This window comes from Paenibacillus sp. MMO-177 (assembly GCF_037147795.1).
Lineage (GTDB): Bacteria > Bacillota > Bacilli > Paenibacillales > Paenibacillaceae > Pristimantibacillus.
The window spans coordinates 230,686-346,028 of the sequence record NZ_JBBCUR010000004.1 but is presented as its reverse complement, the minus strand read 5'-3'; the positions used below and the strand labels follow the sequence as shown (position 1 = coordinate 346,028).

Sequence of the window (115,343 nt, the reverse complement as noted above, 5' to 3'; positions counted from 1 at the left end):
TCATTACGTTTCTTGGCGTATCTATCGTGCCTATGCTGTATGGCGGGTTCCTGATCAAGGGGAACTGGGACCCTTACGGGAAGCTTCAGAATTTGCCGGTGGCCGTTGTCAATCTGGATAAAGGCGCGGAATATCAAGGAAAAGCGATGAATGTCGGCGAGGATTTCGTGAAGGAGCTGAAGGAAAACGAGACCTTCGACTGGCGGTTCGTCAGCGAGCAGGATGCCCGCGAGGGGATGGTCAGCAACCGGTATTACGCGACGATTACGATCCCGGACAATTTCTCCGAGAATGCGTCCTCCTTAACAAGCAATACGCCGCGGAAGGCGGATATTATCTTTGAATCGAACAGCTTTTATAACTTTATATCCGGGCAGATCAGCGAAAATGCGACAAAGGAGCTGCGAAACAAGCTGTCGCAAAATCTGACCGAGGCGTATTCGAGAAGCATGCTTTCTCAATTCTCGGAGCTCTCAAGCGGCCTTTCTAGGCTTGCGGCAGGGGGGTTTGATCTGCGTGACGGCGCGGTGCAGTTAAAAGACGGAGCGGGAACGCTCAGCAGCAAGCTGCAGGAGCTGTCCGGCGGCGCAGCCAAGCTTCACGATAGCATCGGCCAGCTCGCGAATGGGGCTTCGGAGCTGAATGCGGGGCTGGCGAAGCTGAGCAGCAGCGCGGGGACCCTATCTTCCGGAGCCTCGCAGCTGGGCGCGGCTTCAACGCAGCTGGAGCAGGGAGCCGGTAAGCTGGCGGATGGGTCGGGGCAGCTGAAGGACGGAATCCAGTCCGCCAAGAACGGAGCGGATGATCTGTATACAGGCCTGCAGCAGTCCGCAGCCGGCAGCAAGCAGCTGGAGACGGGGCTGACCGCATCGGCTGCCGCCAGCGATAAGTTGGCCGATGGCAGCGCCCAGTTAGCTGCGGGTCTCAAGCAGCTGGCGGACAGCAATGCCGACCTGGCTGCCGATCCGGCGGTGCAGAAGCTGCTGGCGGCAAGCCAGGCGGTAGCTGGCGGCGCGAAGGAGCTGAGCAAGGGCCAGCAGCAGCTGCTTGCGGGCAGCCGCACCTTAAACGCCGGGCAGCAGAAGCTGCTTGCCGGCAGCAAACAGCTTAGCGCCGGTCAGAGCAAGCTGCTGCAAAGCGCCACGCAGCTGGCGACGGCGCAAAATCAGCTGCGTGACGGCTTATCGCAAATGGCGGCCAAATTCCCGGCCTTTGTGTCGGGCAGCAAGCAGCTTGGACAAGGCGCGGCGCAGCTGGCGCAAGGGTCGGAGAAGCTGAAGTCCGGCATCGCGCAGTTCGCGGCCGGCGGCGCTTCGCTTGCAAGCGGAGCCTCGCAGCTGGCAGCCGGCGCGGGCCAGCTCACAACCGGAGCCGATAAGCTGGCAGCCGGCTCGCAGCAGCTGGCTGACAATCTGGCCAGCGCAGCCGAGAAAACAGCCAGCCTCAAGGCGGACGAGAAGACGATTCAGATGCTTGCCGAGCCGGTTACGATTGTGGCGAATGACGACCGCAAGGTGAGGCTGTACGCGAACGGGATCGCCCCGTATTTTCTGTCCATGGCCTTGTTTGCGGGTTCGCTAGTTTTTACGACGATGTTCTCGGCTAGGCGATCGGCGGATGAAGAAGCGGACGGGTTTCCTTTGTTCCTCAGCAAGCTGCTTACCTTCGGCGTGATGAGTCTTGCGCAATCCCTTATATTAAGCACGGTTATTCTATACGTGCTGGGATTAAAGGTACAGAATGTGCCGCTATTTTATCTGTTCACCGTATTAACCGGATTTACTTTTATGTTTGTTGTTCAAACCTTTGTGACCTGGCTCGACAATCCCGGCCGGTTCATTGTGCTGCTGCTCATGATCTTCCAGCTTGTCTCAAGCGCGGGCACCTTCCCGTATGAGCTGCTGCCTGGCTGGGCGCAGGCGATGAATCCTTGGCTGCCGATGACCTACAGCATCCGCGGTTACAGGGACGTGATCTCGAGCGGCGATTTCGCTCATATGTGGGCGCAGGCCGGGCGGCTTGCCTTTTACGTTGTGATCTTTGTCCTTCTGACGAGCCTATATTTCGCCTTGACGAAGAAGCAGCGGGACGAGCAGCAGATGCCGGTGAAGATATGAAAAAACAAGCTGCCGGACGCCGGGGCCCGGCAGTTTGATATGCCATGCTTCATTTTCGTTTATGCTTGCCGCTGATGGCCTATGACGCCATAAACGAATTGTCGTTGACACGTTGCGGGAAGAAGAGAGAAAATTTAATCCGGAAGCCGAGATCGGATCGGAGGCGGTGAACGAGTTCGACTGCGCGCCGGCAGGAACCTAAAGGTTTTTTTGGGGGAGGAGGGCTATTAAATACGCATAAAATCCATCTTATGGCAGGGCGGACTGCTTGGCTTTGTTATCTTAATTATTGTGGCCGGCATAAACCGAAAGCTGGTCCATTCTCTGTTTGAATCGCCCGGTAAAACGGATGATTTCGGGTACCGCGACTCGGCTTTTGTCGTCTATCGCGGACCTTTTCAGGATGCTCCTTGGCTTGCGGCCGTCTTCTGGAGCGCGGTTATAATAATCGCTTCTATTATAGCGCTTACAATTTTTAAATTGCTCTGGTTTGCCTTGCGGCAAAGGAGCATCGTTTCCAATAGGTAGTCTTATGCCGAATTTTGTGATAACATATTGACTTAAAGAGAACGTGAACGAGTACATACGCCCATTCCGTTCGGGCCGATAGATCTGCCGGTTGGAACCGCATAACAGCAGTTGAATTGGGTAAGATTGAAAGGTCTAGTCATTTATTTGAGGAGGATTTAAACAATGGCATTGGAATCAATGAAGGACATGCTGAACAAAGCTTTGCAAGGCGGTTATGCTGTTGGTCAATTCAACATCAATAACCTGGAATGGACGCAAGCGATCCTTGACGCTGCTCAAACAGAGCAATCCCCGGTAATCCTGGGCGTATCTGAAGGCGCAGCTCGTTATATGGGCGGCTTCAAAGTGGTAACAAACATCGTTAAAGCCCTGATCGAAGAAATGAAAATCACGGTTCCTGTTGCTATCCACCTGGACCATGGCTCCAGCGTTGAGAAATGTAAAGCTGCGATCGACGCTGGCTTCACTTCCGTTATGATCGACGCTTCGCACGATCCGTTCGAAGAGAACGTTCGCATCACTAGCGAAGTTGTTGCTTACGCTCACGAGCGCGGCATTTCCGTTGAAGCCGAGCTGGGTACAGTTGGCGGCCAAGAAGACGACGTAGTCGCTGAAGGCGTTATCTACGCTGACCCTAAAGAGTGCAAAGAGCTTGTTGAACGTACTGGCATCGACTGCCTGGCTCCAGCTCTTGGTTCCGTTCACGGCCCTTACAAAGGCGAGCCTAAACTGGGCTTTGCTGAAATGGAAGAAATCTGCCAAACAATCAAGCTTCCGCTTGTTTTGCATGGCGGTACGGGTATCCCTACAGAGCATATCCAAAAAGCGATTGCTCGTGGTACAGCAAAAATCAACGTGAACACAGAGAACCAAATCGCGTTCACTAAAGTTGCTCGCGAGATCTTGACTAAAGACTCCGACGTATACGATCCGCGTAAATTCTTGGCTCCAGGCCGCGAAGCGATCAAACAAACCGTTATCGGTAAAATCCGCGAGTTCGGTTCCTCGAACAAAGCGTAAGAATTGTATAAAAAGGCTGAACGGCTGCCTCTTGCGGCCGTTCAGCCTTTTTTTGTGGTTGAAAGTCGCTCTCGCTCCGCTATAATAGAGTCAAATCATAGGGCAGGGTGATCGAAGTGAACAGGACGGAAGCGGAAGGCAACAAGTCAATGAAAACGCATACGGTGAATACAGCCGTTATTCCCGCGACAAAGCTGGAAGAAGACAGCTACGACTGGTGGGAGCGGCATGAGCAGGTGCTGCGGATCAAGCATGAGATTAATCCTGAAATTGTTCTGATCGGGGATTCGATTACGCATTTCTGGGGAGGGCTTCCGGTCACCGCAAGCCAGCATGGAACGGGACAAGCCTGGGAGTCCGTGTTTGGAGGCCGCCGGGTTCTTAATCTTGGCTTTGGCTGGGACCGGACGCAAAACGTATTGTGGCGTTTGGACAACGGGCAGTTTGAGGGGCTCTCTCCGGAGTGGGTCGTTATCAATATCGGAACGAATAATACAAGCGATACCGAAAATGCCCGTTCCAGCACGGCGGAGGAGGTGCGCGACGGCGTACGCGAGGTTGTTGAGCGTGTTCGTCAGCATGCCCCTGCCGCAAAGATTATTCTGATGGCGGTATTCCCGCGCGAGGAGTCTCCGGAGGATCCGCGCCGCAAGCTGATCGGCAGGATGAATGAGCTGTATGCGGAGCTGGCAGCTGAGCTGGGATTGCTCTTCCTCGATATCGGGCCATCGATGCTAGCCGAAGACGGAACGCTGCCGCGCGAGATTGCTTTCGATACCTGCCACTTGACGGAGCAAGGCTATCAGCTGTGGGCGGATGCGCTGCGAAAGGTTATCGCGCCTGAGTCGAATTAAAGTGTAGAGCGGGCGCCGACCGACCGCCATCGTGACAAAAACGTCACCTGGAACGATCTTACTTCTATGGATGCCTCTCTCCGAACTGTCTATATTAAAGATAGAAAGAGGAGAGGGGCTTTGACATGGAGACGGTAATCCAGACGAAAAACTTATCAAAGAGCTACGGGGCTACTCCCGTATTGAAAAACATTGATCTGACGGTCCAGCCCGGCGAGCTTACGGCAATTATGGGGCCTTCGGGATCGGGCAAATCCACGCTGATGAACGTGCTTTCCACGATTGATCAGCTCACCGGCGGCGAGGTGTGGATTGAGGGGAAATCGCTGCTTGATATGAAGAAGAAGTCGCTTCGCCAATTCCGGCAGGAGCGGATGGGATTTATCTTTCAGGATTATAATTTGCTCGACATGCTGACGGTGAAGGAGAATATCCTGCTGCCCCTGTCGCTGCGGCAGTACAAGTCGGCGGACATGGAGGCGCGGCTTAAGCCGATCGTTGAAGCGCTCCACATTGAAGGTCTGCTCGAGAAATATCCGAACGAGATATCCGGCGGGCAAAAGCAGCGCGTAGCCTCGGCGCGGGCGATTATTACGGAGCCGGCGATCGTATTCGCCGATGAGCCGACGGGTGCGCTTGATTCGCGTTCGGCGACCCAGCTGCTCGAGCAGCTTGTATCGCTTAACGCGGCTTTTAACACGACCATCCTGATGGTTACGCATGACAGCTATGCGGCGAGCTACTGCAAGCGGGTTATTTTCCTAAGAGACGGGGCAGTCGTAAGCGAGATTTACGCGGGTGAGCAGAGCCAGAAGACTTTCTATGAACGTATTCTGGAGACGCAAAGCCTCCTAGGGGGCAAGCTGCGATGAGCCTGTTCGATCTAACGATCCGCAATGTCAAACGCAACTTCCGCCTGTATTCCATCTATCTGATGTCCATGATTATCGGCGTTATTATTCAATATACGTTCTCGTCGCTCATGTACAACGAAGACATTATCGACGCGCTGCAGAACCGGGAACTGTTCCAGACCGGGGTAGCGATTGCGTCCGTCGTCATCTTCCTGTTCATTATTTTCTTTATCCTGTACGCCAATTCGTTCTTCATGCGGCAGCGGAAAAAAGAGTTCGGCATGTATCTCCTGTACGGCTTGAACGAGCGGCAGCTTGTACGGATGGTTTTCTACGAGACGCTTGTAATGGGCGCTATCTCGCTAGTTATCGGTATTCTTCTCGGCGGGCTGCTGTCGAAGCTGTTCGGCATGCTGCTTATGAATCTGATGCAATACGATCAGGTCATCTCGCTGTCATTCCCGATTGGAGCCATGGCTATGGCGGCTGGGGCTATCCTTCTAATTGCGCTGATCGTCAGCGTGCAAAGCTACATTTTGGTTAACCGCGTGCAGCTGACGGAGCTGTTCCATGCCAAGCAAAAGGCCGAGAAGCCGGTTCGCGTATCGCCCGTGATGGCGGTTCTGGCCGTTCTGTTGATCGGCATCGCCTTGTTTCTGATCTGCAGCGGTCAATATTCGGCCGTCTGGCAGGATTACGGGGTCTTCAGCTTAATTGCTACGGCCATAGGCATCGTTGGAGGAACGTATCTTTTCTTCCGTCAGTTTGCCGGCTGGCTGCTGCAATTAATCAGCCGTGGGCGCAAGTACCATGAAGGCAATACCGTCCTGTGGACGTCCTCGCTCCGTTTTCAAATCCGAGGCAACACGCTGAATCTGACGTTTATCTCCTTGTTCAGCGCGGTTATTGTAATGCTGCTCTGTTTTGTAACGATCAACTACAAGGTGCAGTTCGAAGCGGTTGGCATGAACGTGCCGAATTCGATCGCGTACGAATCTCTTGATTCGGCAACCAATCAGAAGATTGATGAGATGATTAAGGGCTCCGACCATGACATCCACTATCATCTGAAGCCGGAAGCTTTGGTTGTGGAACCGGTGACGGAGCGCGGCATCGCATTCGATAACCCGGAGTATTATGTTCCAGGCCTATGGCTGATCTCCCAGAAGGACTATAATGAGCTAATCGGTCTGCGGGGCGATAAGCAAAAGGTAGAGCTGAAGGGAATGGAGGCCGTTGCCCTCTCCCAAGGCTCGGATTTCCCGAAGCGTTACTCCGCTGGAGAGATGCCTGACTTCAAGGTGAATGCCGATGGGGAGAAGACCTTTACGATCGTGGAGAAAAAGGACTATGCTTACCTCGGCTGGGCGACCGACCCGGTGCTGTCCATGGACAAGAAGCCTCCGGTGTTTGTCGTTTCGGATGAGGCTTACGGGCAGCTAAGCGGCATGACGGAGAAAAAAGGCTTCGAAATTTACGGGCTGTCGGACGCCAAAAACGCGGAGGAGTTATCCAAGCAAGTTAATGGCATGGTTATCGCCCAAAACAAAGAAGCTTACTACTCCTCGTTTGCGGATATCTATTCAAAGCAGATCGAGAGGTCATCCCTGCTGCTGTTTGCCGCCGGCTTCCTGGCTCTGATCGCTACCTTCGCGCTGGCGAGCGTCATCTACTTCAAGCAGCTGCGCGAAGCCACCGACGAGAGGCTGCAATATGCCATTCTGCGCAAAATGGGCATCCACAACCGCCAGTTCCGGAGCGTAATCCGCAAGCAGCTGCTGTTTGTTTTCCTGCCGCCAATCGTGCTTGGAATGTTGTACAGCTGGACGATTATCAAGTATTACATTTTGGATTCGGTAACGGATTTCCCGGAGCTGCCGGGCATCGTGTGGAGCATTATCGGCGTATTCTTCTTCATTTATCTGGTGTTCTACATCTCGTCTGCCAACCTGTATTACCGGATAATCAATCAGAATTCTTGATGGCATTATTCAAATGAGCTGATTCTACTGTATTCAATCCAATGTAGACTGGACTGCCGCACAAAAGCACCCCTTTATGCTGTGCGAAATCCAACGTAGCTCAGCGTCGCCCGCGTCGGGTAAAGGACTCCAAACACGAAAGGGCTGTCCCATCGTCAACTCATGACGTTTGGGACAGCCCTTTGTTATTTATAAAAATGGCTTAGAATTCTCCGGAATGAAACTCGCTCCCCCTCCTAAGGACGGCGAAGCCGTTTCACCTTATTCCCTCTAATCTTTCCGCTGAAGCGTATTCAAATAGGGATCATGATGCTTTGGAAAATGGATCGTGAACACCGAGCCGCTGCCCGGTGAAGACTCGCAGGTAATGTAATGCCCCAGCTTCCTCGACAGCTCCTGGGCCAGGTACAGCCCCATGCCCGTCGACTTGGCAAACACGCGGCCATTTAATCCCGTAAATCCCCGGTTAAAGATGCGAGGCATATCCATGGCATCAATGCCGATGCCGTTATCCCGTAGGATTAGCAGCTTCTCCTCCGGGGTGGAGGCGGTCTTCACGCTAATTTCTCCATGATCCCTTGTATATTGCAGGCTGTTGGTAATGATCTGGTTAATAATGAACAGCAGCCATTTGGAATCGCTTTGAACGACGGTGGGCGGGAGGTCAAGCTGAACGCGGATTCTTTTCGAAATAAACGACTTCGAATGGGCTTTGATGACATCCTTGACGAGCGGCTCCAGATCGCAGTTCACCATCTCATAGTCCTGATTGAAGCTGTCGAGCTTCGCATAATACAAGGCCTGATCGACATAATGCTCGATCCGCGAAAGCTCTTCGTTCAGGCTTTGCGGATCAACCTCGGTCTGCTGCATCAAGCGGAGTACGGATATGGGCGTCTTGATCTCGTGAAACCAGGAGATGATAAAGTCGTAATATTCCTTCTGTCTCGCCTGCACCTCATTCAAGGAACGGATATGGGCGATACCCGATTCCTCCAGCGTATCCCGGTAAGCCTCCGCCTCGAGCGACAAAGGCTCGGCATCCTCGCTTTGCATCCGGCGGATCGCCTGCAGGTTCCGCGTATAACGGTAGGCGGTAAAAGCGGCAAGCCAGAGCACAACCAGCGTCAGCGCGTAGAAGAAGGTCGGCCAATGCCAGGACGACTGCGGATCCGTGGCGAATACCGCAACCGTCAGCAGAAAAGCGATGCCGTATAATAGAAAATAAGGCCGTTCGTATTTCAGGAATCGCCAGAAGCTCATTCGATGATATACCCCATTCCTTTGCGGGTAACGATAAAGTCCTCCAGCCCCAGCACCGCGATTTTGCGGCGCAGCCGGTTGACGTTTACGGTCAAGGTATTATCATCGATAAATTGCTCGTCATTCCACAGCACCTGCATCAGATCATCGCGCGAGACGATCTTGCCGATGCTGCGCATCATCGTCTGCAGAATAATAAACTCATTGCGCGACAGCTCGGCTGTCTGTTCCCCGTACTGCACGGAGGAATTCGACAGATGGAAAACAAGCTGCCGGTGAGACATCTGCAGGTTGTCGTCCTGATACGTATAATTGCGGCGGAGCAGCGCGCTCACCTTTGCCACCAGCACCCCAAGGTCAAACGGCTTCTGCACGAAGTCGTCTCCGCCCATATTAATCGCCATAATGACATCCATATTCTGATTGCGGGACGAAATAAAAATAATCGGCACCTTCGAAACCATGCGGATTTGCTGGCACCAGTAAAACCCGTCAAACACGGGCAAATTGACGTCAAGCAGCACCAAATGCGGCTGCGCGGCCTCGAATTCGCCAAGCACGTTTTCGAAGGACGTCAGCTCGATTACTTCATACTGCCATTTGCGTAACGCGTCGGCGACAATCCGCCGAATCTTCTCGTCGTCTTCAATGATCATAATCCGAAACAACGGCTTTACCTCCTGCTCCAGGCGGGCTTGTATAAGGTAAATTATATCATTTTCAGATGGCGAAAGCCCCTCTATGCCGATATAGAGGGGTTTTCCGATATTATTTGGAAACGGTCGAAGCTTCCTTTCTGCCGCTGATGCGGGAGCGGGAGCTCAGAACAAGAATAAACGGAATCGCAACAACCGTAACTACGCAAGCGACGATAAACGTATCGTTCATGGCGAGGACGGAAGCGGTCTCCTGCAGGGAGGCTTTCACCGCGCCGCTTGAGCTAAGCTCGGTGAAATGCGTCTGCGTCCGGACCGAATAAACCGAGCTGAATATGCCGATCGCAAAGGAAGCAATGACCTGGCGAAGCCAGTTCGTAATCGCGGAAGCATGACCGGTAGATTCCTTCGGAATGGCGCTCATCGAGAGCGTCATGATATTCGGGGACGAGAAGCCTAGCCCGACATAACGACAGATCATCCAGCCGATGATAAACGCGTAGGACGTTGTCAGGGATAGACGGCTGAACGCCCATGTCGCGATGATGAGCAGAAAGGCGCCGCCTAGCAGCGGATATTCCGGACGAATTTTCCCGTGCAGCCGCCCCGACAGCAGAGAAGCTCCTATCATGAGTAAAGCGCCCGGCAGCATCATAAGCCCTACCGTCAAGGAAGAGGAGCCAAGGGCATTTTCCATATAGATCGGGAGCAAGAAGGCGCCCGCGTACAACCCGATGGTCAAAATGCAGTTCACGATAGTGCCAAAGGTGAAGGTTGTGTGCTTGAAAACCCGGAGATTAAGGAGAGGCGCTTTCGCCGTCAGCTCCCGCCAGACGAACAAGGCAATGCTGACTACGCCAAGCGTAATCCATAGGATTCCCCAGCCGGAAATCCAGCCTATTTTATTCCCTTGCGTGAAATACATCATTAGGGCCGTACTGCCCGTTACGGCAGTGAGCAATCCGGCTAGATCCAGGGAGCTGCCTTTGTTGGCCTGCTGCATGGGCAGGTAACGGGATGCCAGCACGATGGCTAATAGCGCAAGCGGGATATTCATGAAAAAGATCGCCTTCCAGCCGTAATACTCCGTCAGCAGGCCGCCAAGAGTTGGGCCAATGGCCGGCGCAAACATGCTGGCTACGCTCCATAGACTGACGCCAAGCGCTTGCTTTTCCGCCGGAACCGCCTGATAAACGATCGTTAACGTTGCCGGCAGAATCGCTCCGCAGAACAAACCCTGCAGGATCCGGAAGAAGACAAGGGAACCGATATTCCAGGAGCAGCCGCACAAGATCGAGCAAATCAGAAAGCCGACCAACGAGAACATGTAAAGCCGCTTATAGCTGATTTTATCCCCCAAGTAACCAACAATAGGGGCAATTGACCCCATAGCGAGCATAAAGCCGGTTGTTACCCACTGTGTATCGTTCAGGTCCGAATGAAGATCCTTCATCATGAAGGGCAGGGCAACCGTTACCGTTCCCGAATTCAAGATCGAAGAGAAGTTGCCGAAAAAGATCGCGAGTATAACGAACCAGAACCGGCTGCCATCTTGCTTCGCATTCATAAATGCCTCACACTCCACTTTTCTCCACATAAGAAAGTATAAGTTTTCGACCCGAAAACTTATTTATTGGCGATACAAACCACCTTTTAACGCCGTCGCTCATCTTCGAAGGACTTCGATAGAAGTTTTTCTCACATGAGGTCGATTATAATATAATGAATTCAGATCGGATACCATCTATTATTGATGGTCATATAAGCAACGCTAATGTAAAGGGCGGAGGTAAGTCCATGAATATCGAACAATTGGAATATGTGAAGGAAGTATTCGAGACGAATTCCATGTCGCTGGCCGCGCAAAATCTTCATGTGTCCCAATCCGCCATCAGCCAGTCCATTTCGCTCTTGGAGAAGGAAATCGGCATTCCGCTTTTCAAGCGTTCCCGAAGCGGTACCGTGCCAACCGAGGACGGAAGAACGATCATCAAGAAGGTGCTCGAAATTCTGGTGAAGGTCGACGAAATCAAGGATGAGGTGCAGGCGATTACTTCTGTTTATAAGGGCGAGCTAATCATCGCGACGATCCCGAGCCTAAGCATGACCTTTTTGCCTAAGGCGCTGGCGAGTTTCAAGAAGGATTATCCCCAAATCAAGGTGATGGTTGTCGAGTTGGAGAGCCGGATTGTGATCGACCGGATCATTCATGACAAGGCCCACTTGGGATTAATTTCTCTTAGCCAATACACAAGTGACGGACTGCCGGGACCGATTGCCTTTCACTCCTTTCAATATAAAGGAGAGCTTCAGGTCATCGTACCCAAGGATTCGTTACTGGCTTTGAACAAGGAGCTTATGCTGAAGGATTTGGCCAATTATGCGTTTATTATGTCGGCAAGCAGCTTTTGGGACGGGGTGACGGAGGATATTAAGCAGGTATGCGGCGGGATCAACGTTATTTTCACGACAACCAACCCCGAAGTCATAAAGCGCAGCGTTGCGGAGGGCCTTGGCATCAGTCTGATGTCCAGCCTTATGCTGAGGGACGATCCGTATGTGGAGAGCGGAAGGATCGTGGCGGTTCCGCTGGCCGGCTATCGCCTGGATGCGAGCGGCACGTTTGGCGGCATTTATTCGAAGAGAGGCAGCCAGCAGCGGCTGGCGCGGAAGTTTCTCGATTATATTGAAGTCTAAAAGAAAAGCGCCAGCCCGCTGCGGCTGACGCTTGTTTGATAGCAATAAATTTTTAGTAAGCCGTCCAGCCTGCATCGGCCGTTACTACGGTACCGTTCACAAAGCTTGCGTCATCGGAAGCCAGGAACAAGGCAACCTTGGCGATCTCTTCCGGCTCGCCCGCGCGAGGATTCACCTGAATGCCAACCATAGCGCGTTCCATGCCAAACGGATTAGGAGCATTGATCGAAGTGCCGATATTCGTATTTACGCCACCTGGAGCGATGGCATTGCAGCGGATGCCTTGCGTGGCGTATTGGAAGCCGACGTTTTTCGTCAGGCCAACTACGGCATGCTTCGAGGCTGTGTAGGCTGCGCCGGCGCGGGAACCAAACAAGCCTCCTGCGGATGCGATATTTACGATAACGCCTGCTTTTTTCTCGAGGAAAAGCGGAAGGACTTTGCGGATGGTCCGCATTGGGCCCGTCGTGTTGATAGCGAAGATCCGCTCCCATAGCTCGTCCGTCAAATCGGCGGCAGGAACAAAGTTGTCCATAATGCCGGCGTTGTTAACGAGAATATCGACCGTGCCGAATTTCTCTACCGCCGTATCGATCAGCTGTTGTACATCCTCTTCTTTCGCAACGTTGGCTGCCACGGCAACCGCCGTACCGCCTTTTGCTTCGATACCGTCAACGACGGTTTGAGCGGTGTCCGCGCGAAGGTCGGATACGACCACCTTTGCTCCTTCCGCTGCATACAGCTCGGCAATCGCCTTGCCCATACCCGAAGCGGCGCCCGTAATAACTGCAACTTTACCCGATAGTCTCATTGTTAATTCCTCCCGGTTTCAATTGGCTTGTATGCTTGTCCTTCCTGCGAAGGCTTAGAAAATGTTTTTCAACAGCTGTTGGTTATAAGTACAACTGTTTGTTTTTAGTATAATAAAGCTGTGGAGCAAGCCTCAATCAGTAAAACCTCGCGAAATGTGCGTTAACGAACAAACGGCCGCCGTTTGTTGAAAAAAACTTTTTGGAAAAAGGAAGGGATGGCATGCCGGATTATCATAAAACGGTCGACAGGAGAGTGATCCGCAGCAGGGAGGCGTTAAAGCAGGCATTGCTGACGCTTATGAAGCAAAAGGATTTCGATGACATCTCCATTACGGAGATTGTGGAGCTTGCCAATTATAACCGCGGGACCTTCTACTCCCATTACGACAGCAAGGAAGCCTTGCTGGACGATATCATTCATGGTCTGATCGGGGAGCTGCTGCAATCGTTCCGCGCACCTTACGAGAACGAGGAGTACTTCCGCATTCATGAGCTGCCGGCCCATTCGGTTAAAATTTTCGAGCATATTCAGCAGCATGCCGAGCTCTATACCCTGCTGCTGAAGAGCAACGCGCATTCCCATCTGAGAGAGAAAATGTTCACCGCCATTCAGCAGATTTCAAGGGATGAGCTGGAGCATCCGACACTGGAAGGGATTAATGCCGAGCTGCTGTCCGTTTATTCGAATCATGCGCTGCTCGGACTGATTTTCTACTGGATAGAAAATGGCCTGCCCTACTCTCCGGCTTACATGCAGGAGCAGCTCGTGAAGCTTATACAATGGCGGCCGTCCGTTGCAAGGACAAAGAAAAAACCAATTTGATAGGAAGAACCGGGAAAGCCGGTGCGGAAGAGAAAAGGTTATACTCATTTTATATAGAATTATGTCGAAGAGGCCTGGAGAGGCTGACGGATAAAAGGGAGAGTGGAAAGCGATGAAGCAAAACAAATACGATGATCCGGATTTTTTCGATAAATACGGCCAGATGGCCCGTTCGATCGGCGGTCTGGAGTCTGCGGGGGAATGGCATGTTCTGCGCGCAATGATTCCGGACCTGAAGGATAAGAGGGTATTGGATCTTGGCTGCGGATATGGCTGGCACTGCCGCTATGCGCGGGAGCAAGGCGCCCGTTCCGTTCTGGGAATCGATATTTCGGAGAAAATGATCGCGCGCGCCAAATCATTTAACGAGGATGCCGCGATCACCTACCGCCAGGCGGCTATCGAAGATATTTCTTTCGAGCCCGGAGAGTTTGATGTCGTCATCAGCTCGCTGGCGCTCCATTACGTCGAGGATTTCGCGGGAGCTTGCCGCAAGATTTACGACAGTCTGGCTCCGGGAGGAAGCTTTGTCCTGTCCATGGAGCATCCGGTCTTTACGGCCGTTGCCGCGCAGGACTGGCATTATGGTCCATCGGGAGAGCGGCTGCACTGGCCGGTCGACAACTACCAGGACGAAGGCTCGCGTACCGCCCGTTTTCTGGACACCGATGTTATCAAGTATCACCGCACCTTATCGACCATTATGAATGCGCTCATCCAGGCTGGATTCCGCATTGCAAAGGTTGCCGAACCTGGCCCCTCGCAAGAGGCTTTGGAGCAATATGCGGAGATGAAGGATGAGACGCGCCGTCCGATGTTCCTGCTGGTGACCGCACGCAAATAGAAATTTCGGGAACCGCCCACATTTGCCGTTATTTGTGTTACGATCAGTTGCAAGAGCTAATCTTTCATAACGGAGCGCATCTAGCATGGGAACACCTTATTCTGCTGTTTTGACTCTAATGGTTACAGCCGGTGTTATTAATATCATAATGGGAATTTACGTGTTTATGAACCGTTCCAAGCAGGCGATGGCCAGAACCTTTATTGCGATGTGCTTTCTTTCGGCCATCTATATATTTGGCTCCGCTTTAGAGCTGTCCGCCGGTACGCTTAAGGAAGTGAAGTTCTGGATTGCGGTAGAGTACTTGGGGATGCCGTTTATCCCGCCGGTCAGTCTGATGCTGATCATGTATTTCCTTGGAATGGAAAGGTTATTGAAATGGCAGCTGCGGTATTTGATGTACCTGATGCCTTTTATCACGCTGGTGCTTGTTATGACTAACGACCTTCATCATTTCTATTACCGCTCCGTTGAATTGCAAATTGCCGAAGGTATTCATAAAGTCGATTTAAACGCGGGGCCTTGGTATATCATTCAAGGCGGCTATACGTTTGGCTGCATGATTGGCGGGGTCGCCCTGCTGCTGATCTATTGGAACCGGATGCGGTCATCTTACCGCCTTCAGCATATGACGATGCTGGCGGGACTACTCCTGCCGATCGCCGGCGATTTCCTCTACCTCGGCAACCTGACGCCGGACGGCATTGATCCGATCCCCGTCATTATGGCCATTACGGCGGCTTTGTATATGTGGGGGCTCGTATCGAAGGGAATGCTTAATGTAGCGCCGGTCGCCAGGGATACGCTGTTCGAGAGCATGAACGACGCGGTACTGGTTCTGGACCGCAATAATCGGCTGGTCGACTTTAACCCCGCCGCCGCAGCTATTCTTCCGGAGCTTACAACTTCCGCGCTTGGGCAGGCGATTGAGCCGCTGCTTGCCTTGCACACGGATTTTTCGATGCTCGGCTTGGATACGGAAGCAGGCGAAGATATTCCCCGTACCTACGATGAGGTGAAGTGGACCGTCGGCGAGCAGTCCTACTATTATCAGATCCGCTCCTCCTTTATCCGGAAGAGAAGGGGCCCGGAGACGAGCAAGCTGATCGTTATGATTGACGTGACGGAGAGGGTGCGGCTTCAGGAGCAGCTTCGGGTGCTCGCTTATCATGACGGTCTGACGGGGATCTTTAACCGGCTTCACTTTATTCATCTAAGCGAGGCGCTCCTGCATCAATCCGCTGAGAAGGACGAGCCTCTTGCCCTGCTGTTGTTCGATATCGATCATTTCAAGCAGATTAACGATGCTTACGGCCATGACGTTGGAGATCGCGCCTTGCTGCATGTCGTCAACATCTGCCGGCAGCTGCTTCGTCCGGAGGATGTGTTTGGCCGGTACGGCGGCGAGGAGTTTGTGGTCGCAATGCCCGGTTTGTCCCGCGAGGAGGCGGAAGCCGCAGCGCAGCGGATCCGCGGCGAGATTGCCGCGCAGAGGATGGCGGCGGCTTCTTCCGAGCATCCCTTATCCGTGACGGCGAGCTTTGGGGTCGCCATGGCGGGAGCAGGCTGCAAGGAAGCGGGGGGAGGCATCAATCAGCTGCTGAAGGCAGCCGATAATGCCCTGTATGAAGCAAAAAACAGCGGACGCAATACGGTCCGGCTGGCAGATATAGAGACTGGCAAAAAAGCGCTTCTCCGATGAGGGAGAGGTGCTTTTTTCGTTAATCGGTGTCGGGAAGCCGGGTATATTACAGAAGTATTGTTTGAAATGCGGGCGAAAGGAGGATTTTGGTAGATGAAATCGTATTATAGCATGTAAAGGAATTAGAAAATGTTGTAAGCAGGCGAAGGGAGGTCCATGATTGTTTCGCGGCAGGAGCTTTGCGGTTTATTTCGGAATCATTCTATTGCTGTTATGCGCGGGCTGGCTTCTATTTCTGCGGAGAGATTCCTTTGCCGGGGAGGCGGTTAGCCATATTCTTCAAACCTTATCCGCCCTTTATGCGGCGGTCCTCCTGCTGAGAGCCTCAGGCAAAGAGGCGAAATATTGGCTTTATTACGGGCTGGGGCTCCTGTTTTATTTTGTTGCCCAGCTCATCTGGACCATTGTAACGCTCATGAGGGGCGCCGGGCCCGATTATCTGGGCATTCCGGAGCTGTTATGGAGACTTCAATATTTGTTCTTTCTTATTGCTCTCTACATGCAGTACCAGCATCGTCGTTCCAACCTGGCGTTCCGATTTGTACTCGATATTTTATTATACGGCACGATGGCTTCCACGCTTTATTGGAAGTTTCTGATTGAACCGGTCCTGTCCCATCATCATGTTAACCGGAATGTTGTCGGTTATTACATGTTTAACTCTTCCTTTAATGCCGTCATTGTATTCTTGTTGCTGTTCTTCAGCTGGTACGGCAAGAAGATCATTTCCAACCGGGCCAACATGTTTCTGCTGAGCGGCTTTTTGATCAAATTACTAGGCAACACGGCATTTGTCTATCTGTTATCCTACGCTGCCGCAGGCGAGCAATGGTCCTGGATTGCCGACTTCTGCTGGATTATCGGCATGATGTTTATCGGTTTTGCCGCTCTGCCGGATAAGGAGGCGCGGAGTTCTCCTCTCCGGCCGGGCAATGAGTCCAAGCAGACCTTTATGAGGCGATATGCGCTTATCATCTTTGTCTGCGCGGCGCTTATCGCCGTCATTTGCCGGCTTGGCGACTTTTCGATTATTAGCATAGGCGCGATTGTAACCGTTGTGCTGCTTGCCATCCGGCTGTCGGTCGGCATTTACGAGCTGGAATCGGCAGGGGCGGCTCTCATGCAGTCGCGGGTCAATTACGATAATTTCGTGGAGAGCTCGCTGCTTGGCGTATTTATTGAGCAAAACGGCCGGTTGGTCTACATGAATCCGCAAGGGGAGAGCATGTTTGGCTGCGAGCCGGGCCAGATGCTTGGCCAGCCGCTTGCAAGCTTCCTGCTGGAAGCAGACCGCGACCGCTTAAAGCAGGAATTTAACGAGATCTGCCGAATGAACCAGTCCTCCAGGCTTGCTGTTGCTGCAAGGAAGTCGAATCAAATGGATCTGTTCCTCGAAATGCAGGCGGCTCCCGCCTTCTTCAAAGGAAAACCGGCCATATCCGGACTGCTGCTGGATGTGACGGAGAGCAAGCTGTCGGAGCAGCATTTGATCCGGTCGGAGAAGCTGTCCGTTATCGGCCAACTGGCGGCAGGGGTTGCCCATGAGATCCGCAATCCGCTGACCGCGCTGAAAGGGTTCACCCAGCTGCTTCATCGGAGAACAACGGACCAGAACCGCCATTATTTCGATATGATGCTGACCGAGCTGGAGAGGATTAACTACATCGTAGGCGAATTTATGCTGCTCTCCAAGCCGCATCAGTGGCAGCAGATGAATAGCTGCGACATGGGTTCTCTGCTGGACGATATCATTCCGATTATGCAGTCTCAAGCGATCATTACGAATGTCAGCATATCCGCCGAGAAAAGCCCGGATCTGCCGCTTGTCCAATGCGATGCCAATCAGATCAAGCAGGTACTCGTGAACCTGATGAAAAACGCGATTGAAGCCATGCCTGACGGCGGGGAGCTTCATGTACATATGAGGAAGGATTATAAAGGTTATATGGTCATCGACATTATTGACCAGGGAGTTGGCATTCCCCAGCATGTCATTGACCGTTTAGGCGAGCCGTTCTATACAACCAAAGATACGGGAACCGGACTTGGGCTTACCGTATGCTTCAAAATCATTCAATCCCATGGCGGCACTCTATCGATTACGAGCGAGCCGAATATCGGAACGACGGCTACCGTCAGGCTGCCGGCCTAGCCTAACATGCAACAACCCTCTGGACTGCCGCAGTCCAGAGGGTTGTTGTTCTTGCTTAAATCCGAATGTCGAGATTATTGCCGGTCGTACCGTTAAGCGCCGGGTTGTTCCGGCTGGTGTTAACGCCAAGCTGGCTGCCGGCAGCCGCTTGCCGGTTTGCGTTTTGCTGTTGGCCGTCCGCTTGATTATCCGCCTGCGATTTCTTCTGGGCGATTTGCAGCTGAATTTGCTGAATCTGCTGCTGCAGCTGCTGGGTCTTGGTTTGCTTGGTCTTCTCGTCGTCCTTGCTCTGCGCAACTTCCTTTAACTGCTTCTCGAGACTTTCCAGCTGTTTCTCCAGCGAGCCGGTGTCCGAAGCGCTGCTCTGGGACGTATACGATGCGCTTGATTGCGAGATGGATGATGATGAAATATTCATCTCCGCTCACTCCTTCCGTGTAAGTCTTCGTCTACATGAAGGTTATCGGTTTCGAACATGAACGGAGGATGAACGCAGCCTGAAAGTTAGCTGAATACGTTAGGGATTCTTGGAATCCGTGCGGTAGCTGAGCAGCCCAAGCACCAAGGCAAGGCCAACCAGGATGGCGCCTACCCATGGCAGCGCTCCAAGGGAAAGATGGGTAATGACCCAGCCGCCGATAAAGGCGCCGGAGGCATTGCCGAGGTTGCCGGCCGAATGGCTGGACGTCGATGCCAGTGCCGGAGCGGACTGCGCCAGGCTCATAATCCGTACTTGAAGCCCCGGGAATACGGCAAAGGATGCCGCTCCCCACAGGAAGATCGTAATCACCGCAGCGATCTCGTTATGAACGGTGAAGGTGAAGACCGTCAGCACAACGGCAATAGTCAGATAGAGGCCAAGAATGGAGGGCATCAGCTTCCAGTCGGCCAGCTTGCCGCCCACAATATTGCCGACCGTTACGCCGATTCCGAACAGAATCAGAATCCAGGTCACGTTATGCTCCGCAAATCCGGTAATGTCCGTGAGGAGCGGCGTAATATACGTAAATACCGCAAACAGTCCGGCGTTGCCTAGTGCGGCGATCAGCAAATAAACGAGCAGCTTTGGTCTCGCAATCGCTGATAGCTGCTTAAGGACGCTGACCTGCTTGCTTAGCTTGAGCTTCGGAATAAAGATCATAATGCCGATTAGAGCAAGGACGCCCATGGCGGCGATTGCGCCAAAGGAAGCGCGCCAGCCCCAATTCTGGCCGATATAGGTGCCGATCGGGACGCCGATAATGTTGGCGATCGTGAGACCGGCCATCATAATCGAAACGGCGCCTGCCTGCTTATCCGCTCTTACGAGCTTAGAGGCAATAACCGCGCCAACTCCAAAGAAAGTACCGTGGGTCAGAGCCGTAATCATCCGCGCGATCATCAGAACGGCGTAATTGGGCGCTACAACCGACAGGCCGTTGCCGAGAATAAAGAGCAGCATAAGAATGCAAAGCAGCTTTTTCTGCGGAATCCGGCTCGTCAGAATCGTCATGATCGGAGCGCCGACAGCTACGCCAAGCGCGTACATCGTAATCAACTGGCCGGCCGCAGAGATGCTGACGTTCAGGTCGCTCGCGACATTCGGAAGAATGCCCATGATGACAAACTCGGTCATGCCGATTGCAAAGGCGCCAACGGTCAGTGACAGGACGGAGATCGGGAACGGCTCCTTCCCGGCTTGCCCTTTCAAGACTTGCTTGCTGTTTAATTGTTGCGAGACTTCCATAAGGTAAAGCCAACCTTTCTGATGAGCATGCATCTTGTTGAATAATAAACCCTATTATTTCGCTTCGCAGTCATATAAGCAAGAACATTTTTTGTAAAATTACTGGTAAGATAAGAAGTAAGGGCTTACATCTAAACGGGGCGGAGGATGGGGTTAAAAATGGGCAAAAAGGGGCTTTACCGCGACTATTTTTTGCATGCGGATATTATGATGATGACAGCGGTGCTGATGGGTTTGACGGCGTGGGCGGTGATCGCAACCCTGACCTGGTACAGCCCGGTATTCTTCGGTGTTGGCCTTATCGGATTTATGTTCAGCGAATATTTGACCCACCGGTTCTTCTTTCATCTGAAGGCGCCCAAAAACCCGCTATTCCTCCGGTTTCTGAAGCGTCTGCATTATGACCATCATACGGATCCGCATGATTTGAAGCTGCTGTTCCTGCCGGTCTGGTACAGCCTGCCCAACCTTGGCGCATTTGCGCTCCTCTTCTATCTGATCGCGGGCTCGCTTGAATTCACTCTTGCCTTCGCCGCCGGGCTTGTGGCGATGCTGCTCGTCTATGAGTGGAAGCATTATGTCGCGCACCGGCCGATCCAGCCCAAGACGAGATTCTGGAAATGGAATAAACGGATGCATCTGCTCCATCACTTCAAGAACGAGAACTATTGGTACGGCGTATCGACGCCGCTTGTGGATGCCATCTTCGGAACGTTAAAAGAAGAGAAGGACGTACCAACAAGCGCTACCGCCAAGAATCTGGAAAACCGCGGCCGGACGATATCGTCCTGACCGCATGAAGGAGGACAAGGATGACTGTAGGACAATTAATCGGAAAAGGCATGACGGCCGAGGTCTATGAATGGGGCGAGGGGCAGGTCGTGAAGCTTTATTACGGGAACATTCCAAAGGATTGGCTTCATTACGAGGCGGAGATTGGTACGGCCGTTCATCAGGCAGGCGTACCTGCGCCTGAGGTTTTTGGACAGGTTGAGGTGGATGGGAGAACCGGGCTGGTCTACGAGAGGATCGCGGGACCATCCCTCTTGGCCATTATGCTGCACGATATGGACCAGGCGGAACATTACAGTACCGTTCTTGCCCGTCTGCATGCAGACATTCACCGCTGCAGGGCATCCCGTCTGCCAAGGCAGAAGGACCGGATGGGCATGTTTGTGCGGCAGTCCGCTTCTTTTCTGGGAGACCGGGTGGAGCCGGTACTAGCGGAGCTGGAGCATCTGCCGGAGGGCGAATCGGTCTGTCACGGCGACATGCATCCGGACAACGTGCTCCAATCGGGCGGCCGGCTGACGGTTATCGACTGGATGGATGCCAATTCGGGCGACCCGTTATGCGACGTGGCGAGAACCTCCATGATGTTCTTGTCGCCGTTTGTTTCGATGCCTCCTCTGTCGATCCCTCCGGATACCGGCCAGCGGCTGAACGAAGCTTATTTGTCCGAATATTGCAGGCTGACGGGAGCGGAAAGAGAAGCAATCGACCGCTGGCGGCTGCCTGTCGCCGCCGCAAGACTTCGCGAGCAAATTCCCGGGGAGCGGGAATGGCTGCTGTCCTTTATTGACCGGCAGCTCAAAACCTGCAAATGAAAAAAGCCGCCTTTTCCGCATTATGCGGGAAAAGGCGGCTTTTTCAAATTACACGGCGTTTAGCGCGATTTCTTCATCGTCGTCTTTATTGAAGGCATCGCGGTCGAATTCGCCTTCGGAATTGGCTACGAGAAGTGCAGTTACCGATGTGCCTGTTGCGTTAACGGCTGTACGGGCCATGTCGATCAGAGCTTCAACGCCGGCAACAATCGCAAGCGCCTCAAGCGGAAGGCCAAGCGCGGTAAGAACAACCGTTGTCGAAATAACAGCCGGTCCGGGAACGCCCGCAACGCCAATGGAAGAGATGATGCTTACGAATACAAGCACGACGTAGTCGGTCAGGCCAAGCTGAATGCCAAACGCCTGCGAGGTAAAGACGGCGACAATCGCCGGCCATACGCCGCCGCAGCCGTTGAAGTTAACGGATGCGCCAAGCGGCGCAACAAAGCTCGCGATTTTCGGCGAGACATGAAGACGCTTCGTAATGACTTCCAGGTTAATGGGCAACGTTGCATAGCTGCTTCGGGTCGTGAAGGCAACGGCCACCGTCGGGTACACCTTTTTGAAGAACTTGAGCGGATTAACCTTTGCTACGAAGAGCACCAAACCGCCAAACACAAGCACAAAATGAATAATAAGGGCAACATACGAGGTTACGATAACGCTGCCGAGCTCCTGCAAGGTATCCCAGCCGTATTTGGCCGCGACGCCGGCAATCAGGGCGAATACGCCGTAAGGCGTAAGGCGGATAACGAATTTAACGACTTGATGCAGCACTTGGGTAGCCGATTTGATAAGGTCGCGAACCGGCTTGACGGCCTCTTCGTTTTTCGAACCAACCTTAATGATGGCTACCGCAAGGAAAATCGCAAAGATCAGAATCGGAACAACCTTGCCGTCCGCCGCTTCGCTAACCGGGTTGGAAGGGACAAGGCTAAGAATAACGTCCGAGAACGTCGGAATCTCGCGCGTTGCCGCATCGCTTGCGGCCGGCTGCTGGATGCCTTTGCCCGGGCTGAATACCAGAGCGGTCAGTAAGCCAATAACGGATGCGATACCGGTTGTGCCAAGAAACCAGGCGAACGTCTTGAAGCCGATTTTGCGCAGGTAGTCCAAGCTTGTGAGCGAAGCGATACTATTCAATACAAGAACGAATACAAGCGGAATAACGAGCATCCGGATCAAGCTGATATAGATGCTGCCGAAGGTGGTGATCCCTTTGATCTCCAGGGAATCGAGGTTCTGGAACAGGATCCCGACGACCAGCCCCAGCCCTAATCCGACAAGCACCCGCGTGCCGAAGCCGACACGTTTGCGTGCCAAGAAATACAGAAAAGCAAAGACAAAAATGGCGGTAACAAAGCTGTACCAGTTCGTCTCGATAGCTAGCAGCAGGTTGTTATCTATTTTATCCATCTTACTATTACCCCCTAATCCAAGTTGTTTGATGGGAATTACAATTCAATAATTTACAAACGTCTGAAGCAATTGTCAATTGTTTTATTGGAAAAAAAATATATCCGACTATTTCTATGGGAAATTATTAAGAAATGGTTGACATCCAATCTCTGACATCCTAAGATAGGGTTAGAAATCGGAACATCATACGTAATTCGGATAAGAGATTAGTCGACTGGACCTCCAGAGATTCAATGTTCAAGCATCACTAGATGCGGGCATTGGATCTTTTTTTATGCCTAATTACTGAATGAGCCTCCTAAAACCAAAAGGGAAAGGATGAGTATCATCATGAAAAAATGGTTTAGCTCCAAATTGACCGTTACTTTCGTAGCCGCCGCCGTAGTCTTCTCATCGCTGACTTATGCTGCCGTTTATGCGAACAAGGACGCTTCCGACACGAAGCCTGCTGCAGCGGATGGCCAAGCGCCTGCTGCAACGGCTGTTGAGCCGCCGCCGCAAGCAGATACAACCAATACAGCCGCAGCGGCTGAACCGCAGGCTACAGCAGAAGTAACTATCGCAGCTGCCGAGACGCAAGCTCAGGAGCCAGCCGTTCAAGCTGCTGAGGTTCAATCGGCGCAGCCAACCGCTGCACCAGCGGAAGAGACGAAAGCAGAAGCGAAAACAGCGAAAGCAAGCTCCGCGGAAGCCGTCCAAAACGCTTCCACTCCGGCTCCGGCATCTCCAGCCGCATCGAAGCCGGCTTCAATCAACGCTTCCGAGCCGGCGGCATCCTCCAAGCCGTCCGCAACAACTTCAGCTGCTCCCGCAGCAACGCCGGCTCCAGCCGCCAAACCGGCACAATCCACGCCGGCTGCAAGCAAGCCGGAGGCTTCGGCGCCTGCCGCAAGCCAATCGGATGATTCGGGCAAAAAAGTTACGTTTGTCAAGCAGGAAGAGTCGCAGCCTAAGACCCCAGCCGTAAAAGCTCCGGCAAGCAGCTCGTCCTCTTCCGGCTCGACAAGCTCCTCCGGCGGATCCTCCACGTCTCCTTCTACGGCGCCTTCGTCTTCGAATGAGGATTGCGCGGTAGACGGCGAAAGCTGCTAATCGGCTTTTTTACCAGACAAATGGGTCAAATAGGGAGAGGAGTATATACACATGAAAACATTTAATCGCACACTATCCGTTTTGCTCGCCTCCGCGTTAGTGCTGCCGGTCTTCCAGGCCGGCACGGTACGCGCCGCGGAAGTAAGCAGCTTTAATAGCGCAGTCAGCCATTATGATTATTTCAGTGATGTTTACCCGCATTTGAACGACGCGAACCATATTCTCAAGACGGTTACTTACGAGGATCTGGTTACGCTGCTGGACAGCAAAGGTACATATGCCGTCTTGTTCGGCGGAGCCTGGAGCGACGAGACGCAGGCGGATATCGGCTTCATTAACCAGGTTGCGAAGCAATATGGCGTAGACACCATCTACAACTTCGATACGAAGCTGGATGGCGATTCGGTTGATATTGCCGAGCAGCAGGCTGCTCCGTATACCAAGGTGGTTACATCCACCTCGCAAGGCGTAACGACAAACACAACCAACTTCTATGATTTCAACGAGCTGTACGTGGAGCTGGTAGACAAGTATTTGACGAACCTCAATGCCAATACCGACGCTACTATTACTTACAGCAAGAAGTCACCGCAAAAGGAAAGCGGCGGTACGGTAACGACGCCTTCTACGGTCATTGCGAGCGGCGAGGCGAAAAAAATCGAGTCTCCGTTCCTGTTCATCTATGACAAGGATCACAAGGATGGCGATGGCAACGCCGCGCCAATTATCGCTTCGCTTGAGAAGCACGGTTCTTCCGCGAATTATACTTGGAACGATTTCCTGACGGCCGATCCAAACGACGGCGATGCGCTGGATACGGCGAAGGTCGACAGCTATAAGGCACAGGTTCTGAATGTATTTAATAAAGTACCGGCTGCCGATTACGACAGCCTCACCAATTGGGACTTTATCGCTCCGGCATTTAACAAGCATGAGGATAAAACGGTCGGACGCGACATTTTCCCGACGCATGAGGAAAACGGTCAAGTCGTTGGCGATGACGGCGAGCTTGTCTACGAGCATGTCACTTACAATGAGCTGACTCATTTGCTGCAAAGCAAAGGCAACTATGTCATTCTGTTCGGCGGCTCGTGGTGCCCGAATACGCAGGCGGCAATCCGCTTCATTAACGAGTACGCAAAGAAGTACAACGTCGATAAAGTCTACTTCTGGGATACCAAGCTGGATGCGGGCATCTCGGTGCTTGATCCAAGCGCGGATCCGCATAACAGCACCTTCCTGCAGGTACGCGATACAAACCATCCATTAGCGAAGCTGTATGTGGATCTGGTCAATACGTATCTGACCAACATCAAGACGCAATACCTGCCGGCATCCAATAACGTCAACTATACGGAAAACGGCAATAACGTTGTTGCCAACAAGCTGCAGGTTCCTTACCTGTTTGCCTACAACAAGGACAACGTGAACGCCGACGGCAGCAAAGCGCCAATTCTTGGCCACGTGGAATTGATGTACACCTGGAAAAACATTCAGCCCGATTATGCCGTAGCTGACGGCACGATACGCAATTATACGAATTACACAAACGCGCTGAATAAATTGCTCACGCGTCTGGAAGTAACGCCAACCGGCTTGACTGGCGTAGCGCCAACTTCGAGCGCGAACAATAACGGCCAAATTACGGGCACAACAAACAAAGCATTGGAATACAAGCTGAAAAGCGCTGCCGATTCGGCATATACCGCGGTATCCGGCGACGCGATCACAGGTCTTGCGGCTGGTACTTATTCGGTTAGATATGCAGCGAAAAACGGGTTTAACGGCCCAACTAACGCTCAGACGGGGCCAACGGCTGTCCCTTACGCAGCAGGTCAAGCGGTAGACGTCGTTGTTCCGGCTTATGTTGGTACTGATCCAACACCAACGCCAACACCAACGCCAACGCCATCGACACCATCAACACCGGTGCCAACACCAACACCAGTGCCTGTCGATGCGGTGAACACGGTTAAGGTTACGGGTACTACCGATCCGGCAACGGGTGAGACGGTTGCGGCGGTTTCGGCAAGCGACGTAGCAAGCCTTATTACGAAAGCGTCCAAAGCGGAAGCGGCGGGCAAAGCGGCCGTGATCGGATTCCAGGTGCCTGGAACTGCGGATACTACTTCTACACAGCTGACGATCCCAAGAGACTCCTTCAATTCGATTGCATCGAGCACCAAAGCATCGGTGCAGGCGGATCTGTCGATTGGCAGCGTAACGTTTGATTCGAAAGCGGTACAAAGCATTAGCGGCAACGCATTGTCTGGAGATATCAGCGTTATCGTATCAAAGTTCGAGCTGACGGAAGAGGGCAAGGTCGTATTGGGCGACCGTCCGGTGTACGATCTGTCTCTCTTTGCAGGCGATAAGCAAATTTCGAACTTTGGCGGCGGCAAGGTGCAGGTAAGCCTTCCGTACACGCTGAAAGCCGGTGAAAATGCCGAATCGATCGTGGTGTACTACCTTGCGGATTCCGGCGAGCTGCAAACGATTCGCGGTCATTACAATGCGGCAACGGGAACCGTGGATTTCACAACTACTCATTTCTCGCAATACATTATCGGCTTCAATAAAGTAGGCTTTGCGGACGTGCCGGCAGCAGCTTGGTTCCATCATGCGGTCAGCTTCCTGGCTGCCCGCGAGATTACCGGCGGTACCGATGCCGATCACTTCAGTCCAAATGCGGAGCTGACAAGAGGCCAGTTCATCGTTCTCCTGCTGAAGGCATACGGAATTGAGCCGGAAGCAGCCGGCGCGGCGAACTTTGCGGACGCGGGCAAGACGTACTACACGAATTACCTGGCTGCCGCGAAGCGTCTTGGCATCGCAACAGGCACGGGCGATAACAAATTTAATCCAAATAATAAAATTACGCGTCAAGAGCTGTTCACGCTGCTGTACCGTTCGCTTGAGCAATTAGGCGAGCTGCCAACGGCCAAGACTGGCGCAGCCGTATCCTCCTATGCGGATGCAGCAGATATTGCCGGTTATGCGCAAACCGCCTTTACGGCGCTTGTTGAGACTGGCGTTATTAAAGGAAGCGGCAATAAGCTGAATCCGGAAGGCGTATCGACAAGAGCGGAAGCGGCGCAAGTGCTGTATAATCTGTTGTCCAAGTAATGGAAACTTAAAGAAAAGGTGGGCGGCCGACTTGGCCGCCCTTTTTCCGAAATATAAGACATTCGCGAAACGTATGCTGCGCCTCTTAAAAAGAACGGCTATAGCTTTTTGCGGCAATTCTTACTGGCGCAGCCATTTTCGCATGTTCGGCGGTGAAATGTGATGGATATTTTATTAGCCTTTTCGGCGGGACTACTGTCTTTCCTATCGCCTTGCGTTCTGCCTCTCATTCCGGTCTATCTCAGCTATATCGCGGGCACCTCGGCCACCGATCTAAAGGATAGCTCCAACAAGCTGACGGTTATTTCGCAGACGGCGCTGTTTGTTCTCGGCTTCTCGATTCTGTTTGTCCTGCTTGGGATATCCGTCAGCTCCGTCAGCCGGTTGCTGTCCGAGCATATGCGGCTCGTGCAGCAGATCGGCGGAGCGCTGATTGTTGTTTTTGGCCTGCATATGACCGGGCTTCTGCGAATCAAGCTTCTCTATTCCGAGAAGCGGTTTCTGCCAAGCGGTTCACCCGGGAAAAAAACGGGAGCGCTCGTATTGGGCATGGCCTTTGCCGTCGGGTGGACGCCCTGCATCGGCCCGATTCTGTCCTCCATTCTAATCTATGCCGGAAGCATGGCGACCCTTGGGAAGGGAGTGCTTCTGCTCTCCGTGTATGCGCTTGGGCTCGCCGTTCCTTTTTTACTGTCTGCCGTGCTGATCGATAATCTATCCGCGTACCTTCGGAAAGTGACAAAGCATCTCCCGAAGATCTCGGTTGCAAGCGGACTCGTCATGATGCTGATGGGCGTGCTAGTGTTTACGAATCAGCTGGAGGTATTCAGCAAGTATGCCGGACTTATTCAACTATAGGGAGGGAGGTAAGCCGTGAGAAAATCAACCTGGCTTCTGATCGGGGCGGTTATTGGGTTCGTGCTGCTCTCGCTCTACGTGACTAAAAACTATAGTATCAAGACGGATGCTGCCGCATCGGCGTCGGCGAATACGGAGGCAAAAGCAGCCAAAGAGCCGGCGGTTGACTTTACCCTGAAGGATTTGGACGGCAAGGAGGTAACGCTGTCCGGACTGAAGGGAAAGCCCGTCTACATTAATTTCTGGGCGACCTGGTGCAAATGGTGCGACAAGGAGATGCCGGCGCTGGAGAAGGTGTATCAGGATTATAAGGATAAAGGGCTTGTTGTCTTATCCGTTGACGTTGGGGAGGAACGTGGGGAAGTGGCTAAGTATATCTCGGAGAAGCAATATCATTTTCCGGTGGTGCTGGATTCGGATAAAAGCGTCACGTATGCCTATGGCATCAAATCGATCCCTGTCTCTATCCTGGTGAACGAATCGGGCGATGTGGTTTTCAGAAGGGTTGGCCATATGACGGAGGAGGAAATGCGGACGGCAATTGATCCTCTCTTTCCATAAAAAAAGTGCGAGCCTTCAGCAGGCCCGCACTTTTTATCTTTATTTCGCTGAAGCAGCGATTTCCTTACGGACAATCGGCGCTACTTTGGTGCCGAGGAGCTCAATGGCGCGCATCATATCCTTATGCGGAATGGAGCTTGTGTCGAGATGCAGGAAGAAGCGGGTTAAGCCCAGGTTCTTATGCAGCAAAATAATTTTCTCCGCTACATATTCCGCCTCGCCGACATAAAGCGCTCCGCGCATGCTGCGAGCCGCATCGTAAGCTTCGAAGGTGTATGGCGGCCATCCGCGTTCGCGGCCGATTACGTTCATCATCGCCTGCTGGGCAGGGTAGAAGAGCTCGGTTGCTCTTGTGTCCGTGTCGCTAATGAAGCCGTGCGAGTGAGTACCGATTTGCATTTTTTTCGGATCATGGCCTGCACGGGTATAAGCTTCCTTGTAGAGCTCAACAAGCGGAGCGAACCGCTCCGGCATGCCGCCAATGATCGCGAAGCAGACGGGAAGGCCTAGCACGCCCGCGCGAATGGCCGACTCCGGGTTGCCGCCGGTTGCGATCCAGACCGGAAGCGGGTCCTGCACCGCACGCGGGTAGACTGCTAGGTTATCAATCGCGGCGCGATGGTTGCCCTGCCAGGTGACTTTCTCTTCCTTCGTAATTTGGAGCAGCAGCTCCAGCTTCTCGTCGAACAGCTCGTCATAATCCTCGAGGCTGTAGCCGAAGAGCGGGAATGATTCGATAAAAGAGCCTCTGCCCGCCATAATTTCCGCACGGCCGTTCGAGATCGCGTCAACGGTGGAGAAGCCTTGGTACACGCGCACAGGGTCGTCCGACGATAATACGGTAACGGCGCTGGTCAGACGGAGATGCTTTGTCTGCGCGGCCGCAGCCGCAAGAATGACATGAGGCGCGCTTGCCGCATAATCCTGCCGATGATGCTCCCCGATTCCGTATACATCAAGGCCAACCTGGTCGGCCAGAATCATTTCCTCTACGCTATTGCGGATCCGTTCCGCGTGGCTGTAAGCCCCGCCCATGCCCGGATGAGGTTTTGCTTCCAGAAAGGTACTAATGCCAAGTTCAAAATGGTTTGCCGGTTCGGTCATATAAGTCCGCCTCCTTTATTTCTTCTAGTGTACTAAGTTTTTAACAGTTTCTCAATTATAGTAAGCAGATTTATTGAATTGGAAAATTTAGAGAACTTATATTGACAACAACTTCCGTCATTATTATCATTATTGATAATGGTAATAAACGAAAGGAGAGCTAATCGATGAAGCAGCCCAAAGCCGATCTTATTTTGCACCCTATCCGGATGCGGATCATCCAGGCGTTCCTGCCTGAAGGCAGCCGGACCACCCAACAGTTGGCCGAGCAGCTGCCAAACATCCCGCAAGCCACCTTATACCGGCATTTAAATATTCTTCGCCAAGCCGGGCTGATTCATGTCATTGAGGAACGGAAAAATCGCGGAAGCGTGGAGAAGGTGTACTCGCTGGCCAAGCAAGCGGAGGATCTGACGCCTGAAGAACTGACGGAGAAATCATCGGATCAGCATATGGAACTGTTTATGAAATTCGTTGCTTCCCTCATTGGCGATTTCGGCGCTTATATCGGGCAGGAGCATTATCATCTGGCAGAGGACGGGGTTTCTTTTCGACAGGTGCAGCTCTACATGAACGATGAGGAATATCAAGCCTTCTTGACGGCTTATCGGGCGCAGATGAAGCCTTATGCGAATGCAGGGCCGAGTGAAGGAAGAAAGCTTAGAATGATCTCCACCATTGTTATTCCTGAAGCATTGCAGCAGCCATTCGATAAAAAATAAACGTATTATACTATTGTCTGTGGGGGAAATAGAGATGAATGATTATTTAGAGCTTCGGAGAAGGGGACTTCTTTTTCTTCCGTTCTTTTTGGCTGTACCTTTATTGTTTGGCCTTGGGTTCCGGTACGCGGGGTATAGCATGGAATGGCGGGCGTTTGGCCTTGGGGCGTTAGGCTGGCTTATTGCGTTAATGCTGCGCGGGCCGCTGGCAGCGGTCCTGCAGAAGCGGTCGCAGGAGACGATTAAGCGCTGGATGATTGTCGGCTCGGGCGTATTTGAGGAGACCGTACGCGTAATCATGCTGCTACTCACTGCCGTGACCGCTTCGTGGGCCGTATCCTTTGGCCAAGGCTGGGCGGCGATAGAGGTTCTTTATACCATGATCAATGTAGCCGTAATTGCATCTTTGATTGGTCGCACCGACGAGAAAGCCAAGCAGGCCATTCAGTATCTTGAGCAGCAAGGGACTCTTCACGCCAGCCCGCTATGGGGAATATTGGAGCGGATTTGGGCTTCGGCCTTTCATATCGGCTGCACGTTGATTGCGGCGCGTTTCCCGTGGCTCGTTGTGGTCCTTATTCCTCTTCACAGCGGATTGAATGCAATTGGAGTAAAGCTGGCGGCACAAGCGGTGTGGAAATCAAGTGCTGCTATTTGTATAATCGGAGTCCTCATTCTGATCATTGGAATAGTCATTCAATAAGCAACCCATCCCTCTTTGTTAATGGAGGGATTTTTTTGGTGCAACAACTTTCCGGATACAGCGTATCTTTTTTGTGAAAGGGGTGTTTCTTTGTTGGTTACGATGAGCAAGAAGCAGTTCGATGAGCTTGGGGACGACGAGTTAAGGCGGGCTTGCATACGGCCGGTGGCCGATGCGGTCCGAGGCAAAAGCATGGCGGTAAAATCCGAGGCGCTTGCCAGGCTTAACCGTTCGGAAAAAGCTTTGTTCATGTATAGCGCTTGGTATGACCATGCGAAGCATTCGCCGATGGAGCTCTACTGCTGGTCAGCCCATGTGCTCAGCCAGCCCGGGTACGCGGATGGGGTCCGGAATGCGCTTCGTTTTTTCGGAGCGGAGTCGATGCATGGCATTCTAGAGGAGCTTCGCTTGCTGCTTGATGTTCATGTGGTGCGGCAAGGCCGTGACTTAAGCGAAGTAACCTTTAAAGACCTCGAGCTTGATGATCAGCTCGGCCTGAAGGTTGAAGATTGCTTTAGGCGGTTCCAGACCGGGGACCGGGACAGTCTTCGCCGGGTCGCACAATATATTCGTGCTAATGCGGACGACTTTATAAGCTTTTTACCGGAAGGAGGGGTGGATATGAAGGATTTGCTATTGGCCATACCCGAGCTGCAAGACGGCATGAAACTGGAAGCCATTCAGAAAGGGTACTCCGGCGACAGCAAGTATACCGCTTACGACCGTCATGGTCAGGCGGTGTATGTGCTCAGAACCTATGCGCTCGAAGAGGAAGCAAGAAAGCAGCAGGAATTCCGGGTGCTTGAGCAGCTGCGAGAGCAGAAAGTAAAGTGCTCTTTGCCGATTGCGATGGGGAGGCTGGAGGAGCTGGGGCTTGGCTACATGCTGTTGTCTTACATCGAAGGCGGCGATGCGATAGACGAGCTCCCGGCCTTAAGCGTAAGCCGGCAGTATGAGATCGGTCTTCAGGCGGGAGCCGAGCTGCGCAAAATCAATCGGATTGAGGCGCCGCCTCCTATCGAGCCTTGGGAGAACCGCGTACTCGCGAAATACAGACGGTATCGGGAGGGTTATGAGCAGAGCGGCGTTAAGGTTGCTTTCGAGGAGAAGCTGTTAGCCTTTATAGAAGCGAATCTTGGACTGTTGAAGGGGCGCCCGAACAGGCTGCAGCATGACGATTTTCATACCGGCAACCTCATCGTGAAGGATGGACGGCTATCCGGCGTCATTGATGTGAACCGGTTTGACTGGGGAGATCCCGTGCATGAGTTTCTGAAGGCGGGCTTCTTCAGCGTAGAGGCCAGTATTCCGTTTGCGGTTGGTCAGATCGACGGCTATTACGGGGAAGGGGAGCTTGAGGATTCCTTCTGGGCCTTATATTCGCTCTATATCGCGCTGACGATTCTGTCTTCGATTGTCTGGATTCTTCGCGTACGTCCGGAGGAACTGGAGGATATGCTGAACCGCGTAAATAAAGTATGGGAGGACCATGACGGCTTTGAGCGGTTAGTGCCGAAGTGGTATTCCGGGTATAAACGGTAAGAAAGAAGAGCCTTCACAGGGAGTGGAGGCTCTTCTTGGTTTGTTAGGGTTTTGCAGGGGGCATCTCCTTTAATCCGAAAGACACCAGAGGGCCGTAGTTCACGATATTCATCATAATTTTGGCCATCTGCTGAGGTGTTTGGTCCAGATCACATTCGATCCAATGCATGAGCATGCCGAAATGAGCCGAAGTCATATATGCAACCACGTAGTCGCGGCGGATGTTCAAATCAGCGGCTTCAGGAATATTGATTTTCTCGTAAATATGCCGGGTCATCAGCGTGCGGAATTGTATGGCGTAGGAGAGATCGCCCTTTGGGCCAAACATAACCTTCAGGAAATCGGCATGCTTTGCAAACTCCTCGAAGATCTGTACGCTTAGCGGGTAGATTTCCCGGCGTTCCCCATACTCCATAGCCTTGCGGAAGTCGAGTTTGATGACAAGCTGCTCGATGCTCTTAAACACATGATCTTTCAACTGCTGCAGGATATCGGGCACATCCCGGTAATGCAGATAAAACGTTCCGCGGTTCAGGTCGGCATGGCTTGTAATATCGGTAACCGTTACATGCTCCAAGCCTTTCTCGGCGATAAGAGCCATGAGCGAATCATAGATCTGCTGCTTCGTTTTTGCTTTTCTCCGGTCGATTTTCTCTGACATGACAGCTTCTCCTCTACGGTTTTACGGGGATAATGAACACAACCGCGCCGATGTGGTGAGTAATAAACAGTACGGTGAGGAATGATTATTGTATTTCCTTTGTCTCTCATTATAATTAACAGCGTGATCACTAATCAACACGATGTTCATTTATATAGATAGGAGATGAAGGGTGAGATGACGATATTTAAACAGAAAATATTATGGCTTGGCGTGCTGGTCATTACGCTTGTGCTTACGGTGTTTGGACTTGCGATGATGGGTTCCGTGCTTGGCTCGAAGCCGCATGATGTGCCGGTAGCTTTGGTTGTGCTGGATGAGCCTGTTGATCTGCCGACCGGAGATAAGCTGGCCGTGGGTGAAATGATGAAGCAGCAGCTAACCTCTAATACGCAGCTGCCGATCAGCTGGAAGATTGTCGGCTCGGAAGAAGAGGCTCGCAAAGGACTGGATTCGCGCGATTATTACGGCGCGCTTGTGCTGCCGAAGGATTTGAGCGCCGGTGTAGCCTCAATGACGGGCCCGGCGCCTGCCGCCCCAACCGTGCAAATTATCAGCAATGAAGGCATGAACTCGCAGGCGGCAACGGTTGTGAAGCAAGGGCTCGGCCAAGTCATGAAGATGGTATCGCTCGAGTTGTCGAAGTCGGCGCTTGAGCAGCTGTCCCAGCGGTCGGAGCAGATTCCGGCTGCTACGGCAGCGGCTCTGCTGGCTCCTGTACAAGTAAAGGAAGAAACCGTTCATCCGGTTGGCGCGAATAACGCAAGCGGCAACGCGCCGGGGATGCTTACCCAAATTATGTGGATTGGCAGTCTAGTCACGGCAATGATGCTGTTCCTAGCCAGCAACAACGCCAAGAAGGCGGGTAGCCGCAAATGGCCAACTCACCTGCTGCAGCCAGTCATTGGGCTAGTGCTGATCGGAGCCGCTTCCGGCCTGATTGTATGGATGGCTAACGCTTGGTACGGCATGGAGCTGTCGCATGCGGCAGATACATGGCTGTTCTTATGGCTGAGCGGTTCGGCGTTCTACCTGCTGCAATCGATGCTGCTCAACTGGATAGGCTTCCCGGCCATGGCGATTCTCGTCCTGCTCATGTTCTTCTCGATGCCAATCCTGAACATGCCGGTCGAATTCCTGTCGGATACGACGCAAAGCCTGCTATATTCGTGGACGCCGCTTCGCTTTGCGGCAGGCGGCTTGCGGGAAATCATGTACTTCGGCGGGCTGGATGCCGTCAGCTCGAACGCGGCGGTCCTATGGAGCATTGCGGGCGGGTGCCTGGTTCTGCTGCTTGCCGCAGGCGTCAAAAAAGGAAAAGCGGCAGCGTCGCAAACCGCCGCCTCTATATAACGGAAAGTAAAAGGCCGTCCCGTTTGGGGGACGGCCTTTTTGCTGCACGTCCGCCGTGCTTCGCCCGCATTAAGACGGAAAACCGTCTTACAGCGGGATGAGCATGGGGGCGCGAGGCCAAACAGGCCGAATAAGACGGAAAAACCGTCTTACAGCGGGCTGGACGCGAGAACGAGGGGCGGAAACCGCCGAATAAGACGGAAAAACCGTCTTACAGCGGGATGAGCATGGGGGCGCGAGGTAGAAAAGGCTGAATAAGACGGAAAAACCGTCTTACAGCTGGATCAGCGCGGGGGCGCGAGGCCAAACAGGCTGAATAAGACGGAAAAACCGTCTTACAGCTGGATCAGCGTGGGGGCGCGAGGCCAAACAGTCTGATTAAGACGGAAAAACCGTCTTACAGCTGGATCAGCGTGGGGGCGCGAGGCCAAACAGGCTGAATAAGACGGAAAGACCGTCTTACAGCGGGATCAGCGTGGGGGCGCGAGGCCAAACAGGCCGAATAAGACGGAAAAACCGTCTTACAGCTGGATCAGCGCGGGAACGAGGGGCGGAAACCGCCCCTCGTCTCGCGGCTCGAAGCCCAAAGTGCAACTACTTCGTGTAATGGCACGTCCAAGAGGTTACAATAAGAGTTGGAATAAACAAGAAAATGGATAAGGAATGATTTGCAATGGGGATGCAGCGCACAACGATCTTGATTGCGGAGGATGACCCGGATATTGCGGAGCTGATTGCGCTCCATCTGGGCAAGGAGGGCTACCAGCTGCTGAAGGCCGCTGACGGGAGAGAAGCGGTCCGTCTCGTTCAGACGAACACAATCGATCTGGTTATTCTCGATATTATGATGCCGCATATGGACGGCTATGAAGTCGTTCGCGTTATTCGGGAGCAGCAGTACCGGATGCCGATTATTTTCTTAAGCGCCAAGACGTCCGATTTCGATAAAATATCCGGCCTCGTTATGGGCGCCGACGATTATATGACGAAGCCGTTTAATCCAATGGAGCTGCTCGCAAGAGTAAATGCCCAGCTGCGACGCTTTAGGCAGTTGAATCAGCCGGTTGCCGCACCAAGTCATGCGCCTTCCGCCATTGTGGCGGGAGGACTAACGATTGACCAGGAGCAGCGCACCGTTACCTTGTACAACGACCGGATTGATCTGACGCCGAAGGAGTTTGATATTCTGCATCTGTTGGCCAGCCATCCGAAGAAGGTATTCAGCGCGGAGCATATTTTCCGGCAGGTATGGGGCGAGGCTTATTACGAGAGCGGCGGCAACACGGTGATGGTTCATATCCGGACATTGCGCAAAAAGCTTGGCGAGGACAAGCAGCATCAGCAATGGATCAAGACGGTCTGGGGGGTAGGCTATGCCTTCCAAGGCTAGAAAATTACGCAGTTTCCGCACCCGGATGATCGAGCTGTTCGTCATGAGCCTGCTTATTTCCGGAGCGGTGACCTATCTGATCTACAGGCTGCTGAAGTCCTATTATAATCAGAGGATCCGCTATGCGGACGATCCGATCGTTCAAGCTCGCAGCTGGCTTAACGATATTGGCGATTTGAATTTCTTCCTGATTTTCTTCCTGCCGTTATCGTTCTTCTTCTTTTATTTGTTTACCAAGCCCTACGTCTCTTACTTCAAGGAAATCTCGACCGGGATTCACCGGCTTGCCAACGGGGATTTTAACGGGCGGGTGCTGGTTCCCTCCGATGATGAGTTTGGAGTTATTGCGAGTGACCTGAACCTTGCGGGCGAGATGCTGCAGAAGGCGGTGGAGCGGGGAGATTTCGCCGAGAGCAGCAAGGATCAGCTCGTGCTTAATCTTGCGCATGATCTGCGGACGCCTCTAACCTCCGTGCTTGGCTATCTGGATTTTATTCTGCGCGACGAGCAGCTGTCCCTCGAGCAGGTCCGGCATTTTGCCGCTATCGCGTTTAACAAATCGCAGCGTCTGGAGCGGCTGGTGGACGAGCTGTTCGAGGTTACCCGGATGAACTACGGCATGCTGACGCTGGACAAGAAGCAGATTGACTTATCCGAGCTTCTGATGCAGCTGAGCGAAGAGCTGTACCCGGTGTTTGTGAAAAGCCGCCTGACGGCAAGGCTGGATCTTCCTCCCCATCTCGTCATGGAGGCGGACGGCGAGCTGCTCGCCCGGGTATTCGAGAATTTGCTGACGAATGCCGCCCGTTACGGCCAGGATGGCGAATATGTCGATATCAAGGGAAGAACCGAGAACGGCCAAGCCGTCCTGGAGGTTATCAATTACGGCGATTCGATCAAGCCGGAGGATCTGCCGCATCTGTTCGATATGTTCTACACCGGCGACCGCGCCCGTTCTCCCGAAGGAAGCACGGGACTGGGGCTTTTTATCGTCAAAAATATCGTCGAGCAGCATCAAGGCACCATAACGGCCGAGAGCGGTACGATCCGAACCGTTTTTACGGTCAGGCTGCCGATTTAAGAAAAACTTTAACTTTTTCCCCACTTCTTTTTAAAAAGTGTCCGATATCCTTAGTTGCATGAACAAAACAAAGGAGAATGGGCCATGAAGAAGTGGGTTTTTGCGTTTATCCTTGTCATCCTGTTAAGTTACGGGATCTCGCAGCTTAATGTAAAAAGCGCCGGGGAAGACAAGGTTGATATAGAAAACGGGTCGCTGCCGCAGCAAGACAGCAAGATGATTACCGTGAGCAAGGAGCAGATGTATAAGGGGGATCTGCTCCTTGTGAATAACGACTATGCTCTGCATCCGGAAGGAATACGTTCGGATATCGTCTCGCTATCGGATCGCCCGGATCTGGTGCAAGGCTACGGCTTGCTTGATCCGTCGATTCAGCTGTCCGAGTCGGTGGCAAAGGACTTTGGCGAGATGGTGGAAGGAGCGAAAAAAGACGGTGTGGAGCATTTTCTCATCAGCAGCGGCTACCGCGACGCGGATAAGCAGGACCAGCTGTACCGCGATATGGGGCATGACTATGCGCTTCCTGCTTACCACAGCGAGCATAATCTCGGCTTATCGCTGGATATCGGTTCAACCACTGCAAAGATGGACGAGGCCGAGGAAGGCAAATGGCTGAAGAAGCACGCTTGGGAATACGGGTTTATTTTGCGTTATCCGAAAGGGAAAGAAGACATTACGGGCATTCAATACGAGCCTTGGCATTTCCGTTACGTCGGGAAGGCGCATAGCGCCATCATGCATAAGCAGGATCTGACGCTGGAGCAGTATCTCGATAAGCTGAAGCAATCAAAGGCCATGTCGATCAAGGCAGGCGGTCAAAAATATACCGTCGCCTACTATCCAATGGTCGGAAGCGGCGCAACCATTCAAGTGCAGAAGGGGAAGCCGTACGAGGTATCCGGCAATAATTACGACGGGGTTATCGTCACGATGTACGCTTAGATAGATAAAGTTATTGTAAAGCGCGCTGTTGGCGCAACTGTAGAACGGGAAAAACCGTATTTACAGTTGCGCTTTGGCGCGCTTCTTTTTTTATACTTATAAGCGCCCTTGTTCCTGACGATATTCTTACTGTACTGTTGGATTATGGTAGGGAAAAACTAGAATTGAACCGCGAGGTGAGAATTTGAGCAATATGAATTTTCAGGTGAATCTGCAGGGCATTATTGATCTTTTATCCAATCATTTGTATTCCGATCCGGGCGTATTCGTCCGCGAGCTGCTTCAGAATGCGGTGGATGCGGTCACGGCGAGAAAGAGACTTGGACATATAACGGAGGGGAAGGTAGCGGTAGAGCTGTTCCCGTCCTCGCATACGATCTCTTTTATGGATAACGGCATCGGTCTTACGGAATCGGAGATCGAACAGTTTCTGGCGCGGATCGGCAGCACAACGAAGAAGTCGGATCAGGATTCGGCGGACGATTATATCGGCCAGTTCGGCGTTGGTCTTCTGTCCTGCTTCGTCATCAGCGACGAAATCGTGCTTATTACCCGGTCTGCCCTTGAGGGCGATTCCCTGGAATGGCGCGGCAAGCCGGATGGCACCTATGTCACCAATCAGCTGAAGAGAACGGTTCCGATCGGAACGACGGTGTATTTGAAGCTGAAGCCGGAATTCGAGGAATACGCCGAGTGGTACAACATGTACCAGCAGCTCGAGCGCTTCGGCAAATATTTGGAGACGCCAATCGTGCTGATGGAGGGCAAGGACAGCCGGCAAATCAACGATACGACTCCTCCTTGGCGCATGAGCAAATCCGAAGCGATCTCTTATATCGAGGACAGCGAGTACGAAAAACCAATGGACATTATACCCCTCAAGTCTCTGATCGGAGACACGGAGGGGATTGCCTATATATTGCCTTATTCCGTCAGCCTGCAGGACGAGAAACGCCACAAGGTGTACTTGAAGCGCGTCCTGCTGTCGGACAAAATGAACAATATGCTGCCGTCATGGGCCTTTTTCGTCAATGGCATCATTAACACAAACAGCCTTCGGCCAACCGCGTCCAGGGAGTCGTTCCAGGAAAATGACCTTTTCTACGCGGTGCGGGATGAGCTTGGAACCTGCATCAAGCGGTATCTGATCGAATTGGCCGAGAGAGATCCGGAGCTATTCGCCCGAATCGTGCTTATTCATTATGCTTCGCTCAAAACGATGGCTGCGGAGGACGACGAGCTGTACGAGCTGTTTATCCGGCATTTGAGCTTCGAGACGTCGTATGGCGATATGAAAATGGCCGATATTTTGCGTAATCACCGCACCATTATGGTCACTTCCAACTTTGACGAGTTCAGACAGGTGGCCCGCGTGGCGAAAGCCCAGAACATGATGGTCATTAACGGCGGTTATGTCCATGACCTGGAGCTGATCCGCAAGCTTCCTTCCATTGACGAACAGGTGCAGGTCAGCGTGCTCGATATTCTTGGCTTCTCCAGCCGGTTCGAATCGCTTGGCCGGAGCGAGCGTGATGAAGCGCAGCCTTTCCTTGACCTGGCAGACCGGCTGCTTGCGCCGTACCAATGCCGATCGCTGATCAAATGGTTCGAGCCTGCGGACATTCCCGTCCTCTTCAACATTAATCAGGAGGTCAACTTCTTCAAAATGATGGAGGAGAGCGAAGAGCAGGCGAATCCGCTGTTTGCCGAGGTTGTCCACGTGATCAAAGACGAGTTGTACGAGAAGCCGTATGCGAGGCTTTGCTTCAACTACAATAACCCGATTGTCCGCAAGGCGATCACATCCGGAGATCTTAAGCTGCAGCAGAACAGCATCGAGCTGTTATATACACAGGCGCTGTTGATGGGGAACCATCCGCTGAGCGGCGAGGAGCTTAGGCTGATGAACGAATCGCTGCTTCAATTCATGAATATGGGCCTTGACCGGAACGTCGAGGTCGGCCGATGAAGAACCGTTTTCAGGAGCTGAGGCGCTCGACATGGTCCATGCCGGACGGCAAGCAGAAGCTGGCCGTTCTGGAGGAGATGATTCGCGTTGCCGACCGTTATATGACGGAAGAGGAAGCTTATCATGCGAGAATGGATTACTCCAATGCGGCACCGGAATGCGGCTGTCCGGAGCGGATGCTGGTCTCCTTCTCCTGGTGCTTGTCGAAATTCGAGCAGAATCCGGGCGAGTATTCGAATTTTTATATCATGTGGCATTATAAATGGGTGCTCGGGTATGTGTGGCGGATGCCGGAATTAAGCCTGGAGCAGATTGAGCGGATTTACGAGGATTTCAAGGAGAAATGCATCGCTTACGGTTATAGTCTCCGGGTTTACTACCAGAAGCGGGTTAGTCTCATGCTATGGCAGGGGAAGCTTGCCGAAGCGGCAGATTACTACAAGAGCTGGAGAGCCGCGAAGCGGGATTCGTTGTCGGACTGCAGCGCCTGCGAGCAGAACATGTTCGGCAGCTATCATTTTGCAATTAATCATTATAAAAAAGGGCTCCAGTCGCTGAAGCCCATCTTGGAAGGCAAGATGTCCTGCCGGTCCATCCCCCAGAACACGTACAGCGAAATGATGATGCCGCTGCTTAAGCTTGGGGAATACGACCGGGCATTGGAGACGGCGAAAAAAGCCTACCGTGCCCTCAAAGGGCCGTCTTATCTCGAGGAATACGGCACCTTCCTGCAGTTCTTCACCGTAACGGATATGCCAAAGGCCGTCAAGCTGTATGAGCAGACGATCCGGCTAGGTCTAGGCAGCAAGCTTGGGTGGGACCGGCTGCACTATATGCTGTCCGTCCGTATTTTCCTGAAGGAATGGAGCAAGGGCAAACGGAGGAAGAAGCTTGCCGAGTCGGAAACCGTCACTTTAGCCTGGCTCGATGAAGAGATCGAGCGTTTGGCGCAAGCCTTTAACCGCCGTAACGGAAATACCTTCGTGGAGGATCTGGTTCGGGAGAAAGAAAAGATGGCTGTGCGCCTGCAGGCTGAGTACGGGACATAAAGAAAAGGCTGCTCCCAAGCCAAAATGGCTTAGGGAGCAGTCTTTTTTTTGTATCGCGGAGCTCTAACGAAACTTCGTATTCTTATTTGCTCGATTTTGAAGGATTTTGAAAGCTAACGAAACGTGGTAACCTTATTCGGCTCTTCGAAGCGGAAACGGCAGGTATTTAGATGCAATAGAGTGTCTACGTTTCGTTAAATCAACAGAAGTCCGAAAATGAGCCCAATAAGAATACATAGGTTCATTAGAACTGGAGTAATTGCCCGAAAGCGAGGGATACTACTCGTCACCAGTTGACAGTGACGGTCGCAAGGTACATAATAGCATTAGAATGAACGTTCTATCTAGTGGATCTTAACTTGTTGGAGGAAGCAACATGTTCGAACAATACAACAAAGTGCAGAAAGCCGTGCTTGAGACAACGCTGCAGATCATTATCCGCAAGGAGCTCCAAGCTACTTCAATGGCGCTTATCGCCAAGGAGTCCAAGGTATCGACGGGCAGCATTTATCATTACTTCAGCAGCAAGGAAGAAATCATTAACGAGCTGTACACGGCTATCGTTGCGTATAACGGCCAGTTCGTCCAGGAAGGCTTGAACCGGGAAGGGACCATCCGGGAGCGGTTCACCTGGGGATGGGAACGCGTAATCGAGACCAGCCGGCAGTATCCGGAGGGATTCCAGTTTATCGAGCAGTACTCCTTCTCGCCGTATATTTACGAAGAGGTGAAGCAAAAAGCTTACAACGGCGGCTGGTGCGCACCGATGAATAAGCTTTATGCGGAAGCGATGGAGCAAGGACTGTTCCGGGAGATGGACCCAAAGCTGCTTGTCCAGATGCATTACGGCTCCATGGTCTACATGGTGAAAAGTTATTTGCAGGGCAATTCGGATTTAACCGATGCCGGGATTCAGCAGGCGATCGAAGTATGCTGGCAGGGAGCAATAAGAGGATAACGCCATGAATGAGTGGCGAGCATGCTTATGCTGCCGCGGCCTTCATGGCCGGCTTCCGGATCAACTAGAATGAACGTTCGATCCAAAATTAAAAAATTAGAGGAGAGAATCATTATGAATAAAACCATTTTTATTACAGGAACAAGCAGCGGACTAGGCAAGCTGACGGCGATCCATTTTGCCAAGCTGGGCTGGAATGTGGCGGCAACGATGCGCACGCCGGAGAACGAGACGGAGCTGACGAAGTATAGCAATGTGAAGCTGTTTAAGCTGGATGTAACGGATGTGGGGCAGGTCCGGACCGCGGTAGCCGATGCGATTGAAGCTTTTGGACGGATTGATGTTGTAATCAATAACGCCGGCGTTGGCGCTTATGGAGCCTTGGAGCTGGCGAAGGAAGAGACAATCGACTGGCAGTTCGGCGTTAACGTGCGTGGACCCATTAACGTCATTCGCGCAATGCTCCCGCATTTTCGCGCGAATAAGTCGGGGATGTTCATTACGATCAGCTCGTTTATGGGCGTAACGACAGCCGTGCCGACGGGTTCTTTATATAACATGTCCAAGTTTGCCCTGGAGGGCTTAATCGAAGGCTTGTATTACGAGCTGAAGCCGCTTGGGATTGAGCTGAGACTGGTGGAGCAGGGCGGTTCGTCGGGCAATAACTTTGTAAACAAGATTGCCTGGGGTCAAAGCGAGGAGATTACCGATTATAATGAAATGACCGAAAAGGTTAAATCGATGATGGCCAGCATGGCCGAAGGCGAGCTGGATGATCCGCAAACGATTGTGGATGAAATCGCCCGTCTGGCTTTGGGAGAAAGCAACCAGTTCCGCACGCTGGTGGGGGAAGCTGCCCATCAGTTGACGGAAATGAGAAAATCGATGCCGATTGAAGACTATTTGGAACGGATCGCAGCGCAATATCAATAATGCGGTGCAGGGAGAAAAGCCGGTTATGTCCTAGGACGTGGCCGGCTTTTTGCTGCTCCAATGCTCGGGACGGTTAAGTGCCGGCGGAAGCTTCGTATCCGCATTGCCCTTTGCCGCTTGGAGCTGGACTTGGGTGAGGAACAGGCTTTCGCTTAAGTCTGCCCCGCTCAGGTCGGTATCCCGCATATCGGCGCCGATCAGATCGGCATGGCGAAGGTCGGCGCCGCGGAGATCAGCCGCAATGAGATAGGACCCGCGCAAATTAGCCCCGCGAAGATCGGCGTTCTGCAGCTTGGCGCCCATAAGGTCCGCGCCGCGTCCTATTTTCTTCCTTTGGGAATCGGTCTTGAGCTTTGGCGCTTTAGCCCGTACCAGGTCGCTTGTCTGCAGCAGCAAGGTGTTCACTCCGGCGCGATGAGCGGCAAAATCCAGCTTGAGCAAAGCTTCCGCATCCAAGCCGGTAAGGCGTTCCGTTTCTTCCCATGCCGCTTGAAGCTGGGGCCGAATCGTCTCGGAGGCCGGGTGCTCAATCGCTTCGGTCAAATACCAGAGCAGCTCCTGTAAATGCCACATCACGGGATAGACCTCAAACATTAGCCTTGCTGCTTGAGGCTCTTGCCGCCAGCTGCGGCTACCGAAGGTATGCTGCGACAGCTTTTGTCCTGCGCCAAAGCAGTCGTACACCGTACAGCCCCGGAAGCCCTGCTGCCGAAGCCTGGTATGAATGCCGCAGCGGTAATCGTCCTGCAGATTGCGGCAGGGTTGTCCGCTTTGTTTATCTATGGCAAAGTCCGCCGAAGCGGCAAAAGGGAGCGCAACGCAGCATAACCCAAAGCAATTGTCGCAATCCCCGCGAAGGTGTTTGCGGTCAGGGGTCATTTTATTCCCTCCTTATAGGGTCTACTCTTTCTATCTTAACGGATGGAGGACGTGATAGAAACGGATAAAACAATTAAATTCCTTTATGTGGAAGCGTTGCTCGATTATGATAAAGGTACCGAAAAAGAGAAGGGGACCGATGTGAAATGACCAATCAGCCGACGGCTGTCAGCTCGGTGCTGGCGCCCGACTATTTGATGAGCTGCCTTAGCGGGCAATATGGGCTTGGCCGGTGGACCCAATGCGTGTATTGGCTTCGCGGCTTAAATGATACCTACCGCGTGCAAACCGAAAAAGGAACCTATATATTACGAATCTACCGGCATGAGATTGGGGAGAGGGAAGCCTCGTATGAGATGGCGCTTCTTGGTCAATTGGAAGAGCTGCTGGCGGGAACGGAAGCTTCAATAGCACCTCCGGTTATGAAGGCGGATGGCACCCGCTATTCGGTTATTGCCGCGCCGGAAGGGGAGCGGATCGCCGTTCTTTTCGAATATGTGGAGGGCGTCGAGAACCGGCTGCAGGACGAAGAGAGCTGTTACGCGTTTGGGCAATCGGCCGCACGGCTTCATCTCGCGATGGATCGGGTCAGGCTTGAGCTTCCGCGCCGGGAGCTGAATACGGAGTTTTTGGTGGAGGAATCCCTGCAGCGCATTATTCGCCATATTGGCGCGGAGCATCCGGCGGCGATATTTCTCCGAGAGTATGCCGATGCTCTGAAGGATAGAGTTGCTAATGCCGCAGCGTCGGGGCTCGATTGGGGCATCTGCCACGGCGATATGCATGGGAATAATAATGCCGTTGAGACGGGCGGTCGCTACACTCACTTTGACTTTGAGTGGTCGGCACCCGGCTGGCGGGCGTACGATCTTGCCCAGGTGCGCAACAGAAAACGGCAATCCGCCGAGAACAAGGAGCAGCTATGGCAGGCATTGCTGGCCGGATACCGCAGCGTAAGATCCTTTTCGGGAAAGGATGAGCAGGCGGTGGAGCTGTTTGTGCTTGTCCGGCGTTTTTGGATCATGAGCCTTGATGTGCTCTTTGTCCCAACCCAGTCCGGCGCGCTTGATTACGGCGAGGACTGGCTGAATGATTTCTTGGAGGAATTCCGCTCGGCGGGGTTGGTTCAGCATGCTCCGCAAACATAAAGTGAGGAGGCAATCATGTATCCAAAAGCACGAACGGGCAGGCAAATTTGGCTCATGAGAATGGTAATTGCCGTCGCGGTATGTTTTGTTATATTTATTGGATTGGTGTATGCCAATGACCGGCCTGGCGGTATTGCGGATTGGAGATATTCTCGTGAGGCGGGATATCCGGGTACAGTAAAGATTCCACTGGGAGATACCCCGGAGGAAGCCGTTCGGAAATTCAGGAACGAAGCAAGGACGCATATCATTTATCGGGAGCCTGTTGCCGGAGGTACCCTGCTGTTTAATAAGCTGAATGGGCAGAAAGAAGGAAACAACCTGGGGATTGAATTTGTTCGGAAAACCTTGCTGGGTTGGAAGTGGGTCTATGGAGGAAACTATAGTTATTCCGCTGCTACGGATCAGAATGAAGCGTTAAACTTCATGAGTATACCTAAGTATAAAGGGATTAAGGGTCCGTTCCCGATTATATTCGGCCAGCTTGCGAATAGCGCTGTAGCGAGTGTCAATGTTACCGTAGGCGGTGAGGCAGCCGGAGAATATCACGCCAAGATTATTAGCGAAGGCGTACAGCAGAGAATTTGGTATGCCATCCTTCCGGTTAAAGCGGATAAACCGTACAAGATAGAAGCCCTCGACGGCGAAGGAATAGTTGTAGCCAGTAGAACCTTTGATGATCCAACCGATTTCGGGAGCATTGTGATGCTGACAAAGTAAAGCTACGTTGGATTTGATGCAGCGTAATGCGGCTTTTCGGATGGTAACTCTGTCCACATTGGATCGGGTCCAGTGTAATTTGCTCATTTTGGCAAAGGAAGCCCAATTCTTAAGATTCTACTGTAGAGAATCCAACGTAGCCTCCGACACCCTCCATTCTAGCTCACTTTTACTGTAGAGGATCCAATGCAGCGGTCTTGCGTAGGGAGCCGAAAGCGAGGCGAGGCAGGGCACTAAAAGCAAACAAGTTAGGAGAAGATGTTCTCTATAGTCAGCTACAAGAATACGCCGCATATTCCGCGTTTCTCGGCCGGCAGGATTTGATTCAAGGCAAGAAACGGATGATTGAATTATATTTGATGACAATATAGAGGACGACATTTCAAGCATAGGTGGGGGCAGTAAGGATGAACAGTATGAAGGCATTGGTCTTTGAAACGTTTGGCGGGCCGGAGGTGCTCGAATACAAGGAAATTCCCGCGCCGGAGCTTAAGCCGGGAACCGTATTGGTGCGGCTGAAGGCCGCCGGTCTGAACTACGCCGACATTTACCGCAGGCGGGGCAATTATCATCTGGCGGGGAAGCCGCCTTATATATTGGGTTACGAAGGAGCGGGCATCGTGGAGGAAGCCGCAGCCGATGCGGCGGGCTTAGCGCCGGGCGGCCGGATCGCTTTCTGCGATGTTCCGTACGCCAATGCGGAGCTTGTGCTGGTACCGGCGGAGAAGGCGATACCGCTTCCGGACGATATCAGCTTTGAGACTGCGGCGGCGGTACTGCTGCAGGGCATGACCGCGCATTATTTAACGCGTGACAGCTACCGCGTGCAGGCGGGCGACGAAGTGCTTGTCCATGCCGCGGCCGGAGGCGTCGGGCAGCTGCTCGTACAGCTTGCGAAGCGGCAGGGAGCGCGCGTTCTGGGGCTTGTCTCTTCCGAGGCAAAGCGGGAAGCGGCGCTAGCAGCAGGTGCCGACGAAGCGCTGCTCTACGGCAGCAATTGGGTGGAGGCGGCGAAGAGCTGGTCAACCGGCGGCGAAGGAGTAACCGTTGCATATGATTCCGTTGGTTCTACATTAATGGACAGCTTTGCTGCTGTCAGGACAAAAGGGGCGGTTATTTTCTTCGGGATGGCGGGAGGAGATCCGGCTTTTGTAGACCCGCGGATGCTTATGGATACGTCGAAGACGTTAACGGGCGGGGATTTGTGGAATCATGTCACGTCCCGAGAAGACCGCATCCGCCGGGCAAACGAATTGTTCGGCTGGCTTCGGGACGGAAGCCTTAAGCTCGAGACGCCAAGAGCCTTTCCGTTAGCGGAAGGCGCAGACGCCCATCGGCTGCTCGAAAGCCGCCAAAGCACGGGCAAAATCATTCTTGTTCCCTAACTTCATCATTAATCGGCTAAGCCGGGGGCGCTAAACATTAGACGTACTCCGGTTTTTTGCTATGCACGCGGAATGGGTTCAAGGGGCGAAGGACATCTTAATCCTATTGGCAGAGGAAGATGGCACCAGCTTTGTCATTTTTCAAAAGTTAACGTTGACGTTAACATTAACTTAGGTGTAGAGTATTCTACAGAGAGAGTAAAGGAAAGAGGCGATGAAGATCTTTTACAAAATCGAGGACGTTGCGAAGATGGTTGGTTTGACGAAACGCACGCTTCGTTATTATGAGGAGCTTGGCTTGTTGACTCCGCCGGAGCGCAGCGAAGGCGGCTTCCGCTTGTACACCGACTTTCATGTCGAGCGGCTGAAGAAGCTGATTAATGCGCGCGACGTGCTTGGCTTCTCCTTGCAGGAGCTGCAGCAATACGTGGCGATGAGCGAGGAATTCATTAATCAGCGCGACGAAATCCGGCAGACGGAGGACGCCGGGCTGCGTCTTCAGAAGATTGACGAGCTTGAGCAGACGGTAGATAAGCAGCTGGAGCTGCTTGACCAGAAGCTGGAGAAGATGAAGAACATGCGGTCGGAAATTTCCCAGCTCAAGGACAGAATTAACGAAGCCAAAAAGAAATATAAACAGGAGTGAGAATGAGCGTGGCAAATTCATCTCAACAGGCAGCTTCGGCTGCCCATCAACCTTTATCCGTCGAAAAAGGCGGTTTCTTTAATCAGCCCCGTGCGGTATGGGCCGTCTTTTTCGCAGGCATTATCGCTTTTATGGGGATTGGCCTTGTTGACCCGATCCTCAAAGCTATTGCGGAAGAAATGCATGCATCGGCCAGCGAAGTAAGCTTGCTCTTCACCAGCTATAACGCCGTTATGGCGGTTGCGATGCTGATCACCGGCGTAGTGACGTCAAGACTTGGCATCAAATGGACGCTTCTTCTTGGCGTCGTCATTATCGCGGTATTCTCGCTTCTCGGCGGCCTGTCGAACGATATTTGGGCGCTTGTCGGCTATCGGGCCGGCTGGGGTCTTGGCAATGCTTTCTTCGTGGCGACGGCGTTGACCGCAATCGTATCCTTGTCCAAAAGCGGCGTGACAAAAGCCATCATTCTTTATGAAGCCGCGATCGGCATCGGCATTTCGGTAGGTCCGCTGCTTGGCGGCGAGCTGGGCTCCATCTCGTGGAGAGGACCTTTTATTGGCGTTGCCTGTCTTATGGTCATTGCTTTCCTGGCGATTATCTTTATGATGCCCAAAACAGCGGGAGCTACCAAGGCATCGGCCGCACCGGCGAAGAAAACATCAATACTCGATCCTTTTGTGGCATTAATAAGACATCGTTCGCTTGTCGTTTTTGGCCTGACGGCTTGCTTTTATAACTTCGGCTTCTTTACGCTGATGGCTTACGCGCCATTTGTGATGGGGCTTGGCATCCATCAGCTTGGTTACGTGTTCCTGGGCTGGGGCGTTCTGCTGGCTATTACTTCCGTCTTTATGGCACCTTGGCTGCAGCGTAAATTCGGCACGGTCAAATCGATGGCGGTTATGCTGACGCTGTTTGGTCTTACCCTGCTTGCGATGGCCATCTGGACGAATACCCAATGGGTGATTATCGCCAGCGTTATTTTCGCAGGGGCTTTGCTGGGCAACAACAACACCCTTATTACAACGGGCGTCATGAATGCCGCTCCCGTCGAGCGTTCGACGGCGTCGGCGGCATACAGCTTCCTCCGGTTTATCGGCGGCGCGATTGCCCCTTACTTTGCCGGCAAGCTGGCGGAGTGGTACAATCCGCATGTTCCTTTCTATGTTGGAGCAGGCTTTGTTATCCTATCGGTACTGTTTATCTTAGCGAACCATAAGCATGTGAAGCATGTCGATCATGCTGGCGGCCATTAATCCATCCCTTTTCTATAGAAGAGCTATCCTTTGCGGATCAACAGAACCGGAAAGGATAGCTCTTTCTTTCATTAAAGTAAAGGAGGGGCTCAAGGGGATTCCTCCGGTGCATTTGGATTAGAAAAGCCGTCTGTATGAACCTTGGGAACGAAGGGGAGAGTAAAAATAAGCCGCTTGCAGAGGCCTAATTCTGCAGGCGGCTTCCTTTTTGACTTAACAACGTAACAATGTTATGTTATATTGAGAGCAAAGGAGGCTGAATCATGGAGGAAGAGCTAATATCCAAAAAGGATTTATTGGAGCTTACGGGTATTTCGTATGGGCAGCTGTACCGCTGGAAGCGGAAGAACCTGCTGCCGGAGGAATGGTTTATCCGCAAGTCGGCGTTTACCGGGCAAGAGACTTTTTTCCCAAAGCAGAAGATCCTGGACCGAATCGATAAAATCGTCAACATGAAGGACGATCTTTCCTTGGATGAACTGGCGGATATGTTCTCGCCGGCCTCGAAGGCCATCTCGATATCGATGAAGGAATTAATAGAACGAAACATTGTTTCACTAAATGCTGCAAAAGCAGCCGAAACCTATATCGGACAATCGGAAATGTACACGTTTGAGCAGACCTTGTGCGTCTATATTTTGGATTACTGTCTGCAGACGGGGGAGATCAGCCTGGAAGAGGGCAGAACGATGCTGCCAACCTTCCTCGAGCACTACAAGAAGTTCAAGGAGCAGCAATGCGATCTGATTTTGCTCCGCAAAATGGGCGTGTCCGTGCTTCTTCTTGTTCCCTCCGGAGGCGAAATTCATTTCGAAAGCGGAGTAAAGATCATTCTCCGAGTGGATGTGCCGGCTATGATTGAGCAATTAAAATTGAAGCTAATGGCGATATGACGGAGGTGTAAGACGTACAATGGGAGATAAACAACGAAAAATACTCATTACCGGGATCGGCAGATCCGGCGGCGGAGACGTTCATCTGGCGAAGATTGAGGGAGTCGGCAAGATTGAAGGGGATGTCCGATGCTATGAATTGTCGATTAACGGCAAGGGCGATGTACAGGGGCATGTAAGAGCGGTAACGGCTTCCATTAACGGCATGTCCTCCATCCGTGGGGGTTTGCATGCCGACAAGCTTAATATTGAAGGAAAAGTAAGCTTTGGAGGACCCGTTACGGGCGAACAAATGCACATGAACGGAATGGTGACGGTAAAGGGCAGCTGCGAGACCGAAACCTTTGAAGCAAACGGCCGGATGGACATCGAGACGTTAAATGCAAGTCATATAAAGCTGACGCTCCAGGGAAGCAGTCATATCAACGAGATTGGCGGCGAAAGCATTCATGTCGCCAAGCAGCCCGGCAAAGGGTTTGCCAAATGGCTGCAGACCGTTCCCGGGCCCTTTGCCAATAAGCTGAGCGCGGAAGTGATTGAAGGGGACAACATTTATCTGGAGTATACGACGGCGGATATCGTGCGCGGGGGAATCGTCCGGATTGGACCGGGCTGTACCATTGGCAGCGTGGAGTATAAGCAAAGCCTTGACGTGCACAGCAGCTCCAAAATCATTAAGCATGTCCAAAGATAACGGAAAGGGAGGAGATCCGATGGATCAGCATGTGGCCGAAAAGGCAATCCGAAACTTGAGAATTACCGGCAGCTCCAGCGTCATGGGCGGCATATACAATAACGTCAAAATCGTTGGAGAAGGCTCGATTGAAGGAGATACAAGCTGCGCCAAGCTAAGCTGCGTCGGCACGCTGGAGGTGGATGGCACGGTAACGGCCGATAAAATGAACATTGTGGGTACTTGCGAGGTGTCAGGCGGACTTCGCGGAGGAGAGCTCAAGACGTCGGGCACGGTCAGCGTCGGCGGGACTACTCAGCTTCGGGAACTGAATATAGCGGGCACGATAGAATCGAAGAATCATGTCTACGGTGAGCAGATCAAGCTGAGAGGCATGCTTCACACCTTGGGCGACTGCGAAGCCGAGCAGTTTAGGGCACGGGGCATCTTTGAAATCGGCGGTTTGCTCAATGCCGGCAAGCTCCAAGTCCATCTGTACAGGGACTGCAAGGCACATGAAATCGGCGGCGGTCATATAATGGTTCGCAAAGCAAAGTGGCTGCATCCGCTCAGCTTCTTTTTTAAACCTTCTTCCAGCGCTAGGTTAACGGTCTCAGTTATGGAAGGAGATCATATCTATTTGGAAAATACGATTGCTGATATAGTAAGAGGGAACCAGGTTGTGATCGGACCCGGCTGCGAGATCGGACTTGTCGAATTCAAGGAGCATTTCGAAAAAAGAAAAGACGCCGTCGTAAGAGATAACCGAAAAGTTTAGGCGATTTTGTGATGTTTTGGCAGACCGATTGACATCGCCATGGCCTTGCGCTAAAATTTCGCTGTGCGATCGTTCAGTGAAAATTCTAGGCTGATGAGCAAGGAGGTGGCGACGATGACTCGCAACATCCGAAAAGAGCAGGCCGCTGAAACACGAGAAAAAATACTGGAAGCAGCAAAATCATTATTTGCGGAAAAAGGATACCATGGCACCCCGGTACGCGATATTACGAGGAAGATCGGGATGGGAGACGGTATCCTTTATCATTATTTTCCGGGCGGCAAGCGGGAGATTATGGCGGTGTTGCTACGTGAAAGCTTCGAGCACCGCAGAGAAGGAATAAAGCAGATTCAACGGGTTATCGAGGATCTCGACCTGCGGGAAGCGATGATCACCATTAAGCGCCGTTTGTACGAACTGTTTACGGAAGACATGGATTTAACTCGGATTTTATTCCGGGAGAATGACCTGCTGGGCTTCGAGGAAGCCGAGCAATTAACGGCGCTGATTCGCGAGCAGTGCGCCATTTTTGAAAAGTTTCTAAAAGACCGGCACGAAAAAGGCGAGATTCGCGCTTTCGATTTCCGGATAGCGTCGAGACAATTCTTGTCTACTACCTTGCATGCGATTATGAGCAAATCGGTGGGGATACAGCTCCTGAACGAACCGGATGTTTATAAACACATGGAAGAAAATGTGGATTTTACAATAGATCTATGGAGAACTCCTTCAGCTACAGAGAAAAAGCAGAAGGTTCTTTTGTGTGATTCCTAATGAAATACAATGAAAGGTGATGACAAGGGTGTCTTTAATAACCAGATTTTTAAATAGAAGATTCTATTATTTCGTTATTATCCTGTTAATCAAAAGCATCGTAGCCCGCGATGTCGTCTTCGGCAACGGATTTTCGTGGCTGACCATTATGACGGAGATTCCGTTCTTTGTCGCGGTATTCTGTCTGATTGAGTTTTTTGCCGGCAAGCGCAAGATGCTTTATTACATGATCGTCAATTTGCTGTTTACGGCCTTATATTTCGCGATACTGATGTATTACAAGTACTACGGCATTATCGTCAATACGGACGCGTTAAGCCAAGCCAACAAAATGGCTGAGGTAGGGGAAAGCACCTACTCGCTGATGGACCCTTACTATCTGCTTATCTTCCTTGATATTATCGTTATTTCGGTTGTTCTTATTCTGCCAAGATTCCGGAAGGCTCGCCAGGATGCTCAGCTGCGTCCGGTGAGAAGCAAAGCGTGGATGGCCGTATTCGCCTTGTCCGTTGTCGTCTGCCTGGTGAACGTATGGCCGAACCGCGCGAGCATGAACGAGAACAAGCAGGCTGAAGAGATGGGCCTTCTCGATTACGAAGTATACAACATCATTGATAAAATGATGGAGAAAGAGCCGATTACGCCGATCGACCAAATTACGCAGGCTAAAATCGATGAGCTCAAAGGCATTACCGAGCAGGCATCGCCGAAATACTTTGGCGCCGCGAAAGGCAAAAACGTCATTATTCTTCAAATGGAATCGTACCAGGACTTCCTGATCGGTTTGAAAGTTGGCGGCGTGGAAATTACGCCAAACATGAACAAGCTGGTTAAAGAAGCTACGCATTACAAAAACTTCTATACGATGGTCGGCCAAGGAACAACTTCCGATGCCGAGTATGTGGTGAATACATCGCTGTACGTGCCTAAGCATAAAGCAGCGACAGACGTAAACGTCGATAAAGCACTGCCAAGCTTGCCGAAGCTGATGAAAGAGAACGGTTATTATACCGCAACGTTCCATACAAACGCGGTTGAGTTCTGGAACCGTACGGAGCTGTACTCGGCTCTTGGCTGGGATAAATATTACGATCAAGCCTTCTATGGCGACGAAGACCATGTAGCCTTCGGCGCTTCGGACGAAGTGTTGTACTCGAAGACTCTTCCAGAGCTTGTGAAGCTGGATCAGGCGGATAAGCCGTTCTATGCGCAAGTGATCTCGATGAGCGCGCATCACCCTTACAACATTCCGACTTCGAAATACCGGATTGAGCTTCCTGCGGAATTCAAGGATGACAGCCTTGTAACCCGTTATCTGAAAGCACAAAACTACGCGGACTATGCGCTTGGCCAATTTATCGACGGCCTGAAATCGAGCGGTCTGTGGGATGACAGCATCGTCCTCATGTACGGCGACCACCAAGGTCTGCCACTGTATTCGCTGGACGATAACGAAAAAGCGCTGATGAAAGAAATGCTTGGCACGGATTACGGTCATACCGAAATGTTCAATATCCCTCTTATTATGCACATTCCGGGCGTAACTCAACCGTCGGAAGTGGATAAAGTGGGCGGTCAGATCGATATTCTGCCAACCGTTGCAAACCTGGTAGGCGCGTCGCTGTCCAATCAGATTCACTTTGGCGAAGACCTTCTGAACCAAAGCTCCGAGCTGATTCCAATGCGTCACTTCCTGCCTAGCGGCTCGGTTATCGACAACGAGAACCTGTTTGTTCCGGGTATCGAATACAAAGACGGCACGAACCACAAAGTGGTCGACGGCACGGAAACGACGGAAGGCGGCGTAACCGAAGACGAGTACAACAGAGCGCTTGAGCTTCTGCACTTGTCGGACAGCTTCGTACAGCAGCTTCCTCATAAATAGGATCTAAAGCGAAAGGCAAAGGCCCCCTTAGGATAAGGGGGCCTTTGTTTGTTCATTTCTTCAGCAACAGGAACAGGAAATACGGCGCGCCGATCAGCGACACAACGATACCGGCCGGCAATCCGCCCGCAATGTCGATTTGACGGCCAATCGTATCGGCCAGAACCAGCAGCCATCCGCCAAACAAAATGGAGATCGGAATAAACAATTGATTTCGCGGACCTACCAGAGCTTTTGCGATATGCGGGGAAAGCAGGCCAATGAAGGCGATCCCGCCTGTGACGGATACGGCGGAAGCCGCAAGCGCAACCGCCGAGAAGAGCAGCACCAGGCGCTCTCTGGTCAACGAGATGCCAACCCCAACCGCGACGGGTTCGTTTAACGCCAGAATGTTGAGGCGGTTTGCCTTGTAGAGCGTAAACGGAATGAATATAGCCAGCCATGGCCACAAGGCATTAACAAATACCAAATCCGTTCCCCAAATGCCGCCAGCAATCCACATGGCGATAAAATCAACCTTCTGGCGGTCAGCCGAGGACATCAGCACGATCATGACGCCGCTAAGCGCCATTTGGAAGCCGATACCCGTCAGCACCATGCTGACCGGCTGGATGCCGACATGCTTTTTCCAGGAGAAAAGAGCAATGAGGACCGCGGTCGCAAGACCGCCGATAAAGGCAACAACCGGCAGAGCGTATATGAATGGACCGGCTTCCGTAGGGAAGAACAGGAAGAAGATCGTAATGGCAACGCCAGCCCCCGAGTTGATGCCGACAATGCCGGGATCGGCCAGGTCATTGCGGGAGACCCCTTGCAGAATGGACCCTGACAAGGCAAGCGCCATGCCGGCCAGCAACGTAATGATGACGCGCGGCATCCGTATGTCGAACAGGATAAAGTTTTCTTTTTTCGTGCCATCCCCAAAGATTACCGGAATCAGCCTTTTGAAGGTCAAGGTGGAGTAACCAAGACTAAGGCTTGCAATGACGGTCGCCACAATAAGCAGAAGCAGGATCCCGAGAATAATGCGTTGTTTTCGAACCATATGCGATAAAATCATTTCAGCGCTTTGCCTCCTCTTCTAACGATGATGAGGAAGAAGGGCAGACCCACAACCGCAATAACGGCGGCCACCGGTGTTTCGTAGGGCGCATTGATGGTTCGGCCGATCAAATCCGCAAGGAGCATAAAGGAAGCTCCCGCAATAACGGACATCGGAACGGAATACCGATAGTCCTGGCCGACAATAGCCCGCACGATATGCGGAATCATCAGGCCAAGGAAAGCCAGGTTGCCGACAAGCGCAACGGAAGCGCCAGCGAGCAGTATCGTAACGGTGAACAGGATTCCTTTAATCAGACCCGTTTTTTGTCCCAGGCTGGTCGCCACATCTTCGCTAAGACTAAGGATAGTGAGCTGCTTCGACATGGCGATGGCAATAAGAATGCCGCCTATGATGACCGGAACAATCATCTGAAGCTGTCCCCAAGACGTTCCGATCAGACCGCCGGCGGTCCACATGTTGACGTCTTTGGATACCTTAAAGGTGAGGCCGATGCCTTCTGCAAAGGCATACAGGAATGTAGAAACGGCGGCACCCGCCAATACGATGCGAATAGGAGAGAAGCCGCCCCGTTTGGCCGCGCCTATTCCGATAACAAGGATGGAACCGAGGGCGGCGCCGATAAAGCAGGCAATCATAATGCCGAAATAATTGATTTGCGGGAACAGCGCAACCGTTGCTGCGAGGGCGGCATTTGCTCCGGCCGATAAGCCGAGAAGCCCCGGATCGGCTAGCGCGTTCCGGGTGACGCCTTGCATAATGGCGCCGGATACGGCCAGCGCCGCACCAACAAAGATTGCCGCGATCTCGCGCGGCAGCCTGATTTCGCGCAAAAGCGTCACTTTCTCACTTGTATCGTGAGGTGACGTCAGCGCGAGCCATGTATCATGGGCCGTGGTGTCGGCAGCGCCGAACACCATGGCCATGAAGAAGATTGCGACAAAGAAAACGATTCCTGCAAACAGTTTGAATACAAATGGGACTCTGCGTCTCGTTTCCTGCGTCATCGGCTTATTTCCCCAGGAACTGCTCTTTGAAGAAGTTCAGCTGATAGTCAAGGGTAAGCGCATCGTTGAAGTAGAAGCCTTTGGCATCAGCCGTATAGACATGGCCGTTCTTGACAGCCGGGATGTTCTTGTAGGTTTCCGTGTCCGTAAACGAGCTTGCGGTCTCTTTCGTTTGGCTGAAGATCAGGTAATCGCCGACGTATTCAGGAAGAACCTCCAGGGAAAGCGAATACCAGCCGTCCTTCATGGCCATTTCCTTTACTTTCTCCGGCATCGTCAGGCCCATCGCCTGATACAGAATTTCGGTGCCGCGGCCCCAGGCATTGCCGAATACGTAAAGATCCTTGTCGTAGTTCTCGATGACCGTAACGGTAGCGTCCTCGCCAATTTTCGCTTTAATTTCGCTGCCGATTTGGGCAGCGCGGGCTTTGAAGTCTTCCACCCAAGCGGTTGCTTCTTTCTCCTTGTTGAGCGCCTTGCCTACTTCAATGAACTGTGTCAGATAGTCGACTTTGTTGTATGTGAAAATAACCGTTGGAGCGATTTGTTTTAATTTATCCACGTTTTTTGTCGTGTCGAGACCAATAATCAGATCGGGATCAAGCTCGAGAATTTTCTCGGGATCCTCATCGGATACAACGGGAACATCCTTCAGCTTGTCTGCGAAGTTCGGGTTATCCTTCGACCAAGAGTCAACGCCTGCAAGGGGAACGCCAAGCTGCAGGACATCCCCTGCGAAAGAGGACAGAACCACGACGCGCTGCGGGTTAGCGGGTACTTCGATAGGACCGCTCTCCGATTGGAACGTAATCGTGCCGGTTGCTTCAGTTGCCGTGTCCGCCGACGGAGAAGTGTTTGCCGCCCCGGTATGGTTTGCTGCAGGGGTATTCTCCGCTCCGGCATTATTACCCGAGTTGTTATTGCCGCATGCGCTCAGAATAATAACGAAGAGCATCGTGAGGGAGATAAGTGCTTTTTTCATAGGTTTGCAAACTCCTTTTATTTAATGATAATGATTATCAATATTATTGCCATTTACTAAATTATAGGGATTCGGTCCAATTGTCAACCGCTTATTGAAAAATATTCTCACTCGACTTATAATATTGATAATGATAATCAATTACGACGGTGCTTTTCCGAGGAGGAACGTTCATGACGCAAGAGGAGTTGTATGACGTAACGGTAATCGGTGGCGGTCCTGCGGGGCTCTACTCGACTTTTTATAGCGGACTTAGAGAATTGAAGACAAAGCTGATCGAATTCCAGCCGTTTCTGGGCGGCAAGGTTCATGTGTATCCCGAGAAAATGATCTGGGACATTGGAGGGTTAACGCCAACGCCAGGCGCGCAGCTGATCGAGCAATTGGTGAAGCAGGGGCTGACCTTCGACCCGGAGGTTGTTCTCAATGAGAAGGTTGAATCGATTACCAAGAACGAAGACAATATCTTTGAGCTGCATGGCTCATCGGGACGCATCCATCATTCGAAGACCGTTATCGTTGCGGTTGGCGGCGGCATTCTGAATCCGACCAAGCTGGCGATTGAAGGCGCGGAGAAATTTGAGGTAACCAACCTTCACTATACGGTTAAGTCATTGAAGAGATTTAAAGACAAGAACGTCGTGATCTCCGGCGGCGGCAATTCGGCCGTGGACTGGGCGATGGAGCTTCTACCATTCGCGAAGAAGATCTATATTACCTATCGCAAAGAAGCCTTGTCCGGGCATGAAGCGAATGTAACGACGCTGCTGAACAGCCCGAAAGTCGAGTGCTTGTTCCACACCGAAATTACGAAGCTGCTGGCGAATTCCGGCGACGAGCTGGTTGAACACGTAGAGCTTACGAACAGCAAATCCGGCGAAGTATCCCATCTCTCGATTGACGAGGTTGTCATCAATCACGGTTACGACCGGGACTCCTCGCTGCTGGAGAACAGCAAGCTGAATATCGAGATGGTCGACGATTGGTATGTGAAAGGCAATCCAAGCGGCGAAACTTCCGTACCGGGCATGTTTGCCGCAGGGGATATTCTAATGCATGACGGCAAGCTGCATCTTATAGCAGGCTGCTTCCAGGATGCGGCGAATGCGGTGAACAGAGCGAAATCCTTCATTCAACCGGAAGCTAATAAGTACGGAATGGTCTCCTCCCATAATGAATTATTCAAAGAACGGAACCGCGAGCTTGTGAAGCAGCTGATGGTCTAATATAGAGCAAGGACGGAGCAGCCCGATAGCTGCCCCGTCTTTTTTTGCGCCTATTCGAGTCCAGTTGAGAGAGGTTTATAGCCTATGCCATAATGGCAGTAGTGCTTGTAAATAAGGGAGAGATGCGAGAGATGGAAGAGTGGCAGCCAGCGAAACGGAAAATCAAAGCGATCGTAACCGGGGCGACGGGCATGGTAGGTGAAGGCGTTCTCATGGAATGCCTGATTCACCCCGATGTGGAACAGGTGCTTGTCATTACCCGGCGGCCTAGCGGCGTTGCGCACCCGAAGCTGAAGGAAATCATCCATAAGGACTTTCATGATCTGACCCCTATCCAGCACGAGCTAATAGGCTACAACGCCTGCTATTTCTGCCTTGGCGTATCCTCCATCGGCATGTCGGAGGCCGAGTATACCCGCGTCACCTACGATCTTACGATGCATGTCGCCCGTCTGCTTTCCAGCCTGAATCCGGATATGGTCTTCTGTTACGTAACGGGCGGCGGAACGGACAGCACGGAGCAGGGCAGGAGCATGTGGGCGAGAGTGAAGGGGAGAACCGAAAATCACCTGCTGCAGCTGCCGTTCCGCCGGGCCTTTATGTTCCGTCCGGGCTACATGCACCCGAGCAAAGGACAGGTAAGAGTACCGAAGTGGGCTAAAGCGTTAACCTGGCTGTACCCGATTCTAAGGCCGCTCTTCCCGAACCATCTTATTACGCTGCGCCAAGTGGGCCTCGCCATGATTCAGACCTCTTATACCGATTACGACCGCCATATTCTTGATCCAAAGGATATTATTGCTCTTGCGAAGGAAGGCAGCTGACCACCATCACGTCCATGTTCCGGCCGCCCTGCAGCAGCTTCTTCATGATGGATGGCCGGAACAGCCGCGCAAGCCAGCCCTTTTTCTCTTGGGCAACTATTAGCTGCGTGGATTTTCGCGCGTTGGCATGGGTAAGCAGAAAAGCCGGAACATCGCGGGTCTGCTTCATCTCTTCTTGAATAAACGTTCCTCCGAGCTGCTCCGTTAACTGCTGAAGCTCATTCATGCGGCGGTCTACCGCCGCGGGGTCCTTTTGCCCGTTATGCACGGCCATCACATGCCATTCCGCCTTCAGCCGGTAGGCGATACGGAAGCCTCTGCGGATCAGTCTTTCTCCCTGCGCCAGATCGGTTATAGCCACGAAAATAACTTCCTGCCTCCGCCATGGGCCGCGCAGCGCACCTGTTCGCTCCCACGATTCCAGCCGTTCGTCCACGTCATCGGCAATTTCCCGCAAGGCCAGCTCCCGAAGGGCGATCAGATTGCCAAGCTGAAAAAACGCGCCAAGCGATTCCTCGACCTTGTTCATCGGATAGATTTTACCCTGCCGCATTCGCTCCTGGAGCGCCTTGGGCGACACATCGATTAATTCAACTTCATCCGCGAGGCGAAGCATACGGTCCGGTATCGTCTCTCTGACCCTGACGCCGGTAATTTGCTCAACCGCATCGTTTAAGCTTTCGAGATGCTGGACGTTTACGGTTGAAATAACCGAGATGCCGGCGTCCAGAAGGGCAAGGACATCCTCATAACGCTTCTTATATTCGCTTCCCGGCACATTCGTATGGGCCAGCTCGTCAATCAGCACAACCTCCGGGAAACGCTCCAGAATAGCGGGAACATCCATTTCCGCAAGCTGCGTTCCTTTATAAGGGATAGTGGCTTTAGGGATCTGTTCCAGGCCGCCGATCTGCTCCATGGTTTCCTTCCGGCCATGGGTTTCGAGGAGGCCGATAACGACGTCAATGCCTTTGCGGAGGAGAACATTTCCCTCCCTCAGCATCGTGTAGGTTTTGCCGACGCCAGGCGCCGCCCCGATGTAGACCTTGAAGGTGCCCCTTTTGAGCCGTTTCGTCGTTTGAAGCTGCTCGGCAGGACTAAGTCTTTTGTAGACGGGTTCCGGAGTGGTCCGATGCTTGGCTGGCAGGATGCGCTCGCCTTCCGCTTCGGTACGGTCCGCTACGAAAAAGACGTCGATATGGCGCGCATAACGCAAAATGCCGTTCACGACCGAGCCGTGAAGCAGCTCCTGCAGCGGCGTAAGCTTCGAATGGCCAAGCACGATGCGGGTCACGCCGTGATCCATCGCGTATCTGGCCATCTGCTCGGATAGATGCCGCCGGTGGAGATGGGGAACGGCAAGCTCTTCGAAGTCTGCCCCAATCTTCTGGGTGAGCTTGATAATGGACCGTTTGAATGCGGCGGCTTCCTTCGTCATCGCTTTCTCAGCCTTGACGAAGGAGACGACCAGCAGCTCTCCGTTCAGCCTCCTGGCGACCTGCTGGCCCCGCCGGATATGGATCGACCCGTTCCAATGGTATTGCGCGGCAACCAGAATCCGTTCGGCGGCGCCGGACGGACCTACCAAGCCCTGCTGTCTCCGGTGATCCTCAAGCGAATCGTTGACATCCTCGGCCATCAGCCGCAGCGCCAGCTCCCGCAGCTTGCCGAGATTGCCTCTAAGCAGCAGATGGGGGGAGCTTGCGTTGCGCAAATGTCCTTCATTCAAACGGGTCAGTATCGTTTCCGGCGATACGTCGATCAATCGGACCTCGTCGGCCAGCTCCAGAATCTCGTCGGGAACGGTATGCTCGGCTTCAATGCCGGTGAGCTGAAAGGCCAGGTCCGATACGCCGTTCAGCTCATACACGTTAAGCGTTGTAATCACGCTGATGCCGCATTCCAGCAAGTGACGAATATCTTCCAGGCGGGTGGGAAGGGGACTGTCCGGCCGGTTTCGGTGAGCAAGTCCGTCCACCAGCACAACCTCGGGATTGCGCGCTTTAATAGCCGCCAGATCAAGATCCTTTCGCTCGATCCCGTCTTTTTGCCAATGAATGCTCGGAATGCGTTCCAGCTCGGCAAGCTGCTCCATCGTCTCCGGTCTTTGTCTGGTGGAGACGGCGCAGGTGACCACATCGATTCCCTGCTTCCGCAGCTGCTGGCCTTCGCGCAGCATATGATACGTTTTGCCAGCCCCGCTGACCGCCCCGATATAAATTTTGAGCCTTCCGTGGTGCAGCTTCGTTATGGCTTTCAGCAGCTCTTCGGGCGTTTTGCGGCGATAGCTGTCGTTCATTTCCCGTCGTTCCTCCTTTCCGTAAGACCCGCGAAAGCCCCACCTACGCCACTTGCTGGCAGGCGGGGCTTTTTCTCATTTGCGAAGCTGGCTTAATTCAATATTCAGCTCCAGCACATTAACGCGGGGGTCGCCAAATACGCCAAGATCCCGTCCGGCCGTATGTTTTTTCACGAGCTCTCTCAGAGTATCCGGGGATAGACCGGTCAGCTTGCTGATGCGGGGGATTTGGACCTCGGCCGATGCAGGCGTAATATCAGGGTCGAGACCCGAGCCGGAGTTCGTGATCAGCGCAATCGGCAGCTTATTGACCGGCACATCGGGATTGGCTGCCTGCCAGGCGGCGATCGAATCTTTGGTCCGCTGAAGCATGTCGGGATTCGAAGGCGCATAGTTGTTGGAGCCGGATGCCTCCGCTTTATAGTCGATGCTCGATACCCTTCCCTGGAAGTAAGCGGGATCGGTAAAGCTTTGACCGATCAGGGAAGAGCCGATGATCCGGCCGCTCGAATCCTTGATCATGCTGCCGTTCGCCTGATGCGGGAATAGCAGCTGGGCAAGGCCCGTCGACACGAGCGGGTAAATGATGCCGCATAGCAGAATAAACGCGATACCGGCTCTTAGGGCAATCATAAAAAGAGAGCCGTTTGATCCCGATGAAGATGTGGAGTTCGTCATGATTATCTCATCCTTTCAGATCGGTTAGATCCATACATGAACAAGCAGGTCGATCAGCTTAATGCCGACAAACGGGGCCAGGACGCCGCCAAGTCCGTAGATCAGCAGGTTTTTGCTTAACAGCTTTGACGCGCTCATCGGTTTGTACTGCACCCCGCGCATAGCGAGCGGAATGAGCAGAGGAATGATGATCGCGTTAAAGATAAGCGCGGACAGAATGGCCGAAGAGGGCGAGCCCAGCTTCATAATGTTCAGGGCGTCCATCTGAGGGATCGCGATCATAAACATGGCCGGAATAATGGCGAAATATTTGGCGATATCGTTCGCGATGCTAAAGGTTGTCAGCGCGCCGCGCGTCATCAGGAGCTGCTTGCCGATCGCAACGACCTCGATAATTTTGGAAGGGTCGGAATCCAGGTCGATCATATTGGCCGCTTCCTTCGCGGCAACCGTACCGCTGTTCATGGCAAGACCAACGTCAGCCTGGGCAAGCGCCGGAGCGTCGTTCGTCCCGTCACCCGTCATCGCGACAAGGCTGCCGGCTGCCTGTTCGCGGCGGATCAGCGCGATTTTATCCTCGGGCCTACTCTCCGCCACAAAGTCGTCAACCCCGGCTTCGCGGGCAATCGTTGCGGCAGTCAGCGGATTGTCGCCGGTACACATAATGGTCTTGATCCCCATGCGGCGAAGCTGCTCGAACCTCTCCTGCATGCCCGGCTTCACGGTATCCTTCAAATAAATGATCCCGTAGACGCGGTTATCAACCGCAACGGCGAGCGGCGTACCGCCAAGCACGGCAACCCCTTCGCCGGTGGCATCCAGGTCGGAAGGGACGGTGCCGCCTTGGGAAGCTACCCATTTCTTCACGGCGTCAACGGCGCCTTTGCGTACTTTTCGTCCGTCCGGAAGGTCCAGGCCGCTCATCCGGGTCTCGGCCGTAAACGCAATGACCTGCGCATTCTCGGAAAGCTGGGCCTGATAGCTCAGCTGTTTGGCCTTCATCAGCTCCAATACGGAACGTCCCTCCGGCGTCTCGTCCTTAGCCGAGCTGAGCGCCGCCCACTCGCCAAGCTCCTGAACGCTTACGCCTTTGACCGGCAGGAAGTCGCTGGCCATCCGGTTGCCGTACGTGATGGTACCGGTCTTATCCAGAATCATCGTATTAATGTCGCCGGCCGCTTCTACCGCTTTGCCGGACATGGCGAGCACGTTGAACTGCGTGACGCGGTCCATGCCGGCGATCCCGATTGCCGATAACAGACCGCCGATGGTAGTCGGAATGAGACAGACCAGCAGGGCGATAAGCACCGGAATATCAAGCTCTACGCCGACGTATTTGGCGATTGGAGCAAGGGTAACGACAACAATCAGGAAGATCAGCGTCAGACTGGTAAGCAGCGTGTTCAGCGCCAGCTCGTTAGGCGTCTTTTGGCGTTTCGCGCCTTCAACCAGAGAGATCATGCGGTCGATAAACGATTCGCCGGGATCGCTCATAATCCGGACTTTGATCCGGTCGCTGACAACGCGGGTGCCGCCCGTTACCGAGCTGAAGTCGCCGCCGGCTTCCTTGATTACCGGTGCCGACTCGCCGGTGATTGCCGATTCGTCGACGGAAGCAAGGCCTTCGATAATTTCGCCGTCGCCGGGAATCATCTCTCCTTCGGAGACGACGACGATATCTCCTTTGCGGAGCTCGGTTGACGACACCTGCTTCGTTGTGGAGCCAGTCACTTTGTTTGCCGTAATATCCTTCTTGCTCTTCTTGAGCGAATCGGCTTGGGCTTTGCCGCGTCCTTCGGCCAGCGCTTCCGCAAAATTGGCGAACAAGACGGTAAACAGCAGAATCAGAAAGACGGTCAGATTGAATCCGGTCCGGCCCTCCGTTCCGAAGTAGCCGGGGAAGATCGTCATCAGCAGGACGACAAGCGTGCCGACCTCCACGACAAACATGACGGGATTTCTCATCATGGTCAGCGGGTTTAATTTCAGAAAGCTGTCCTTCGCCGCGCGACTTATAATCGCCGAGGTCAGCATGGATTTACGTTGTGTGGTCACGGTTATTCACCTCATCCTTATCCGTTAGCGAATCGTTAAATACTCTGCGATAGGTCCAAGTACGACGGCAGGCAGGAACGTAAGCGCGCCGACAATAACGACGGTGCCTACTAGGATCCCGCCAAACAGTACGTTGTCCGTCCGGAATGTTCCGATCGTTTCGGGTACGGGCTTTTTGCGGACCAGGGATCCGGCTACGGCCAGCATGGCAATCATCGAAACATACCGTCCAAGCAGCATGACAAGGCCGGTTGTGATGTTCCAGAACGGCGTATTGTCGGCAAGACCTTCGAAGCCCGAGCCGTTATTCGCCGCCGAAGAGGTGTATTCATAGAGCACTTGCGAGATGCCGTGGAAGCCAGGATTCGTAATGGCGCCCCGGCCAAGGTCCGTCAGGAAAGCAATGGCGGTTGGCGCCAAAATGATAAACGGATGAACGAGAATCGCAATCGCGATCAGCTTCATTTCCTTGGGCTCGATTTTCCGCCCGAGTAACTCCGGTGTCCGACCGACCATTAGTCCCGCGATAAAGACGGCAAGAATCGCATACATCAGCATATTGACGAGGCCAACGCCTTTGCCGCCGAACACGACGTTCAGCATCATCTCCGCCAACGGGACAAGACCGCCGATTGGCGTCAGCGTATCGTGCATGTTATTAACCGAACCGGTTGTCGCAGCGGTCGTAACCGCCGTGAAGAGGGCGGACTGGGCAATGCCGAACCGGACTTCCTTGCCTTCCATGCTGCCTTGCGAGGCATCTGCGCCAAGGTTGTTCAGTTCCGGATTGCCATGCAGCTCAGCCGTGTAAACCGTCGCAAGGAATACCAGGAACAGCGACATCATGGCGCCAAACACAACCCAGCCCTGCTTGCGGTTGCCCGCGAAACGGCCGTATACATAGGGAAGGCTGGCAGGCAGCGCCCACATGGACAAAATCTCGATGACGTTCGTCAGCGGGCTTGGATTCTCGAACGGATGCGCCGAATTGGCACCCATAAAGCCGCCGCCGTTCGTGCCCAAATGCTTAATCGATTCAAGGGAAGCAACCGGCCCGATAGCGATGGTTTGCGTTGCTCCTTCCAGCGTTGTTGCCGTTACGTTAGGCTGCAGCGTCTGCGGCACGTGAAGCGCCACAAGCACCAGCGTAATAAGCGTTGCGAGCGGCAGGAAAATCCGCGTATGGGATTTCACGAAGTCGGTGAAGAAGTTGCCGATTGTGCTGCCCCTGCTCGTCAAGCCGCGGATAAAAGCAATCGCAACCGAGAAGCCGGTAGCCGCCGAAGTGAACATCATCATCATAATGACGGCCATCTGCGAGAAATAGGACAGCCCGGTCTCGCCGCTGTAATGCTGCAGGTTCGTATTCGTAATAAAGCTGATAACGGTATTGAACGACAGCGTTTCTTCCATAGCGCCAATGCGGTTGGGGTTGCCCGGAAGGCCGCCCTGCAAGCGCAGAATAAAATAACTAATCGCGACTAGCACGATATTCGTGAGCAGAAAGCTCAGCGCGTATTTTTTCCAGGTCATGCTCTCGCGCGATTTCAGCCCGATTACTTTATAAATGAACCGTTCGATGCCGCCGAATAAGCGGTCAGTCCGATTCGGTTGATCCGAGTACACATGGTATACGTAGGTTCCGAGCGGTTTGACGAGCAGTACGAGCACGCCAATCACGATAATGAGCTGTAAAATATCCATTGCCATTGCGGCCTCCCAGCGATCGATAAGGTTTTAGAATTTCTCCGGATTAATCAGGGCATAAATTAAGTAAAGAAAGAGAAACAAAGCCAGCGTTAACGCTACGATCATCGCTTTTCCTCCTCTTGAATAGCCCGGTCGCACCAATGCATAAAGCCGGCGAAAAGTACAAATATCGCTGCCAGAAGCAGCGCCATATAAATATCCTGCATCGAGTATTCCTCCTAAAAGAATGACCGCATGGCCTGTTTAGGCTCCATTTGGGATAATTCCTAACTGGTGAGGTCGTTTGTGATGAGAAAAGACGTTTCCGTCTGCCCGGAGTGCACCACGTAATTCGCGCCCATCCCCTTGTAAATCAACCGGGGATTCGTACTTTCGGTAATGACGCAGATCGACTTAGAAGTCCAGCTGCGGCAAATCTGAATATAACGGCAGCACAGATTCAGGCTTCTCTCGAATAAAAAGATCCGGCCGACCGGCAGCTCCGGTACCCGCCAGGTTGCTTCATCAATCGTGTTGACAACGATTACGATGCTTACTCCCAGCCCCAGCATCCTATCGTATTCGGTCTTGTTGTTCACAATGGCTGCAAAAGGGATATGCCGTCGCTGCAGCTGTTTAATAAAGTCCTCGCCCTGCGCGTTGGGGGCGGAGACGAGTATATAATCGTCCATGGTTTAGGCTCCTCTTCTGATTGGAGGAATCAACGACAACAAAAAGCCGCGGAAGAGGGACTCTTCACGCGGCTTATAAGCGCAGCAGAAAATAAACCGCGCCTAAATTCACGATCATCGTTGCCTCTCTTGGTACGCTGACGAAGTTAGCTGACGGATTCGGGCGTAAGAGTCGCCCTACGCCGACGAGCTCAGATGGTACTGAGTCGGCGATTCACCCCGAGGACAAGCTAGCTGTGTTGAACAGCCGGCTGTCCGATTGGTTCCCCCGTTCCCCGCGAAGGGGATTAAGCGATAAAGACAGTTGATTTTGATTAATAATCGGCATGAGAAAAAGCCGCAGAGGAAAGTTCCCCGCGGCCTTGAAAAGGTCACAAGATCACATCATCCTCTCTACTTGGAAAATGCCCTGCCTAATGGGCAGTCGCATTTTCATCGCTTACGAGGTTAGCTGACGGATTCGGACGGTGAGAGTCGCCCTACCGGTTCAGGCCGCGCGCAGCCTTTTCCCGGATTCACCCCGGATAAGCAAGCCGCCCCGGCTCTCACACCGTTGCGATGCTGCTTATCGATTGGTTCCCCCGTTTCCCTTAACGGAAACTCAGCAATTGATACTTTTGCTGAATCGTATATTACGCCTGACGGCCGAAGATGTAAATGAACGATGGAGGCGGCATATTGTCTAATTCTGACAAGGAGTTTGGTTAGAGCGTTTACATTTGGAAGGGACTCCATCATGCTCCTTCTTGGACTCTATATCTCGCGAATACTGCAATTCGATGTGAAATTTAGGTATATGCCAAGCCCAAATTGGTTTGTCCGAGGTCGCCATTGCGTGCCGGGCACGAAGCCGTGGGCTGAAAAGAGCCAAATAAGACGGAAAAACCGTCTTACAGCGGCTGGAGGGCGGGCCGCGGGTTAGAAAGAGCCAAATAAGACGGAAAAACCGTCTTACAGCGGCTGGAGGGCGGGCCGCGGGTTAGAAAGAGCTAAATAAGACGGAAAAACCGTCTTACAGCGGCTGGAGGGCGGGCCGCGGGTTAGAAAGAGCCAAATAAGACGGAAAAACCGTCTTACAACGGCTGGAGGGCGGGCCGCGGGTTAGAAAGAGCCAAATAAGACGGAAAAACCGTCTTACAACGGCTGGAGGGCGGCGCCGCGTGCTAGAAAGAGCCAAATAAGACGGAAAAACCGTCTTACAGCGGCTGGAGGGCGGGCCGCGGGTTAGAAAGAGCTAAATAAGACGGAAAAACCGTCTTACAGCGGTTGGACGTGGGGTAGGAAGCAGGAGCGATAAGTGCGTGTTAAGTGCGAGGAGTGAAATAAGAGGGCGGAATGAGCGTATACTGGAACGATTGGACTTTTCATTAGAATACTCCGAAGCGAAACGCGCCTCCTGCCAAAGGCGGCGAATCGTTTCACCTTGGCCCCTTGTTTTCATCAGCTAATTTTGGGACAATAGGAACAGTATGCGGTTTTGGCCGCGTTTCACGAAAAGAGGAAAAACGATGAGTACACCATCCATATATGGATTTACATTAGATCAATTAACGGCATGGCTGGGCGAGCGCGGGCATAAAAAGTTCCGGGCGGCTCAGGTGTGGGAATATTTGTACCGGAAGCGGGTTACAAACTTTGCGGATATGACGGAGGTTCATCCGGACTTGGTGAAGCTGCTGGAGGAGAACTTTGCGATCCAGACGCTGGTCGAGCATACGAAGCAGGTGTCGAAGGACGGCACGGTCAAGCTGCTGCTCAAGCTGGATGACGGCAACCTGATCGAGACGGTAATGATGCGTCATAAGTTCGGCCTGTCGGTCTGCGTAACCACGCAGGTTGGCTGCAATATCGGCTGCAGCTTCTGCGCGAGCGGCCTGCTCAAGAAGAGCAGAGATCTGACAAGCGGCGAGATTGTCGAGCAGATTATGAAGATTCAGCTCCATCTTGATGAAGCGGGTCAAGGCGAGAAGGTCAGTCATATCGTTGTCATGGGGATCGGCGAGCCGTTCGATAACTTTACGAACCTGAACGACTTCCTCACGACGGTGAAGGATCATAAAGGCTTGGCTATCGGACCGCGCCATATTACGGTATCGACAAGCGGCCTCGCGGACAAAATCAGAGAGTTTGCCGACAAGGATCAAGGGGTTAACCTTGCCGTATCGCTGCATGCGCCTAATAATGAGCTGCGGACGCGGATTATGAAGATCAACCGCGCGATTCCGATCGAGAAGCTGATGGATGCGATCGATTATTATCTGGAGCGGACGAACCGCCGCATTACGCTGGAGTATATTCTGCTCAAGGACGTCAACGACCGGCCGGAGCATGCGCTTGAGCTTGCGGAGCTGGTGGGCGACCGCCGCCGTTCTCTCGTGAACGTGAACCTTATTCCTTACAATCCGGTTGACGAGCATAGCCAATACCAGCGCAGCGAGAACGACTCCATCAAAGGCTTCTACGATACGCTGAAAAAACAAGGCGTAAGCGTCAGCGTCCGCCTCGAGCATGGTGCCGACATCGACGCGGCTTGCGGCCAGCTGCGCAGCAAGCAGATGAATAAGGAAAAAGCCGGATAACAATCGGCACAACCAAACGGGTGTCCCATAAGTCAGAATCTTTGAAGAAGAGCCAGCACTTTCAAAAATAGCGTCGCAGACTCTGCAACGCTATTTTTTTGATCTGTTGCAGCTTTTTTAGCACAATATGATCAAGCCTGCTCACCGTACGTTGGATTTACTCCAGTGAAATCGGGTGAAACGGGTGACTTGCGGGGGGACATTGAATTTGTTCCAATAAAAGGGGTTTGGTTAGTCCTTTTTTATCCAAACCAACAAAAAGGCCGTTCCGATGTCAGCTATTGACGGTTGGGACAGCCTCTTTTTGCTTGGGAGCGGTACGGCTCCGGTATCCTATGCAGGTTGCAATGCAGAACTGCGCGGCATAATAGGTTGTCATAATGAGCACATTCGAACCATCAACATCCGAGACGAACTTGTTCCAGGCGAGAATAGAGTCGGAAGCCATAAAGAGCAAAGCGCCCGCAACCGCCCATGCGTTTCCGGACATGATGGCCGACCAGCCCATCAGCGAAATGGCGGTTACATAGACAAGAACGGGGATTTTCAGAGCGTCGTCTCCCGATTTCGTAAGCGCATCAAGCAGCTCGTAGCCCATATAAACGGCATATGCCCCGATTGGTACAATCGTGACGAGGCGCCAGAAGGAAAACTTCCATTGCCCGAAAAAACCGCTAAGATAAAACAAATGGCCGATCAAAAAGGCGGACAGCCCTACGACAAAGTTATCCAGGGTAACATCGCCAATCACGCAGAAGACAAGACCGGCCAGCAGAATCTGCTGAAATCGCTTACCGTTTTGCGCGGACTGCAAGTAAGCATAAGCGATAATAAGCAGCATCGGAATCGCTTTGAAAATTAGCTTGACGGCATGCGGTTCAGCAGGAATGATAAAAATGTAAAGCAAGCCTGTAAGCAGAATGAGAGCAGGCATCATTTTATTCAATCGGCATCGCTCCTTTTTCCTAACTATAGCATAGAAATTCATTTTTTAAGTCCGGATTTATATCGAAAAGGCGGGGTATCGCATGAACATGAACATGAACTTAGCTCAACAATTGCTGGAGAAGCAGCGGCACTATTACGGGACGGGGGCAACACGGAGTCTCGAATTCCGGCAGGCTCAGCTGGCGAAGCTGCGCCAAGCCATTACAGAACGAGAGGATGCGATTATGCAGGCGCTTCGGCTTGACCTGAACAGGAGCGAGCAGGAGTCCTATATGCTGGAGATTGGACTAGTCCTGAAGGAAATTTCATTTGTGCAGAAGCGGCTGAAGCGGTGGATGAAGCCCGCCAAGGTCAAAACGGCGCTCACCCACATGGGAAGCAAAGGCTACATCGTGCCGGAACCGCTTGGCACCGCGCTTGTTATCGCTCCGTGGAACTATCCGTTCCAGCTCGCGATGGCGCCGCTTGTCGGAGCTATAGCGGCGGGCAATACGGCAATCCTGAAGCCTTCGGAGCTGTCGCCGGCGGTGTCGGAGGTTATGTCCTCGCTTGTACAGGACACGTTTGATCCTTCTTACATAACCGTTATGGAAGGCGGAGTTGAAGTAAGCAAAGAGCTGCTGGACCTGCCGTTCGATAAAATCTTTTTCACGGGCAGCGTTAACGTCGGCAAGCAGGTTATGGCTGCGGCAGCCAAGCATTTGACGCCGGTTACGCTGGAGCTTGGGGGCAAAAGCCCGGCGATTGTTCATCACGACGCCAATCTCAAGCTGGCCGCAAGACGGCTGGCCTTCGGCAAATTTATTAACGCCGGGCAGACCTGCATCGCGCCTGATTACGTCCTTGTTCATCGCAGCGTGCTGGAGGAGTTCCTTGAGCAGCTCCGCAAGTCGGTAACGAAGTTCTATGGCCAGAATCCGCTTGAGCATAAGGATTACGGCAAAATCATTTCGGAGCGTCATTTCCGGCGGCTCGCAGGCTTCCTTCGTGACGGGGAGGCTGTCATGGGAGGAGGGGCGGACGAAATGTCGCTCCGGATCGAGCCAACCGTACTTACCCGCGTGGACTGGAATACGCCGGTTATGCAGGAGGAGATTTTTGGCCCGATTCTGCCGGTCTTGGTCTATGACGAGCTGCAGGAAGCAATCGATCAGATCAATGCGCGCCCGAAGCCGCTTGCTCTCTATCTGTTCAGCGAGAATGCGGCTATTCAGAAGCGGGTAACCGAGGCGGTGCCGTTTGGCGGCGGATGCATCAACGATACGCTGATGCATCTGGCGACGCCGTATTTGCCGTTTGGCGGAGTAGGCGAGAGCGGGATTGGAGCTTATCATGGCGAATATAGCTTCAAAACCTTCTCGCATATGAAAAGCGTGCTGAAACAAACGACCAGGTTTGATTTTGCCTTCCGTTATCCATCGGCCAAAGGCGGTCTTTCGATCATTCGGAGGCTCATGAAATAGAGGCGCGTCCATTAAAAAAGCTTTAACTTTTTTTGTAAAAAATTTATTTGACTAAAGGCTGGTTTGCTCAGTAACATGGGGTAGCACACTACCATTACTGACAGCCGTTGTCCCTCTCATCCTTGGCGTAATGGTGTATTCCATGTAGGAGGTTATATGGATGGAACAACGGTTAACGGATAACCCGCAGGAGCAGGAATTCAGCATGAAAAGCATACTGCTTCCGCTAGTCGCGATTATTCTCGGCTGCTTTATGGTTATTCTCGATACAACAGCGATGAACGTCGCTTTATCGAAGCTCGTAGAGGATTTCCATACGCAGCTTCCCACTCTGCAATGGACCGTAACGGGTTATATGCTGGCGCAAGCCGCAGTCATTCCGCTTGCGGGCTGGCTTTCCGACCGGTTCGGCGCCAAGACGGTTTTTCTGACCTCGGTCATTCTCTTTACGCTTGGCTCGCTCCTATGCTCGCTGCCGAACGATCCGCAGATGCTGATAATGTTCCGCGTTATTCAAGGGCTTGGCGGCGGATTCGTGCTGCCCGTTGCGATGGCGTATGTTTACCGGCTTAGCCCGCCCAATAAAGTAGGGCAGGTCATGGGGATGCTGGGCGTCCCGATTCTTCTTGCGCCGGCTATTGGCCCCATTCTATCCGGCTGGCTGGTCGAATACCATTCCTGGCGCTGGATCTTCCTGATCAACCTGCCGGTAGGCATTATCAGCGTGCTGTTCGGATTATGGAGTCTGCCGAAGCTCGCAACCAAGAAGCTTGCCGGATTGGATATACCGGGCATGATTCTGGGGCCGCTTGCTTTCGCCGCGTTATCCTATGGCGTTAACCAGGGCGCGGAAAGCTGGACATCGGATAAAACGCTTGCCGGCCTGATCATTGGCGGCGTGGCGCTGATCGTCTTCATCTTCGTGGAACTGCGGGCGAAGCATCCGCTGCTGGATCTTCGGGTGTTCCGTTCCATCGATTTCTCGTTCGGCATCGTGGTGCAATGGATTGTCCAGTTCTCGCTGTTTGGAGCGATTTTCTTGCTGCCGCAATTTTTGCAGCAGGGCCGCGGCTACGGTGCGTTTGACACCGGGCTTACCTTGTTCCCGCAAGCGCTGGCTTCGGCCTGCATGATGCCGCTTGGCGGCTATTTATTCGACCGGATCGGGGTCCGCTGGCTGGTCGTAATCGGGCTCAGCCTTGTATCGGGCGCAATCTTTCAATATTCGAATCTCGATATTCATACGGGCCGAGAGGATTTGCTGCTGCCGCTTATTATGGCCGGCTCCGGAATGGGGCTTATGATGATGCCGCTAAATTCTCATCTGATCAACAAGACGCCGCGCGAGCTGGTCAGCCGGGTTACTTCGCTTACGAGCGCGATGCAGCAGGTTATCAGCTCGCTTGCGATTGCGCTGCTCGTTACGATTCTAACGAAGCGGATTGCAAAGCTGATGGCGGAAGCAAACGTTCCGCCCGAAGCGCTGGCGAATCAATCCGCTGGAAGCGGTGCTGCGCAGGCGAGTCCGGAGCAGCTGCAGCAGCTTCTTGCACTCGCGGTAGATGCTTTTGACTACACCTTCGGCATTATGGTGTTTGTTGCTATAACGGGCGCCTTGTTAGGACTTCTGCTTCGCAGGGGCAAAAAAAATTCCGGAGAGAACACGCAGGCCGATAAGCCGGAAGCTGCTCTCGAAGGGCTTCATATGGGATAAAGGTTATCGATTAACAGCGAATAGGGTCAGTTTCGTTAGCCAACGCTAGTGGAACTGATCTTTTTTAAATAGGGGGGGAAGGACAAGCGCTTATGCTACAGCCTTATACGCAGAGAGTAGTCGATATGATTAAGCAGATCCCGGAAGGGAAAGTGATGACCTACGGGCAAATCGCGGGATTGGCCGGAAGCAGCCGCGGGGCAAGGCAAGTGGTACGGATTTTGCATTCCTTGAGCAGCGCCCACCAGCTGCCTTGGCATCGCGTGGTGAACGCCAAAGGGGAAATCGCTATCCAGGAAGACGAGTCGCGAATGCTGCAGAAGCATATGCTGGAGGCAGAGGGGGTCTACATAGGCATTAATGGACTGATTGACCTCAATCAATACCGTTATGAGCCGGACATCCCGCCGGATAGATAAAGCTCCTCATATGTTAACCTTTATGATAAAATTGGGTTAACATATTTAAGGGAGGAGCAATCCCATGCAAAGCATCGAATTAAGAGGGCATCATCTGTTTTGTTTGCTTGGATACCGAGGGAAAGGGTATTCGGAAGACTTCTGTACGAATATGACCGCTGTATATGAAACGCTGCGTCAAAATCCGCAGACCGTGATAGATATTATCGAAGGCCCGGACGGAATATGCGCGGCTTTTCCTCCCGACCAGCCGAATCACTGCCAAAATCCTAGCGTATACCGGAAAGACAAAGAATTACTAGGCGAGCTGGGGCTGGCTGCAGGCAACCGGTTAAGCTGGGAAGAGCTGATCGGACGCATAGCTGCCGCTATTCAACCGGATGACATTCACAGGCTCTGCCATGATTGTCCATGGGAGCCATACGGCTTATGTCAAGAAGGGGTTGCCCATATCCGGCAGGCCAAAGCTTTACGGTCATTGCCTTGATTTATATAGGTCTAAAAATAAAGCGGCAGCCTATGGCTGCCGTTTTGCTAGCTTCTCTTGCGCCATCCGGATCATTTCACGGATCATTGCACCGCCGATTTTTCCGCCGACATGACCGGCATCCTCGGTTTTCATATTCCCGTTATCGCCATTGCGGTTCATCCGTATTCCCATTTCGCTGGCGACTTCGTATTTCACGTCATCCGGCCTGTTCTCGTCTACCGCATAGCCTTCTTGGCGCATTACGTTTGCCTTTAACGACTGCATGGCAGCCCCTGCTTCAGGGACAAGTAATCTTCTGCTGCGTCTTCCCATTGTGCCGCACCGCCTCATTATATTTTAACGGTTTTACTTTTCCCTGCGGCCCGGGCATTTATGAAGGACAAGTTTTAAATAAACTTGCTTAGAATGGCATTTACTTTGGCCTTGTTGGCTACAAAGACATGCCTTTTAAGCAGCCTTTGATTCAGCGTGTTTTTGCTATGCACGACAACCATGTAGTTGCGTTTGCCGGACTTGGTGAGAATCTCATGCTTATGTTTGATGACTCCGCTGTGCCCGTCGACCGTTTTGTATCGGAAGCCGCCAAAATATTGTTCGGAATTGTAAATCCACGTATAAAAAGGCGGGGAGGGTTTGGTGACAATCGCCATTCGGTGCCTCACGCTATCGTAAATGTAGCCGGATTGGTTAATCAGTGCCCGCGTGCCTGGTTTTGGCTTATATTTATGGAGCTGGTCGATCATGGTGCGGTGGTACGTATCATCGCAATCGAGCCGCACGAGGTAGAATGTGGGCTTTTTGCCTACCGTTCTCTTCAGATATTCTTCGTATTTCTTATTTGCGACAAAACGGATATTTGACGGAAGCTTCGGATACTTTGCGAGCGCAGCCCGTATGATTCCCTCCGTTCGCTCCGTATAGCGGATCAAGACATGGAAGTTCTGGTTTGTCTGTTTAATCAGGCTTTGAAGCGTATATTTCATAAAAATAGACATTCGGTAGTTGATCCATTGAGGAGTCAATCCTATCCGATAAACACCGCTCTTTTTCGACCGGTTGTTAAATTCGATTACCACGATTATAGCCTTGGTCATCTCGTCCCTCCGATTAGTTACCATATTTTGAGAGTAATATATTCAAATGGATAGAGTTGGCTATAGGCGGCATTCCCACCAGTTAAAAAACTGGCAGAATATCCGCGTCCACCTCACAGCAAACTTATTGGTGTACCAAATATCCCGAGGAGGTCTTCGCCAATGAAAAAGACATTATTCTCAACACTGTGCGCTGCAACAATTGTGATGTCTGCTGCATCTGCACCAACTTTTGCCGCTTCCGCCAAAGATGAGACTGCAACGGATAACTTCCGCAGCACGCACTACGGTTCCACGACGTATGGCACTTACGGAACGGATGGCACAACAACGAACCGCACGAACAATTACAATGGAACCGTAAACGGAATGAACGGCTACGGTCCAAACGGCTTGACTACCAATGGTTATACGACTAATGGCTACAGCTATGGAACAAACAACTACGGCACTTATAGCACCAACAATGGCTACAATCCTAACCGCAACAACTTTATTGGCACAACAAACCGTGTGAACAACTACAGCACAACAGGGGTAGGTACAAACGGAAATTACCGTCCTTTAGCAACCACGAATAACCGCACTAATAACTGGGGCTGGCTTGGTCTGCTTGGTTTGGCTGGATTGTTCGGCCTTAGAAGCCGCGACCGTGAACGCACCTAAATAAAAGCACGGGTTGGTTAAAGCCCCCTGTCTTCACAGGGGGTTATTTTGCGGAAGCAGCCAAGTACGATTAATGGGAAGAGAGGCAAAAAACATGGGTATTTTAAGTGGTAATCCAAAGGACGAGCCGATGCATTACGGAGAGATCTATGCCGTATGGCAGGCTTCCATGGTGGCTAAAAGCGCCATTTCTTGCTGTCAGGCTTACTTAAACCATGCCGGGGACAAAGATCTTAAAAAGATTTTGGAAGACCTTATTGATCAGGCACGGCTGGAGATGAATGAATTGGATGCTTTGCTTACGCATAATGGGATTACCCCCGCGCCTGCCATGCCGGATCGGCCGCCGGTTAAGCTCGAAGATATTCCTGCCGGAGCAAGATTCGCGGATAATGAAATCGCCTTTGGCATAGCCGGGGATGTGTCGGCAAGTCTTGTGGCATGCAGCCAAGCGATGGGCATCTCGATCAGAGAAGATATTGGCGCTCTATTCGGCAAGTACCACGCGACGAAGGCAGCCTTGGGCTTGCGTATTTTGGAGATGTCCAAAAAGAAAGGCTGGCTGATTCCTCCTCCGCTCCAATTGAAACGCCCTGAGCCTGTACATGCGTAAAAATTAAGCTAAGCCCTGCTCAGTTGAGCAGGGCTTTTTGTAGGATTGACGAATACATCAGTTACATATAGACTGGGAGGCAATTTCTTTATAACGAATTTTTTATGAAAGGAGGAGTCGTAATGTGGGAAAGACTGCTGCCTGGCGAGCAGGCAATGGATGCTTTAAGATCGCCATTATTTGTCGCGGACGAGGTGAGAATGAATTTACTGCACCGGATATGCGAAATGAGCCAGTCGGTAGTGTATAGAGCCGCAGGAGGTTCGGCGATTTTTGCCGGTTCGCCCGGTCATAATGCGTGGCTCTGGGTAGATGAAGCGCTTCCCGAAGAGGAGAGACTCCTTCTGCTCAAAGCTCTGGTGAGGCTTACCGGTCATACGCTTCGCGGAATTACGGCAGAGCCCAGGCATGCTAAGCGGTTCGCGGAGCTGTATGCGGCGCGCTACCGTGTTCGCCCCGAGTACAAAATGGGAATGGAAGCTTATTATTGTCCCGATATTTGCTACCCGGTTGCCGTAGAGGGAGAACTGCGTCCGGCTGTATCCTCGGATGCTCCGCTGATCGCGGATTTTATGGCAGGCTTTGCCGAAAGCGCATACGGCTATAAAGTTCATCCTGCAAGCCAATTGCCCGTAGCGGAAAATACAATCGCATCCGGCAATTTATACATATGGATTGTTGATAAAACTCCCGTTTCCATGGCGCATATCGCCCATCGTTCCCCGCGCCATGCCCGTATAAATTATGTGTATACGCCGCTGGCTTTGCGTAAGCGCGGTTATGCAAGCGCAACGGTTGCGGCCTGCTGCGGTTTGATCGTGCAGGAAAACCGGGTGCCCATGCTGTATGCCGATCTGACGAACCCCGATTCCAATAAGGTGTACCAAAATATCGGCTTTGTGGACAGCGGCAAGGTTGCCGACGTCAGGTTTGAAACCTAATATCTGCAAACAAAACAAAACCCCCTCTCCAGCGTAAGCGGGAGAGGGGGTTGCTGCGTGCGGCCGGTTACCCCGGTAGCTTTCCGGCGGGCCAAGATAGCTGGGTTTCAAGCCGCCGGTATCGATCACGATTTTTTGCAAGACGAGATCAATCAATGCGATGCTTCCGGTGATTTTATCGCTTTGCGGCGACCTCATTCCAATCGATCTCTATCCACAGGCGCTCCTCCACCTCACTCTTTAATTTTTTAAATCGGAAAGGCAACCGTATGAAATTTTAAATTGGGGAATAGTAAAGCGTGGAAATACAACTCGATAAAAGAACAGGAAGGTGTCGTAACGGATGAAATGGGATTGGATGTTGTCTTCCCGACAGGACGAAAATAAAGGGAAGGCGAAAAAAGCCGGAAAAATCCTAGGTGCGGTTGTTTTGTCTGCTGCGCTTATGTTTGGCGGTGCCGGAACAACTCTTGCGGTTGGCAAAGGAGCCAAAGGACCGGACATCTACGTTATTCAAGGGATGCTGAAGGGCATTGGCAGCTACTCCGGGAAAATCAACGGTTACTATGACAACACGACTGTAAGAGGAGTCAAGCACTACCAAAAAACGCACGGCCTGCCGGTGACTGGATCGGTGGATGCAAAAACATTCCAGTCGATTACTTACTCCTACAACACGGTTAAATACGGTAAGAAGGTAAGCGCTAAAGGTGCCGGAAAAGCTCGAGGTCTTGGCGTTGGCCAGGGCGGCGGTGCAGGAGCAGGAGCAGGTGGCGCAGGAGCGGGCGGCGGCGCAGGAGCAGGCGGCGGCGCAGGAGCGGGCGGCGGCGCAGGAGCAGGCGGCGGTGCAGGAGCAGGCGGCGGTGCAGGAGCGGGCGGCGGCGCGGGAGCAGGCGGCGGCGCGGGAGCAGGCGGCGGCACAGGCATCGGCGGCGGAGCAGGAGCAGGCGGCGGAGCAGGAGCAGGCGGCGGCGCAGGAGCAGGCGGCGGCACAGGCATCGGCGGCGGAGCAGGAGCAGGCGGCGGCGCAGGAGCAGGCGGCGGTAAAGGCTTCGGCGGCGGAGGCGGCCGTGTGCAAGAAGGCGGCAAAGGCGGAGGCTTCGGCGGCGGAGGCGGCCGTGTGCAAGAAGGTGGCAAAGGCGGAGGCTTCGGCGGCGGAGGCGGCCGTGTGCAAGAAGGCGGCAAAGGCGGAGGCTTCGGCGGCGGAGGCGGCCGTGTGCAAGAAGGCGGCAAAGGCGGAGGCTTCGGCGGCGGTGGTACGGGCGGTACAGGCGGCGGCAATACCGGCGGCAGCAATGGCGGCAACAATATCGCGCCTAACAACCAAGCGCCAAACGCAGCTCCAAATCCGGCGCCTAACAAAGCGCCAAGCGAAAATTCCGCGCCTAACATGCGTTAATCCTCGCATAGAGGCGAATACTAATAAAGGGTTGTCCAGTATTGGACAGCCCCTAAAAACTTTTTTTCAAAAACCTCTTTACATTTGCCTCGAAATAAAGTATCTTAAAATCAAGATAAACGAAAGCGAGGCGAGCAAATGGGAAAGGAAAAAGATGATTCGCTTGATCTTTACATCGCGCTTGCCAGAGCAAGCCAATGGGTGAACGCTCATGCCGACCGGGATATCCGCAAGCATGGCCTTAACCGGACCGAGTTCGGAGTGCTTGAGCTTCTGTATCACAAAGGTCCTCAGCCCTTGCAGCAAATCGGCGAGAAAGTGCTGATGAGCAGCGGCAATATCACTTACGTCATCGATAAGCTGGAGAAGAAAGGCTTTGTCTGCCGCAGAGCTTCAACGGAAGACCGGAGGCTGATCTACGCCGAAATTACCGAGGCAGGGACACGGTTCATAGAAGAGGTGTTCCCGCAGCATACTCTCGTTATTGAGGGAGCGGTCGGAGGACTGACGGCGGAAGAAAAGCAGGCGGCAAGTTCACTACTCAAAAAATTAGGCAAGTACGCACAGACGACCTTCAAATAGAGTTGGTCGTAGCATTATACAACAAGTCAGGCCATATGTCTTAAAATAAAGATTCTTAAAAATTTAAAAACTAACCTATTAGGAGAGTGGAAATAATGACAAATCAACGTACAGCAGGTATCCATCATATTACGGCTTTCGTAAAACATCCTCAGGTGACTACAGACTTTTACGCAGGGGTGCTTGGTCTCCGGCTCGTGAAAAAAACAATCAACTTCGACGCACCGGAAGTTTACCATCTGTACTTCGGCGATCAAGCCGGCAGCCCTGGCACCATCATCACGTTCTTCCCTTGGGAAAACTCCCGTAAAGGCGTTGTAGGAGGCGGCCAGGTAGGTTACACCACTTATGTCGTGCCCGAAGGCACGCTGGGCTTCTGGAAAGAACGCCTTGCAAAATTCCGGATCGAATTCAAAGAGACCTCCCGCTTTGGCGAGCAGTACCTGCAATTCGCGGATCCGGACGGTTTGCTTGTAGAGCTGGTAGCACGCGAAGAAGGCCCAAAAAGCACATGGTCGTTTGGCGGCGTTTCGGCCGATAATGCGATCAAAGGCTTTGGCGGCGCTATTCTATACAGCACAAACCCGGCTGCAACCGCACAATTGCTGGAGCATGTAATGGGTCTGTCGAAAGTGGATGAAGAGAACGGTCTGGCACGTTACCAATCGTTTGGCGATCTGGGCAACATCATCGACGTGAATACGGAGCCAATGGCGGCCGGTCATGGCGGTCACGGTACCGTTCACCATATCGCTTGGAGAGCTAAAGACGATGCCGAGCATCTCACTTGGCAGCAGCATGTAGCCGCGAACGGCTTCCAGCCTACGCCAATTGTCGACCGTCAGTACTTCAATGCTCTCTATTTCCGTGAGCAAGGCGGCATACTGTTCGAAATCGCTACGGATCCTCCAGGGTTCGCGCGTGACGAAGAGCCAGAGCATCTCGGTGAGAAATTGATGCTGCCGGCGTGGTACGAGCAGCACCGTGCAACACTGGAGCAGCTGCTCACACCGTTTGATGTACGCGTAATGGAACTGGATCGTTAATATTAGACAAATAAAGGAGGTATATACCATGAATCATATATTCAAACAGGGGACGAATCCGGCGGCGCCGGTCCTCGTCCTGTTCCATGGCACCGGCGGCACGGAGCATGATCTGCTGCCGCTTGCTGCAGCCTTTTCGCCGGAGTCGTCCGTACTGAGCATCCGGGGCAACGTATCCGAGAACGGAATGGCGCGTTATTTCCGCCGGATTGCGGAGGGCGTATTCGATCTGGAGGATCTGGTGTTCCGGACAAAGGAACTGAACGATTTCCTTGACCAGGCGGCAGAGGAGTACGGGTTCGACAGAAGCAACCTGGTAGCCGTGGGCTACTCTAACGGCGCTAATATCGCAGGCAGCCTGCTGTTCCATTACAAAGACTCGCTGCGCGGGGCAATCCTGCATCATCCGATGGTGCCGATCCGGGGTCTTGAATTGCCGGATCTGTCCGGAGTGCCGATATTTATCGGGGCCGGGGAGAATGATCCGATCTGCTCGCCCGAGGAGACAAATGAACTCGAAGGCTTGCTTGGCGGTGCGGGCGCAAAGGTAGACGTGCATTGGGAACGGTTCGGCCATCAGCTTACCCGTTCCGAGGTAGCTGCGGCTGCAGCCTGGTATAAAGACCATTTCTAAGAAAAGGAGGGCGGGGGAATCATGATCCGGATTGACGCAGAAAACTTAAGCGAGCGGGAGAACTACAAGCTGCTTACGGGTACGGTTGTTCCAAGGCCGATTGCCCTGGTCACAACCTTATCCGAGGAAGGCGTGCTGAACGCGGCGCCATTCAGTTATTTCAATATCGTGACGGCTGATCCGCCGCTGATCTCCGTATCCGTGCAGCGAAAAAAAGGCATCCCGAAGGATACCTCCCGTCATGCCATCGCAAGAGGTGAGTTTGCCGTTCACATTGCGGATGAATCGTATGTGGAAAAGCTGAATGTTACGGCAGCCAGCCTGCCGCCGGAAGAAAGCGAGGTTGCGTTAGCCGGGCTTACGCCGGTTCCCGGCGAACGCATCTCCGTTCCCGGCATTGCGGAAGCCAAGGTTCGGCTGGAATGCGTGCTGGAGCAGGCGATTCCGCTTGGCGGAACGGCTGAAGCCCCCGCCGCCGACCTGCTGATCGGCCGTGTTGTCCGCTATCATCTAGACGACACTATCGCGGATGAAAGGAACCATATCGATGCGGCAGCCCTTCGGCCGATCAGCCGTCTTGCGGGCGCTTCGTACGCCAAGCTTGGCGAGCTGTTCGAAGTAGAGCGGCCCTCGTAATTACTCTTCGCCGCGTGCTTCGAACCGTTTGATGATCTCGATAATAACCTGCACGGATTTAACCATGTTGTCGATGGACACATATTCGTATTTGCCGTGGTAATTTTCGCCGCCGGTGAAAATATTCGGCGTCGGCAGGCCCATATACGACAGCTGCGAGCCGTCGGTACCGCCGCGGATCGGCTTGATGAGCGGCTTGATATCCAGGCTTTCCATCGCTTCGCGGGCGATTTCGACGATATGGAATACCGGCTCGATTTTGTCGCGCATGTTATAGTACTGGTCTTTCAGCTCGAGAACAATGCTGTTTGGGCCATGGATCTCTTTTAGCTCCTCGACGATTCTGGTGATATTCGCTTTTTTCGCCTCGAATTTCTCGCGGTTATGGTCGCGGATAATGTAGGACATCTTTGTTTGTTCCACATCGCCCTGCAGCGTGTTCAGATGATAGAAGCCTTCATAGCCTTCGGTATTTTCAGGTGCTTCGGCAGCCGGGAGGCGGCTGTGAAGGTCCATGGCGATTTTCATCGAGTTGATCATCTTGCCTTTGGCCGTGCCCGGATGGACATTGGTGCCATTGACGGTAATTTTGGCGCCCGCCGCGTTAAAGCTTTCGTATTCCAGCTCGCCCAGCGGACCGCCATCGACGGTGTAGGCATATTTGGCGCCAAAAGCAGCGACGTCAAAACGGTGCGGGCCGCGGCCGATCTCTTCATCCGGCGTAAAGGCAACGCGGATCTTGCCGTGCTTAATGTCCGGGTTCGCGATCAGGTATGCCATAGCCGTCATAATCTCGGCAATGCCGGCTTTGTTGTCGGCGCCAAGCAGCGTTGTGCCGTCTGTCGTCATAAGCGTATGGCCTTTGTAGCTGTTCAGTTCCGGGAAATCCTTCGTCGAAAGCACGATGCCCAGCGCTTCGTTCAGCGTAATGTCGCCGCCTTCATATTCGACGAGCTGCGGCTTTACGTTTTTGCCGGTAAAATCGGTAGCTGTATCTACGTGTGCCAGGAAACCGATGGTCGGAACCTGTTTATCGGTGTTAGAAGGCAGAGTTGCCATTACGTAACCGTTCGCATCGATCGTTACCTCTTGCATCCCGATCGATTTCAATTCTTCAACAAGCTGGTTGGCAAGCGTAAGCTGGCCCGGCGTTGAGGGGCAGGTTTCGCTCTCATCATTGGACTGGGTATCGACAATGACATACGAGGTCAGTCGTTTAATAATTTCGTCTTTCATTGATTTCGGCTCCTTTCGCGGGTAACTTGCTTATGTTCCCATTATAAAGGAGTGGAAGGCAGAAATCGAATAAGCGGAATCGGCAGCAAGGGCTGCTCCTTATGGTCGTGGTGACCGGGGAGCAGCCCTTGCTGCATAATAGCCTTCAGAGGACCATGCGTCGCACGGGCACTTCGCGCGAACGAGCAAATAGCAGGCAAAAACCGTGTTGCAGCGAGATGTTAGGTGAGTCGTGAGGCGGAAACGGCCAAATAGCAGGCAAAAACCGTGTTGCAGCGAGGTGGAAGGCGAGGCGAGAGGCCGAAACGGCCAAATAGCAGGCAAAAACCGCGCTGCAGCGCGGTTTCTGGGCAATCGTCCAGTCGGACGGATTCACTGACCGAGCAGCTGCTCGGTCAGCTGGTTTGCGGCTTTGGCGGCGGATACGCCATGCTTGTCGGACCAATCGAACACGTTCGTCAGCGTGCGGTAGATTTGTTCGACGCGGCTTCTGGCGTAGGACGGCGAATTGTCGTTCAGCTCGGCGGCGGTCACGATGATTCCGCCGGCGTTGATTACATAGTCCGGCGCATACAGGATGCCCCGCTGATGGAGCACATCGCCGTGCCGCTCCTCCGCCAGCTGATTATTGGCCGCTCCGGCAATAATCCGGCATTGAAGCTGCGGGATGCTCGCATCGTTAAGGATGCCGCCAAGCGCGCAAGGGGAGTAGATATCGCACAGCTCGTAAATGACTTGGTCCACGCCGACGGCCCGGGCGCCGTATTGCTGCACGGCGTTCCGAACGAGCTCACCGTTAAGGTCGGTTACGATCAGCTTTGCTCCGGCAAGCGCCAGGTACCGGCAGAGGAACATGCCTACTTTTCCGAGTCCCTGAACCGCAACGACCTTGCCGGACAAGCTCTCCGAGCCGTCCAGCTTTTTCAGGGAAGCCTTCATCGCCAAGAAGACGCCGTAAGCGGTCATATCCGCCGTAAAGGTTCCCGCCGCGCCTAGCGATCCGGAAATATCGGTGACGTACCGCGTCTCCTGAAACACCCAGTCCATATCGGCAGAAGTTGTTCCGACATCCATGCCGGTAATATATTCTCCCTGCAGCCGGTCAATAAATCTGCCGAAAGCACGGAACAGCCGTTCATTTTTGTCCTTGCCCGGATCTCCGATAATAACCGCTTTGCCGCCGCCGAAGGGCAGCTCCGCCATCGCTGACTTATAAGTCATGCCGCGGGCGAGCCTGACGGCATCTATGATCGCATCCTCCACGGATGGGTAGTTCCACATTCTGCAGCCCCCAAGCCCGGGGCCAAGCTTTGTGCTATGGATTGCGATAACCGCGGTAAGTCCGCTCCGAGCATCATGGATTACCTCCAGCCGTTCATAGTCATCAAGGTTCAGCAAGCTCCGCAAATCCATATAAAAATCCCCCTTGTCTGGCCGTCCAGCAGCATTGGTTATTACCGTTGTATTCAACAGCGGCAGCCAATGACACTGATGGCGGATAAGGGGGAAGCAATAATCAGACGGTCGATCTGCGGATCAGCACGAACGAGACGATAGCGAAGATCAAGATGACCGGCAGGAACCACAGCGACAGCTCGAAGGCCGTCAGATCGATGAACCAGTTCGCGATCTCATCCCACCAGTCTTTGGAGATAATGAGAACCATCATAATGGTCGTGGCCAGCAGGCAGGCCAGCGTCAGAACGAATAGCCCAATCGCCCGGAACTTCCGGAATACGCTGCCGATCGCAAAGCCCCAGAAGAAAAGCAGAACAAAGGTAAGGAAGTATACGAAAAACTGTTGAACGATATTGCCGTCTGTCAAATAAGGCAGGTGGAAGAAGTGTAGTCCCGCGCCCCAGAAATTGGTCGCTTTCTCGATTGCGCTAAGCAGCAGCAGAATGATAGCCGTGAAAAAGCCGGAGATCAACGCGTTTATGACTGTGCCCGCGTAATAGTCGGTCCGACGGACGCTGAAGCTGATCGCAAAAGGAAAGGTTTGCGGGAGAACAATGATGCCAAGCACAAACATGTAGATAAAAATGGACATCAGACCGCCGGTGTAAATCTCGACGCCGCTCAGGAACCCGATGATCAGATTGATCACAAAGCTGGAGCCAAGAATCATGAACGGGATGATCAGCCACGCGAACTTGTCGCGCTGATGCATTTTCAGGACATTGCCAACTCGGTTCATATAGGGGAGCCTCCTTTAACATCCGTTTTTTTGCTCGTTAACTGAACGATCAGCTGCTGCAAGGAAATCGGGGCGATTGCAAGGCCCAGTGCATCGGCTTTCTTCCGCTCCTGGTCGGGCAACTTGCCTTTAATCCCCGCTGTCAGCAGAGCGCCGAACGGTTCTCTCGAAATGACCGTTTTGCCGGCGATAAAGCTTTCTACCGCGGTTGCGGTGCCTGCCACGGAATAGGCGGATCCGCGCAGCTCTTCGGCATCCTCATTGATAAGAACCTTGCCTCCGTCGATGACGATAATATGCTCGAGCAGGCGGCTTACCTCATCGATCAAATGCGTCGACAGGACAATCGTCCGCGGATTCTCGGAATAGTCCTCGATCAGCCGGTCGTAGAACAAGGCTCTGGCGACTGCGTCGAGACCCAGGTACGGCTCGTCAAAGATCGTAAGCGGAGCGCGGCTGGCCAGCCCGACGATAATGCCGACGGAAGAGTGCATGCCGCGGGACAGCTTTTTCATCTTGCGTTTCAGAGGCAGCTGAAAGTCTTTGACCAGATCATTCGCAAACTCTCTATCCCAGTTCGGGAACAGGGAGGAGGACAACTCCAGCACGTCGTTTACCGTATAGTTGTCCGGGTACTTCTGGCTTTCCTTAATGAAGCAGATTTGGCTGAGCACGCGGGAGTTCTCGTACGGCTCTTCGCCGAATACCTTCAGCACGCCGCTTGTCGCGAACAGCTGGGCGGTAATCATATGCATGATCGTGGTTTTGCCGGCGCCGTTTCTTCCCAGCAGGCCGTAAATTTTGTCCGCCTCAAGCTTGAACGATACCTCGTTAACGGCCGTAACATTTCCGTACGATTTGGTTAAAAGGCTTACCTCGACAACGTTGCTCATTATTTGGCCTCCCCTCTCCGAATCATTTCCGTTAATTGATCTGCCGAAATGCCCAGCTTCTCGGCTTCCCGCATCATGGTCACGACGTATTGCTCGAAAAATTGCTCCTTGCGCTTCTCGACCAGCACGGCACGCGCTCCTGTGGCTACAAACATCCCAATCCCTCTTTTCTTATACAAGATTCCTTCGTCCACCAGCAGGTTGACGCCCTTCGCCGCTGTAGCGGGGTTAATCTGATAAAAGGAGGCGAATTCGTTCTTCGAAGGGACTTGCGATTCCTCCGGAAGCCTTCCTTGTATGATGTCGTCTTCGATTCGTTCTGCGATCTGTACAAAGATAGGGCGGCTATCGTCGATGAATAAGGTCATAGTGTTTTCCTCATCTCTTAGTTACCTGAGTGGTTGGTTACTCATGTAACCAACTATACAAGAAGCATAATTCCTCGTCAATAGGCGCATTACAAAAAAAGGAGAAGGCTTCCTGTACGTGACAGAAAGTCTTCTCCTATTAGGTAGCGTTGTTCATCTTGCTCATCAGCGTCTGCACCTGACTTCGCAGCGCGAAGATCTCTTCCGGCTCAACCGTTGTGCCTTCAAATAACCGCAGGGGTACGCATGCCGCTTTTTCTTTAAGCGCATGACCTTGATCGGTTAAGCGAACGATCAAATGCCGTTCATCGGATTTGTCCCGCGCCCTTGTCAGAAGCCCCATGGCTTCCAGCTTCTTAAGCAGCGGAGTCAGCGTTCCGGAGTCGAGAAGGAGTCTCGCTCCGAGCTCTTTCACGGATACATTGTCCTGCTCCCACAAGGCAAGCATCGTAATGTACTGGGTATACGTAAGCCCAAGCTCGGCGAGCAAAGGACGATACAGCTTCGTAATCTCTCTTGAGCATGAATAAAAAGCAAAGCACAGCTGATTTTCCAGCTTCAGCAGTTCATTGGTGTCCATCGTGGCGAAAGCCCCCTTATTCATTGATCTTCTCTATATAAATTGTATGCAAATTAATTGGGTGACTGTATTGTAGCACTGCCTCTAAAACGTGTCAAAAAGGAAAAATCGGAAATTGACATTCCTATATAGATTGCATACAATTTAATCAACAACAATCCGATGTAAAAGGAGTTGCATGAAAGATGTCCTTATACAATATTGAAGTAAACACGATTAAAGGCGAGAAACAAACGCTGGCTCCGTACAAAGGCCAAGTTCTGCTGATCGTAAATACCGCAACCAAATGCGGGTTTGCTCCGCAGTTCAAAGGATTGCAGAAGCTTCATGACACTTACAAAGAGAAGGGCTTTGCCGTATTAGGCTTCCCGAGCAGCCAGTTTATGAATCAGGAGCTTGAGAATAACGCGGAGATTGCGCAGTCCTGCGAGCTGAACTTTGGCGTGAATTTCCCGCTCTACGCGAGGATTGACGTCAACGGCGATACTGCGCATCCCTTGTTCCAGAAGCTGAAGAAGGATGCGCGCGGCATCCTGGGCTCGAAGCGCATCAAATGGAACTTTACGAAGTTCCTGGTGGATAAGGAAGGCAAAGTCGTGAAACGGTTTGGTCCAAACGTGACGCCGGAGCGGATCGAATCCGAGATCCAGGCTTTGCTTGGCAAGTAATTCTCCGCCTTGAAAATAAGCCGGGCCTTGCGATCAATCGCGAAGGCCCGGTTTTCATCTAATAGGCAATACCCGCTTTCGCCCTTATATATTGGCTGCTGTACAGCTGCGCGTAGGCGAATTCGGCAGTGTCGCCAGTCGTAATGCGGGTCCCGTTTGCCGGCAAATAATCCCGTTCTACCCGGTAGCCTCCCTCAGCCGGACCGTCCGGCAAATAAGTCGGGCACACCAGCGTCCAATCCAGCTCCGACTCCTTCAGCAGTCGCAGCATCGCATGATGCTCCTCGGCCGCCCGGGTGAGCTTTCTTCTCGATTCGCTGGATTGATAACGCAGCAAGCCCGGTTCAGCCCGGCTATCCAGCACTCCCGCCGTACCAATGGCTATTATCCGCTTGATCCCAAGCCGGTTCATAGCCTCGAGAATATGGGGAAAGCTGTCCGATAACAAGGAGCCGCCGTCGGTGCTCAAAGCGCTAATGACGGCATCCGCTTCGGATAAGGCCTCGAAGACAACCTCGGCGGATGCCGCATCCCCCTTCATCAGGGTTAGTCCGGGCCAGCTGTCTGCAAGATCCTTCAATTTATCCGGCGACCGTACCAGTGCTTTCACCTTATGCCCGTCGCGGAGCGCAAGAGCCGAAACAATGCGTCCCACCCGGCCGGTTGCCCCCAAAATAGCGATGTTCATTTCATTCCCCTCCCTATATAATAAATTGTACATTAAAAAGTTATCATAATGGAGCAACATTCCAGAGGCATGCTGCGTTTAGTAGAAAGAGCGCATATATTTTTTTTGCCTCGAGTGTCCAGTATTTGTAAAACTTTGAAATGGATTGTTTATTTAGGGGGAAGTAAGTTAAATGATTCGAAGCCGTTTTGCCTTGTTGTCGAAAGCTGTCCTATTCGTTATGTGCCTTAGTCTGGTGGCTTCATGCTCACTCACCGCAAATACGACCAACACAGTCAGCTTCTATGTTAACGGAGAGAAGATAAAGCAGCCGCCGGTTGTGGACCTGGTTGACGGAGAGCCGATGGTGCCGGCCTCATTCCTCGAAAAGACCTTTAAATCCAAGCTGGAATGGACGCTGGAGAATCCGGGAACAAACGGGACTTATTATACGGACAAGGTTGCCGTACTGATGTATCACGATTTATCGGATAAGACGGTGAAAAAAACCAACAATGCGGAGGCGGAATCCGCTATTCCGCTTGATGTATTCAAGGAGCAGATGGAGCTTTTGAAGGCAGACGGATTCCATGTGATCTCCATCGATCAATATGCGGATTTTATCGAGAATAAAGGCAATGTTCCGGACAATGCGGTACTGCTGACCTTTGACGACGGTTATGAGAGCTTTTATACGATGGCTTACCCGGTGCTGAAGCAGCACAACTACCCTGCGGTGAATTTCGTGATCGTCTCGGGTGCGGACAACGCGAACAAACCGAAGCAAATCGGCCGGCCGAAAATGACCTGGGACCAGATGCGCGAGATGCAAAAGTCCGGCATGTCCTTCTATAACCATACTTACGACAGCCACAAATACGGCGTTATGCGCGCCGACGGCTTGACGAAGCCGGTGCTGACCCGTCATCAATATTTGAAGAAAGAGCAGCGTGTCGAGACGGATGAGGAATACCACAGCCGCGTGAAGACGGATCTCGAGAAGGCCGAGCAGCGTCTGAAAGAAGAGCTTGGCAACACAAAGGGCATTATCGCTTTTCCTTACGGGGCTTATAATACGGAAGTACTAAATATTTTGAAGGAATTGGGCATTTCGCTGTCCTTTACGGTTAAGGAAGGCATTAACGGACGCGGGCAGACGAACGGCTTCCGCGTGAACGGAGCGAAGGAAGGCGAGTCGGCCAAGCAGCTGATGGAGAAGCTGAAGGCGCTGGATATGGAGCATGCTCCGGTTATGGTCCACCTGGACGGCAAGCTTGCCGCATTCCAGGAGCAGCCGTACAAAGGACCTGACGGCGTAATGATTCCGCTCAAGGAATACTGCAAGATGAAAGGCATGAAGCTTAACTGGAGCAAGCATAAGAAGCAATACAAAATTACAGCGGCATAATAGATGCCAGCCTTATAGAAGAGCTGCATTTCATGGTCGGATGAGACCGGGAATGCGGCTCTTTTTTTCGTCCCGCAAGCATTCCGCGGAAGGAGGGAAGAAATAATAATCGCAATATCTCTTGTAGTTCGACAGTATTCGAGCGGGTGATTTCAAAATTCTAAGAGCTAATAAATTTAAATTTTATTAGCTTGCTTAGAATTCGCCGGAATGAAACTCGCCCCCTGTTAAACAGGGAGAAGTCGTTTCACCTTGGGCGGGTAAACTTAAGACCTAAAGAAAACCTACCTGATATCCTAAGTTCACACATTGTAAGGGTTTGCAGATTTCACGATAATAAAAGCATCACAAACAAGGGGGATAAACAAATGGCTAAAATGAATATGAAGAGCGTTCTTGGTCTTGTACTTGCAGGTTCCTTGGCAATCAGCTTGACAGCATGCGGCTCGAGTAAAGATAACGGTGACAAAAATGCCAACTCCGGCGCTTCCAACAATGCGGGAGCAACTAACGCGGCTACAGAGAAGCCGGCAAGCAACGAGAAGGTTACCATCACTTTCCAAAACATTTATCCAGATCCAACCGATCCTAAAAACGGCATGATGAAAAAGATCGTAAAACAATACGAAACTGATCATCCAAACGTGAAGATCGAGCTGGACTCCCTGAATACGGACCAACAAAAACAAAAGCTCAAAACGCAAGCAGCCTCGCATGAAGTACCGGACATCACAATCGTTAACCCGGCAGCTCAAATGCAGCCGTACGTTGATGCGAAACTGTTTGCCCCGCTGAACGACATGGTTGAGCAAAACGGCCTGAAAGATACATTCCAAGACGGCGTTCTTGACTTCTATACATTCGACAATAACTTGTACGCCTTGCCGGACGGCAACAACATCGGCGTAGTTTACTACAATAAAGATCTGTTCCAACAAGCTGGCATTGCTAACCCGCCAACAACATTCGAAGAAATGATCGCAGACGTTAAAACCCTGAAAGCTAAAGGCATCCAGCCAATGGCAATCGGCGAAAAAGATACTTGGACGGGTTCGTTCCTGTTCATGAACATCCTGCTTCGCACAAACGGCGGCCCTGGCTTCCTGTCTGATGTTGTAGCTGGCAAGAAAACATTCGAAGATCCGGCATTCGTTGAAGCTGTAGACGCTATGCAAAACCTGATTCAAGCAGGAGCGTTCCAAGAAGGCGTTACATCGTTCGACTATAACGCTGGCGAGAACATTTTCAAAACGGGTAAAGCTGCTATGTACTACATGGGTTCGTGGGCAACTGGCGGTATCGAAACATCCGAAGCTCTGAAGGATAAAGTAGGCGTATTCAAATTCCCTACCGTAAACGGCAAAGGCGACCCTAACCAATTCATGCTTGCTCCAGGTTCCGCATTCGCGATCTCTGCAGACAGCAAACACCTGCAAGAAACGAAAGATTTCCTGAACTACTTCATGCTGAACTTCCCTAAAGAGGCGTTTGCGGTTAAAGGCGCTGTAGGTCTTGCTCAAAAAGTTGACGGCGACTTCAAAGCTGCTGGCTACTCCGACATGGCGATCAGTGTACTGGACCTGTTCAAAGATGTTAAAGGCGGCGACCTGTCGTTCGATAACACAATGAACCCTGGTACTTCCCAAGGTCACTTGACTTCTATCCAAAACCTGTTCGTTCAGAAGAAAGATTCGGCTGAAGTTGCAAAAGAGCACCAAACCGCTTACGAAAGCAATAAATAATCATTAAACAAAAGATAGAAATATAAAAAGCTGCACACTGTGCGAAAGGGGTTCTCTCCCAGGAACCCCTTTTGTACGGATGTTAAAAAAATAGCTAAAAGATAGGAGGGCACACGAGATGAACGTACTGAAAGTTTCGAAGTTGACGATAGCGCTGTTCGTGCTGCCGTGCTTGTTACTCTATGTCTGTCTGGTTTTTGTTCCAATCATCGTTTCCCTGTATACGAGTACGCTTGACTGGAACGGGATCGGCGAATCGAAATTCATCGGTCTGGACAACTTCAACAAATTGTTATTCCATGACGCCGTATTTTGGCCGGCTGTACGCCATACCCTGATGTTTGCTGTATTTTCCATGCTTGAAATTCCTATTGCTCTGTTTGTCGCAATCTTACTTAGCCGCTTCGTTAAGAAGCCGAATTTCCTTGTATCCAGTTATTTTATGCCGGTAATTTTGTCGGTTGTTATTATCGGACAACTTTGGAAAACAATCTACAACCCTGCGTCCATGGGCGGCATGCTTAACCAGGTGCTTGACTGGGTAGGCTTGCACAGCTGGTCCCAGCAGTGGTTGACGGATCCAGATATCGCGATGTACAGCTTGTACTTCGTAGCTTTGTGGCAATACCTTGGTTATCACACTCTCATTCAGTTCACGGGTATCCAGAACATTCCGTCGGATATTTACGAAGCCGCCAAGATTGACGGCGCTGAAGGCTTGAAGGCTGACTGGTATATGACATTGCCAATGAACGTTCCGATCTTCAAGATTTCGATTGTCCTTGCCTTTATCGGCTCGCTGCAATCGTTCGACATGATCATGGTTATGACAGGCGGCGGTCCGGGTAACGCAACGGACGTTATCGCGACGCATATGTACAGAATGTCAATCCTGTCGATGAAATACGGATACGGAAGTGCCATTGCAGCCATTCTGGTTGTAGTCTGTCTTGTAGCAACAGTGGTCATCAACTATGGATTCAACCGTCTGGAACGGAAATACACGTAACGAAGGAGGGATACGACCATGAGCCAAAGCACAACTACGGCAGCGTTGCCAAGAATGAAACCGCAAAGAAGGTTTTCGATCGGGAAAACATTGATGTGGATTCTACTGGCGATCCTGGTAGTCACCCAATTGTATCCGCTCTTGTGGCTGGCTATTTACTCATTGAAAACAAACGAAGAAATTTTGTCCGGGCAGTTTTTCGCTCTGCCGCATGTGCCACAGTGGAGCAACTATAGCGCTGCCATGGAGTCGGGCAATTACGTTAAATATTTGCTTAACAGCTTGAAAGTTACCTTGATTACAATGGTCGGCGTGTTGTTCCTCAGCTCGCTTGTCTCCTTTGCAATCAGCCGCTTCAAATGGAAATACGGTCAGGCTGTAATGGTCATCTTCCTGATCGGGATGATGATTCCGATGCAGGCAACTCTCTTGCCGCTCATGATCATCTTCAAAAACCTTCACATTCTGAATACGCATAAGGCGCTTATCTTGCCTTACATTGCATTCCAGACGCCAATCGCGGTATTTATTCTAAGCGGATTCATGAAGTCGATTCCTCATGAAATTGAAGAATCAGCGATCGTGGACGGAGCGGGCGTCTTCCGGATCTTCTGGAACATTGTCCTTCCGGTATCCGTACCGCCAATGGTTACGGTTTGTATTCTGACCTTCATCAACATTTGGAACGAGTACATCCTGGCCGCAACCTTTATTTCGACCGAACGTCTCAAAACGTTGCCGTTCGGGGTATACAGCTTCGTCAGCCAGTATTCGGTTAACTACGGAGCGATCGGCGCATTCCTCGTCCTTGGGGCATTGCCGGTTATCATTATTTACTTCTTGCTCGCAGATAAGATCACAAAAGGTATGGTAGCAGGCGCGGTGAAGGGTTAATCCCCTTCTCCGCTTTTTTGAATTTTAGGAAATCGTAAATTCTTACTATACGAACGGTTACGCTGCCACAGGTCAGCGCAACCGTTTCGCCATGTGTTACAATGAGGGAATGAGCATTAGTGATAATTCTTAAGTTGATGCTTACGAAGTAGAATTATCACAAAGAGCGTGATAATTCTTAAGTTGATGCTTACGAATTAAAATTATCACAAAGAGCGTGATAATTCTTAAGTTGATGCTTACGAAGTAGAATTATCACCAAAAACGTGATAATTCTTAAGTTGATGCTTACGAAGTAGAATTATCACCAAAAACGTGATAATTCTTTTAGGAGGATCCAAAGTTGGCGCGTTATCATGGAATGCACTCTATACAGAATCGATTGTTTCTATTGCTGTTTTCATCGATGATGACGCTGCTCATCTTGGTCAGCTTCCTCTATTATCAGAAGACAACCCAGATTATTCATTCAAAGATCAGTGATCTTGCGGAGAAGAACGTTTCCCAAACGGTAGGGTTATTTGATCTGCTTCTCGAGGGATATGACAGCGTGACCAAATCACTTAACAGTAACTATGAGTTGACCAGACTGCTTAAGGAAGCAGACAATGAGAAGAATATAAGCGTCAGTGTCATGAATGAACGGGCGATTACGAATATTATTGGAGCCGCATACTTTTCGCGAGATGATATTATAGGCATCCATGTCATGACCAATGGCGGAAAGCTGTACAACTATGAACGGCGGTTCGCCGGCCTAGTCAATCAGGATTACACGTCTGCTGATTGGTACAGCAAGCTTAAAAATTCAAAAGGCGAAATGGTATGGCTTGGCTTGATGAAAGGCTCGGTTATTAACAGCATGCTGCCAGAGCCTGTATTTGTATTCGGACGTCAGCTGTTTGATCTTAATAATTATAAGCCAGTTGGTATTGTCTTGATCGAGTCGGATCCGAATCCGATTCTATCGGCCTTGTCTAACGCGTCGATCAGCCCAAACAGCCGGGTATTTATTGTTGATAAGAACAATGGTGTAATCGCATCGACGGATAAAAATCAGGATGATTTGTCGATGGAGCCAACTGGCGAGTCGCAGGCGGTACCTTCTTTTAATGGGTTGCCTAGACCTAAGGGTAATGAGATCGTTGTTGATAATAAAACCAGTCAATTAATCGTTGCTGCCAAAACAGCCGTTGCGGAATGGACGGTATTCGGGCTGACGCCAAAGACGGACATCAGCGAAGAGCTTGTTCAGACGAGACTGTACCTGCTTGCCGTCATTATTGCCGTTATTTTGCTCTCGACGATGCTGGCGACGTTAATCTCCCGCAACATCTCTTCGCCGCTAAAGCTGCTGATCAGGGAGATGAAGCAGGTGGAGCTTGGTAATTTCAGGGGCGCGTTGAACGTTAAATCGTTCGAGGAAATTAACAGCCTGGTCTCTTCCTTCAACCGAATGGTTCATCGGATCGACGAGCTGATTGAACGGATCACCCTCTCCTCTATAAGCGAAAAAAACGCGGAGCTGCAGGCGCTTCAGTCGCAGGTGAACCCGCATTTCCTGTACAATACGCTGGATATGATTTACTGGATGCTGGACGAGCGGGAGAATGACCGGCTGGGGCGCGTGATTTTGTCGCTGTCCCATATGTTCCGTTACAGCAGTGACTGGGAGGAAGCCTCGAAGACCACGCTTCGCCTGGAGCTGGAGCAAATGAGGCATTACATGACGATTATCGAGAACCGTCTGGTTGGGCGCGTAAGCACCGAAATTCAGGTGGACGACATATGGCTGGATGCTATCGTTCCGAAGATGACGATTCAGCCCGTTATCGAAAATGCGGTGAAAAGCGGTCTTGAACCTCTCGACCGTCCGGGACTGCTGAGAGTATCGACGATAGCCGACGAGGAAGCCAATGAACTTCGTATCGTTATCGAGGATAATGGCGTAGGCATCGAGGAAGACGAACTGAAGAAGCTGCAGGCCATGCTTGAGGACTCCAGTCCCGGCCGCAACTACAATGCGGCGCAGCAAGGGCGGGGCAGAAGAGGAATTGGCCTGCCGAATGTGCACCGACGCATTGTACTGTTGTACGGCGAGCCGTATGGCTTGCGGATTTCAAGCGAATCGGGAAAAGGGACGACGGTTATTATCGCAATACCACTGCCTGCTATAGGAGGTAAAACGGGCGATGAACATATTAATCGTGGATGACGAGAACGTTATACGAGAAGGCATCCAGCGGACATTAAACAACCGGTTTCCGGCATACAGCACCTATCTGGCGGTCAACGCGGACGAAGCGGTTGCCCAGTTGCGCAAGCACCGGATCGATATTGTGCTTACGGATATTTTGATGCCGGGCATGACCGGTCTGGAGCTGATGAATCTAACCCGCAGCATGTATCCGCGAATGAAGTGGGTGGTGATCTCCGCCTATTCGGAATTCAGCTACGCCCAGGAGGCCGTGCGCCTTGGGGCAAAGGACTATCTGCTTAAGCCAATCGGCAAGGAAGTGCTGGCCGAGATGATCGAGAAGATCAGCGGGGAGATCGAGCAAGAGCGGGAGCTGACGGAGGAGGCCGAGCTGCTGAAGCTGAACCGCAACTATTTGCGGGAAGCGGTTTTTCAGCGCTGGGCCCAAGGGCTGGATATCGGTCGCTTCGACATGAAGCCGTTTATGGACAGCCATCCGCATTTCAACCTGATTATGGTCAAGATGGAGAGCGATAAGGTTGTTCAGCTTGAGCATTTCATGATCGAGAATGTGCTGGGCGAGCTGATCGAGAAGCATGGCCAAGGGTTTGTCACCATTTACGACAGCAAGAGCCTTCTTGGCCTTGTTACGCTTCCGGAGGGCGGAACGATCACAAGCCTGCTGGAAGAGCTGCGCGCGCATCTGATCAAATATTTGCGCGTGCCGTTCCAGATTATGCATACCGACCGGATCGAGGATATCGATGCCGTACCAGGAGAAGTGCAGCGGATGAGGCAGGCATCGTCAACGCAAGTGTATGAGCATTACGCAAGCGGAAGCGACCAATCCATTGAGGTTGCCCTGCAATATATCCGAACCCATTATCACGCCGATCTATCGCTTGAGAAGGTGGCGGCTATCGTATACCTGAATCCGGTATACTTCAGTCAGCTGTTCAAGCAGAAGACCGGAGCGGGCTTTAAGGAATATGTTATCGGCCTGCGGCTGGAACAAGCCAAGCAGATGCTGCTGAATCCCAAGTTGAAGCTTGCGGATGTTGCCGAGCGGATCGGCTATCAGGACATGCGCCATTTCTCGCAGCTGTTCCGCAAGAAGTACGGAGAGACGCCGTCTGAATTCCGTCAGCGCCACCGGATGGACGGTATGGAAAAACCGTTGTAATCTAATTGAAAACACATTTGGGTAGATGATGAAGGAGTCCTATGTCCATTACTAAGACACCGGCCAATCTGGTCTATACCTACATCGCTCAGCGAGGTGTCGTATCGCGCGCTGAGCTGATCAAGGAATTCTCGATGCCAAGCAGCACCATGACGCGGCTGCTGGAAGAGATGATTGAAACAAACAAGCTGCGCGAGCATGGGCGCGGCAGCTCTACCGGCGGAAGAAGACCGATTCTTTACGAGACGAATCCAACCTACGGCTATTTGTTTGGGCTTGAGATCTCGCGGATCTACTCCTCCATAGGCCTTTACGACATGCATATGAACCGGCTGTCGGCCATACGCTGGAAGATGGATGAGAGCATGACGCCTGGCGTATTCCTGGACCGTGTGCAGGAGGCTGTCGGCCGGTTCTTGAAGGAGAATGGCCTGCAGCCGTCCAGCATTTTCGGAATGGGCGTTGGAGCGGTGGGGCCGCTTGACCGTGAACGGGGTCTTATTCTGGATCCCGTTTATTTTCCTGCCCAGGGCTGGCATAACCTGCCGATCTGCGAGCTGCTCGAGGAACGGCTGCAGTTCCCGGTTTTGCTCGATAACGGCGCGAATGCGGCGCTTGTGGGCGAGCATTGGGCGCTCAGAAGCGAGCACTATCAGCATATGCTGTACGTGCATGTCGGCGCCGGTCTCCGCTCGGCCGTTATGTCGAACGGCCAGCTTGTGTACGGAGCAACCGATATGGAGGGGGCAATCGGCCGGATGATTATTCAGGCCGGCGATCTCTCGCAGCCCGGCAGCGCCGTTGACGGGGCGCTCGAGTCCTTTGTCTCGGTTCATGCCATCGAGAACGAGGTGCGCAGAATAGCCTTGGCGGGAGCGCTGCCGCAAGGCCGGAAGCCAGGTGACAGCGGCAGCGATAGCGATAACGGCGAAATTTGGAGTTTCGAAAAACTGCTCCAAGCCCTGTCGGCCGGTGATATAATGGTGCAGGAGAAATTTACGCAGGCTGCTGCTTATCTCGGAATCGGGTTAGCGAATTTGATTAACGTGCTGCATCCGGAGAAGGTTATTCTGGGGGGAGCGCTTATCAATGCGCACGAAAGCGTGTTTGAGACGGCGGTGGAGGTAGCAAGAAGGCATACGTATTATTATCCTCAGTATAAGCCGTTGTTCTCGAAAGGTTTGCTTAAGGAAGAAGCTGTTGCGGCCGGTGCGGCCGTAATGGTGCTGAAGTTGCTGCCGTAGAAGAATTTGACTTAAGAAGAGGTGTCATCATGACGGCCGCACAAGCGGGAAAGCCATCGAAGGAGTTTAATCTCTTATTTCTGACATGGCCGATTTTTTTGGAACTATTGTTATTTATGCTCATGGGGCTTGCCGATACCTTTATGCTGAGCGCAATTTCGGACAATGCGGTATCCGGTGTGGGCGCATCCAACCAATACCTGTTTATTGCTTTGCTGGTGCTGGAGGTTATCGGAAACGGCGCTTCGATCGTTGTTGCGCAATATATCGGATCGAGGCAGATGAAGGAAGCCGCCCAGATTTCGGCGCTTAGCATCACGCTGAACCTAATTGTGGGCCTCTTGCTCAGTATCGTGTTTGTTATCTTTAACGGGCTGATCCTGCAAAGCCTGAATCTGCACGGCGAAGTGCTGGAGCATGCGAAGTCTTATCTGTCCTTCGTAGGCGGTTTTATTTTCCTGCAGGCGTTAATTAATTCCGTCTCGGCGATTATCCGCGTGCATGGCTTCACCAAGGAAGCGATGTTGGTATCGCTGGGCATGAATATCGTCCATTTGATCGGCAACTACGCGCTCATTTTCGGGCATTTCGGATTCCCTCAGATGGGCGTTCACGGTGCGGCGATTTCCACGGTTATCAGCCGGGCGCTTGCGCTGCTCGTCTTCTTCTGGATGCTGTATCGCATTATAGAAGTTCGCGTAAAGCTGCGTTATTATTTCACATTATCCAAGGCGTATATTGGCAAAATATTAAAAATCGGCATCCCGTCCGCTCTTGAGCAGGTGATGTATCAGGGCTGCCAGATGGTTTTCCTGTATTACGCGACCTTCCTTGGGGAAGAATCGCTTGCCGCCCGCCAGTATGCGGCTAATGTCTCGCAGTTCATTTATTTAATGGCCTTCTCGATTGGATTAGGCACATCCATTATCGTGGGACGGATGATCGGCGCCGGCCGCCAGACCGATGCTTATTACCGGGTATGGTACAGCACGGGCTGGGCTTCCGCATCGACCGCGGTAATGATTGCGGTGGTGATGATTTTCCGCGAGCAATTGATGACCATGTTCACGAACGACCCGGAAATTATCCGCCTAGGCGCAAACGTCCTGCTCTACAGCGTGATTCTGGAGACGGGCCGCACAATCAACATTATTCTCGTGAACTCGCTTCGCGCTTCCGGGGACGCGAAGTTCCCGTTATGGGCGGGGACGGTGTCGATGGTGGGCATGAGCCTGCCGCTTGGTTATTTCTTTGTGTTCCAGCTTGATATGGGTCTTCCGGGTATCTGGCTTGCGATTGCCGCCGATGAATGGCTGCGGGCCTTTGCCATGTTCTTCCGTTGGAGAAGCCGGGCATGGGAGAAACATGCGCTGGTGAAGCGGACTGCCTCGGATCAGCCGGTGACGACCGCCACGTAACATTGGCATAAGGAGCATTAAGCCATGACTTCTACAATGATGGAGCAGCCGCTAAATTCTTATCATCTGATTGCTCAGACCTGCCTGCTTGCGGGCAAAATCATATTGCAGAACGGCGGCGAGACGTACCGCGTGGAGGATACCATGGTACGGATCGCCGCTGCTTACGGTGTTGCGGATGCGCAGAGCTATGTCACGCCAACCGGCATTTTGTTCGCGATGGATGCCTCCGTGCCAACCACGAGGCTGATTCGCATCTCCGAGCGATCGACGAACCTGCGCAAGGTGACGCTGGTGAACGACATCTCGCGCCGTATCAGTCAAGGAAAGCTGGAGGTGAGCGAGGCTCACCGCCTGCTGACGGAGATTGATGAGCAGCCCTTTGCCTACCCGATCTGGCTGCAGGTGCTTGTCGCCGCGGTATCGAGCGGCTGCTTCCTCGTTATGTTCGGCGGCCCGTGGCATGACTTTCTGGCGGCTGTCCTGGCGGGGGGATTAGGCTTCGGCAGCATGGTGCTGCTGAATCGCCTTGTGCCGGTCAAGCTGTTTGCGGAATTTGTAGCCTCCCTGATCCTTGGCGGAGTAACGATTCTGTTTGTAAAAAGCGGACTAGCCCTCAATATGGACACCGTTATTATCGGCTCGGTTATGCCGCTGGTGCCCGGTCTGCATATTACGAATGCCGTGCGGGACCTGATGGCTGGCCATCTTGTGTCGGGGTTGTCCAAAGGGGTAGAGGCTTTTCTAACCGCATTTGCGATCGGAGCGGGCATCGCGGCGGTGCTGTCATTTTATTAAAGTCGAGGAGGGACGGTCATGTCAGGGGCGTTATGGATAGAACAAGCTATTACGAGCTTTATTGCATCGGCGGCGTTTGGTCTTATTTTTAATGCGCCCAGGCAGATGCTTCCCCAATGCGGCGTTGTTGGGATGATTGGCTGGCTGCTGTACATGTCCTCCACGGAAATGGGGCTGGAGACCATCCCGGCTACGCTTATTGCCGTCATTATTGTCGCGATTATAAGCCAGCTGTTCGCGAAGCTGTACAAGACGCCGATTATTGTCTTTAGCGTTGCGGGCATTATTCCGCTAGTGCCGGGCGGAATCGCTTATGACGCTATGCGTAAAGTCGTGGAGAACGATTATGACATCGCGGTTCAGCTTGGCGTCAAAGCGTTTATGATTTCGGGGACGATCGCGATCGGACTTGTCTTGTCCGAGGTGGTCAACCAGACGATCCGCCGCTTGGAGCGGTTATAGGTTGATACATAAATGGGCGTGTCCGCGCACCACAAAAATTCGATTTGGCGATAAAACCTACCTCTTGACGCGGCCGCTCATCTTCGAGAGGCCTCTCTAGAGGTTTTCTCACATTGGGAGGAGGATGTTGGATGCGATTTTATATGGTAGATGTGTTTGCGGAAAGGAAATATCAGGGGAATCAATTAGCGGTGCTGCTGCCTGACAGAGAGCTCGAGACTTCGGAAATGCAGCAGATTGCAAAGGAATTCAATTTCTCCGAAATTACTTTTATGATGTCGGGAAAGTTGGCTGACGGGGGCTATAACGTTCGTATTTTTACGCCTGACGCGGAAATTCCGTTTGCGGGGCATCCTTCGCTTGGGACGGCTTATGTCATAAGGCATCTGTATGAGAAGGAAGGGAAGGAGCCTATCCTGTTGAACCTTGGCGTGGGGCAGATTCCCGTCTCGTTTGCGGAAGGAGAGAATCCCGTCCTGTGGATGACGCAGAAGCAGCCGGCCTTTGGCGAGAGCATTGATCGGGCGGTTATCGCGGATATTCTCCAGATCAGCGTGGAAGATATAGCAGCGGACTTGCCGATCCGGGTCGCTTCAACGGGTTTGCCTTCCGTCATTGTACCCGTGAAGACTTTGGACGCGGTAAAGCGCTGCGCCATCCATCATCAGAAGTTCGGGCAGTTCCTCAAGGAGACGGCGGACGCCAATCTTCTCGTATTCACGGAGGAGACGGTGAATGAGGCAAACGATCTTCATGTCCGGGTGTTTGTGAATGAAACCGGGTATTACGAGGATCCGGCTACGGGCAGCGCCAACGGCAATCTGGCCGGTTATCTGCTGGAGCATGAGGCGCTTGGGAAAGGCAATATCCAGCTTCGGGTAGAGCAAGGCTACTCCGTCGGCCGTGACTCCCTGCTGCTGATTGATGCTTCGAAGAAGAACGGGGAATTCGACATTAAGATAGGCGGCAAAGTGTTCGTGGTGGCGAAAGGCGATTGGATGTAAGGCGGTAAAATTGCGATTGCGGTCTTGCGGGCGTTATACTGAATAGGAATACTACCGGTCATCCTTCAACGAGGCGGCCGGAGCCAGGAGGCAAGAAGCATGAATCTTCTTAGCAGTGTATCGCAGTTCCAACAACTGAAACAACTGATCACGCGGTTTATGATGACGTATAAGTTTGCGCTGGACGAAATGGAGACTAAAATCGAAATTCTGAAAGAGGAATTTCAGATGCTCCATGACTATAACCCGATCGAGCATACCAAATCCCGGCTGAAGTCGCCGGAGAGCATTATGAATAAGCTGGTCCGCAAAAACCTGGAGATTTCGCTGCCAAGCATTAAGAATAATATCCGGGATATCGCGGGTCTGCGCATTACGTGCTCTTTTATTAAAGATATCTATCTTATTTCCGAAATGCTGAAGAGACAGTCCGACCTCAAGGTGCTCGAGGTGAAGGACTATATCAAGAATCCGAAGCCCAACGGGTACAAAAGCCTGCATATGCTTATAGAGGTGCCGGTCTTCTTGTCCGACCGCGTGGAGCATGTCTGCATCGAGGTGCAGATCCGGACGATCGCGATGGATTTCTGGGCAAGCCTGGAGCATAAAATTTTCTACAAATACAATGCCGCGGTGCCGGAACGTCTGCTGCAGGAGCTGAAGGCGGCCGCGGATTCGGTGACGGCGCTTGACCGCCAGATGGAGCGCCTGCACATGGAGATGGGCGAGATTAAGGGAGATAACGTGATCGATGCCGAGGAGCAGCTCCGAATGCTGCAAATCGACAATCAACAGTTCAACATTCCAATCGCGCTGCTCGAGATGATCGGCGATAAGCCGGAAAATTAATACGTATAAGAGTGTCGATACAAGCATATCGGCACTTTTATTGTTATAAGGAGGAAAATCGCTTGAAGCTGATGATTGATTCGCATCCTTTTCGGCTGGAGCAAGGGGATGAATTAGGTTTTGGACCTGCCGCTTTTGAGACGATGGCAAAGATTATACAAGCGTTTCGCGAGCCGGATACGGATGTCTTGTTTCAATATACGAATTGGGACCGGAACAAGGACCCGCATAAAGAGAGCTTGATGATGGACGCGGCGGAGACGTTTCATGCCGGTGCTATCCTTGATCCGGATCAGACGATTAGTGCGGCCGTGAAGGAGATTCTGCTTCGCCATTATGCGCCGGAACGTGACCCGAAGGCGAGCCAGGCTGTGATGGACCAGCTGCTGGCTTACTTCAAGGAGGTTCCGCTGGATGAGCTGAACGAAGAACTGCTGCGGAAGATCGGGTCTGCCGTCTACGAGGCATATGGAACGTACACGCTGGAAGATGAGGATGAGGCCACGCAAGCTTTTGTGAACAGCAGGCTGGTTGATACCAATACGGTCTGGCTGCTGCCTGCTGATCGTCCTGTTTATTTAAAAAATATATTGTGGTACCGGGTCAACGCGCAAGAGGAAATCGTACGCACTTTTGAGCTCACGGACTGGTGGTTTACCTGCGCGATTACGGAGCAGAACAAGCCGGCGGACGAGTATCGTTATTTGCTCGACTATTCCGAGGGGGATGCCGGTGCGGTACTGTATATAACCGCAGCGGATCCTCAGCATTTCAAGGCAGTAGTGGTGCCTAGGTTGAAGGAGCAGCTGGGAGAAGAACTTGAAGTTGTTGTGGGCGGAGAGGTCTTATAGCAAGCTCGGCAAAGTGGTGGGCGTGAAGAGGCTTTCGAGTACTTAAGATCCCTGAGGGACCTTAAGTTGTCTGAAGTTGCCCGGATGTAACAGCCAGCGATTTAAATAAGACCCTCGGAGGGTCTTATCGGTCGTAGATGAGGCACGGTTAACGTAAATAAGACCCTGCCGGGGTCTTATCGGAATAGAACAACAAGCGAAAATGAGAAATAAGACCCTGCGAGGGTCTTATTTCCTTTCACGCGCTATATCGCGTAGCGGTTATGCAACGTTTCCGCCATTTCGCGGACCTGCTCGGCCGTCGGCAGAATCAGGCTGCCCGCTGCGGGCAGGCCTTCCTGAGCGTCCTTAACGACTTGCTTTACAGCCGCCGCGAACGCAAGCGAGGCATCCGCCCCAAGCCCGGCAAGCTCCTCCAGGCTGGCGGTACTGTCCGCCGTTACAACGGGGTAATCGGCTGCGTCCGCGCCTGCTGCCGCAATATCATAGAACGAGCGGACCAGCCTAGCGCGCTCCGCGCCGGAGCCCTCCGCCACAATAAAGGCTTGAATGATGACCGCATGGGCCTGGCGCCGCTGGGCAATGCCGCAGAATTTGTAGCCGCCGATGCTGAGATCGAAATCGCCGGGGCAATAAGCTCCGCTGATCTCGCCTTTGTCGACCTGCCGGCCCGAATCCTGCAGCGCCAGACGGATAAGCTCGTACATTTGCTCGAAGTTGTCGTGAAAGTGGAAATCAAGCACGTCGCTTTTCGGCAAGATTAACGACAGGTTCACAACGCCGGTATCCAGCGGGACAGCGGCTCCTCCCGAATTGCGCACTGCGGTATCCCAACCGGCTGTCTCCAGCAGATCCCGGGCTGCGCTGGCTCCCGGCAGGCGGCTGTCGCGTAGTCCCATGATGAAGGCGCGGGGGTGGCGCCACAAATGGCATACAGCCGGTCCGCCCCGTCCTGTGCTTCTGCACAGCAGCTCGTCCAGGGCAAAAGCGTACAGCGGATCTTCTTCCGAGAAATCATTCATCCGGTCCAGCAGGACAAGCCCGCGATCTCCGAGCTGCTCGATAGCGCTCCATTTCATTTTCGATATACCTTCCTCTCTTACCGATTCCGATATTCCCATCATACTGATCCCAACCAGCCGAAACAAGGCATGCGGGCAACCGCCATATATCCGCAGCTGCCTGCCCGGTAGCCTGTACGGAGCAAGTACTCTATGAATATACTGCTCCTAAGCGAGGCAAGTTGATAGGTCGGAGGATGATCGAGCAGTGAGTAATATGAAGACGATTCTGGAGGCGCTGCCTCCTCGGCAAGTTAACAATAAGCTGTTTATCGGTCCGTTTACGATGGGGACGCCAATCGTGCTTTCATGGACGGAGAATACGATTGCGACAATCGGCAAGTTTTGTTCGGTGTCGAACACAGCAACGATATTTCTGGGAGGCAATCATCATTACGAGTGGATCAGCTCGTTCCCTTTTACCGCGTATATGACGCAATATTTTACGGAGGGCGCTTATTCCAATGGCAACGTTACGATCGGCAATGACGTGTGGATCGGGCATTACTCCACGATTTTGTCCGGCGTTACGATTGGTCACGGGGCGATTGTAGGCACGCATGCGCTGGTGACGAAGGACGTTCCTCCTTATGCGATCGTTGGCGGGAATCCTGCCCGCGTCATCAAGTACCGTTTTCCGCCCGATGTCATTGAGAGACTGCTTCAGGTGAAGTGGTGGGACTGGGAGATGCACCAGATCGAAGCGGCCGTTCCGCTGCTCCAGCAGGCAAATTTAAAGCCGTTCTTTCGTCATTGCGCGAGACTGGGCAAATAAGGGGAGAGAGGAGCATGCCGGGAGGTGTGCTCTTTTTTAAGTCTTCTATGATAATTGCTACTATTCATATAAAAATAGCATTTACACCTTCTGTAAGTTCCTGTAAAATCCAAGGCAACGACGAAATTTGACAGCGGTTACATAATGGATGGCATAAAGATGCCTGAAGAAAAAGGGGTTGAGGAGAATGACGGATTCTGCTCGCGATGTCAGGGATTACTCGGAAGAGCAGACCTTGCTTCGGGTGGATGGGCTGAAGCGTACGTTTGGACGCGGTTCCAGCGCTGCGGTTGTCCTGCAGGGCGTTAATCTATCGATTGCGCGCGGACGTTTGGTTGCCTTGAAGGGGAGGTCGGGTTCCGGCAAAACAACGCTGCTTAATCTCCTTGGAGCTCTGGATTCCCCCACGGAAGGGACTGTCGATTTCGACGGCATCGTGCTTAGCGGATTGTCCGACAAGGCGCGGGGGGATATCCGCAGAACGCAGATGGGGCTGATCTTCCAATCCTTTGCGTTATTTCCTCTTATGTCGGCTTACGAGAACGTGGAATTCGCCATGCGGATCGCTGGCGTTCCGGCATCGGCAAGGAAGGAAGCGGCCCTGCAGGCGCTTGATTACGTTGGCCTGAAACCACGGATGCATCACCGCCCCTTCGAGATGTCCGGCGGCGAGCAGCAGCGTACGGCGATCGCCCGGGCGATTGCCCATAAGCCTAAGCTGCTCCTTGCCGACGAGCCTACGGCGGAGCTAGACAGCCGGACCGGGCTGCATATCTTAAGCGTGCTGCGCAATCTGGTACGGGAAGAGGGTATGACGGTCGTCATGACGACGCATGACCCGGCCATAATGGAAATTGTGGATGAAGTCTATGAATTGGAGGATGGAACCATTGTTGAAGCGGCGAAATTATAGTTTAGCTTTTGTCTTAATCGTTAGCTTGTCCTTGCTTGCGGGCTGCTCGCTTATTCCGAGCGAGGAGGAGCCCCTGAAGCCTCCGCTCGTAAAGCCGGCGGAGCAGAATTATTCAACTGACGAGGTGAAGACGGGCGATATCCGCCGTGAGGTGAAAGGCTCCGGCGTATTCGAATCTACGGCAAGCGAATATGCCCAGTTCAAGTCGCAGGGCGGACGGCTGAAGAAGCTGTACGTTGCCTCCGGCGATACGGTGAAGAAAGGCGACTTGCTGGCTGAGCTTGTCGTAGACGGCCTGGATGTGCAGACGCTGGAGCAAAAGCTGGCGACGGAGCGGGCCGAGTACGCCTTGAAGCAAGCGAAGCAGGGCGGCAATGCGCAGGAGATCCATATCGCCCAGCTGCAGCTGGAGATTGAACAGCTGAAGCAGGACAAGCTGGTGCAGACTGCCGAGCAGAGCAAGCTGCGGGCGACCATGGACGGCCAGGTCATATTTGTCGAGGACCTGGCGGAAGGGGATTTCGTACAGCCGTACCAGACGCTTGTCCGGGTGGCAGACCCGACAAAGCTGCGGTTTTCTTATCGCTCTTCCGATGCCGGCAGCATCGGCGAAGTCCAGGTGGGCATGAATGCGGTGATTACCGCCGGCAAAAATTATGAATCGACGGGCAAGGTTGTGCAGACGCCGTCTTCCGCTCCGCTGACAACCGACCCCGATCTGAAATCCAAATACAGCAGCACGCTTTACGTGAATGTCAGCAAGCTTCCGGAGGGGGCGGAGATCGGCTCAAGCGCGAACGTATCCATCGTCCTCACGGAGCATAAGAATGTGATTCTTATTCCGAAGAGCGGACTCCGTTCCTATCTGGGACGTACCTTTGTCCGCGTGCTGGACGGAAAGGCATTGCGGGAAGTCGACGTTGAGGTAGGCATTCAATCGGCAACGGAGGTGGAAATCGTCCGCGGGCTGAAGGAAGGCCAAACGATCGTTCTGAACTAATTCATTTTTTTCGCGAAGTGGAGGCTTTCCTGTGGCTTTATTGTCCATGATTGTGCGTAAAATGACGCAAAACAAATGGCTGGAGCTCAGCCTTCTGATCGGACTTGTCCTGACAGTCGGCCTAGTCTCCAGTATTCCGACTTATACGGAGGCCATTCTGTCCCGCATGCTGGTGAAGGAGCTGGAGGCCACGCAGCTAAGCGCCTATCCGGGCACGATGAATATGAAATACACGTATATCGGCGTGAACAACGCGGAGCAGCGCATTAAGCAGATGCAGGCGAACGAGCAGTTTATTAGGGGCAAAGTGCTTCCGATGATCCCGGTGGATCTGATCGAGAAGACCTCTGATTTATACACGTCCGCGTTTGATCTTAGTCTTGACCAGGCTCCGCCTCCTGGCGAGAAGAAAAAGATATACCGCACGAGCTTGACCAGCGTTAAGGACCTCGAGCAGCATATTAAGCTGATCGACGGACGGATGCCGGCGGATAAGCCGGTCGACGGCGTATACGAAGTGCTCGTGACGGAAAAAGGTCTGAACACGCTGCGCACGGTGCTCGGTACGGTGTTTGTCTTCGAGGATCTCAATAAAAACGAGGTCCGGGTGAAGCCCGTTGGCGTCATGACGAAGAAAGAGGACGATGATCTTTTCTTCCTGTCCCCGGATCTGGGCGGATTCACGAGCTCCCTTATCATGAACAGCGACGTGCTGGATAAGGAATTTATTCAGACGCACCGCCTGCTTGTCAATTCGAACGCCTGGCATATCGTGCCGAAGTATCAGGATCTGGAGCTCCGCAATATTGACGGGTATTTGAAGGCGGCTGAAACCTTGAAGGCGCAAGTGAAAGCGAACTATCATTACACGCTGGAAGCGCAGTATGTCGATGTCATCGACCGTTACTTCAAAAGCTCGGATAATTTGCGCATTCTGATGTGGTCGCTTAACGTGCCCGTACTCGCGATGCTTGGCCTGTACGTCTTTATGGTATCGAACCTGATTACGAACCGGCAGAAAACCGAAATTGCCGTTCTGCGCAGCCGCGGTGCCGCCCGCTGGCAGATTATGCTGTCCTATCTGGCGGAATATGCGCTGCTTGGCGCGGTAGCGGTTGCGGCAGGACCGCCGCTTGGCATGTTCTTGACCAAGGTGCTGGGCTCCTCGAACGGCTTTATGTCCTTCGTTCAGCGCTCCGGCATCCGCGTCCATCTGAACGGCGAGGTCTATTTGTACGCTGCGGCTGCGGCGGTTACCGCCTTGATCGTTATGCTTGTGCCGGTCATCTTCGCGACCAAAACCACGATTGTCGGGCATAAGCAGCAGCTGGCCCGCATGCGGCAGACGCCGTTTTGGCATAAGCTGTTCCTTGATGTAATCGCCCTTGCCGTGTCCCTGTACGGTCTTCGGGTCTTCCATGAGCGGATGAAGACGCTGCAAACGCTTGGCCTCGACAATGAAGCGCTGCATATCGATCCGCTGCAGTTCGCGGTGCCTGCCTTGTTTATTTTGGGCGGAGGCATGCTGCTGTTAAGGGTATATCCTTATTTCTTAAGATTAATCTATTGGATCGGTCGCAAATGGTGGCCGCCTTCGATGTATGCGACGCTCATTCAGGTTGGACGTTCGAGCGCCGGCTACCAGTTCTTGATGGTATTCCTGATGATGACGATCGCCACCGGCATGTTTAGCGCAAGCGCCGCCCGAACCATCAATCATAACGGCGAAGACCGGATCCGCTACGCGAGCGGGGCGGACGTTGTCCTTCAGGCGAATTGGCCAAACGACAAGCCGCCGGAAAATCCGGGCGGAGGGCCGCCGCAGCAGCAGCAACAGGCAGCCATTACGCTGACGAAGCCGGTCATTCACTATTCGGAGCCGCCTTTCGAGCCTTATACCAAGCTTGCCGGCGTGGAGAGCACGGCAAAGGTACTGATTCACGACAATGCATCCTACAGCACCGAAGAAGGCTCCGGCTTCGCCAAGCTGATCGGGATCGACACGGACGAATTCGGTCAGACGGCCTGGTTCCGCGACGGATTGCTGGATTATCCGTTCTATGATTATTTAAACCTGATGGCTGCAGCGCCTAATGCGGTGCTGATCTCGAAAACCTTGGCCGACGAGAATAAGCTGAAGGCCGGAGATACAATCTGGGTTGGTTGGGATGGCATCGATATGCAGCCGTTTGTCGTCTATGCGGTGGTGGATTATTTCCCGACCTTTAATCCGAACCCGCGGGATGCCGAGACGCCGGCACCAAAGCTCATTGTGGGAAGCCGCCTGCAGATTCAGACTTATTTGTCGCTTGAGCCTTACCAGGTATGGCTGAAGATGAAGCCGGGTGCAAGCGTGAACGATTTGTACCGGGATATCGAAGACAAGAAGCTGGGCATTGTTGATATAACCGATATGAAGAGCAAGCTGACAAAGGCTAAATCCGATCCGTTCCTGATGGCGGTTAACGGCACTTTAACGCTTGGTTTCATTATCTCGCTTGTCATTAGCTTTGCCGGTTTCCTGCTCTATTGGACGCTGGTGCTGCGCGGTCGGATGCTGCAAAACGGGATTATGCGGGCGATGGGCTTGTCCTTGCGCCAATTAATCGGAATGCTGACTGTCGAACAGCTGCTGACCTCCGGGGCCGCGATTGTAATCGGCCTGGTCACGGGGCTCACGGCAAGCCGTTTGTTTGTTCCTCTGTTCCAGAATGCCTTTGACGCGAAGCAGCTGGTACCGCCGTTTAAAGTGATGGTTGATCCGATTGACTCGATCCGGATCTACATCTTCGTCGGATCTACCATACTGATCGGCCTTATTATTCTGGGCTACATGCTCTCGCGCCTCAAAATCCATCAGGCGATTAAGCTGGGGGAGGATTAACCGTTGATACATTGCGAAGGTTTGGTCAAAATCTACAAGGCAAACGAGCTGGAAGTATTTGCGCTTCAAGGCCTTGACCTCCATGTGGAGGCCGGAGAGCTGATGGCGATTATCGGCAACAGCGGCAGCGGCAAATCCACGCTCCTGAATATGCTGGGCGGACTTGACCGCCCGACGGCGGGCAGTCTGACGGTGGACGGCAAGGATCTGATGAAGTTCAAGGAACGGGATTTCGTGAAATACAAGCGGGAAAGCGTAGGCTTCGTCTGGCAAAACAACGCCAGAAACCTGATTCCTTATCTGACCGCGCAGCAAAACGTCGAGCTGCCGATTCTGCTGAACGGCCGCCGCAAGCAGCAGCGGGCGCGCGAGCTGCTCGAGGCGGTGGGTCTGTCCCACCGTGCCCATCATAAACTGCAGCAGCTGTCCGGCGGGGAGCAGCAGCGGGTGGCGATCGCCATCGCGCTGGCCAATCATCCGCGGCTGCTGCTGGCCGATGAACCAACCGGCTCGGTCGATACCAAGATGGCGGCGCAAATTCTGGAGTTATTCCGTACGCTAAACCGTAGCTTGGGCTTACGGTCGTTATCGTTACCCATGATCCGGAGCTGGCCCGCAAGGTTGACCGCGTGGTTGCGATCCGGGACGGCAAAATTTCGTCGGAGATGCTTCGCCGGAAATCTTATATGGAGGAGCTTGCCGAACTGGCAGAGGACGAGGCGGAGAGGGAATCCCATGTCGAGTATGCGGTGCTGGACAAAGCAGGCCGCCTCCAAGTGCCGCAAGGCTATTTGGAGGCGGCCGGATTCAAGGATCACCGCAAGGCGCGGGTACAGCTGGAGAACGGCAGAATTATGCTGTCTCCGCCGGAGGAGGGCTGACAAGGGGGATGCGGATTTCCACGCAGGTCCCTTCTCCGGGCTTGCTGCTGTACTGAATATTTCCTTTATGATGCTGGATAATTTGCTGGCTGATCATAAGGCCGAGGCCGTTGCCCTCGGCCTTTCGCGTGAAAAAGGGCTCGCCAAGCCGCGCGAGATCCTCTTCGGGGATACCGACCCCCTGATCCTTGATCCGGATCAGAATGTTCTGCTCGGATTCCCGCGCAAGCTCGAGCGTCAGCTCGCCGCCGTCAGGCATGGCTTCCATGCCGTTCTTCATCACATTCACAAGCACCTGCTTAAGCTGGTTGGACTCGCACCGAAGCGGCGGGATGCCGGGCTCAAGAGAGGCGATCATCTGAACATTATGAATATTGGCCTCGGAGTCCAGAAGGACGATAATATCGTTCATGATCGCGTACAGGTCCGCTTCCCGATAACGGTCAGCCTGCGGCTTTGCGAATACCAGGAATTCGCTCACGATAAGGTTAATCCGATCGAGCTCGGAAAGCATAATATTCAAGTAGGACCTGTCCAGCCTGCTGTCCTTCTGCATCAACTGAACAAAGCCGCGCAGGGTGGTAAGGGGATTGCGGACTTCATGGGCGACTCCCGCCGCAAGCTGCCCGACAACCGACAGCTTCTCCGACCGGCGCAATATTTCCTCCGTCCGTTTACGCTCGGCAATATCTCTCACGATGGAAGCATAAGCAACGAAATATCCCCGTTCGTCCCTAATCCCGGACAACGTAATGCTCACTTCAACCGGAGTCCCGTCTTTGCGGGTCAGAACGGTTTCGTAGTCGGTTACCTGTCCGCCGCTCAGAATGATTTTTCCCTTTTCTCCAAGCTCGGCTAGAATCTCCGGCGTAAACATCTGAAGTTGTTGTCCGACAGCCTCTGCCAGCGTCCAGCCGAACATGGTCTCGAAGGCTTTATTCGCATCTAGGGTTCTGCCTTCAAGGTCAACGACATGAATGGCGTCGGAGGTGTTATTGACGAAGGATTCTAGGTACTGCTTTGTATGGAGCAGCTCCTTGGACGCGGCGGTGAGCTGCGTTTGGTAGCTGTGCAGATTATAGCTCATGGAGTTAACCTGCGAAGCTAGCGCTCCGAACTCGTTATCGCTGTCGAGGACAATCTGTTCGCCGAAGTTGCCGCGAGAAATATCGTGGACCCGCTGCATAATCATCTGTAACGTCCGGATCATAAATCCGGCAATAAAGGAACTGCAGGCAATGGCGGCGCCAATCAGGCCGAGCGAGATCAGAATTTGGATAAGAAGCTGATGATATAAAGGTTCCTTAATAGCCGCGTAGTTGATATTTACGACAATGACGGAATTGCTAGTCCCTGACATCGGGATAAAGCTCTTCAGAACTTTATGGCCATGAATCTTTGTTTTGGTTGTAACAATGCTTCCGGTCTGATCGGCTTTCATCAGATTCGTATAATCATTACCGTCGACATAGTTGTACCGCCCGAATATCATGCTCTGGTTGTCCAGCTTGTACGGCGGTACCTTTTCCTTCAAGGAAACCATTTGGGGATCTTTATAATAAGCCGGGCTGAACCCGGAAATTTCTAGAATGGAAGGGTTATCCGCAATAATCTGCTGTGCAATGGCATCGCTGCTCTTCAGGTTCTCCAGATTGAAAAATGCCCCGGCATGAACAATGGGATTAATCAGGTAGTTGGTTTTGTCATTATAATAAAAGCCCAATTTGTTGACGTCATTCAAATCGGAAGGAATGATCGTAATCGGCGGAGACCAGAAATGGTTCAGCTTCTGCCCCTGAGGAATGATAACCTGGCGCATTTCAAACAGCTGGTTGAAGGCGGTATACCAATAGCCCAATGCTTTGGAGCTTGCTCCGATTGCCTTTGGGTTGGAAGATTTTTGCACGGTTATGTCATCCCCGTCCTTCGCCCAGAGCGTAATATAATCCACGCCCAGCTCTTGGCTTAACTTCACCAGCTGATCGTTGCTGATATTGGCAATATCGGGATCCAGCTTATTTTGCGCGGAGATGGAGGCGATCCGAAGCTTCTCGCCCACCGAGTCTTCGATCAGTTGCTTTGACTTTTGCGCAGCGTCAAGGGTTTCGCCAATTTGCTTGGCAATGCCCACCATTTGCTGCTCGGCGTCCCTTTGCAGCTGGGAAGAGGTGGAGAAGTAGTAAATCGATAAGTTTAGGCTTAGGATGACAGTGACGGTAAGCGATATGAACCAGGCCAGCTTGGTCTTGATAGACAAACGGTATTCCTCCTGAAGGTGCACAGCTATAGAATTATTTTACATATGGAATCTAGTATATCGCAGTTAGCAGAGCAGGAACATAGCGGATTGTGTCGAAAAAAACGATTAATTTTGTAAGGGTAAGCGGCGCGATAAGCGGTCACGGGCTTGAAGCAGGTTAAACAAAGGAGCAGCCTCCAACTTGGGGCTGCTCCATCTGCGTTGACGCGTATTACGGATTAATGCTCTCTGCGGCGCATAACCAGGGCGGCTGCTCCTACAATGATCAGCGCGATAGCGAGGAACGGACGTACAACCTCTACTTGATTGAGGAATGTTCCAAGCGAGAACACGGCGAAGAACAACAATCCCAGCACGAGCAGGATGTTGATCGGAATCAGCAGCCACTTGTTGCGGTTGCCGAACCAGTAGAATTCGAAGAGGCCGGCCGCGACCGCGATAATAAAGCCGGGCCACATGTACACCCAGTTATGGAACAGCATCGCGATCTGCGATGTTACGCCGGACACCAGCAGGATACCGCCCGGGATCAGTACCCCGATGCCTTTTCTCCCCGTCACGGAGAAATACAGCCAGTGGAAGAACAAACCAAGCGGGATTACGAACAAGCTCGGCCAGAAGTAGCCAAACAGATTCCCCGGGCCGAAATGCATTCCCTTATTCAACAGTAAGTATGCTCCGAGAAGAATAAATACAGGGCCAAGAATGGTCCTTTTATTCATTGCGCTCATCTCCTTTAGGTACAGCATATCATGCGGGTATTTAGAAGTCCTCATTCTTTAGGTCACAACCGGAACCCGACTAAAGTCCAGTCCTGTAAAAAATTCGTCGCATTAGTCATAATCTCACAGTTTACGACATTTTACACCTCTTGTGGGATTCTATGAAAGCGTTACAATTAGAGTATAAATGAATAGGAGGTGATTACGATGAGCCATGAAGAAGAGGTTGTTCAAGCAGCAGCTGAAGAAGCTGTTGAAGAAATCGCTGAAGAGGTTGTAGCGGCTGCCGAAGAAGAGGCGGTTGAAGCAGCTGAAGAAGAAGCGGCGGTAGCCGAAGAAGAGGCTGCTGTTTCCGAAGAAGAAGAGACTGATGCTGAAGAAGCATCCGATGACGAAGCAGAAGAACAATGATTACGGTCATTTTATAAAATATAACGGTTATCGATAATCCCCTCCGGACACGGAGGGGATTATTTCATATAGGATAGTATTTGCATGTAAGCTTGTCGCTTTGGTATGCTCATTATTGAACACCAAATAAGGGAGAAGCACACATGATTATTATTAAGACGGAAGCGGAAATCAACCGCATGCATGAAGCCGGCAAAATTTTGGCCGAAATCCATAGACAAATCGCGAAGTTAATCGCACCGGGCATTACGACCCACGAGATTGATCAATTCGCCGAGAAGCTGATGAAGCAATACGGCGCGACACCGGAGCAGAAGGGCTATAAAGGCTACCAGTACGCAACCTGCGCTTCGGTAAACGATGTCATCTGCCACGGTTTTCCGAAGAAGGAGAAGCTGAGGGACGGCGACATCGTAACGATCGATATGGTCGTTAACCTGAACGGCTGGCTGGCAGACTCCGCATGGTCCTATCCGGTAGGCAATGTCTCCGAGGAAGCGGACCGCTTATTGCGCGTGACCAAGGAGTCGCTTTATAAAGGGATCGAGAAGGCCGTTGCCGGCAACCGGATCGGGGACGTATCCCATGCGATCCAGGCTTACGCCGAAGCGGAAGGCTTCTCGGTTGTCCGCGATTTCATCGGTCACGGCATCGGCCAAGAGATGCACGAGGATCCGCAGGTGCCGCATTACGGGCCGCCAAACAAAGGTCCGAGGATTAAGGAAGGGATGGTCTTCACCATTGAGCCGATGCTGAATGTGGGCACCTACCAAATGAAGATCGATGCAGACGGCTGGACGGCGCGTACAAGAGACGGCAAGCTGTCCGCCCAGTACGAGCATACGATTGCGATTACGGCGAATGGTCCGGTTATTCTGACCGAGCA

104 protein-coding genes, 2 pseudogenes and 2 riboswitches (2 of these 108 only partly in view) are annotated in these 115,343 nt (G+C 52.5%); of the genes and pseudogenes, 73 read left to right on the top strand and 33 right to left on the bottom strand.

Annotation, left to right across the window (positions count from 1 at the left end):
- The 5 genes from WFK81_RS17070 to WFK81_RS17050 form a co-directional block, all read left to right on the top strand.
- A protein-coding gene (locus WFK81_RS17070) for a YhgE/Pip domain-containing protein (protein WP_336787597.1) crosses the window boundary here: on the top strand, positions 1–2,117 show its 3' portion. The gene continues 88 nt to the left of window position 1, outside the view; 2,117 of the gene's 2,205 nt are visible here — the last part of the coding sequence; its start codon lies off the left edge, out of view; its stop codon occupies positions 2,115–2,117.
- Positions 2,118–2,810: 693 nt separating this feature from the next.
- Positions 2,811–3,668, top strand: coding sequence for a class II fructose-bisphosphate aldolase (locus tag WFK81_RS17065; RefSeq protein ID WP_336787596.1), 858 nt, complete (start codon positions 2,811–2,813; stop codon positions 3,666–3,668).
- 116 nt (positions 3,669–3,784) lie between these two features.
- On the top strand, positions 3,785–4,522 hold the full coding sequence (locus WFK81_RS17060) for a GDSL-type esterase/lipase family protein (protein ID WP_336787595.1): 738 nt from the start codon (positions 3,785–3,787) through the stop codon (positions 4,520–4,522).
- A gap of 125 nt (positions 4,523–4,647) precedes the next feature.
- Positions 4,648–5,394, top strand: a complete 747-nt coding sequence (locus WFK81_RS17055; protein ID WP_336787594.1) for an ABC transporter ATP-binding protein — start codon at positions 4,648–4,650, stop codon at positions 5,392–5,394.
- Entirely contained in the window at positions 5,391–7,358 is a 1,968-nt protein-coding gene (locus tag WFK81_RS17050; protein WP_336787593.1) for an FtsX-like permease family protein, read from the top strand. The genes WFK81_RS17055 and WFK81_RS17050 overlap by 4 nt, the downstream gene beginning before the upstream one ends.
- 270 nt (positions 7,359–7,628) lie before the next feature.
- Here the strand turns inward: WFK81_RS17050 and WFK81_RS17045 are convergent, their stop codons facing one another.
- From WFK81_RS17045 to WFK81_RS17035, 3 genes are all read right to left on the bottom strand, one after another.
- Positions 7,629–8,621, bottom strand: a complete 993-nt coding sequence (locus WFK81_RS17045) for a sensor histidine kinase (RefSeq protein WP_336787592.1) — start codon at positions 8,619–8,621, stop codon at positions 7,629–7,631.
- Positions 8,618–9,289 carry a response regulator transcription factor gene (locus WFK81_RS17040; protein ID WP_336787591.1) on the bottom strand — a complete coding sequence of 224 codons (672 nt, stop codon included), beginning with the start codon at positions 9,287–9,289 and terminating at the stop codon, positions 8,618–8,620. The genes WFK81_RS17045 and WFK81_RS17040 overlap by 4 nt, the downstream gene beginning before the upstream one ends.
- Before the next feature lie 100 nt (positions 9,290–9,389).
- On the bottom strand, positions 9,390–10,844 hold the full coding sequence (locus WFK81_RS17035) for an MDR family MFS transporter (RefSeq protein WP_336787590.1): 1,455 nt from the start codon (positions 10,842–10,844) through the stop codon (positions 9,390–9,392).
- Between the two features lie 230 nt (positions 10,845–11,074).
- On the opposite strand from WFK81_RS17035, the gene WFK81_RS17030 reads away from it, so the two are divergent.
- A complete protein-coding gene (locus WFK81_RS17030; protein ID WP_336787589.1) occupies positions 11,075–11,974 on the top strand; it encodes a LysR family transcriptional regulator in 900 nt (299 codons plus the stop codon).
- A gap of 52 nt (positions 11,975–12,026) precedes the next feature.
- Here WFK81_RS17030 and WFK81_RS17025 read toward each other — a convergent pair whose 3' ends face one another.
- Positions 12,027–12,785, bottom strand: coding sequence for an SDR family oxidoreductase (locus WFK81_RS17025; protein ID WP_336787588.1), 759 nt, complete (start codon positions 12,783–12,785; stop codon positions 12,027–12,029).
- A 221-nt stretch (positions 12,786–13,006) separates the two neighbouring features.
- Here WFK81_RS17025 and WFK81_RS17020 point away from each other — a divergent pair, with 221 nt between their 5' ends.
- The 4 genes from WFK81_RS17020 to WFK81_RS17005 all read left to right on the top strand — a co-directional run bounded on the left by WFK81_RS17020 (position 13,007) and on the right by WFK81_RS17005 (position 18,307).
- The gene (locus WFK81_RS17020) at positions 13,007–13,609 is read left to right on the top strand and encodes a TetR/AcrR family transcriptional regulator (RefSeq protein WP_336787587.1); all 603 of its coding nucleotides are present in this window, start codon (positions 13,007–13,009) and stop codon (positions 13,607–13,609) included.
- Between the two features lie 112 nt (positions 13,610–13,721).
- On the top strand, positions 13,722–14,453 hold the full coding sequence (locus tag WFK81_RS17015) for a class I SAM-dependent methyltransferase (RefSeq protein ID WP_336787586.1): 732 nt from the start codon (positions 13,722–13,724) through the stop codon (positions 14,451–14,453).
- A gap of 85 nt (positions 14,454–14,538) precedes the next feature.
- Positions 14,539–16,155, top strand: a complete 1,617-nt coding sequence (locus tag WFK81_RS17010) for a histidine kinase N-terminal 7TM domain-containing diguanylate cyclase (protein ID WP_336787585.1) — start codon at positions 14,539–14,541, stop codon at positions 16,153–16,155.
- Positions 16,156–16,315: 160 nt separating this feature from the next.
- Positions 16,316–18,307 (top strand): ATP-binding protein, encoded by a 1,992-nt coding sequence (locus WFK81_RS17005; RefSeq protein WP_336787584.1) that lies wholly within the window; start codon positions 16,316–16,318, stop codon positions 18,305–18,307.
- Between the two features lie 55 nt (positions 18,308–18,362).
- Here WFK81_RS17005 and WFK81_RS17000 read toward each other — a convergent pair whose 3' ends face one another.
- The gene (locus tag WFK81_RS17000) at positions 18,363–18,725 is read right to left on the bottom strand and encodes a FlxA-like family protein (RefSeq protein WP_336787583.1); all 363 of its coding nucleotides are present in this window, start codon (positions 18,723–18,725) and stop codon (positions 18,363–18,365) included.
- A 99-nt stretch (positions 18,726–18,824) separates the two neighbouring features.
- Positions 18,825–20,033 carry an MFS transporter gene (locus WFK81_RS16995; RefSeq protein ID WP_336787582.1) on the bottom strand — a complete coding sequence of 403 codons (1,209 nt, stop codon included), beginning with the start codon at positions 20,031–20,033 and terminating at the stop codon, positions 18,825–18,827.
- Positions 20,034–20,180: 147 nt separating this feature from the next.
- On the opposite strand from WFK81_RS16995, the gene WFK81_RS16990 reads away from it, so the two are divergent.
- Positions 20,181–20,825: a sterol desaturase family protein gene (locus WFK81_RS16990; protein ID WP_336787581.1), complete on the top strand. Its 645-nt coding sequence runs from the start codon at positions 20,181–20,183 to the stop codon at positions 20,823–20,825.
- 20 nt (positions 20,826–20,845) lie between these two features.
- Positions 20,846–21,640 carry a phosphotransferase family protein gene (locus WFK81_RS16985; RefSeq protein ID WP_336787580.1) on the top strand — a complete coding sequence of 265 codons (795 nt, stop codon included), beginning with the start codon at positions 20,846–20,848 and terminating at the stop codon, positions 21,638–21,640.
- A gap of 48 nt (positions 21,641–21,688) precedes the next feature.
- Here the strand turns inward: WFK81_RS16985 and WFK81_RS16980 are convergent, their stop codons facing one another.
- Positions 21,689–23,056 (bottom strand): dicarboxylate/amino acid:cation symporter, encoded by a 1,368-nt coding sequence (locus WFK81_RS16980; protein ID WP_336787579.1) that lies wholly within the window; start codon positions 23,054–23,056, stop codon positions 21,689–21,691.
- Between the two features lie 333 nt (positions 23,057–23,389).
- On the opposite strand from WFK81_RS16980, the gene WFK81_RS16975 reads away from it, so the two are divergent.
- The 4 genes from WFK81_RS16975 to WFK81_RS16960 all read left to right on the top strand — a co-directional run bounded on the left by WFK81_RS16975 (position 23,390) and on the right by WFK81_RS16960 (position 28,696).
- Positions 23,390–24,151: a hypothetical protein gene (locus WFK81_RS16975; protein WP_336787578.1), complete on the top strand. Its 762-nt coding sequence runs from the start codon at positions 23,390–23,392 to the stop codon at positions 24,149–24,151.
- 51 nt (positions 24,152–24,202) lie between these two features.
- Entirely contained in the window at positions 24,203–27,277 is a 3,075-nt protein-coding gene (locus tag WFK81_RS16970; protein WP_336787577.1) for an S-layer homology domain-containing protein, read from the top strand.
- A 162-nt stretch (positions 27,278–27,439) separates the two neighbouring features.
- The gene (locus WFK81_RS16965; RefSeq protein WP_336787576.1) at positions 27,440–28,135 is read left to right on the top strand and encodes a cytochrome c biogenesis CcdA family protein; all 696 of its coding nucleotides are present in this window, start codon (positions 27,440–27,442) and stop codon (positions 28,133–28,135) included.
- A gap of 15 nt (positions 28,136–28,150) precedes the next feature.
- Positions 28,151–28,696 carry a TlpA family protein disulfide reductase gene (locus WFK81_RS16960; RefSeq protein ID WP_336787575.1) on the top strand — a complete coding sequence of 182 codons (546 nt, stop codon included), beginning with the start codon at positions 28,151–28,153 and terminating at the stop codon, positions 28,694–28,696.
- Between the two features lie 39 nt (positions 28,697–28,735).
- Here the strand turns inward: WFK81_RS16960 and WFK81_RS16955 are convergent, their stop codons facing one another.
- The gene (locus WFK81_RS16955; protein ID WP_336787574.1) at positions 28,736–29,800 is read right to left on the bottom strand and encodes an LLM class flavin-dependent oxidoreductase; all 1,065 of its coding nucleotides are present in this window, start codon (positions 29,798–29,800) and stop codon (positions 28,736–28,738) included.
- 167 nt (positions 29,801–29,967) lie between these two features.
- On the opposite strand from WFK81_RS16955, the gene WFK81_RS16950 reads away from it, so the two are divergent.
- The 3 genes from WFK81_RS16950 to WFK81_RS16940 all read left to right on the top strand — a co-directional run bounded on the left by WFK81_RS16950 (position 29,968) and on the right by WFK81_RS16940 (position 32,767).
- Positions 29,968–30,522 (top strand): helix-turn-helix domain-containing protein, encoded by a 555-nt coding sequence (locus tag WFK81_RS16950; protein WP_336787573.1) that lies wholly within the window; start codon positions 29,968–29,970, stop codon positions 30,520–30,522.
- A 34-nt stretch (positions 30,523–30,556) separates the two neighbouring features.
- Positions 30,557–31,225: a hypothetical protein gene (locus tag WFK81_RS16945; RefSeq protein WP_336787572.1), complete on the top strand. Its 669-nt coding sequence runs from the start codon at positions 30,557–30,559 to the stop codon at positions 31,223–31,225.
- 102 nt (positions 31,226–31,327) lie between these two features.
- On the top strand, positions 31,328–32,767 hold the full coding sequence (locus WFK81_RS16940) for an aminoglycoside phosphotransferase family protein (RefSeq protein WP_336787571.1): 1,440 nt from the start codon (positions 31,328–31,330) through the stop codon (positions 32,765–32,767).
- Between the two features lie 43 nt (positions 32,768–32,810).
- Here WFK81_RS16940 and WFK81_RS16935 read toward each other — a convergent pair whose 3' ends face one another.
- A complete protein-coding gene (locus WFK81_RS16935; protein ID WP_336787570.1) occupies positions 32,811–33,428 on the bottom strand; it encodes a TetR/AcrR family transcriptional regulator in 618 nt (205 codons plus the stop codon).
- Positions 33,429–33,605: 177 nt separating this feature from the next.
- Here WFK81_RS16935 and WFK81_RS16930 point away from each other — a divergent pair, with 177 nt between their 5' ends.
- From WFK81_RS16930 to WFK81_RS16895, 8 genes are all read left to right on the top strand, one after another.
- Entirely contained in the window at positions 33,606–34,781 is a 1,176-nt protein-coding gene (locus tag WFK81_RS16930) for a YhgE/Pip domain-containing protein (protein WP_336787569.1), read from the top strand.
- 679 nt (positions 34,782–35,460) lie between these two features.
- Complete coding sequence (locus WFK81_RS16925; protein ID WP_336787568.1) at positions 35,461–36,171, top strand: response regulator transcription factor; 711 nt, start codon at positions 35,461–35,463, stop codon at positions 36,169–36,171.
- Complete coding sequence (locus WFK81_RS16920) at positions 36,155–37,252, top strand: HAMP domain-containing sensor histidine kinase (protein ID WP_336787567.1); 1,098 nt, start codon at positions 36,155–36,157, stop codon at positions 37,250–37,252. Before WFK81_RS16925 ends, WFK81_RS16920 begins: the two co-directional genes overlap by 17 nt.
- Before the next feature lie 84 nt (positions 37,253–37,336).
- Complete coding sequence (locus WFK81_RS16915) at positions 37,337–38,194, top strand: M15 family metallopeptidase (RefSeq protein WP_336787566.1); 858 nt, start codon at positions 37,337–37,339, stop codon at positions 38,192–38,194.
- 193 nt (positions 38,195–38,387) lie between these two features.
- Entirely contained in the window at positions 38,388–40,163 is a 1,776-nt protein-coding gene (locus tag WFK81_RS16910) for an HSP90 family protein (protein WP_336787811.1), read from the top strand.
- Entirely contained in the window at positions 40,160–41,212 is a 1,053-nt protein-coding gene (locus WFK81_RS16905; protein ID WP_336787565.1) for a hypothetical protein, read from the top strand. Before WFK81_RS16910 ends, WFK81_RS16905 begins: the two co-directional genes overlap by 4 nt.
- 376 nt (positions 41,213–41,588) lie before the next feature.
- Positions 41,589–42,170, top strand: coding sequence for a TetR/AcrR family transcriptional regulator (locus WFK81_RS16900; RefSeq protein WP_336787564.1), 582 nt, complete (start codon positions 41,589–41,591; stop codon positions 42,168–42,170).
- A gap of 114 nt (positions 42,171–42,284) precedes the next feature.
- Positions 42,285–43,103 carry an SDR family oxidoreductase gene (locus tag WFK81_RS16895; RefSeq protein WP_336787563.1) on the top strand — a complete coding sequence of 273 codons (819 nt, stop codon included), beginning with the start codon at positions 42,285–42,287 and terminating at the stop codon, positions 43,101–43,103.
- Between the two features lie 30 nt (positions 43,104–43,133).
- Here the strand turns inward: WFK81_RS16895 and WFK81_RS16890 are convergent, their stop codons facing one another.
- Positions 43,134–43,982 (bottom strand): pentapeptide repeat-containing protein, encoded by an 849-nt coding sequence (locus WFK81_RS16890; RefSeq protein WP_336787562.1) that lies wholly within the window; start codon positions 43,980–43,982, stop codon positions 43,134–43,136.
- Positions 43,983–44,128: 146 nt separating this feature from the next.
- Here WFK81_RS16890 and WFK81_RS16885 point away from each other — a divergent pair, with 146 nt between their 5' ends.
- The 10 genes from WFK81_RS16885 to WFK81_RS16840 all read left to right on the top strand — a co-directional run bounded on the left by WFK81_RS16885 (position 44,129) and on the right by WFK81_RS16840 (position 54,143).
- Positions 44,129–45,130: a phosphotransferase enzyme family protein gene (locus tag WFK81_RS16885; RefSeq protein ID WP_336787561.1), complete on the top strand. Its 1,002-nt coding sequence runs from the start codon at positions 44,129–44,131 to the stop codon at positions 45,128–45,130.
- Positions 45,131–45,145: 15 nt separating this feature from the next.
- A complete protein-coding gene (locus WFK81_RS16880; RefSeq protein ID WP_336787560.1) occupies positions 45,146–45,850 on the top strand; it encodes a hypothetical protein in 705 nt (234 codons plus the stop codon).
- Between the two features lie 416 nt (positions 45,851–46,266).
- Positions 46,267–47,235 carry a quinone oxidoreductase family protein gene (locus tag WFK81_RS16875; RefSeq protein WP_336787810.1) on the top strand — a complete coding sequence of 323 codons (969 nt, stop codon included), beginning with the start codon at positions 46,267–46,269 and terminating at the stop codon, positions 47,233–47,235.
- Positions 47,236–47,449: 214 nt separating this feature from the next.
- Positions 47,450–47,881 (top strand): MerR family transcriptional regulator, encoded by a 432-nt coding sequence (locus tag WFK81_RS16870; RefSeq protein WP_336787559.1) that lies wholly within the window; start codon positions 47,450–47,452, stop codon positions 47,879–47,881.
- 2 nt (positions 47,882–47,883) lie between these two features.
- Positions 47,884–49,140, top strand: coding sequence for an MFS transporter (locus WFK81_RS16865; RefSeq protein WP_336787558.1), 1,257 nt, complete (start codon positions 47,884–47,886; stop codon positions 49,138–49,140).
- Positions 49,141–49,403: 263 nt separating this feature from the next.
- Positions 49,404–50,033, top strand: coding sequence for a YhbD family protein (locus tag WFK81_RS16860; RefSeq protein WP_336787557.1), 630 nt, complete (start codon positions 49,404–49,406; stop codon positions 50,031–50,033).
- A 19-nt stretch (positions 50,034–50,052) separates the two neighbouring features.
- Positions 50,053–50,727 (top strand): polymer-forming cytoskeletal protein, encoded by a 675-nt coding sequence (locus WFK81_RS16855; RefSeq protein WP_336787556.1) that lies wholly within the window; start codon positions 50,053–50,055, stop codon positions 50,725–50,727.
- Between the two features lie 19 nt (positions 50,728–50,746).
- On the top strand, positions 50,747–51,484 hold the full coding sequence (locus WFK81_RS16850; RefSeq protein ID WP_336787555.1) for a hypothetical protein: 738 nt from the start codon (positions 50,747–50,749) through the stop codon (positions 51,482–51,484).
- 114 nt (positions 51,485–51,598) lie between these two features.
- A complete protein-coding gene (locus tag WFK81_RS16845; protein WP_336787554.1) occupies positions 51,599–52,258 on the top strand; it encodes a TetR/AcrR family transcriptional regulator in 660 nt (219 codons plus the stop codon).
- A 28-nt stretch (positions 52,259–52,286) separates the two neighbouring features.
- The gene (locus tag WFK81_RS16840) at positions 52,287–54,143 is read left to right on the top strand and encodes an LTA synthase family protein (RefSeq protein WP_336787553.1); all 1,857 of its coding nucleotides are present in this window, start codon (positions 52,287–52,289) and stop codon (positions 54,141–54,143) included.
- A gap of 52 nt (positions 54,144–54,195) precedes the next feature.
- Here WFK81_RS16840 and WFK81_RS16835 read toward each other — a convergent pair whose 3' ends face one another.
- The 3 genes from WFK81_RS16835 to WFK81_RS16825 are packed head-to-tail and all read right to left on the bottom strand — an operon-like array spanning position 54,196 to position 57,195.
- Positions 54,196–55,203: a FecCD family ABC transporter permease gene (locus WFK81_RS16835; RefSeq protein WP_336787552.1), complete on the bottom strand. Its 1,008-nt coding sequence runs from the start codon at positions 55,201–55,203 to the stop codon at positions 54,196–54,198.
- The gene (locus WFK81_RS16830; RefSeq protein ID WP_336787551.1) at positions 55,200–56,213 is read right to left on the bottom strand and encodes a FecCD family ABC transporter permease; all 1,014 of its coding nucleotides are present in this window, start codon (positions 56,211–56,213) and stop codon (positions 55,200–55,202) included. The genes WFK81_RS16835 and WFK81_RS16830 overlap by 4 nt, the downstream gene beginning before the upstream one ends.
- Before the next feature lie 4 nt (positions 56,214–56,217).
- A complete protein-coding gene (locus WFK81_RS16825) occupies positions 56,218–57,195 on the bottom strand; it encodes an iron-hydroxamate ABC transporter substrate-binding protein (protein WP_336787550.1) in 978 nt (325 codons plus the stop codon).
- Between the two features lie 173 nt (positions 57,196–57,368).
- Here WFK81_RS16825 and WFK81_RS16820 point away from each other — a divergent pair, with 173 nt between their 5' ends.
- Together WFK81_RS16820 and WFK81_RS16815 are read left to right on the top strand one after the other, a co-directional pair.
- On the top strand, positions 57,369–58,421 hold the full coding sequence (locus tag WFK81_RS16820) for an NAD(P)/FAD-dependent oxidoreductase (protein ID WP_336787549.1): 1,053 nt from the start codon (positions 57,369–57,371) through the stop codon (positions 58,419–58,421).
- A gap of 92 nt (positions 58,422–58,513) precedes the next feature.
- Positions 58,514–59,245 (top strand): NAD-dependent epimerase/dehydratase family protein, encoded by a 732-nt coding sequence (locus WFK81_RS16815; RefSeq protein WP_336787548.1) that lies wholly within the window; start codon positions 58,514–58,516, stop codon positions 59,243–59,245.
- On the opposite strand, the gene WFK81_RS16810 is transcribed toward WFK81_RS16815, so the two are convergent.
- The 6 genes from WFK81_RS16810 to WFK81_RS16790 all read right to left on the bottom strand — a co-directional run bounded on the left by WFK81_RS16810 (position 59,217) and on the right by WFK81_RS16790 (position 66,658).
- Entirely contained in the window at positions 59,217–61,544 is a 2,328-nt protein-coding gene (locus WFK81_RS16810; protein ID WP_336787547.1) for a histidine kinase, read from the bottom strand. The genes WFK81_RS16815 and WFK81_RS16810 overlap by 29 nt on opposite strands.
- Positions 61,545–61,619: 75 nt before the next feature.
- Positions 61,620–62,222 carry a potassium-transporting ATPase subunit KdpC gene (kdpC, locus tag WFK81_RS16805; protein WP_336787546.1) on the bottom strand — a complete coding sequence of 201 codons (603 nt, stop codon included), beginning with the start codon at positions 62,220–62,222 and terminating at the stop codon, positions 61,620–61,622.
- A gap of 24 nt (positions 62,223–62,246) precedes the next feature.
- A complete protein-coding gene (gene kdpB / locus WFK81_RS16800; protein WP_442956073.1) occupies positions 62,247–64,256 on the bottom strand; it encodes a potassium-transporting ATPase subunit KdpB in 2,010 nt (669 codons plus the stop codon).
- A 45-nt stretch (positions 64,257–64,301) separates the two neighbouring features.
- Positions 64,302–65,981 (bottom strand): potassium-transporting ATPase subunit KdpA, encoded by a 1,680-nt coding sequence (gene kdpA, locus WFK81_RS16795; protein ID WP_336787544.1) that lies wholly within the window; start codon positions 65,979–65,981, stop codon positions 64,302–64,304.
- Between the two features lie 33 nt (positions 65,982–66,014).
- The gene (kdpF, locus tag WFK81_RS30975; RefSeq protein WP_442956072.1) at positions 66,015–66,092 is read right to left on the bottom strand and encodes a K(+)-transporting ATPase subunit F; all 78 of its coding nucleotides are present in this window, start codon (positions 66,090–66,092) and stop codon (positions 66,015–66,017) included.
- A 161-nt stretch (positions 66,093–66,253) separates the two neighbouring features.
- Positions 66,254–66,658, bottom strand: coding sequence for a hypothetical protein (locus WFK81_RS16790; RefSeq protein WP_336787543.1), 405 nt, complete (start codon positions 66,656–66,658; stop codon positions 66,254–66,256).
- 119 nt (positions 66,659–66,777) lie between these two features.
- A riboswitch (cyclic di-AMP (ydaO/yuaA leader) is annotated at positions 66,778–66,962 on the bottom strand.
- A gap of 117 nt (positions 66,963–67,079) precedes the next feature.
- A riboswitch (cyclic di-AMP (ydaO/yuaA leader) is annotated at positions 67,080–67,275 on the bottom strand.
- An 891-nt stretch (positions 67,276–68,166) separates the two neighbouring features.
- Here WFK81_RS16790 and rlmN point away from each other — a divergent pair.
- The gene (gene rlmN, locus WFK81_RS16785) at positions 68,167–69,237 is read left to right on the top strand and encodes a 23S rRNA (adenine(2503)-C(2))-methyltransferase RlmN (RefSeq protein WP_336787542.1); all 1,071 of its coding nucleotides are present in this window, start codon (positions 68,167–68,169) and stop codon (positions 69,235–69,237) included.
- Between the two features lie 274 nt (positions 69,238–69,511).
- Here the strand turns inward: rlmN and WFK81_RS16780 are convergent, their stop codons facing one another.
- Positions 69,512–70,174: a lysoplasmalogenase gene (locus tag WFK81_RS16780; protein ID WP_336787809.1), complete on the bottom strand. Its 663-nt coding sequence runs from the start codon at positions 70,172–70,174 to the stop codon at positions 69,512–69,514.
- A 97-nt stretch (positions 70,175–70,271) separates the two neighbouring features.
- Between WFK81_RS16780 and WFK81_RS16775 the strand changes: the two genes are divergently transcribed.
- The 4 genes from WFK81_RS16775 (at position 70,272) to WFK81_RS16760 (ending at position 74,268) form a co-directional block, all read left to right on the top strand.
- Positions 70,272–71,648, top strand: coding sequence for an aldehyde dehydrogenase (locus tag WFK81_RS16775; RefSeq protein WP_336787808.1), 1,377 nt, complete (start codon positions 70,272–70,274; stop codon positions 71,646–71,648).
- A 160-nt stretch (positions 71,649–71,808) separates the two neighbouring features.
- Complete coding sequence (locus tag WFK81_RS16770; RefSeq protein ID WP_336787541.1) at positions 71,809–73,362, top strand: DHA2 family efflux MFS transporter permease subunit; 1,554 nt, start codon at positions 71,809–71,811, stop codon at positions 73,360–73,362.
- Positions 73,363–73,454: 92 nt separating this feature from the next.
- Positions 73,455–73,781, top strand: coding sequence for an MGMT family protein (locus WFK81_RS16765; RefSeq protein ID WP_336787540.1), 327 nt, complete (start codon positions 73,455–73,457; stop codon positions 73,779–73,781).
- A gap of 64 nt (positions 73,782–73,845) precedes the next feature.
- Positions 73,846–74,268 carry a DUF1284 domain-containing protein gene (locus WFK81_RS16760; protein WP_336787539.1) on the top strand — a complete coding sequence of 141 codons (423 nt, stop codon included), beginning with the start codon at positions 73,846–73,848 and terminating at the stop codon, positions 74,266–74,268.
- Positions 74,269–74,298: 30 nt separating this feature from the next.
- Here WFK81_RS16760 and WFK81_RS16755 read toward each other — a convergent pair whose 3' ends face one another.
- On the bottom strand, positions 74,299–74,583 hold the full coding sequence (locus WFK81_RS16755) for an alpha/beta-type small acid-soluble spore protein (RefSeq protein ID WP_336787538.1): 285 nt from the start codon (positions 74,581–74,583) through the stop codon (positions 74,299–74,301).
- Between the two features lie 74 nt (positions 74,584–74,657).
- Positions 74,658–75,365: a glycosyltransferase family A protein gene (locus WFK81_RS16750; protein WP_336787537.1), complete on the bottom strand. Its 708-nt coding sequence runs from the start codon at positions 75,363–75,365 to the stop codon at positions 74,658–74,660.
- Positions 75,366–75,527: 162 nt separating this feature from the next.
- Here WFK81_RS16750 and WFK81_RS16745 point away from each other — a divergent pair, with 162 nt between their 5' ends.
- From WFK81_RS16745 to WFK81_RS16735, 3 genes are all read left to right on the top strand, one after another.
- Positions 75,528–76,031 (top strand): WGxxGxxG-CTERM domain-containing protein, encoded by a 504-nt coding sequence (locus WFK81_RS16745; protein ID WP_336787536.1) that lies wholly within the window; start codon positions 75,528–75,530, stop codon positions 76,029–76,031.
- Positions 76,032–76,125: 94 nt separating this feature from the next.
- Positions 76,126–76,644 carry a DUF3231 family protein gene (locus tag WFK81_RS16740; RefSeq protein ID WP_336787535.1) on the top strand — a complete coding sequence of 173 codons (519 nt, stop codon included), beginning with the start codon at positions 76,126–76,128 and terminating at the stop codon, positions 76,642–76,644.
- A gap of 122 nt (positions 76,645–76,766) precedes the next feature.
- Positions 76,767–77,585, top strand: coding sequence for a GNAT family N-acetyltransferase (locus WFK81_RS16735; RefSeq protein ID WP_336787534.1), 819 nt, complete (start codon positions 76,767–76,769; stop codon positions 77,583–77,585).
- 111 nt (positions 77,586–77,696) lie between these two features.
- Here WFK81_RS16735 and WFK81_RS16730 read toward each other — a convergent pair.
- Positions 77,697–77,783 (bottom strand): annotated as a pseudogene (locus WFK81_RS16730) (hypothetical protein); the annotation flags it as partial.
- A gap of 160 nt (positions 77,784–77,943) precedes the next feature.
- On the opposite strand from WFK81_RS16730, the gene WFK81_RS16725 reads away from it, so the two are divergent.
- The 5 genes from WFK81_RS16725 (at position 77,944) to WFK81_RS16705 (ending at position 81,882) form a co-directional block, all read left to right on the top strand.
- A complete protein-coding gene (locus WFK81_RS16725) occupies positions 77,944–78,984 on the top strand; it encodes a peptidoglycan-binding domain-containing protein (RefSeq protein WP_336787533.1) in 1,041 nt (346 codons plus the stop codon).
- Between the two features lie 138 nt (positions 78,985–79,122).
- A complete protein-coding gene (locus WFK81_RS16720) occupies positions 79,123–79,566 on the top strand; it encodes a MarR family winged helix-turn-helix transcriptional regulator (RefSeq protein ID WP_336787532.1) in 444 nt (147 codons plus the stop codon).
- A 95-nt stretch (positions 79,567–79,661) separates the two neighbouring features.
- Positions 79,662–80,612 carry a VOC family protein gene (locus WFK81_RS16715; RefSeq protein ID WP_336787531.1) on the top strand — a complete coding sequence of 317 codons (951 nt, stop codon included), beginning with the start codon at positions 79,662–79,664 and terminating at the stop codon, positions 80,610–80,612.
- A 28-nt stretch (positions 80,613–80,640) separates the two neighbouring features.
- Positions 80,641–81,246, top strand: coding sequence for an alpha/beta hydrolase (locus WFK81_RS16710; RefSeq protein WP_336787530.1), 606 nt, complete (start codon positions 80,641–80,643; stop codon positions 81,244–81,246).
- A gap of 21 nt (positions 81,247–81,267) precedes the next feature.
- Positions 81,268–81,882 (top strand): flavin reductase family protein, encoded by a 615-nt coding sequence (locus tag WFK81_RS16705; RefSeq protein ID WP_336787529.1) that lies wholly within the window; start codon positions 81,268–81,270, stop codon positions 81,880–81,882.
- Here the strand turns inward: WFK81_RS16705 and pepT are convergent, their stop codons facing one another.
- The 6 genes from pepT to WFK81_RS16675 all read right to left on the bottom strand — a co-directional run bounded on the left by pepT (position 81,883) and on the right by WFK81_RS16675 (position 87,156).
- Positions 81,883–83,118: a peptidase T gene (pepT, locus tag WFK81_RS16700; RefSeq protein ID WP_336787528.1), complete on the bottom strand. Its 1,236-nt coding sequence runs from the start codon at positions 83,116–83,118 to the stop codon at positions 81,883–81,885.
- Between the two features lie 372 nt (positions 83,119–83,490).
- Positions 83,491–84,531 carry a Glu/Leu/Phe/Val family dehydrogenase gene (locus WFK81_RS16695; RefSeq protein ID WP_336787527.1) on the bottom strand — a complete coding sequence of 347 codons (1,041 nt, stop codon included), beginning with the start codon at positions 84,529–84,531 and terminating at the stop codon, positions 83,491–83,493.
- A 103-nt stretch (positions 84,532–84,634) separates the two neighbouring features.
- A complete protein-coding gene (locus WFK81_RS16690; RefSeq protein WP_336787526.1) occupies positions 84,635–85,315 on the bottom strand; it encodes a hypothetical protein in 681 nt (226 codons plus the stop codon).
- Positions 85,312–86,208: an ABC transporter ATP-binding protein gene (locus WFK81_RS16685; RefSeq protein WP_336787525.1), complete on the bottom strand. Its 897-nt coding sequence runs from the start codon at positions 86,206–86,208 to the stop codon at positions 85,312–85,314. Before WFK81_RS16685 ends, WFK81_RS16690 begins: the two co-directional genes overlap by 4 nt.
- A complete protein-coding gene (locus WFK81_RS16680; protein WP_336787524.1) occupies positions 86,208–86,576 on the bottom strand; it encodes a GntR family transcriptional regulator in 369 nt (122 codons plus the stop codon). Before WFK81_RS16680 ends, WFK81_RS16685 begins: the two co-directional genes overlap by 1 nt.
- 139 nt (positions 86,577–86,715) lie before the next feature.
- Entirely contained in the window at positions 86,716–87,156 is a 441-nt protein-coding gene (locus WFK81_RS16675; RefSeq protein WP_336787523.1) for a MarR family winged helix-turn-helix transcriptional regulator, read from the bottom strand.
- A 185-nt stretch (positions 87,157–87,341) separates the two neighbouring features.
- Between WFK81_RS16675 and WFK81_RS16670 the strand changes: the two genes are divergently transcribed.
- Positions 87,342–87,824 carry a glutathione peroxidase gene (locus tag WFK81_RS16670; RefSeq protein ID WP_336787522.1) on the top strand — a complete coding sequence of 161 codons (483 nt, stop codon included), beginning with the start codon at positions 87,342–87,344 and terminating at the stop codon, positions 87,822–87,824.
- Positions 87,825–87,882: 58 nt separating this feature from the next.
- On the opposite strand, the gene WFK81_RS16665 is transcribed toward WFK81_RS16670, so the two are convergent.
- Positions 87,883–88,512, bottom strand: a complete 630-nt coding sequence (locus WFK81_RS16665; RefSeq protein ID WP_336787521.1) for an NAD(P)-dependent oxidoreductase — start codon at positions 88,510–88,512, stop codon at positions 87,883–87,885.
- A gap of 172 nt (positions 88,513–88,684) precedes the next feature.
- Here WFK81_RS16665 and WFK81_RS16660 point away from each other — a divergent pair, with 172 nt between their 5' ends.
- The 13 genes from WFK81_RS16660 to WFK81_RS16600 all read left to right on the top strand — a co-directional run bounded on the left by WFK81_RS16660 (position 88,685) and on the right by WFK81_RS16600 (position 103,550).
- Positions 88,685–89,899, top strand: coding sequence for a polysaccharide deacetylase family protein (locus WFK81_RS16660; RefSeq protein ID WP_336787520.1), 1,215 nt, complete (start codon positions 88,685–88,687; stop codon positions 89,897–89,899).
- A gap of 368 nt (positions 89,900–90,267) precedes the next feature.
- Entirely contained in the window at positions 90,268–91,641 is a 1,374-nt protein-coding gene (locus tag WFK81_RS16655; protein WP_336787519.1) for an extracellular solute-binding protein, read from the top strand.
- A 118-nt stretch (positions 91,642–91,759) separates the two neighbouring features.
- Positions 91,760–92,650: a carbohydrate ABC transporter permease gene (locus tag WFK81_RS16650; protein ID WP_317978782.1), complete on the top strand. Its 891-nt coding sequence runs from the start codon at positions 91,760–91,762 to the stop codon at positions 92,648–92,650.
- Positions 92,651–92,668: 18 nt separating this feature from the next.
- Entirely contained in the window at positions 92,669–93,544 is an 876-nt protein-coding gene (locus WFK81_RS16645) for a carbohydrate ABC transporter permease (RefSeq protein ID WP_317978781.1), read from the top strand.
- Positions 93,545–93,887: 343 nt separating this feature from the next.
- On the top strand, positions 93,888–95,759 hold the full coding sequence (locus WFK81_RS16640; RefSeq protein ID WP_442956067.1) for a cache domain-containing sensor histidine kinase: 1,872 nt from the start codon (positions 93,888–93,890) through the stop codon (positions 95,757–95,759).
- A complete protein-coding gene (locus WFK81_RS16635) occupies positions 95,737–96,924 on the top strand; it encodes a response regulator transcription factor (RefSeq protein ID WP_336787518.1) in 1,188 nt (395 codons plus the stop codon). Before WFK81_RS16640 ends, WFK81_RS16635 begins: the two co-directional genes overlap by 23 nt.
- Positions 96,925–96,965: 41 nt before the next feature.
- Positions 96,966–98,168 (top strand): ROK family protein, encoded by a 1,203-nt coding sequence (locus tag WFK81_RS16630; protein ID WP_336787517.1) that lies wholly within the window; start codon positions 96,966–96,968, stop codon positions 98,166–98,168.
- A gap of 29 nt (positions 98,169–98,197) precedes the next feature.
- Positions 98,198–99,586, top strand: a complete 1,389-nt coding sequence (locus WFK81_RS16625) for an MATE family efflux transporter (protein ID WP_336787516.1) — start codon at positions 98,198–98,200, stop codon at positions 99,584–99,586.
- A 36-nt stretch (positions 99,587–99,622) separates the two neighbouring features.
- Positions 99,623–100,384, top strand: a complete 762-nt coding sequence (locus tag WFK81_RS16620) for a threonine/serine exporter family protein (RefSeq protein WP_442956071.1) — start codon at positions 99,623–99,625, stop codon at positions 100,382–100,384.
- A gap of 18 nt (positions 100,385–100,402) precedes the next feature.
- Positions 100,403–100,846: a threonine/serine exporter family protein gene (locus tag WFK81_RS16615; RefSeq protein ID WP_336787514.1), complete on the top strand. Its 444-nt coding sequence runs from the start codon at positions 100,403–100,405 to the stop codon at positions 100,844–100,846.
- A gap of 131 nt (positions 100,847–100,977) precedes the next feature.
- Positions 100,978–101,850 carry a PhzF family phenazine biosynthesis protein gene (locus WFK81_RS16610; protein WP_336787513.1) on the top strand — a complete coding sequence of 291 codons (873 nt, stop codon included), beginning with the start codon at positions 100,978–100,980 and terminating at the stop codon, positions 101,848–101,850.
- A 99-nt stretch (positions 101,851–101,949) separates the two neighbouring features.
- Positions 101,950–102,699: a GTP pyrophosphokinase gene (locus WFK81_RS16605; protein WP_336787512.1), complete on the top strand. Its 750-nt coding sequence runs from the start codon at positions 101,950–101,952 to the stop codon at positions 102,697–102,699.
- A gap of 62 nt (positions 102,700–102,761) precedes the next feature.
- A complete protein-coding gene (locus WFK81_RS16600; RefSeq protein ID WP_336787511.1) occupies positions 102,762–103,550 on the top strand; it encodes a hypothetical protein in 789 nt (262 codons plus the stop codon).
- Positions 103,551–103,795: 245 nt separating this feature from the next.
- Here the strand turns inward: WFK81_RS16600 and WFK81_RS16595 are convergent, their stop codons facing one another.
- Positions 103,796–104,629, bottom strand: coding sequence for a lipoate--protein ligase family protein (locus WFK81_RS16595; protein ID WP_336787510.1), 834 nt, complete (start codon positions 104,627–104,629; stop codon positions 103,796–103,798).
- 199 nt (positions 104,630–104,828) lie between these two features.
- Between WFK81_RS16595 and WFK81_RS16590 the strand changes: the two genes are divergently transcribed.
- The 5 genes and pseudogenes from WFK81_RS16590 to WFK81_RS16570 all read left to right on the top strand — a co-directional run bounded on the left by WFK81_RS16590 (position 104,829) and on the right by WFK81_RS16570 (position 111,064).
- Positions 104,829–105,386 carry a CatB-related O-acetyltransferase gene (locus WFK81_RS16590; protein WP_336787806.1) on the top strand — a complete coding sequence of 186 codons (558 nt, stop codon included), beginning with the start codon at positions 104,829–104,831 and terminating at the stop codon, positions 105,384–105,386.
- Between the two features lie 187 nt (positions 105,387–105,573).
- Positions 105,574–106,299, top strand: a complete 726-nt coding sequence (locus WFK81_RS16585) for an ABC transporter ATP-binding protein (protein WP_336787509.1) — start codon at positions 105,574–105,576, stop codon at positions 106,297–106,299.
- A complete protein-coding gene (locus WFK81_RS16580; RefSeq protein WP_336787508.1) occupies positions 106,277–107,299 on the top strand; it encodes an efflux RND transporter periplasmic adaptor subunit in 1,023 nt (340 codons plus the stop codon). The genes WFK81_RS16585 and WFK81_RS16580 overlap by 23 nt, the downstream gene beginning before the upstream one ends.
- Positions 107,300–107,330: 31 nt before the next feature.
- On the top strand, positions 107,331–110,183 hold the full coding sequence (locus WFK81_RS16575; protein ID WP_336787507.1) for an ABC transporter permease: 2,853 nt from the start codon (positions 107,331–107,333) through the stop codon (positions 110,181–110,183).
- Positions 110,184–110,186: 3 nt separating this feature from the next.
- Positions 110,187–111,064 (top strand): annotated as a pseudogene (locus WFK81_RS16570) (ABC transporter ATP-binding protein).
- Here WFK81_RS16570 and WFK81_RS16565 read toward each other — a convergent pair.
- Together WFK81_RS16565 and WFK81_RS16560 are read right to left on the bottom strand one after the other, a co-directional pair.
- Positions 111,036–113,321, bottom strand: coding sequence for an ATP-binding protein (locus tag WFK81_RS16565; RefSeq protein ID WP_336787506.1), 2,286 nt, complete (start codon positions 113,319–113,321; stop codon positions 111,036–111,038). The pseudogene WFK81_RS16570 and the gene WFK81_RS16565 overlap by 29 nt on opposite strands.
- Before the next feature lie 221 nt (positions 113,322–113,542).
- The gene (locus WFK81_RS16560; protein ID WP_336787505.1) at positions 113,543–114,046 is read right to left on the bottom strand and encodes a hypothetical protein; all 504 of its coding nucleotides are present in this window, start codon (positions 114,044–114,046) and stop codon (positions 113,543–113,545) included.
- A gap of 207 nt (positions 114,047–114,253) precedes the next feature.
- On the opposite strand from WFK81_RS16560, the gene WFK81_RS16555 reads away from it, so the two are divergent.
- Both WFK81_RS16555 and map read left to right on the top strand, forming a co-directional pair.
- The gene (locus WFK81_RS16555) at positions 114,254–114,457 is read left to right on the top strand and encodes a hypothetical protein (protein ID WP_015847482.1); all 204 of its coding nucleotides are present in this window, start codon (positions 114,254–114,256) and stop codon (positions 114,455–114,457) included.
- A gap of 143 nt (positions 114,458–114,600) precedes the next feature.
- Positions 114,601–115,343 carry the 5' portion of a type I methionyl aminopeptidase gene (gene map / locus WFK81_RS16550; RefSeq protein ID WP_336787504.1) on the top strand. 4 nt of this gene lie beyond the right edge of the window, so 743 of the gene's 747 nt are visible here — the first part of the coding sequence; the start codon lies at positions 114,601–114,603; its stop codon lies beyond the right edge, outside the window.

Bases quoted from the DNA above. Each gene is read 5' to 3' on its own strand.
- WFK81_RS16835 (WP_336787552.1), bottom strand. From the start codon at position 55,203: ATGATTTTATCGCATATGGTTCGAAAACAACGCATTATTCTCGGGATC.
- WFK81_RS16880 (WP_336787560.1), top strand. From the start codon at position 45,146: ATGTATCCAAAAGCACGAACGGGCAGGCAAATTTGGCTCATGAGAATG.
- WFK81_RS16645 (WP_317978781.1), top strand. From the start codon at position 92,669: ATGAGCCAAAGCACAACTACGGCAGCGTTGCCAAGAATGAAACCGCAA.
- WFK81_RS16900 (WP_336787564.1), top strand. From the start codon at position 41,589: ATGTTCGAACAATACAACAAAGTGCAGAAAGCCGTGCTTGAGACAACG.
- kdpC (WP_336787546.1), bottom strand. From the start codon at position 62,222: ATGACGAACTCCACATCTTCATCGGGATCAAACGGCTCTCTTTTTATG.
- WFK81_RS16830 (WP_336787551.1), bottom strand. From the start codon at position 56,213: ATGACGCAGGAAACGAGACGCAGAGTCCCATTTGTATTCAAACTGTTT.
- WFK81_RS16735 (WP_336787534.1), top strand. From the start codon at position 76,767: ATGTGGGAAAGACTGCTGCCTGGCGAGCAGGCAATGGATGCTTTAAGA.
- WFK81_RS16925 (WP_336787568.1), top strand. From the start codon at position 35,461: ATGCAGCGCACAACGATCTTGATTGCGGAGGATGACCCGGATATTGCG.
- WFK81_RS16930 (WP_336787569.1), top strand. From the start codon at position 33,606: ATGACGATATTTAAACAGAAAATATTATGGCTTGGCGTGCTGGTCATT.
- WFK81_RS16670 (WP_336787522.1), top strand. From the start codon at position 87,342: ATGTCCTTATACAATATTGAAGTAAACACGATTAAAGGCGAGAAACAA.
- WFK81_RS16625 (WP_336787516.1), top strand. From the start codon at position 98,198: ATGACGGCCGCACAAGCGGGAAAGCCATCGAAGGAGTTTAATCTCTTA.
- WFK81_RS16810 (WP_336787547.1), bottom strand. From the start codon at position 61,544: ATGAACGACAGCTATCGCCGCAAAACGCCCGAAGAGCTGCTGAAAGCC.
- WFK81_RS16650 (WP_317978782.1), top strand. From the start codon at position 91,760: ATGAACGTACTGAAAGTTTCGAAGTTGACGATAGCGCTGTTCGTGCTG.
- WFK81_RS17035 (WP_336787590.1), bottom strand. From the start codon at position 10,844: ATGAATGCGAAGCAAGATGGCAGCCGGTTCTGGTTCGTTATACTCGCG.
- kdpA (WP_336787544.1), bottom strand. From the start codon at position 65,981: ATGGATATTTTACAGCTCATTATCGTGATTGGCGTGCTCGTACTGCTC.
- WFK81_RS16950 (WP_336787573.1), top strand. From the start codon at position 29,968: ATGAAGCAGCCCAAAGCCGATCTTATTTTGCACCCTATCCGGATGCGG.
- pepT (WP_336787528.1), bottom strand. From the start codon at position 83,118: ATGAAAGACGAAATTATTAAACGACTGACCTCGTATGTCATTGTCGAT.
- WFK81_RS17025 (WP_336787588.1), bottom strand. From the start codon at position 12,785: ATGAGACTATCGGGTAAAGTTGCAGTTATTACGGGCGCCGCTTCGGGT.
- WFK81_RS16660 (WP_336787520.1), top strand. From the start codon at position 88,685: ATGATTCGAAGCCGTTTTGCCTTGTTGTCGAAAGCTGTCCTATTCGTT.
- WFK81_RS16595 (WP_336787510.1), bottom strand. From the start codon at position 104,629: ATGAAATGGAGCGCTATCGAGCAGCTCGGAGATCGCGGGCTTGTCCTG.
- WFK81_RS17015 (WP_336787586.1), top strand. From the start codon at position 13,722: ATGAAGCAAAACAAATACGATGATCCGGATTTTTTCGATAAATACGGC.
- WFK81_RS16855 (WP_336787556.1), top strand. From the start codon at position 50,053: ATGGGAGATAAACAACGAAAAATACTCATTACCGGGATCGGCAGATCC.
- WFK81_RS16945 (WP_336787572.1), top strand. From the start codon at position 30,557: ATGAATGATTATTTAGAGCTTCGGAGAAGGGGACTTCTTTTTCTTCCG.
- WFK81_RS16585 (WP_336787509.1), top strand. From the start codon at position 105,574: ATGACGGATTCTGCTCGCGATGTCAGGGATTACTCGGAAGAGCAGACC.
- WFK81_RS16555 (WP_015847482.1), top strand. From the start codon at position 114,254: ATGAGCCATGAAGAAGAGGTTGTTCAAGCAGCAGCTGAAGAAGCTGTT.
- WFK81_RS16845 (WP_336787554.1), top strand. From the start codon at position 51,599: ATGACTCGCAACATCCGAAAAGAGCAGGCCGCTGAAACACGAGAAAAA.
- WFK81_RS16825 (WP_336787550.1), bottom strand. From the start codon at position 57,195: ATGAAAAAAGCACTTATCTCCCTCACGATGCTCTTCGTTATTATTCTG.
- WFK81_RS16870 (WP_336787559.1), top strand. From the start codon at position 47,450: ATGAAGATCTTTTACAAAATCGAGGACGTTGCGAAGATGGTTGGTTTG.
- WFK81_RS16815 (WP_336787548.1), top strand. From the start codon at position 58,514: ATGGCAGTAGTGCTTGTAAATAAGGGAGAGATGCGAGAGATGGAAGAG.
- WFK81_RS16635 (WP_336787518.1), top strand. From the start codon at position 95,737: ATGAACATATTAATCGTGGATGACGAGAACGTTATACGAGAAGGCATC.
- WFK81_RS16970 (WP_336787577.1), top strand. From the start codon at position 24,203: ATGAAAACATTTAATCGCACACTATCCGTTTTGCTCGCCTCCGCGTTA.
- WFK81_RS16890 (WP_336787562.1), bottom strand. From the start codon at position 43,982: ATGACCCCTGACCGCAAACACCTTCGCGGGGATTGCGACAATTGCTTT.
- WFK81_RS16725 (WP_336787533.1), top strand. From the start codon at position 77,944: ATGTTGTCTTCCCGACAGGACGAAAATAAAGGGAAGGCGAAAAAAGCC.
- WFK81_RS16705 (WP_336787529.1), top strand. From the start codon at position 81,268: ATGATCCGGATTGACGCAGAAAACTTAAGCGAGCGGGAGAACTACAAG.
- WFK81_RS16605 (WP_336787512.1), top strand. From the start codon at position 101,950: ATGAATCTTCTTAGCAGTGTATCGCAGTTCCAACAACTGAAACAACTG.
- WFK81_RS16710 (WP_336787530.1), top strand. From the start codon at position 80,641: ATGAATCATATATTCAAACAGGGGACGAATCCGGCGGCGCCGGTCCTC.
- WFK81_RS16995 (WP_336787582.1), bottom strand. From the start codon at position 20,033: ATGGAAGTCTCGCAACAATTAAACAGCAAGCAAGTCTTGAAAGGGCAA.
- WFK81_RS16690 (WP_336787526.1), bottom strand. From the start codon at position 85,315: ATGAACCGAGTTGGCAATGTCCTGAAAATGCATCAGCGCGACAAGTTC.
- WFK81_RS16720 (WP_336787532.1), top strand. From the start codon at position 79,123: ATGGGAAAGGAAAAAGATGATTCGCTTGATCTTTACATCGCGCTTGCC.
- WFK81_RS16935 (WP_336787570.1), bottom strand. From the start codon at position 33,428: ATGTCAGAGAAAATCGACCGGAGAAAAGCAAAAACGAAGCAGCAGATC.
- kdpF (WP_442956072.1), bottom strand. From the start codon at position 66,092: ATGATCGTAGCGTTAACGCTGGCTTTGTTTCTCTTTCTTTACTTAATT.
- WFK81_RS16685 (WP_336787525.1), bottom strand. From the start codon at position 86,208: ATGAGCAACGTTGTCGAGGTAAGCCTTTTAACCAAATCGTACGGAAAT.
- WFK81_RS16765 (WP_336787540.1), top strand. From the start codon at position 73,455: ATGCTACAGCCTTATACGCAGAGAGTAGTCGATATGATTAAGCAGATC.
- WFK81_RS16610 (WP_336787513.1), top strand. From the start codon at position 100,978: ATGCGATTTTATATGGTAGATGTGTTTGCGGAAAGGAAATATCAGGGG.
- WFK81_RS16680 (WP_336787524.1), bottom strand. From the start codon at position 86,576: ATGACCTTATTCATCGACGATAGCCGCCCTATCTTTGTACAGATCGCA.
- WFK81_RS16860 (WP_336787557.1), top strand. From the start codon at position 49,404: ATGGAGGAAGAGCTAATATCCAAAAAGGATTTATTGGAGCTTACGGGT.
- WFK81_RS16875 (WP_336787810.1), top strand. From the start codon at position 46,267: ATGAAGGCATTGGTCTTTGAAACGTTTGGCGGGCCGGAGGTGCTCGAA.
- WFK81_RS16990 (WP_336787581.1), top strand. From the start codon at position 20,181: ATGGGGTTAAAAATGGGCAAAAAGGGGCTTTACCGCGACTATTTTTTG.
- WFK81_RS16615 (WP_336787514.1), top strand. From the start codon at position 100,403: ATGTCAGGGGCGTTATGGATAGAACAAGCTATTACGAGCTTTATTGCA.
- WFK81_RS16895 (WP_336787563.1), top strand. From the start codon at position 42,285: ATGAATAAAACCATTTTTATTACAGGAACAAGCAGCGGACTAGGCAAG.
- WFK81_RS16665 (WP_336787521.1), bottom strand. From the start codon at position 88,512: ATGAACATCGCTATTTTGGGGGCAACCGGCCGGGTGGGACGCATTGTT.
- WFK81_RS16865 (WP_336787558.1), top strand. From the start codon at position 47,884: ATGAGCGTGGCAAATTCATCTCAACAGGCAGCTTCGGCTGCCCATCAA.
- WFK81_RS16965 (WP_336787576.1), top strand. From the start codon at position 27,440: ATGGATATTTTATTAGCCTTTTCGGCGGGACTACTGTCTTTCCTATCG.
- WFK81_RS16985 (WP_336787580.1), top strand. From the start codon at position 20,846: ATGACTGTAGGACAATTAATCGGAAAAGGCATGACGGCCGAGGTCTAT.
- WFK81_RS16745 (WP_336787536.1), top strand. From the start codon at position 75,528: ATGAAAAAGACATTATTCTCAACACTGTGCGCTGCAACAATTGTGATG.
- WFK81_RS17050 (WP_336787593.1), top strand. From the start codon at position 5,391: ATGAGCCTGTTCGATCTAACGATCCGCAATGTCAAACGCAACTTCCGC.
- WFK81_RS16905 (WP_336787565.1), top strand. From the start codon at position 40,160: ATGAAGAACCGTTTTCAGGAGCTGAGGCGCTCGACATGGTCCATGCCG.
- WFK81_RS16630 (WP_336787517.1), top strand. From the start codon at position 96,966: ATGTCCATTACTAAGACACCGGCCAATCTGGTCTATACCTACATCGCT.
- WFK81_RS17000 (WP_336787583.1), bottom strand. From the start codon at position 18,725: ATGAATATTTCATCATCATCCATCTCGCAATCAAGCGCATCGTATACG.
- WFK81_RS16940 (WP_336787571.1), top strand. From the start codon at position 31,328: ATGAGCAAGAAGCAGTTCGATGAGCTTGGGGACGACGAGTTAAGGCGG.
- WFK81_RS16955 (WP_336787574.1), bottom strand. From the start codon at position 29,800: ATGACCGAACCGGCAAACCATTTTGAACTTGGCATTAGTACCTTTCTG.
- WFK81_RS16780 (WP_336787809.1), bottom strand. From the start codon at position 70,174: ATGATGCCTGCTCTCATTCTGCTTACAGGCTTGCTTTACATTTTTATC.
- WFK81_RS17010 (WP_336787585.1), top strand. From the start codon at position 14,539: ATGGGAACACCTTATTCTGCTGTTTTGACTCTAATGGTTACAGCCGGT.
- WFK81_RS16915 (WP_336787566.1), top strand. From the start codon at position 37,337: ATGAAGAAGTGGGTTTTTGCGTTTATCCTTGTCATCCTGTTAAGTTAC.
- WFK81_RS16560 (WP_336787505.1), bottom strand. From the start codon at position 114,046: ATGAATAAAAGGACCATTCTTGGCCCTGTATTTATTCTTCTCGGAGCA.
- WFK81_RS16975 (WP_336787578.1), top strand. From the start codon at position 23,390: ATGAAAAAATGGTTTAGCTCCAAATTGACCGTTACTTTCGTAGCCGCC.
- WFK81_RS16675 (WP_336787523.1), bottom strand. From the start codon at position 87,156: ATGGACACCAATGAACTGCTGAAGCTGGAAAATCAGCTGTGCTTTGCT.
- WFK81_RS16715 (WP_336787531.1), top strand. From the start codon at position 79,662: ATGACAAATCAACGTACAGCAGGTATCCATCATATTACGGCTTTCGTA.
- WFK81_RS17030 (WP_336787589.1), top strand. From the start codon at position 11,075: ATGAATATCGAACAATTGGAATATGTGAAGGAAGTATTCGAGACGAAT.
- WFK81_RS16775 (WP_336787808.1), top strand. From the start codon at position 70,272: ATGAACATGAACTTAGCTCAACAATTGCTGGAGAAGCAGCGGCACTAT.
- WFK81_RS17055 (WP_336787594.1), top strand. From the start codon at position 4,648: ATGGAGACGGTAATCCAGACGAAAAACTTATCAAAGAGCTACGGGGCT.
- WFK81_RS16820 (WP_336787549.1), top strand. From the start codon at position 57,369: ATGACGCAAGAGGAGTTGTATGACGTAACGGTAATCGGTGGCGGTCCT.
- WFK81_RS16760 (WP_336787539.1), top strand. From the start codon at position 73,846: ATGCAAAGCATCGAATTAAGAGGGCATCATCTGTTTTGTTTGCTTGGA.
- WFK81_RS16590 (WP_336787806.1), top strand. From the start codon at position 104,829: ATGAAGACGATTCTGGAGGCGCTGCCTCCTCGGCAAGTTAACAATAAG.
- WFK81_RS16920 (WP_336787567.1), top strand. From the start codon at position 36,155: ATGCCTTCCAAGGCTAGAAAATTACGCAGTTTCCGCACCCGGATGATC.
- WFK81_RS17020 (WP_336787587.1), top strand. From the start codon at position 13,007: ATGCCGGATTATCATAAAACGGTCGACAGGAGAGTGATCCGCAGCAGG.
- WFK81_RS16850 (WP_336787555.1), top strand. From the start codon at position 50,747: ATGGATCAGCATGTGGCCGAAAAGGCAATCCGAAACTTGAGAATTACC.
- WFK81_RS16910 (WP_336787811.1), top strand. From the start codon at position 38,388: ATGAATTTTCAGGTGAATCTGCAGGGCATTATTGATCTTTTATCCAAT.
- rlmN (WP_336787542.1), top strand. From the start codon at position 68,167: ATGAGTACACCATCCATATATGGATTTACATTAGATCAATTAACGGCA.
- WFK81_RS16885 (WP_336787561.1), top strand. From the start codon at position 44,129: ATGACCAATCAGCCGACGGCTGTCAGCTCGGTGCTGGCGCCCGACTAT.
- WFK81_RS16980 (WP_336787579.1), bottom strand. From the start codon at position 23,056: ATGGATAAAATAGATAACAACCTGCTGCTAGCTATCGAGACGAACTGG.
- WFK81_RS16755 (WP_336787538.1), bottom strand. From the start codon at position 74,583: ATGGGAAGACGCAGCAGAAGATTACTTGTCCCTGAAGCAGGGGCTGCC.
- WFK81_RS16770 (WP_336787541.1), top strand. From the start codon at position 71,809: ATGGAACAACGGTTAACGGATAACCCGCAGGAGCAGGAATTCAGCATG.
- WFK81_RS16620 (WP_442956071.1), top strand. From the start codon at position 99,623: ATGATGGAGCAGCCGCTAAATTCTTATCATCTGATTGCTCAGACCTGC.
- WFK81_RS17065 (WP_336787596.1), top strand. From the start codon at position 2,811: ATGGCATTGGAATCAATGAAGGACATGCTGAACAAAGCTTTGCAAGGC.
- WFK81_RS16740 (WP_336787535.1), top strand. From the start codon at position 76,126: ATGGGTATTTTAAGTGGTAATCCAAAGGACGAGCCGATGCATTACGGA.
- WFK81_RS16655 (WP_336787519.1), top strand. From the start codon at position 90,268: ATGGCTAAAATGAATATGAAGAGCGTTCTTGGTCTTGTACTTGCAGGT.
- WFK81_RS16750 (WP_336787537.1), bottom strand. From the start codon at position 75,365: ATGACCAAGGCTATAATCGTGGTAATCGAATTTAACAACCGGTCGAAA.
- WFK81_RS16790 (WP_336787543.1), bottom strand. From the start codon at position 66,658: ATGGACGATTATATACTCGTCTCCGCCCCCAACGCGCAGGGCGAGGAC.
- WFK81_RS17045 (WP_336787592.1), bottom strand. From the start codon at position 8,621: ATGAGCTTCTGGCGATTCCTGAAATACGAACGGCCTTATTTTCTATTA.
- kdpB (WP_442956073.1), bottom strand. From the start codon at position 64,256: ATGCTGACCTCGGCGATTATAAGTCGCGCGGCGAAGGACAGCTTTCTG.
- WFK81_RS16695 (WP_336787527.1), bottom strand. From the start codon at position 84,531: ATGGATTTGCGGAGCTTGCTGAACCTTGATGACTATGAACGGCTGGAG.